Here is an 85,287-nt window from a genome sequence, read left to right as displayed (position 1 = left end):
CGAGCAGTACAGTGACTATGGGGCTATAGCTGTATGAAACTGTCCGAAGTGTTGAAATATAAAAGGCGATCAAAACATTGACAAAGACCGCCGGCAGGTCCGCAATTGAGCGGCCACTGCTTTTTAAAATTTGATTTCCCAGTACCTTTGCACCACAAATCTGCCAGTTTATTGCCTCTCGACCTGACTGGATCAAAGGGAACATTAAAAAAAGAGCATTTGCCGATACTATTGTTACCCGCTGGGCCGATATTTCTTTGGTATTTCGGTATTGATCTCCGCAAAGAATGGTTTTTTGGAAAAGCTAAGGTCGAAATGCTCAATAGAGAAAATATTTTTCATGGTGCTTTCCATATGTTGGGAGCCTCTGATTTTAGGGGAGTCTATGAAAGACAGATTGCGCCACCTGTATATGACCATCCGAATAGAAATTTGTGGTTTCCTGGGAAGCCAGCTGAGATCCAGCGTTGAGCAATATTTAATTTTTAGGTGTGACAGAGTTCTGATAGGAAATAGTAAGAATAATTGAGTTGCCATAACTTAGTTAAACTGGGAAAGAATTTTAAGTGTGGGTTGGGGAGCTGTGCTCAGCACGATTGTACCAATAAGGGCATTGACAAATGTAAATGTTCGATATTGTACTGGCTATGATATCCTTTGTGTCGCTGTAATTGTGTGAAGAGAATAGGTATGGTGTTTGAAGGATTAATCGTATTCAGTCTTTTTTTAGTGGGTTATGTAACTTTTTATTTTTATCAAAAGAAGGTCAGATTGAAGTTTGTCGAAGCCTATGAATTTCATCCATCGATTAAGTGTCGAGTAAAAGATAAATATCCACACCTCAATAAAAAGCAGTTGGATATAGTGATCAATGGTTTGAGAGCGTATTTTATTATCAATCAAACAGCGGGTAAAAAATGGTGGCGATGCCATCGCAAGTGGTTGATGTGGCGTGGCATGAGTTTATATTAAGTACACGTTCATATAAAAATTTTTGTCGTAAATCATTTGGTCGTTTTCTTCATCATACGCCAAACGAAGTTATACCAAAGGGGGGGGCGGTTGATGATAGCATAAAAAGAGCTTGGAGAATTGCCTGTATAAATAGTGGTGTTGACCCGGTTAAGCCTAAAAACTACCCTTACTTTTTTCTATTGATAAGAAATTGAAAATTAGAGATGGTTTTTTTTACAAGCTGAATTGCAGAGGAAATCAGTTTGCCTCTGGCAATAATGGTGGTGTTAATGTAGATCCTTACTGTGCCAGCCATATTGGTTGTGCTTCTGGTTGTGCTGGAAGTATCTCTACAAATAGTGCCTCTGGCAGTTCTTCTGATAGTTCTTCGGGTGGCGACTCATCTGTTGTCTCGGGTAGCAGTTGTGGCGGCGGGTGTGGTGGCGGGGCGGATTAAAAGCAGTATCTGACTACTTTTAATCCGCCGGAATAATGCGAAAAATAAATGTCTATTCACTATTCAAATAAATTTGAACGGCGTTTAGTTGCCGATGTCGGTCCTATTGACGTAGCTAATGATCGCTGAATTCAGTTTTGGTTAGTTGGGAGTAGTTTGTAGCCCACAGATTCCTTGAATTTCCTCGGCGCTATAGCCTAACTCTTTAAGTATGGCTTGATTGTGTTCCCCCAACGTTGCTCCAGGATTGTTTGGCTGGGGCTTACTTCCATTAAACCTGAAGGGTGTATTGATCTGCTTGAGGTGTCCATTGACTTCGCAGATCATTTCTCTAGATTGCAGAAGCTCACTGTTAGCAGCTTCGATAAAATTGAGTACGGGTTCAACACAGGCATCGATGTCTTGGAATGCAGTTATCCATTCTTTCTGTGTTTTAGTTGCAATAATGTCGGCAATGTCCTGTTTAAGTGCGTCTTGTTGGTCTTGTTGCACAATACGCCCCAGCCACTCCAAGTGCCCTATTTTACCAAAGAACTGTTCGGCAAATTGAGGTTCGAGGCTGCCAACCGCGAGATAGCGGTTATCGGACGTGCAATAATAATCATAGTAACTTCCGCCATTTAACAGTTCAGATTCAAGTTCTGGCGAAGAATTTAAAGCCAGGGCATTGGCCCCACTAATTGCATTTAAGGCAAAACTGCAATCCGTCATACTGATATCAATATGGCTTCCTTTACCTGTTCTTTGCCGCTGGTATACTGCTGCCAGTACAGACATCACTGCATGGTGGGAACCGCCTGCAATATCGGCTATCTGGGTACCGCTTAGGCTTGGGCCACCATTGCGATTCCCAGAATAACTGGCGAGACCAGACAGTGCTAGGTAATTTATGTCGTGCCCCGCACGCTGTTTCAATGGTCCGGTTTGACCATAGCCGGTGATTGAACAGTAGATAATATTGGGGCAATGTTCACGCAGGACACTGTAGCCAAAGCCGAGTTTATCCATAACGCCTGGGCGGAATTGTTCAACAACAATATCGTATTGTTGTAATAACCGTTGAATGACGTTTTTTGCCTGGGGGGATTTCAGGTTGAGAGCCAGAGAACGTTTATTGCGATTAATCGTGGCATGAGCTGCGGATACGGAGGTGTCCCCCCCCACCATGGGGGGAAATCCTCGCAATAAATCAGGGCGTGTAGGAGATTCGATACGTAGTACTTCAGCCCCCAGATCGGCCAACAACATCGTGGCATAGGGGCCGGGTAGGAGCGTGGAGAAATCGAGCACCTTTAGACCCTGCAGTGGAGGACTATTCATCATTGCGTTATTTTCCCCTGTATTTATGGTTATCTGGGAGAGAGTCGGGTCTTGGGAATAACGGTTAATTTCAGGTGTCTCTGAGAAGTTCTCTGGCAATAATCAACTTCATGATCTCATTGGTGCCGGCGTAGATTCGAGCTACCCGCGCATCCGCCCAGGAGCGAGCGATGGGATACTCCCACATATACCCGTAACCGCCGTGAAGCTGAACACATTCATCCAAGAGTTTGCATTGAAATTCAGTGCTCAGTAATTTTGCTTTGGCTGCGGTTGCTACATCGAGCTGCTTGTCATAGTGCAGTTCCAGACAGCGGTCGACAAAAACACGCAGTGCCGTTAGTTCGCTATCCAGTTCGGCTAACTTGAATTGAGTATTCTGAAAAGCGGAAATGGGTTTACCGAATGCTTTGCGTTCGCGAACATAGTCTAGGGTCCATTGCAGCGCTGCCTCTGCATTTGAAATGGAATAAATGGCAACACTCAATCTTTCCTGTGGCAGTTCCTGCATTAGGTAAATAAAACCTTGCCCTTCAGCACCCAGTAGGTTTTCAGCCGGAATTCGGACATCATCAAAAAACAGCTCTGAGGTATCCTGGGCTTTCATACCAATTTTTTCCAGGTTAGAGCCTCTCTTGAATCCTGGACTATCAGCTTCTACCAGTAATAGACTGACCCCGGAGGCACCCTCATGGGGATCTGTTTTGGCAACCACAATAATCAGGTCGGCCTGCTGCCCATTGGTAATAAAAGTTTTCGAGCCGTTTAGTAAGTAGTGATCACCTTTGCGAATAGCGGTGGTTCTCACCCCTTGGAGATCCGAACCGGCACCAGGTTCTGACATGGCGATAGCAGTGATCATTTCACCACTGATACACTTGGGTAAATACTTCTTTTTTTGCTCTTCGGTGCCGTAGTTAATGATATAAGGTACGGCTATATTTGAATGTAGTCCCCAACCAATACCGGACAGGCCCGCTCTTGCTACTTCTTCATCAATGATCGAATTGTAGCCATAATCCAGACCCAGACCGCCATAAGCTTCATCAATCTGTGGGCAGAGAAACCCCATCTCCCCAGCTTTATTCCATAATTTCCGATCTACGTGACCATCTTTTTCCCATTGGCGATGGTAGGGGATTGCTTCATTTTTTAGAAACTTACGCAGGGTTTCGCGAAATTGCTCGTGATCTTCGTTATAGACTGTTCTTGGTACCATTCTTTCACCACCGCATAGTGTTTGATATTAATCCAGAGTTTTGGATAACTGGTGTAAATGCCAACGGCCTGAAAACTATTTACACCAGTGTTAGTTCTGGGTTAGGAGTTGTCTGACAGAATCTGCCTGGTTTCTGCCAAATTCAGCAAGATATCTGGTGGTGTAAATCGGTCACCGTAGCTCTCTGCTAGTTGCTGGGCTCGTCGCACAAACTTCTCCAGGCCAAACTGGTTGATATATTGCAGGGCACCACCAGTCCACGGTGGAAAACCGATACCAAAGATGGAGCCAATGTTGGCATCGCGTACGCTTCGGAGTACTTCCTCTTGGTAACAGCGAAGTGTCTCCAGTGCCATGATAAATAACAGCCGTTCTTTGATGTCGAGTACCGGAACAGAATTTTTGGCGGAAAATTCACCTTGAAGGCCTGTCCACAGGTGTTTTTTCCCGCCCTCAGGGTAAGTATAGAAGCCGCCCCCTATAGCTTTACCTGCCCGGCCCAATTCGAGCATTCGATCGATTACGGCATCGGCGGAGTGTGTGGGCGCAGGCTTCCCTTCCCTTTGCAGATCATTGATCGTTTGCTGGCGGATACGGCTCATGAGAGTGAGGGAAACTTCATCGCTGACCGCAAGTGGACCAACCGGAAATCCAGCCAACGCTGCGGCATTTTCGAGGGTGGCCGGACTGATACCTTCGTTCAGCATACCAATACCCTCATTGGTAAAGCAGCCAAATACCCGAGAGGTAAAAAATCCGCGGCTATCGTTGACAACAATGGGAGTTTTCCCAATCTGTAATACGAAAGCAAAAGCTTGCGCTAGTGTTTTATCGCTAGTCTGCTCCCCGCAAATAATTTCTACCAGTGGCATTTTGTCTGCGGGTGAAAAGAAGTGCAGGCCAATAAATTGCTGTGGACGTTGAGAGGCTTGGGCTAATCCAGTGATGGGTAATGTTGAGGTATTGGAAGCGAAAATTGCATCTTGTGGCAGCTGCGATTCTGCTTCCCGGGTGACTGCTCCTTTTAGCTCACGGTCTTCGAAAACGGCTTCAATGATTAATTCGCAGTCTGATAAGTCAGTATTGCTCTCTGTAGGAAGAATACGAGACAGGATTTGAAGTGCTTTAGCTTCATTAATACGGCCTTTTTGTTGCCGTTTTTGCAGAGCTGTTTCTGCATACTGCTTGCCCTTTATGGCGGCTTCCAGAGTGACATCCTTTAACACTACATCGACACCCTTATCGGCACAGGCATAGGCGATAGCAGCCCCCATCATACCGGCCCCAAGTATGCCAACCTTTTGTATTGGAGAGGTTTGCTGATTTTGTGCCGCTGGCGGTAGGGACGCGCCTGCCTTAACTTCATTCAGCGCAAACCAAAAGGTCCCGATCATATTTTTGGCAACCTGACCGCAAGCCAGAGTGACAAAGTGACGAGACTCAATGCGTGTTGCGGTCTCGAAGTCGACTTGGGCTCCTTCGACAACCGTGGCCATAATGACTTCTGGTGCGGGTAGGCAACCCTTGGTCTTCTTTTCCAGCATTGCTGGAGCAATCATTAGGAGTTGGGCATTTTTGGGGTTTCTCGCATCTCCCCCAGGCATTCGATAACCGGGTTTATCCCAGGGTTGTAGAGTCGCTTGTTGGCTATTTTTCTGGATAAAAATGACTGCCTGGTTGAGCAGTTCATCCCCATCGACAACGACCTGATGAACAAGGCCGGCCTTGAGTGCTTGTTGCGGTCTTATTTGTTTACCTTCCAGTAAATAAGGTAGAGATTCCTGAATACCCAGTAGCCGAGGCATACGCACACAGCCGCCACCGCCAGGGAGAAGCCCCAAAGTGACTTCAGGTAGTCCCAGCTTCACCGCTTGGCTGTCGATGACAATTCGATGGTGGCAACTTAGGGCGATTTCCCAGCCACCCCCCAGAGCTGCGCCATTAATGGCGGCCACGACAGGTTTGCCCTGAGTCTCAAGCCAGCGCAGGTTCGCCTTTAACAATTCACAGGAGTCAAAAAAGGGCCCTGCTTCTTCAATCTGTGCGGAGTACAGGGATTTCAGGTCGCCGCCGGCAAAGAAAGTGTTTTTTGTTGAGCGAATAATAATGCCGGTAAAATCTTGCTGTTTGAGTTGCTCAACTGCTTCGCTTAGTGAGTCAGTGAAGTCCCGGTCCATAACATTGGCCGAGGCATTGGGGTTGTCCATGATTAAGTGAACAATTTTGTGATTGTCTTTTTCCAGTCGAATGGATTTCATCATCTGCCCCCTAAATTCTTTCGATAATAGTTGCTACGCCCATACCGCCGCCTACACATAACGTCACCAAGCCATAGCGCAATTGTCGCTGTTCCAGCTCGTCCAATAGGGTCCCAATCAGCATTGCACCGGTCGCTCCCAGAGGGTGTCCCATTGCAATGGAACCGCCATTGACGTTGATTTTTTGTGGCTCTATATCCAGTTCATGCTGAAAGCGTAAAACGACGGCCGCGAAGGCCTCATTCACTTCGTACAAGTCGATGTCATGCGCGTTTAGCCCCGCCGTTTTGAGGGCTTTACGGGTTGCCGGTGCGGGACCGGTTAGCATGATGGTGGGCTCTGTACCCACGACTGCGGCAGAGACGATACGTGCTCGCGGGCGCATGCCGAGGTCACGTCCGGCTTGCTCACTGCCAATTAGCAGGGCCGCGGCACCATCGACGATACCGGAGGAGTTTCCGGCGGTATGAACATGGTTGATAGATTCGACTTGCGGGTAGCGGGAAATGGCAATACTGTCGAAACACAAGTCCCCCATGCCTGCAAAGGAGGACTTCAGCTGCGCTAGCCCGTCCAGCGAGGTATCGGGGCGCACCAGCTGGTCATGGTCGAGAATGAGCAGACCATTTTGGTCGCGTACAGGGACAACGGAGTTCGTGAATGCCCCCCGTTTCCAAGCTGCAGCTGCTTTAGTTTGAGAGTTGAGGGCGAAGTTATCCACATCCTCGCGGGAAAAGCCGCCGAGTGTGGCGATCAGATCAGCTCCGATGCCCTGTGGGGAGAAAGCGGTGTCTATTGCCGTACGCGGATCAGTTGCCCAGGCGCCACCATCGCTGCCCATAGGTACACGGGACATGGACTCCACACCCCCGGCGACTATCAGGTGCTCCCACCCAGAGCGGACCTTGGTTGCGGCCAGGTTAACGGCCTCAGCGCCGGAGGCGCAGAATCGATTGAGTGTCACCCCTCCTATATCCCAATCCCAACCGGCAGCCAGTGCTGCAATTTTTGCGATATCTGCCCCTTGCTCTCCGACGGGAGTGACGCAACCCATCACAATATCGTCAACTTGGGCGGTATCAATTGCGTTGCGGGTTTGTAGCTCTTTGAGGAGATCAGAGAGCAGGGTTATGGGTTTGACTTCGTGAAGGGCGCCGCTGGATTTACCTTTGCCTCGCGGCGTTCGGATAGCATCGTAGATATAGGCTTCTGTAGGCACGGTTTAGGCCTCTTTTTATTTTATGGTTGTAACTATAACCATAGTGCGGTGGTGTCCGGGTTCAATGATAAAAGACGCCAGCGGAGGTGACGTGGCTGCAACAGCCGGTTTAAAATTCTTACTCGAAGATCTTTGCACTTATTCCAAATTAACCTAATCCAGTGAAGGTACTGCCGTACACTCAAGTAAGGCGCCTAAATCTATTGACGCTTTGGGAATAGCGGTTGGCATTTAAATATCCCTTAGGTATCGGCGCCCAACTAATTCTGTCCAATTTGGATTTTGGATTAGAGTGGTTAAAAACACCTGAGCGGTGATACGTGGGCTGGGTCTGGGTCAGTGAACATAATTTTCCAGGCCTTGAGGTAGAGAATGAGGTTCAGCTATGGCGGATAATTTGTTGGATAGGGCAATTGGCCAGCTGGGTTCTGGAGGCATTGATGCTCTGGCAAAAGCTTTGAATTTACCCTCCGGGCAGGGTGAGTCAGCGCTGCGTTCAAGCTTCTCCTATATTCTTGCCGGTATGTTGAACCGAGCCAGCAGTAAGACCGGGATGGGCTATCTATTCAATATGATTTCAGAGAGTGAGGCGCTGGATTTATCCTCTCTCAGTAGCGCTGTTTCCGATCCAAAAAAATTACAGTTTCTAAAAAATACCGGCTTTAAAATGCTGGAAACAATTTTTAGCAGCAGAAAAAAAGAAGTTTTGGAAGTTGCCGGAAAAGAAAATGGTAAAGAGGGTGAAGATTTACTAAGTGTATCTGCACCGATAGTGACTGCACTTATGCAAAGCCAGGCAAAGTCCAAAAATATGGATATCTCTGACCTAGCGTCATTTCTGATTGGCCAGAGAGAATATTTACAGGGGTATATACCTGATGACTTGCTAAAAGCCATTGATGTTCCCAATTTCGATAAGTTGGGTGATGCGCTGGTGACATATGGTCATGCCAAGCCCCAGGAGCCTCGGGCTTCGGCAATACAAGGACCCGAAGAGACGAAAAAAAATGTCAGTTTCAGCAGTTGGTTTTTTCCTTTACTGCTGGTATTGGTTGCCCTGTACGCACTAAATATGTGTATGTTGAAGGGGAAGGATGAGAAAGCTGAACGTGATCCGTCCATGACCTCCGAGGAGGCGAGTTTTATGGAGTCGGCTTCGGAGCCAGTAGGTGACTCTCAACTTGAACAGAAAAAAATGGCGGAGAATCTGGGGCCTGACAAATTTTCCGATAATTTGCGTGACTACCTCAGCAGTTTTTCCCGCGAGCCTAATCGAGAGTTTCCAATACGTGTTAGCTTCGAAAAGAGAACTGCGAAGATTACTAATCCATCGGCTGCGGATATTGAAGCGTTAGCAGAAATCATGCAAAAAAAACCCAACTTATCTGTCGCTATTGAAGGGCATGTAAAGGGTGAAGGCAATGAAATTGCCGAGCAAGAAATCTCTCAGGAACGGGCAGATGTGGTGCGGGAAATTCTGTTGCAAAAAGGCATAGCGGCAAACCGTATCACTGCGACCGGTATGGGATCGGCCAAGCCTTTTCCAGAAGGCGAGGTAGAGAAAAAAGAACAAAGGGGTTTAAATGCTGAAAGAATCAGTGTGCGTGTGGTTAATTATGAACCCTAGTCACTCGAAAATAAATCACAGTTATGGATAAATTGGTGAGTGTAAAAAATTAATAGACGAAATGAAAGTGCCCGTTGTTACCGCCGGGCACTTTTGTTATTCAGCTGAATTTCTAGCTGCGAAACTTCTCCCTGTAGGCACCCGGCGCCAGTCCTGTCCACTTTTTGAAGGCGCGATTAAAGGCACTGGGCTCTGAAAAGCCGAGACGCTCGGCGATTTCCGCTACTGCGGTTTCCTGCTGTTTCAATTGATACACCGCCATATCCCGCCTGACAGAGTCTTTAATATCTTGCCAGCTATTGCCCTCTTCTTTGAGGCGGCGGCGGAGCGTCTGTGGTGATGTATAAAGCCGCGCGGCGACATCATCCAATGATAGGTTCTCTATGCTGTTTTGTTGTTGCAGCATACGGCGTATACGACCGGTAAAGCTGTGGTCAGATTTGTATTGGGTCAGCAAGCACTCCGGCGCACGAGAAAGAAAGTCCGCTAGCTGCTGTTCATCGCGAACCAGCGGCATCTGCAGGTAGCGGGTACTGAACACCAGGCAAGTCTCTGCCTGGTTGAAATAGTGTCTACAGGGGAACATATCGCTGTAGTCTTCGTTATAGTCGGGGGGGGAGAAAGCCAGAAGAACTCGCTCCAGTAAAATAGTACGGTCGATCAGCCAGCTGAAAAAGCGCAGCCAGATTACCGCGATGGATTCGACAAAGATTTGATTGGGCAGGTTTTTATCATTGCTATGGTGGATGATCAGTCGGGCTTCTTCGCCATCCTCGACTAACTTGATATGCAGATCGTCACTCACCATGCTGATAAAGCGGCCTGAGCGAAGCAGGGCACGGCGGAGGTTAGGGCAGCTAATGCATGCATGGCCCATCATGGCAAAAGTCCCAGGGAGCCAAGGGCGGGCAAGAAAGCCTCCAGACTCATCATTCAACAAATCCCACTCCAAGCGTAGCAGGCTTGCCACTTGCTCCCGGCCAATGCGGCTGTCGGGATCGTCCAGCTGAGCGTGGGTGATTCCACTGTCGTGTAGTAGTTGTTGGCAGTCCAGTCCCGCAGCTTGCGCACCGATTAGTTGGGCGCGCACCGCTGCTGCGAGGATGCCTAGCCCCGCTTCACGGAATTTGGGGTTTTCAATATCCACTCTCTCAGCCTCACCATTATTTTCTGTCTGCTGCTTTTGTTTTTAATATGCGGTAGGGATTATGCGCAAAGAAAGCGGGAAAGTCAGGCGTCTGTGTGTTTTATGTGCAAGTCAGTTCTAATTTTTGATGATAGTAGGTGGGAAATTCAGGAAAACACGATTAGAGAATCAAAGTTGTTAGGATACCCGTTTTGTATATTTTTTTACGCTTAAAACCGTTGATTACTGGTTTTTCCATAGGGTTTGGGCCATCTAATCAGGAGGTAAAATACTGAATGCCCGCTAAATCTAAACTGCTAGCGGGTAACACTGGCTCGACCTGCAAGTCATATTCGTCAACAATAGAAAAATTACTTTCGAGAAGGATCGGTCAAATGCCCACTGCGCTCGTTGAAAGTCAGTTAAACCCGACAATTTGTCGGAGAATGTTGATCGCTTACCTGATTGAGTCTATTCCCCGCGCAAACAATCCAGCTCTCGAGCAGGCGACCGGTTGGCCACGGCGTACTATTCAGGACATTATTGCGAAGGGGTTGCCTGGTCACGGTACTTTCGTTGAGTTTATGCAGGAGGGGGTACGGCATAACGATGGCTATTATTTGTTGCGGGATTGGGGTTCATTCGATCGTAATTGGGTAAAGACCCATTTAACTATTATCTGCCAGGTGTTGGCAGTAAAGTTGGATTTAAGCGGCGCAGTGAGTTGATCAGAGCGCCGCGAGGAAAATAGAATCGGCTATTGCGGGGTGTGGGTCTGTTGTAAAATTTTATTGACCTTCTCCAGTAACGCTGGGTTTGATTTAATACTATTGGCAATTTCCTGGTATTTACTTTTTGACAGGCCGGCCTTCTGGATAGCAGCGATCATTTTGCCCTGAGCCTCTTTGTTGATTATTTCCGCCTCTTTGATGTCTGCGGCAGCTTTTAATTTGGGCGCATATTCGCGGCTCAACATCACAATAGAGCGGTAGGCGTCGGCAAATTGTTTGAGTTGCGGTTCACTAAAAGCAGCTTTGGGGGCACTTGCCTGGGGAGATGCAGGTTGTGCCCAGACCAGCGGTACGCTGAGGAGTAATGTAAATACAGCCAAGTATTTCGAAAAGAGATTCATCGGGCGCTCCAAAAAGTGTAAGGACGCTTTTGCTTCTCTGAGGGAGCACCCAGCGTCACGTTAGGGCTGCAAACGTTATGCTTCTTGCGGGGCCTGTACCGTTAACAGTTCCAAGTCTTAAGCGTATGGCTATTAGTTTTCAGGGTAGTCAGTTTTTGGTGCCTTGTAGCGCCATTTTCCGCCAGCTCGGAGAATTTTTCTCGCTGCGAATCAGCGGTCATAAAATGAACGGCTCAAAAGCACCATCCCTAGTGCAATCAGTGCTCACGTGGTTGGGCGGATGGATGACGGTGGCAGGCGTATTACCATTTGGCAATTAGAAAATACCGAGAAATTTCTTACGTCTTTTCAGTGATTTTTCGCAGCTATTGAGTTGTTGCTGGTACTTTTGTGCTCTTGCCGAAACCTTATGGGACACCTTTTTAAGCCAAGCCTTGCTTTTAAAAGTACGTCTGTTAAACCCACCGTGGCCCTCATGATAGGCTAGATAAAGGTTATAGGCGTCATTAGAGCGTATTTGACACTGGCGAGCGCTGGTGTTGTTGTACCAGCCAATAAAATCGATAGCGTCACGAAAATCATCTCGATCAGCGCCATAGTTAAATGCAGAACGTTGATATGAGCGCCAGGTACTTCCTAACGCCTGTGGGTAGCCGTAGGCGTCGGACGGGCGTGGTCCGGGGATAAAACCGAGGATTTTTGTACGTGGAGGCTTGGCATCGTGCACAAAGCGGGACTCCTGATGCATGATTGCCATCATCACGGCAATCGGTGCGCCCCACTTGTCCTCTGCATCTTTTGCCTCGCCGTACCACTTCTTTTTCTCCTGAAAAATAGCGCAGATATTGTCGAGATTATTCGGTGGGCTGGTGGCGCAGCCGCTGCTCAGTGCCACAACACTAAGCAAAAGGGCCAGCCCACATTTTTTATTTTTTTTGTGCATAATTATTTACGCATATTTATACAGTGATGGTTTTCACCCCGGTGCTGGTGCCAAGCAGCAAAATATTGGCAGAACGCTTGGCAAAAATGCCGTTGGTGACCACCCCGGTAATATTGTTGATAGTTTCTTCAAATGAAGTTGGGTTTTCGATACTCAAATTGTATACGTCTAGGATGGCGTTACCGTTATCGGTGATCACACCTTGACGATAAACCGGGTCACCTCCCAACTTAACCAGCTCGCGAGCGACCAGGGAGCGGGCCATGGGAATGACTTCAACCGGCAATGGAAATTCACCCAACACTTTTACCCATTTGCTCTCATCGGCAATACAGATAAATTCTTCAGCGCAGGCTGCAACAATTTTCTCCCGAGTCAGTGCGGCGCCGCCACCCTTGATCAATTCCAGGGCGGGATTTGCTTCATCTGCACCATCCACATAAAACTGGATGCTGTCGACGGCATTAAGTTCATAGACTGGGATACCGTGGGACTTGAGTCTTTCTGCGGAGGCTTCGGAGCTGGCAACAGTGCCATCGAAGGTACCTTTGATCTCTGCCAGATAATCAATAAAGAAGTTAGCAGTGGAACCGGTACCTACGCCGACAATGGAGTCGTCCTCCAGACGCGGGGCAATATAGTTGATAGCGGCGCGAGCTGTCGCCTGTTTCAGTTCATCCTGGGTCATACTCTGGATCGTTCCCTTTGCAATTATTTCGCTTTAATTTGTGTCAAGCGATAGAAAAAAGCGCAATATGTTGTTTTTTGTGGCAAATATGCTTCTCAGGGCTTAGACTGTCATGCTGGTGTTGCGCCCCCACACAGGGCCTCAGTTGCTCCTGTTCCACGCTGAGTCGCGCACAGAAATTAACCGCTACAGCCTGAAAACACGCCATGCCCAAGTCCTACATCAAGCGCATTTTAGACGCACGTATTTACGATGTCGCTACCGAGACACCATTGGAGCAAATGCGCCAACTTTCCCACCGGTTTAATAACCGCATTTTGCTGAAGCGCGAAGACCTGCAACCGGTGTTTTCATTCAAGATTCGCGGGGCTTACAACAAGCTCTTGCAGTTACCTGCCGAAGACCGCGCACGTGGGGTGATTGCTGCGTCTGCTGGTAACCACGCCCAAGGCCTCGCCCTTGGGGCCGCCCGACTGGGTGTGCGGGCGACTATCGTGATGCCAAAGACAACGCCACAAATTAAGGTAAGTGCGGTGCGTATGCGCGGTGCTGAAGTGGTGTTGCACGGAGATACTTTTGAAGAAGCCGCTGCACGGGCTCGAGAATTGGTAGAAGAGCGCGGTCTGGTATTTGTGCACCCCTACGATGACCCGGATGTAATCGCGGGGCAGGGCACGGTTGCAATGGAGCTGCTACGCCAACACTCGGGAAATCTGGATGCAGTGTTTATACCGGTTGGTGGTGGAGGGCTGGCTGCGGGCATGGCCGCGTACATCAGGTATGTTCGCCCAGAAACCAAGGTGTACGGTGTCGAGCCGGAGGATGCTGCCTGCTTGAAAGCCGCGCTGGAAGCTGGTGAACGCAAACGGCTGCCAGAAGTGGGGTTATTTGCCGATGGTGTGGCGGTTGCGCAGGTCGGTGAGGAGACCTTTCGGGTATTACGTGAAAGCGTGGATGGGGTTATCACCGTCAGTACCGACGAAATCTGCGCAGCGATTAAGGATATATTCGAGGATACTCGTTCAATTGCCGAACCCGCTGGAGCGCTTGGCCTCGCGGGCCTGAAGAAGTACCTGGAGCAGAGCGAGACCCGCAACGGTGCTTTTGCCACAGTATGCAGTGGTGCCAATATCAATTTTGACCGTTTGCGCTATATCAGCGAGCGAACGGAAATTGGGGAGAAGCGTGAAGCAGTAATCGCCGTACGCATAGCGGAAAGCCCCGGCAGTTACCTGCAGTTTTGCCGTGACCTGGGGGACCGGTCAATTACTGAGTTCAACTACCGTTTTGCGAGTGAGGAAGAGGCGCATATCTTTGTGGGGCTGCAGGTGGTGTCTGAGGAAGACCGACGCCAGCTGTTAAGTCGCCTCGAAGCAAAAGGCTATCAGGTAACCGATCTGACCGACAACGAGATGGCAAAATTGCATATTCGCCATTTGGTTGGAGGCAGGGTATCGGGTTTGTGCAATGAAGTGATTTATCGTTTTGAATTTCCCGAGCGGCCAGGAGCGCTGCGGAAGTTTTTAGAGCATCTAGCCGAACGCTGGAATATTACTCTGTTCCATTACCGTAACCACGGTGCTGCCTACGGGCGCGTGCTGGTAGGTCTGCAGGTAGAGCCGCATGCTCGGAGCGAATTATTGGCACTTTTACAACAGCTTCAATTCCGTTTTTGGGATGAAACGCAAAACCCGGCCTATCGCTTGTTTTTGGGTAGCTGAGCCCAGTCTCGGGTTTAGCTAAGAAAAGCGTCTCAACTAACTTGACGGGTATAGACTGAAAATCCTGTTTTGTCGAACTTACTTGTCTAATAATGCGACAGAAAACTCATAAAATATCCAATAACCGGTTACTATTGCACCGATTCTTCAGTATCTTCTATTGGCGTGGAACTTTTGCAGTGGCATAGGTCATATGCGGGGCGAAATGCATATAAAAACAAAGTTGATCGTACAGGATGGTCCCAATGAAAGCCGATGCGCTGACAATCGCCGTGGTTGTCTTTGTCGCGGGCGTTCTGTTGAGTACCAGTGGTTTATCTGAGGTTTTTACCTCTGAATCCGAACCGCCGGCTGCTCTGCAACAGGGAGTGGTTACCCGTTAGGCTAATGCCGGGGGGCGCTCTGCCCACGAGCAAGAAACAAAAAAGCCGAACACTTAAGTGTTCGGCTTTTTTGTTTCTTGTACTGCCGCTAACGGCACCGATAAATCCGTTTCTCAGTGACCACCATGTCTAGTGGAATATCCCAATTATCCGTCGGTAAATGATCCAGGCACTGCAGCTGGTGGGCTGCACCAATCAGCTGTGGACCAATTCCCGGCAGTAATTGTTTGTGCTCAAAAGTCTGATCGTAAAAACCCGCACCCATACCCAGGCGCGAGCCACTGGGGTCAAAAGCCACCAGTGGCACCAATACCAGATCCAGTAAATTGGGAGCGCGGTAGGGTCCGGCGACGGGTTCTGGAATGCGGTAGCGATTGCGAAATGTTAACGGGCCACCGTGCCAGCGGCTGAATCTGAGGTGGGGGTGTGGCTCAGCCGGGAGTACCGGGAGGTAGAACTGTTTTTTAGGGAATCGTTGCAGGAGGCAGCGAATATCGAGTTCGCCATCCATAGGCCAGTAGATGCCGATGTGCATAGCGCGATTCATTTGTGGGGTGCGGCTCAAGAGAGTGGTAGCTGCGCGGCCATGCAGACGCTGTTGATAGGCGCCAAGTTCCCGTCGCTCCGCGCGGATACGGCGACGTAGTTGCGATTTATTTTCAATCATTCTGGGGGGCGAGTGGGAAAAATAGGGTACCCCGAGTGTGCGGCTGTAGACGGCGCCTCGAACCGTAAGGTTCAAGGTGGCAGTATCCGGAGTACATAAGGCTTTCCGCTTCAAGGCGGACTTGCACACCAGCACCCGCTGGACACCACCGGGGTAAGATTATCGGCTCAAGGACATAGTCTGCTGGCCAACACCCCAGGGTATGCCCTAATTATAACTTGTAGTGAGGCGGCCTGTTAACTGGAAATTGAAAAGATCTGACCAGTAGCACAAAGCCGCTTTTTGTCACCTCATTCCGGTGACTTTTCTTCACTGTCCATTTCGCCCAAGGCATCCTGGACCTTGTCGGTAAGGCGCTCTAGCATTTCCTGTTGTAGAGGGATGGAGCTGAGCTCGGCTTTTGCCTGAATAAGCTCGTGGGCGATATTCAGTGCTGCCATTACGGCGATACGTTCCAATCCGATAACAGTTCCCGAGGCGCGGATGCGGGACATGCGTTCATGCAGAAGACGTGCCGATGCCTGTAGCCCGGCAGATTCGCTCTCCGCGCAGGCGACACGGTACTCTTTATCGAGAATGGAAACGGTTACAGTTTCGGGAGGTGATGCGGTTTCAGACATCAGGAATTTTGCGTTAGCCCCTTAAGACGGTTGATCATAGCTTCGACCCGCGAACGGGCGGCCTCGTTATTTTTTATCAGGCGCTGGCGTTCACGCAGCCAGTCGGCTTCCTGCCGGCGCAGTTCACGGTTGTCCTCCGCCAGTTGCTGACAGTGAGCGATCAGTGAATCCACGGTGCTTTCTAGCGCTTGCAGCTTATCCATATTTCCTGCATTTGAGGTCGACGTCTGGGTTCGCAACACGACAGACTGCGAAGGATTCCGCTACTATATTGCCGGCGTATTGGTGGGTCAATCGCTCCGCCTGCGCGGACAATCACAAAATTGTCTTTAAAACCCCGATTTTCCGGTTTAACTGCAATGCGCCAGCCGGATAGAAAAGCCACATCCAGGAAAAGCTGTACAGTAATCATGACTTCTGAAGCTAGCCGATTTGAACTTCTCGCCAATGCCATTCTCTCTGCCGGAGGGCAAGCTGACCCCAGTGAGCTGCATGGATTTATCTGTGGCATTTTAGTGGCAGGCGTCCGGCCGGACAAAAACCGCTGGCAGAGTGAGTTGGGGAAATTACTCGACTTGGAAGCGATGCCTGCAGACTTGAATCGCGATTTTCTTCAGCTTGCGGAAGAAAGTGAGAAGCAACTTGGCGGCACTGACTTTGCCTTTCAGTTGTTGTTGTGTGATGACGAGGATGTGACCTCACGCGCTTTAGCACTGGGGCATTGGTGTGAAGGTTTTTTACATGGCTTCGGTATCGGTGGCGCTCGCGACAAACTGATGCCTACCAGTGATGAAGCCTTGAAGGATATTAGTGCAATCTCCCAGTTGGATTCTGACCAAGTGGAAGAGGGCGAAGAAACTGAGCAACAATTGCTGGAATTGCAGGAATATGTGCGTGTCGCCGTACTTAATATATTTACTGAAGTAAAGGGCAGTGAGTCCGATAACAGCCCCACTATTCACTGATGTCTGAGACTTCAAAAAAAGTAACAGGTATCAGCCGAGCTGAATACGCGAGCCGACGCAGCCGCCTGATGGCAGAATTGCCAGAAGGTAGTTTGGTAATTGTATCGTCTTCAAGTGAGCAGTTGCGTTCCCGCGACACTTTTTTCCCGTTTCGTCAGGATAGTGATTTTCTTTACCTCACTGGGTTCCAAGAGCCTGAATCACTGTTGGTGTTGGTTCCCGGTCGCGCGCAGGGGGAAACCTTATTGTTCTGTCGTGAGTGCGATGCGGAGAAAGAAAGGTGGGATGGCCCGCGACTGGGACCTGAGCGAGCCGCGCGACAATGCAGTTTGAGCGATGGCTTTCCCATCGGCGACCTAGATGACATTTTGCCGGGGTTGATGGAGGGGCGCGATCGAGTTTATTTTCCCATGGGGCGCTACCCCCACTTAGATCGACGCATCCGCAGCTACCAGCAACGGATCGCAGCGGCGCCCGATGGCAAAGGCGCACCGGAGATGGTCGACCTGGATTATCAACTGCGAGAGTTGCGCCTGATCAAGTCCTCTCAAGAGATACGCCTGATGGGAAAGGCCGCAGAAATTAGTGCCGAGGCGCACCTCCGGGCAATGACCCGCTGTCAGCCGGGCCTCTGCGAATTTCAATTGGAGGCCGCTCTCCTGCATACGTTTGTGAATTCTGGAGCCCGAGAAACCGCTTATCCGACAATTGTCGGTGGCGGGAGCAATGCGCTGATTATGCACTACTGCAGCAACAATGCCGCGCTGGCCGACGGGGATATGGTGCTGGTGGACGCGGGTTGCGAGTACCGCGGCTACGTGGCTGATATTACCCGCAGCTACCCGGTGAATGGGCGCTTTAATGGAGCCCAGCGTGCACTTTACGAAATCGTACTGGCTGCGCAGCAAGCGGCGATTGATCAAGTTGTGGAGGGCAATCATTGGGATCAACCTCACGCTGCCAGTGTGGAGGAAATCACTCGGGGCTTAGTCGATTTAGGTCTGCTGCGGGGAGAGATACAGGGGCTGATAGAGTCCGGTGCCTATCAGCGTTTTTATATGCACCGCGTTGGTCACTGGTTGGGTATGGATGTCCACGATGTAGGTGATTACCGTGTCCACGGCGCCTGGCGTCAATTGGAAGCGGGTATGGTGATGACTATTGAACCCGGTATCTATGTGCCAATAAACGATGAAAATATTCCCGCTGAGTTTCGCGGGATCGGTATTCGCATTGAAGACGATATTGCTCTGACCAACAGAGGGGCACAGATTCTATCTGCTGCAGCCCCGAAAACGATTGAAGATATTGAGTACACAATGTTGCATGGGCGGGACTTGCTGACCCGTTAGAGATTATTGCTGGATTATTTGGTAGCCAATGATAGCTTGCCGGATAACCTTTGGGGGATATGGGATGGGCGAACCGATACATAAAGTGGATGTGGCGATTGTCGGTGGAGGCATGGCCGGCGCTAGCCTGGCGTTGATGCTGGCGCATTTTTGCCCACAGCTCAGTGTGGCACTATTGGAGCAGAGAGCGCTGCCGGATGCGGCTGCGAGTATACGGTTACCGAGTTTTGATACCCGGGCGACAGCGATTGCAGCGGGTAGTTTGCAGTTATTTAAGGAACTCGGTTTGTGGCCAGTCCTGCGGGATTACAGTGCGCCCATACAACGTATTCATGTGAGTGACCGTGGACATGCAATCGGGGCCTCCCTATCAACAAGAGAGCGAGAGGAAAGCAGTTTTGAGGGCATCTTGGGCGCGGTTATCGAGAACGCTGCCCTCGGTCCTATTCTTCACAACGCCCTGGCCAACACTGCTACTCAAATACTGGCCCCAGCTCAGGTAACTGACATTACTATGACTCCTGCGGGAGCAAACCTGTGCTGGAGGACCGCAGAGAGCGCTCCCGAGCGGAGCTTGATCTGCGGTTTGCTGGTGGTCGCAGACGGGGTAAATTCCCCTCTGTGTCGTCAGCTGGGGATCGAAATCAGCGCAGTAAAATACCAACAGCGGGCTCTGGTCACTACTGTTGGTCTTCAACACTCCCCCGATGGAGTGGCCTTCGAGCGATTTACCCGCCTGGGGCCCATGGCATTGCTGCCGCTACCCGAACGGCAGGGCCAGCACCGCGCAGCACTGGTATGGGCTTGTGAAGATAAAGAAGCCGAGCGGGTGAAAAAGCTATCGGAAAGCGAGCGCATGGAAAAGCTACAGCAGGTTTTTGGCTGGCGCGCGGGGCGCTTTATTCGTACTGGCGCTATGCAGGACTACCCGTTGAGCTTATCTCTAGCGAAGGAGCAGTGGCGCCGCAATGTGGTGTTGATGGGCAACTGTGCGCATTTTTTACATCCGGTGGCGGGTCAGGGCTTCAACCTGACGTTGCGGGATTGCTATGGGCTTGCACAGGTTTTGTCAGCGGTGTCATCGCCAGAGACATTGCCTGAGCGCCTCGATCTTTTACAGAAATATGGAGAGGCCCGCCAGTGGGACCAGCGCCTGACGGTCGGGTTTAGTGATCGCATACCAACACTATTTGCCTCTTCAGGCTATTTGCAACAGGGAATGCGTCAACTGGGAATGCTCGGTCTTACAATGATGCCGCCGGTGCGCAGAGAGTTTGTCAGCCAGGCGGCAGGATTTGGGCTTTAACGGTGCCCGTGAACCGGCGATGTCCGGTGGCACTTCAGCGGAATAGGCTTTTATGAACAGACATCGTTTGGATTTTGCCATTGTGGGTGCAGGCATGGTGGGCATGGCCCAGGCGGCATTGCTGGCGGTCCGTCATCCGGACATGCGCCTAGCCCTGTTGGAGGCCTCCAGCGAGGCCGTTCCCCCGCTGTCGGAAGAGTACGAGCCAAGGGTGGTTGCCCTGACTCAAGCCTCCCGTGAACTCCTTGAAGAAGTGGGGGCCTGGGATGCCATTACCGGCCGTCGCGCCTGCCCCTACGTGGAAATGCGCGTTTGGGATGCCGATGGAACGGGATCGGTGCGTTTTAACAGTCGCGATGTCCAGTTGCCCAACCTCGGTCATATTGTCGAAAACAATGTAATTGTCGCCGCACTAAGAGCACGTCTTGAGACGCTGCCAAATGTAGAGGTGGTCAATGGCTTTCGCCTGGAAAGTTGGTGGCGCGACTGCGGGCTCTGGCACCTCCAGCCGCGCGGTGAAGAGCGTTTGAGTGATGCAGACGGGCTGCGGCAGCAGCCCGAGATAGTGCGCACCCGCTTGCTGATTGGTGCCGATGGCGCTCGCTCAAAAGTCCGGGATTTACTGCGTATCCGTTCCCAGGACACCGATTACCACCAGACCGCACTGGTGTGTGTCGCACGCAGTGAAAAATCCCACCGACACACGGCTTGGCAGCGTTTCTTACAGACCGGGCCGTTGGCGTTTTTGCCGCTGGCCGGGCTCGGTGATGAAAACCACTGCGCGGTGGTATGGTCTGCCGATGAAGGATTGGCGCGAGAGCTGTTAATGCTGGATGACCAGGCGTTTGCTCTGAACTTGGAAAAGGCTTTTGAGAGCCGCTTGGGCAATGTGGAAGCGGTCAGTGAGCGTTTTTCATTTCCTTTGCGCGCACGTCATGCGGAACGCTATCGTGGCCCCGGTGCCGTTTTGGTGGGGGACGCTGCCCACAGCATCCATCCCCTGGCGGGCCAGGGCGTTAACCTGGGTTTTCAAGATGTCCGGGTTTTGGCTGATGAAATTGATCGCGCCATGTCGAGAGGGCTGGAGCCTTCACACGCTTCAGTTCTGGCGCGCTACGAACGTCGCCGGCGCGGCGATAATGCCGCTACCCTGAAAGCCATGAGCGCGTTTAAATCCCTGTTCGGTGCCGGTGATGTACACTGGCGCTGGTTGCGCAACACCGGCCTCAGCATGGTGGATGCGAGCCCCATGTTAAAGAAACGGATTATTATGCGGGCTATGGCGGTTTAGAAATTTTCACCTCTCCACAAGAGCTGACGGGAGAAATGTTTGGATAAAGGAGTCTCAGTATTCAGCGGGCTTTTTCAACCACAATTATTTCTCCCCGATCAATTTTCTGTGAGGGTTTTGAGTTTTTCCATTGGCTAAAAAGGTTAATGTCAATTGAGTGATTGGATTACAGTTTACTCATTTCCTATCTCAAGGGATCTCAGTGCACTTTTCCGCTTTATACAACGGTATCAATTGCCGTTGAGAATTGCTGAGGAAAAAAATCGCCAATTACTGTTAACGTCCGATGCTCAAATAGTGGAAGTATTGCAACCTCTACTAAACAGTTGGGAGTCGGGACAGATTGATTTGGATCGTGTTCAGTTGCAAAAAGCTGAGCCGGCTGCACCCCAGTCCCCAGGCCTTTCCGCAACCCACAACGAGGTAGAGTGGCAACGAGAGAGGGAAGTGGAAACGGGGCAGGAGCGGCCCGGAATATTACCCGCCTTTCCGCTGGATAAAACGCCGGTGAGCTTACTCCTTATCGCTCTGTGTTTTTTTGGATGGTTTTTACAGACGAATAGCCTTTCTTCTGGGCTTTTGATCTACCCAGATGCAGATACTAGCCTACTATCTGCTCAGTCTTCACTGGCCTGGCATTTGCAAAGTGGTGAACTCTGGCGTTTATGGACGCCAGCGATAGTACATTTCTCGTTTCTGCACGCCTTGTTTAATGCGCTGGGCATCTGGATTCTGGGGCGTCCACTGGAGGCTCGGGGTGGTCCCATTATTTTTGTTGTTTTGGTTCTGCTTGGTGGGATTGCTTCAAATTTGTTTCAATACACTTGGGAGCCCGGAGCCGTATTTGGTGGGATGTCAGGTGTTGTATATGCCCTGGTAGGATTCGTACTGGTGGTGCAGCGCTGGCAGCCGGCTTGGAGGGATATTCCCTCGGGTATCATTACTGTGGCTCTGGTGTGGTTAATATTATGTGCCCTTGGGGTACTCACCTATTTCACTGGTGTTCGCGTGGCCAATGCGGCTCATCTCGGTGGCTTTATTACAGGGCTTATGATTGCATTGGTTTACTGTGTCATGGGTGGTGCGCGAAAATTTAATTCCTATCCCGCTTCAATCTGAGTTATATGATTTTACTGATTACCTATATTTGTATTGCTCTCGGCTTTTCCTTTCTGTGCTCAATAGCCGAGTCGGTCATTCTCAGTGTAACAACGCCCTACGTGCGATTGTTGGAGCGGGAGGGGCATAAGGCCGGGCCTTTACTACGTAAACTCAAATCGGATATCAATGCGCCTCTGGCCGCTATTCTTACCCTCAATACCATTGCACATACGGCGGGCGCAGCCGGTGCCGGTGCACAGGCTGCGGCAGTATTTGGCAATCAGTACCTGGGGATCGCATCGGCTATTTTGACCCTGTTGATTTTGGTCTTCTCTGAGATTATTCCGAAAACCCTCGGGGCCGTTTACTGGCGCCAGTTGGCTCCTCATACGGCCTATGTGTTGCGCGGTTTGGTTTGGCTGTTACACCCGTTTGTAAAAATGTCGGAATGGTTGACCCGGGGCCTGTCCCACGGCCCAACCCTGACCGGCTTCAGTCGCGATGAATTTGCCATCATGGCGGAGATTGGGGAAGCGGAAGGACAACTGGAGCAGCGGGAGTCCAGTATTCTGCGCAACTTGTTCTTTACCTTGCGGGACCACTCTGTGCGGGAGGTAATGACCCCGCGCACGGTGGTTTTTTCGCTGTCCCAAGATGTGACCGTGGGAGAGGCGTATGAAGATGCAGAGAAAGGGCGTTTTTCCCGTATTCCGGTCTATGAAAACCGCGACCCGGATTGTGTGGTTGGGTTTGTTCTGCGGCAGGAATTGTTACTGGCGTACGCCAAGGGCGAGCACCAGCGGAAATTGGCGGATTTCCGCCGCGACATGTTGATACTCCCGGAAACTGCAACTATCTACCAGGCCTTTCAAAAGATGCTGTCACGCCGTGTGCAAATCAGTGCGGTGATGGATGAGTACGGCGGTTTGGAAGGATTGGTGACACTGGAGGACCTGCTTGAGACGTTGCTCGGTGAAGAAATTGTCGATGAAGCCGACAAAACTCCCGACCGACAGGAACTGGCTAAGCGTTTGTGGCGTTGGCGTTCCAAGAAATATGGTCTCAAGGTGGATGAGGCGGCCCAGGGGGAGAAAGACACTGAAGAGGCGAGTCATGGACGCGATCGTAGTAGTGAGTGATTCGGAGTGTCGGCCGCTTAAAAAACAAGCATATTAGTCTTTCCCTATTGTAGGGAGAGCCATGCTGCGGATATTTATAAAACCCCAATGAGCGCTGGATAGGGCGCCGGCGGAATCTTTGACGGTGTCTGTAAACCTGGACAGGTTTTACTACCGATGCCTGCTAGGCTTGCAGGGCATATGTATTGCCGTGCCTGCCCCGCTGGAAAGGCCGGTACCCAAGCCGCTAGAATACGCCGCTTCGGAACCTGACGGACTGAGATTTTAAAGATGGGAAATAGAACTCCTCTGTATGACACGCATGTCGCTATGGGCGGCAAAATGGTGGATTTCGGTGGATGGGACATGCCGCTGCACTACGGTTCGCAGCTGGACGAGCACAATAAAGTGCGCACCGATGCGGGGATGTTCGATGTCTCCCACATGACCGTAGTCGATGTAGATGGGGCTGAAGCCCGCGACTACCTGCGTTATCTGTTCGCCAATGATGTTGCCAAACTCGATGGAAGTCCGGGTAAAGCCCTTTATACGGGCATGCTCAATGAGAATGGCGGTGTTATCGACGACCTCATCGTATACTTGCGCGACCCGGGTTACCGGGTGGTTGTTAACTGTGCGACCAGGGAGAAAGACCTGGCCTGGATGCGCAAACAGGCAGAAGCCTTTGCGGTTACCCTGACCGAGTGCCCGGATGTGGCAATGATCGCTATTCAGGGCCCCAATGCCATCGACAAAACTAAGCAGGTTTTAGGGATTGAGTGGACGGCAGCGATTGATGCACTGAAGGTTTTCCAGAGTGTGGCCCGCGGCGGCTGGTTTGTGGCGCGCACTGGTTATACCGGTGAGGATGGCCTGGAAATTATGCTGCCAGGAGAGGATGCCAGCGGTTTTTGGCGCGCCCTGGGCGAAGCTGGTGTGGCCCCCTGTGGCTTGGGCGCCCGCGACACCCTGCGCCTGGAAGCTGGCATGAACCTCTATGGGCACGAGATGGATGATGAGACCTCTCCTCTGGTGGCCAATATGGCTTGGACTATCGCCTGGGCACCGGAGAGCCGTGACTTTATCGGCCGCGCTGTTCTTGAGCAGGAAAAAGCCGACGGCGTGAAGCGCAAGCTGGTGGGTTTGGTGCTGGAAGAGCGCAGCGTATTGCGCGCAGGCCAGCAGGTGGTAGTAGACGATAGTGACGACCGCGGTATCATTACCAGCGGCACCTTTTCACCAACTCTGGGTTACTCCATTGCTCTGGCAAGGGTACCTGTGACGGTCGGTTATACGGCTCAAGTGGAAATCCGTAAGAAGCTGCAGCCGGTCAAGGTGGTTAAGCCCTGTTTTGTGCGCAACGGCAAATCGATTATATAAGCGTCGCCCACAGGTGTACGCGTCAGTAAGATAAAAATTTAGATGCTTAATCAAGGGATAACAGCATGAGCGAAATCCGCAATGAATTGAAATACCTCTCCAGCCACGAGTGGGCACGCCTGGAAGAGGACGGTACTGTGACTATTGGCATCAGCGACCATGCTCAGGATGCTCTGGGTGACGTGGTTTACGTTGAAACGCCAGAAGTGGGCAACACTCTGGCCGCTGGAGATGAGGCCGGTGTGGTTGAATCCGTTAAAGCCGCCAGCGATATCTATTCCCCGGTTTCCGGTGAAGTGGTCGCTGTGAACGAAGCTTTGGAAGATGCTCCAGAAACCGTTAATTCCTCCCCTTACGATGACGGTTGGTTCTTCCGTATCAAGCCTTCCGATGTAAAAGAGTTGAAAAACATGCTGGATGCGGATACATACCGCTCCGAGTCTGAAGATTAATTTCAGTACTCGCTAGAAAAGAAAAGCCGCTGCCTTTTGCTGCGGCTTTTTTTATCCAGTTTTCTTTTCCTGTTCCGGCAGGCGGAGAATTTTCTTCAGACCGATCTTTTTTAAATAGCTGTGGACTGCTTTTTCGATATCCTCAGCACAGTGCATATGAATAACCTGCTGCAATAACAGGTGAGCATCCTCTTGGCGTATCGCTCGCAGCGTCGCCTTAATCCGTGGCAAGTTAGTGGCATTCATCGACAGCATATCGTAGCCCATTGCTACCAGTAATATCGCGCCACCGGGTTCACCGGCCAGTTCGCCACAAATACCCACTTCGATGCCGACAGAATGAGCGGTTGTAACAATTTCCTGTAAAGCGCGCAGCACTGCGGGGTGGAGTGCGTGGTAAATATTGGCGACCCGGCTGTTATTACGGTCCACCGCCAAAAGGTATTGGGTGAGATCATTGCTGCCAACGGAAATAAAGTCTGCACGTTCGGCGAGTTCACGCACTTGGTAAACTGCTGACGGCACCTCGACCATAACCCCCAGTGGGGGCATAACAATTTCGTAGCCCTCCTCAAGTAATTCCCGGTAGGCTCTTTCGACCAATTTGCGTGACGCTTCGAGCTCGTTTAGGCCACTGATCATGGGCAGCATGATACGCAGATTGTTCAGCCCCTGGCTGGCTTTCATCATGGCGCGTACTTGCGCCAGGAAAATTTCAGGATGGTCGAGAGTGACGCGGATACCGCGCCAGCCGAGGAAGGGGTTAGTCTCCTCAATGGGGAAATAGGCCAGGGCTTTGTCACCGCCGATATCGAGGGTACGCATGGTGACTGGCAAAGGCGCAAAAGCTTCCAGTTGTTCGCGGTAAATTTCCCGCTGCTCTTCCTCCGATGGGAAGCGATCCCGCAATAGGAATGGGACCTCGGTGCGGAAGAGGCCGACGCCCTCAGCACCGCGTTCCAATGAGCGAACTACATCGGCCATCAAGCCTGTATTTACCAAGAGGCGAACCCGGTGGCCGTCGGACGTCACCGCCGGTAGCTTGGCCAAGTGATCCAGGTTGCGGGCCAGCTGTTGTTCTTCCGCGACAATCTCGTCATAGCGGCGCTTCAGCTCGGCACCGGGGTGAATATGCAGATCACCCCGGTAACCATCCACCACCATATCGACACCATCGATGGTTTCGTAGGGCAGGTCCTGAACGCCCATGACCGCGGGTAGACCCATCGCCCGGGCAATAATGGCAACGTGACTGTTGGAGGAACCTTTTACTGAAACGGCGCCAATCAGTTTTTCCCGCGGCACTTCGGCAAGTACGGCAGCTGTCAGTTCCTCCCCGATAAGAATCGTGTTGTCGGGATACTCCCTATCAGTTTGCTGCTGCTGTCGCAGATGCACGAGGACACGGGCACCGAGGTCCCGTACATCGGCAGCTCTATCGCGAAAGTAGGAGTCCGACATGGCTTCAAAGCGCCGGACATGCTCCAGCATTACTTCAGCCCAGGCGCGTGGCGCACTCAATTGCTGCTTGATTCGATTGCAGACCTCTACGGCGAGAGAGCTGTCGTCAAGCATGCTGATATAGGCATCGAACAGGGCGCGCTCTTCGGGGCTCAGGTCGCACTTGAGGCGCTCGCCAACTTCGCGAATTTCCTTTTGGGCTGCGACCAGGGCCTGCTGAAACAGGGTGAGTTCTACGTCGATATCCCGGCACTCGGAGTAGGGCACTGCGGATAGATTCGCCTGGGGCGTGACGATATGCGTGCGACCTATAGCGACGCCGGGGGATGCAGCGATACCGGAGAAGTGTGTTTCGCGCCGCTGCTTGCCGATAGTGGCGAGTAGGCCTGTCGCTTCGGCGTGGGCAATGGCTCCGGCGAGCTGGGCGGAGAGTGTGACCAGAAAGGCCTCTTCCCCCTCGTCGAAGCGGCGTTGTTGCTCCTGCTGGACGACCAGTACGCCTAATACGGCGCGGTGGTGAATGATGGGAGTGCCAAGAAATGCACTGAAGCGTTCTTCCCCGGTAGATGGGAAGTATTGGAAGGCCGGGTGGGCCTCGGCCCTCTCCAGGTTAATCGGTTCTTCTCTTGTGACCACATTGCCGACAAGCCCCTCACCAGGCGCCAGGTGAACCTGGCCCACGGCCTTGGGGTTCAGGCCGTCAGTTGCCATCAGGACGTAATTGCCGAGTTGCTTGTCGCGAAGATACACAGAACAGACGCGGGTATGCATGATTTCCCGCACGCGGCGCACGATGATTTCCAGTACCGCAGAGAGGTCCCTGGCGGCGTTAACTTCCTGAACAATGCTGCGCAGAGATCCGAGCAATGGCCTATCCTCGCCAATCAACGGAGAAATTCATTGGCCCCGCAAAGATGCTTCAATGCTGACTGGGGCCGTTCTTGTAGAGCTGGTGAGCGGCAGTGCTGCGATCAGTCGCCCTGCTCACGAAGCCAGCGTCTCTCCAGCTGTATTTGTTGTGGTGCCAGCTCGGTCAGCGCGCGCCGGTATACTTCTCGCTTGAAGGTCACTACTTTACTCAAAGGGTGCCAATAACTTACCCAGCGCCAGTGGTCGAATTCGGGTTTGTAACCATTGTCAAAGCTGATGGAGGCTTCAGTGGCCTCAAGTTTCAGCAGGTACCATTTCTGCTTTTGGCCAATACACAGAGGTTCAGAGCGACGCCGAATCAGCCTTTGTGGCAGGCGATAGCGCAGCCAGCCACGGGTACAGGCGATCATACTGACTTGATCACGAGTGAGGCCTACTTCTTCGTACAGTTCCCTATATAGCGCCTGTTCAGGGGTTTCGCCCGGATTAATACCACCCTGGGGAAACTGCCAGGCGTCCTTGCCACCTACCCGCCGCGCCCACAGTGCCTGACCGTGGGCGTTGAGCACGATAATACCAACATTGGGGCGAAACCCCTCGGCATCGATATTACTGCTGCCCTCGCCACCGCTGCCCCGGTTCTTGTTACCACTTGGGGCGCTATCGTTGCGATTTGAATGCTTGGCGGACTTACGGCGGTTTTTTCGCCCGGCTTGTGCCGGCTTGCCGTCGCCCAAAATACCATCCTCAATACTGTTGTGTGCAGCCGTGCACCGCACTTACTTGCTCCACATTGTTCCACAGCGGGGGGTTTACAGCAATTCAGTGACACAGTCCGTGTGCTGTCGTGCGGTGCAAGGTAAAATTGCCAACCGCTTGATGGCGTTTGAGCCATCTTGGCGGTCAAATGCCCTTGGGGGGCCTATAGTTACGGGAGTGTCAACTATGCACTTGGCAATTTTTGACCTGGATAACACGCTGATTGGTGGCGATAGTGATCATGCTTGGGGCGAATTTCTGGTGGAGCGTGAGCATGTCGATGGGGCTCGTTATCGCTCCACCAATGATCGGTTTTACCAGGATTATCAGCGTGGTGAGCTGGATATTTTTGCCTATTTGGAGTTCGCCCTAGAACCCCTGGCACAGCTTTCCCGTGGGCAGCTGGATAACTTGCAGAGTGAGTTTATGCAGGAGGTGATTACTGAGTTGTGGTTACCACGCGCCCAAAAATTGATTGGCGAGCACCGTCGCAAAGGACACCACATCATGATCATTACTGCGACTAATCGTTTTGTGGTAGAGCCAATTGCTTCCCGCCTGGGGGTGGACACGTTGCTGGCTACGGAGCCGGAGGAGCAGCAGGGCCGCTTTACCGGCCGAGTGGTGGGAGAACCTTGCTACCAAGGGGGCAAAGTGGTGCGCTTGCGACAATGGTTAGCTCAGAACCCCGAATATGTGAGTTGTGAAAAATGGTTTTACAGTGACTCGATTAACGATCTGCCGTTGCTTGACGAAGTGGAGCATCCGGTTGCTGTGGACCCTGACGACCTCCTGCGCGCCGAAGCTGAAGCGCGTGGGTGGCCGGTGATTAGTTTGCGTGAAGACAATTAATGGGAGCTTTGTCGGTGTTTGTGAGTGATACAAAATGGGGAATTGAGTGAACGGACCTAGCATCCAATACCGGGCCCTGGTTATTCTCTTCGGTGCTTTGACGGGGCTTTACGGCTGTGAGCAAAAAGCGCAAGAAACAGTGGAAGTCCAGCAGCAGAGTGTTGCCCCGCAGCCCATTAACGAAAAGGCTGCGAGCGACTTGTCTGTGGCAATTTGGCAAGCTGGTGAGGCTCAGGTAATTCATGCTCACGCTGCCGTTGAATCTCTTCAGCGCGCGATTGACGTGCTACTGGCTGAGCCGGATGAAAACAAGCTGGAAGAGGCCCGGCTCGCTTGGCTTGATGCCCACAGGGAATTTGCAGCTTCTTTGCCCTATATCCAGATGGCATTTTTTGCCGGGGAATTGCGCAGCCAGGGGCGCAAGTTACTGCTCTCAGTCGATAGCTGGCCGGCTCAGGCGGGCTATTTGGATACGGTGCCGGGTTATTCGGATAGCGGTATTGTTAACGATACCGCGATTGACCTGTCCCTGGCGAACCTCCGCAAGCAGCATAGGCTGACGGCCCATGAGGAGGCCAGTACTGGCTTCCACGCGCTGGAAGTCATGCTTTGGGGGCCTACCAATGAGCGCACCGCTGGGCAGTTTCACGCGGAGTCCGAAGGGGAAAAGCCCGAAGCGCTTGCAGTCAATCGGCGGCGGGAGCTAACCCGGCTAATTGTGAAAGGCGTCGAGGAGGATATGGCCAGATTGGCTCGACGTTGGCCTACAGCAGCCAATAGCCTCTCGCGGCCCTACCTTTCGTTGGGCCCCGCCGCCCGCTTGCAGCAGATTCGCGCCGCCCACACCCAAGTTATTGACGAACAGCTGTTGCGCAGACTACCGGAAAGTTCTGAAAGCGACGTGGAGAGCAGCCGTGCAGCAGATTCCAAGCAGTCGATACTGGCAATAATGGCAACCCTACAGTCAAATTGGATACCCACAGGCGGGGGCGGTTTGGCGGAGGTGTTACTGGACCGCCATCAGGTGGCAGCGCTGGAGCAGACCTTTATGGATTTTGAAGGGTTGCTGTTGCGTATGGAGGATCCCATTGAGTTGGCGCAGCTGACCCAGTTGGCCCGGGCACGCAAACTTCTTGAGCGTATGGCTGGTTTGATGGCCGGTACAACTCAAGTCCCTATTTCAGAAAAGGATTTGATGCCGGTAAACCTACCGACAGATAGCCAATGAACACTTAAAAAACCCGGCAATAGCTGGGTTTTTTAAGTGTGATTCTCGCTCGGTAAATTGTTTACCAGCGGCGTACTGGGCCAGTATCCACGTGTACGAAATTACTCTTCGGGTAGTAGCCGACGCCACCTGCCTTCAGGCCAAGCGCTGCTTGTCGCAGCTTTGACAGGGAAATACCGGGCATGCGGATATCCATGGCCATACCGCGGGTGTGGTAACTGCGTTTGGCAACACCGCGGCCGGCGGCGCGCAGCTTGGCATTGGTTTTAGGTGAACGGTAACCAGAGATAATCTCGATGGTACCCTTAAAATTGAATTTTTCCTTCAGCTTATAAATGATGTCAAAAAGCTTAGGGTCCATTCGGGTAACTTCATTGGCGCGGTGGTCACGGAGCAGTTTGTTAAACTGCTTTAGGCCCCCACTACTGTAATCTCCGCTAGTCCAGTAGGCGGTCTCCAGCTTCTCCCCGGTGTGCAGGTTGCGCATTTTCAGGGTGCGGGAGCTACCTACTTTTGCGAAAGTCGGTCCGGCGCTCACGGCCGCCGCAGTTGCGCAGGTCACAGCCAGGAATCGACGTCTGGATGGATTCTTCATAATTCCGCCTCGTCGTTAACTCTTTCTTCGGTGTGCCAAGTGATGGCGCATCCGGGTACGGCAGAAAATGTACAAAAAATAACCAGGCGTTACAAACCCAAGGCTGCTAATTAGGAAATAATTACATCGGTCGACGGGTAAAATTTTTCTCTTATGCTGACTATGAAAGCAGTTTTGCGGTAAATGATATGGAGAACCCCGCGAAATAGGAGACAGCGTTGTCATCCAGGAAAAATCACTAAAATATTATTTTTCTGTGACTTTCAGGTTTTATGTGACGTGCAAGTCAACTCCGGGTCTGGCTAGGTTAGTGCGCCCCTTTCTTTATTTATCACACCTGGATTTAGCCTAATTCTTCTTGTGTGTACATGTATATACATGCGTGTTTGGCTGTGGCCTAGTAACTTCAAGTCTCTGCGTGAGCTGGCCGTCATAATGACGCCTAGCGCAGAGCGGAAATTGGGCCTGTGGCAATAGCTATCGTGCGGCAAAGTATTCTCAGTGAGCCCATATTTACCCGTGCGGTTGGTCGGTGGTTGGTTAGGGGGGGCGGATATGGGGATACAGCGTTTCTGTAAATAAAAACCGACCTTGATATTGGTAAGGCCTGTTAACCGATTGTTAGAAAGATTTCTACGACCTTTTCCCATCGGATCTACAGCATATATTTGTAAGCCTTTAGCCGCTGCTTGATCGGCTAAGGGTTATTTTCGTTATCAAGAAGATAAATATCTTCGCGAAATTGGGGCTGCCCATATCGGTCTATCCAGGCCGTTATATAGATTAGGAAGAGGCGCGGTGCTGAGTTAACTCGAACGTTGAGTGCATCGTGACCGTTGGCTGCCTGAGCAATACGGGTTCTGTCCCAACCTTGGGTGTTGAGTAGAAAATAGGCCAGCTCCTCCGGCGCCTGTAGCCTTACACAGCCATGACTCAGCGCCCGGTGTTGTAGCCTGAATAGACTCTGAGCCTGGGTATCGTGTAGAAAAATTGCCTGCTTGTTGGGAATTACAAATTTTACTTTGCCCAAGGTGTTTTCGGGGCCGCTCATCTGCCGTAAAGTGGCGTGTCCACCAGCCGCTCGGGCAATACTTTCTTCTGTGATCGGCGAAGACTTACCGCTGCGATATTGGACTACTCGGTAACCACGCTTGTGCATGGCGGTGGGATTATGACGAGCTTTGGGCAAAAGTTCAGTGACTAGAATACTTCGCGGTACCGTCCAGGTTGGGTTAAATACAATATTGGTAATTCGGCTGTGCATGTTTGGAGTGCGTGTACTGCTTTTACCCACCACTGTTTTCATATTCAAGCGAACCAAGCCATCTTCCACCAACTGTAATCGATAGTCGGGAATATTAACTATTACGTAACGGCCTTTTTGGGGAAGATTTAGTTTTTCCCAGCGTGCGGCATTCAATTTCATTTGTTGGGCCCGCTCGATAGGAGACACGGCGAGGGCTGTGAGAGTTTCTTCGTCTGCAATTCCCGTTGCCCTCAACCCGTGACGTTGCTGAAAGCGCTCCAGTGCGATCTGTAGAGCACTGTCAAATCGGCGAGGATCTTTTTGCGGAGCGGAAAGCGGACCTGGCTGTCCGCGATAATCCTGATAAAGGGCCAAAAGGTTGCGCATTTGCAGAACGCGTTCGTTCCTGTCTCCCGGCTGCAGTGTTTTACCCTGAGCAATCGGCCTCCAGTTCCTGGCCAGTTTACGGTAGTGCTGCGCGGTATTCCGCAGTTTTTGACTGACATCCTCAGGTTCAATGGCCACGGTATGTTTCGCCGTGAATGGTTCATTCAGGGGCGTGGCCGAGGCGACGGCAAAGCTTAGCAATGCAGCAAAACTGAGCTGGAGTGGTCCATATGCCATGATGATTTCCCAGAAAAGGTTTTATTTTTCAACAGTGCATACCTCTCTTTAGCGCTGATCTCGATTGTATATATCCGGACGAAATTGGAGTTGTCCGTTTTCATCTACCCAGGCAGTCCAATATGCAATATAAACCGGCAGTGTTTTTTTCAGCGCGACGCCATGGGTGCGGCCACTTGCCAGTGTGCGATTAATTCGTGCATCGTTCCAACTGTTTTGTTGTGAAAGCATCATGCGGGCAAATTGCATAGGCTTTTCTAATCGAATACATCCGTGGCTAAATGCGCGTTGAGATTTTTTAAATAAATGTTTGCTGTTGGTATCGTGCAGGAAAATAGCTTGGCGGTTGGGGATAATAAATTTCACCCGGCCCAGCGCATTTCCCGGTCCGCCTTTTTGTTGCAGTGAAACCTGTCCGCGGCGGACAGCGGCAACATTGCCTCGAGTGAATGGGACGGACCTACCGCGGTGATTCATTAGGCGATAACCTTTTGCCCTGAGGGCTGAACTGCCCTTGGGCAGAAGCTCCCGCAGCGCAATATTGGGAGGTACTCTCCATACCGGATTAAATTCAAGGCGGGTCATTCGAGTCGCCAGTTGCGGTGTTTTATGTTTGGCCTTGCCCACAACAACACGCATACGAAATTGCTCTTTGTTACCTTCAATCAAGCGAAGATTGAATGCCGGAATATTGACGATGATATAGCGCGGCCCCAGGTCTTTGGGTAACTGCTTCCAGCGCTCAATATTTGCCGACAGTATTGCTGCAATTTTTCGTGGCGGTGTGTTGAGTCGACTACGGGTTCTTTCGTCAACCAGTGCATCCTGCTTTAAACCGTGACGTTTCTGAAATCGCTTTACTGCACTTTGCAGGTTTTTGTCGTAGGTCTGTGCTTCGGAGTTAACCGGGTCGAATTCCTCTGGGCGATAGTCGCCATACAGCATTAGTAAACTTCGCAAGTGTGAAACCCGAGGACCGCGACTGCCGGGGGCGATAGGTTGACCTGAACTGAGAGGCTTCCAGCTGTCACTGGCCGCCAGTGCTTGATAGCGGGAAAGTTCCTCATTCAGAAGAGAAAATTGTCGCCCCTGAGGTGAAAAAGGGTCGCTGTTGCCTATGCCATCGGTAGTCGGTGTATTTTTTGAGTCTGCGAAAACACTAGGAGATGGTAGGCCGAGCGAGAGTGCCAGGATAATAGCGGTAGCGCCCAGACTGAATGAAACGTGGTTTTGGTGTGTAAAAGAAGCGAAATGCGGTTGATCGACAGCACCCATAGGTCACCCCTGCAAGCCAGTAAGAAATCAGTGGGATTAATCACCGTGCTCACATTGGTAACTTGTGACTGCTTGGCTTTAAATAATTTTCAGTAATAGTTGTCTAGGCGGATGGATACTTAATGGAATAACGCGAGAAAATTTGGCGGGGATGATGGACCGGAGCGGCCGTTGACCGCTCCGGTTATGGTCAGAGTTGATTGTCGGAGAGCCCGTCTTTACCGTAGATATCCGGGCGAAAATTGAGGTTTCCCTGGCCATCTACCCAGGCTGTCCAATAGGTGATGTAGACCTTAACCAGCTGGTCCATATTGACCTCAGTAGTTTCCTCACCAATTGTCAGCCGGTCTATACGCCATTGGTCCCAGTCACCCTGCGGGCGAAGGAGGGCTTCTGCTAAATGTCGAGGTTTTTCAAGACGAATACAGCCGTGACTATAACCGCGAGTGGTGAGTGAGAAGAGTTTGCGCGCCCGTGTATCATGCAGGTACACATCGTGAATATTGGGAATTTCAAATTTGATACGGCCCAATATATTTTCTTCCCCTCCCATTTGACGCATTAGGTAGGAGCCTGCCCCTGCCGCTGACAAGTTCTGTGGCGTCAGAGGCAGGTGTTCACCGTTGCCGCTGATGACGCGATAGCCCATTTTTTCCATACCCGCGGGATTCTTGCGTGCTTTAGGCAGTATTTCGTTGACCAGGATACTGCGAGGAACTGTCCAGGTGGGGTTGAATACCACCCTGCTTACGCGAGTGGTAATTTCTGGAGTTGCGTGTTTTCTCTTACCAACAACCACATTCATCGCCAATTTAACCTGGTCGTTTTCCACATACTTGAGTCGGTATGCGGGAATGTTGACTTGGATAAAGCGGCTACCCAGCTGTGCCGGAAGCTCCTCGCGACGTTTGATATTCATTTCTACAATACGTGCGCGCGCAGCGGGGGAGAGATTGAGACGCTTACGGGTAGATCGGCCTACGATACCGTCAGGTCTCAAACCGTGGCGTTTCTGGAATCGAACCACTGCCTGGTGTAAGCCGCGATCAAAACGGTTGCGGTCGGAGCCTCCATAGCTGTAGTAAGCCTGGTAGTCGCCGTAGAGTGTGAGAAGGTTGCGCAGGTGACCTACGTGGGGGTGGCGTGCGCCCATCGTCATTGCAGGTCCTGGAGGGATCGGGCGCCAACGGCCGCTGGTTGAAATTTTGCGCAGTCGTTGCAGCTCACCGCGCAGAGCCCGGGCGTCATTGCCGTAAGGTGTATTCTCCTCAAAGTAGGGACCCTCACTGTTTTTGGCGGGCGCTGGTGCGGCGCTGTTGCGCCCCTGGTTGTAATAGATACGGCTACCGGTGCCGGAACCCCTAGTCGTATTATTGGTGTCCTGGTCAGGGCGGTATCTATTGCGACTGTTGCTGCGGGTTGAGTTGGAGTAACTACGCGAGTTATCCGCTTTGTACTCCCGCGAATAGTAGCGGCTTCGGATATTGCTATCGAGGTTAGTGGCGCGATCGTATCCACGAAAGTACTTGCGCCCACGGGGCTCCCTGGATTCCTGCTGCGGCGTCGGGACCAATGCCACCAAGCGGAAGCCTTGATCGTCGCGCAATGCGGGAGTAATACCACGGCGGGGGCGACTCTTGGGATTCAGCCTGTCGAGCTGAGTGTCCTGCGCGTAGGAAACAAAGGCGTCGGTGAGCAAGATGTCGAGAACCGCCGCCATTTGCAGGCGCTGGGGAGTATCTCGCAGGGTGCGATCGAAATAACCTAAGTGATAGCGGTAGTCCACCATGCTGCTCGGATTGCCGGAACTGGCAGCGGTGAGTTGCTTCAGGAGATCATTGGCGCTATCACTTAAACTGTAGTTATCAAACCAAAGTAGTCGGTAATCCGTACGTTGATAAATTCTGCGCACAGCAGCGGGGTTAAATATAGGGTCCTGAGCCGGCCAGGCGTCAGGGTTTTCCTCTAACCAATGCACCAGGTGAGGGCGTACTGCATTTTCTGGCAGAACGGGAACCGTCTTCTGATTTGCAGCAAAGGCATAGTAGAGAATAAAGACACAGAGGCTGCCCAGAGTCAGTACTGGCAGTATGGATTTGTGTCTGCGATGCTCGGGATTGAAATACGACATGGTACCTCAGCGATTCTGCGGGGGCCCGGTGTGGTATTGTGGAAAATGCCGGGCGCCAGATCGTTAATACCTTCCCAACCTGTGGCGAGCCCATCCAGATACTCTGCGATGTTACTGATGACTCGCACGTGTCATGCTTCCCGCGCGACTTCCTTCTTATTGAGACCTTAAACGGCGTTGCGCTTGCGCGTAAGTCAACCAATCTCGGTCTGTGAAAGTAAGTATGGCAATAAATGCAGAATTTGCTTGGCGTTTCATTCTTTCCATTGTAAAGAATTGAGAATGGTGAGTATCGCGCCATGCTTTTGGGGTGAATTTTCTGTCGACAGCGGGTTTTAAAAGAATATTTCCGATTAGAGCGGTGTGGCTTGCACGATAAGTTATGGCCAATTTCTCCGATAGATCCCCTAATGGTTAATCGGAAAGTGCAATTACCGGGTACTGAAATAGAGTATGGGCCCGCTCGCAATACCGTTTGTATAGGTTTGCTCCCATAGCTGGCATTCGCCTTTCCGATCAACGGTGATGACAGTACTGGCACGGGTGCCATAGCCCCCCTTGTGGACAAGAGGAGAGCTGGCTGAGTTATCATCGGTATCAATTTGTACGAAAATGGCGGATAGGGCACGTTCTAGGGCCAGGGGGATACCCGTACCGGGAAGCTGCTTATCGGGTGCCTGTGAGCGATCCCTAAGTAAAGCCATGGCGGGCTCGACAAAATTCTCCCGGGTGACCCATTGGTTGGCATTTGGCACTATTTCGGCGAGACCCGTTTTACCGTTTTCTACCTTCGGCCAGGGTTCATCCGGTGATCCGTTGGAAATGCCGTGAACCCCGGGTCGAAAAATAAACGGTGTGTGCCGATTACCAGCGCACAATAGGGCGTGTTCGCTGCGGACATCAAAAAGGAGCGCGTTAAAGCCTCGGTAGTGTTGAGGTTGCAAGTTCTGGATAAATGTTTCTGGATCATCCTTTCCGCTGAGGAATTGTTGCGGAATTTCCCCTCTTGATAGTGCTTCGCTGGGGTCCGGCATAGCGGGCTCGCGGATATTGGTGACGGCGGCGGCCCGCCCAGGGGATATTCCGGCCCAGGTGCCCAGAGCTTCCAGATCCCTGCCGGCGATCAACCGTTCTCCCGGCCAGGGTGCTGCGGCAGCGCTTGGGCGTCGGTAAAACTCGTCGCGATTGGCAATCAATAGCAGTGGGTAGTCGGGGTGGCAGCGGTAGGCGAACAGCAGCAGGCACATGACCATTTCTCCATAGTTTGGAGCAAACCTGCCCTTTCACAGGGAGGTGCTTTACGACCATAATACGCCCTTTATTGGCAATCTCGATTTCCTCCATGCTGACCTACCCCGAAATTGATCCCGTGGCCTTTGCAATAGGCCCTTTAAAAGTGCACTGGTATGGGCTGATGTACTTGGCTGGCTTTGTCGCCGCCTGGTGGTTGGCGTTGCGGCGCAGTACCAAACCCTGGTCCCCGGTGATCAAATCGGAAGTGGAGGACTTGATTCTTTACTGTGCGATGGGTGTGGTCATTGGCGGGCGCCTCGGCTACATGTTTTTTTACAATTTCCCCCAATTACTAGAAGACCCGGTGTCACTTATCCGGTTGTGGGAAGGAGGCATGAGCTTTCACGGCGGACTGATTGGGGTGATGCTGGCAACCGCACTCTATGCCCGTAAGATCGGTACTACCTTTCCCGCTCTGATTGATTTTGTTGCGCCGCTTGTGCCCATCGGTCTGGGATTGGGGCGCCTCGGAAACTTTATCGGACAGGAACTTTGGGGGCGCGAAACGGATGCTCCCTGGGGAATGGTATTTCCACGAGACCCGGATCTGCTGATACGGCACCCCTCTCAGTTATATCAGGCGTTGCTGGAGGGCTTGGTGCTTTTTGCGGTGCTCTGGTGGTTTTCCAGTAAGCCGCGGCCACGCCTTGCCGTAGGTGGCATGTTTGTGATGTTCTACGGTGTATTCCGGTTCCTGGTGGAGTTCGTCCGAGAGCCGGATGGGCATATAGGTTTTGACCTGTTTGGCTGGATGACCCGAGGACAGCTATTAAGTCTGCCAATGATTATCGCCGGTATGGCACTATTGGTGTGGAGTTATCGAACTCAGCCGTTGCCGCAAGGGCGGGGCAATCAAGGTAAAGGCAAAAAGGCAGGATCTTCCCGAGTTAAAGGCGGAGCATAGCAATAGATGAAGCAGTATCTCGATCTAATGCGCCATGTGCGCGATAACGGCACAGTGAAAGATGACCGTACCGGCACTGGTACCCTGAGCGTATTTGGCTATCAAATGCGCTTTGATTTGGCAGAAGGGTTTCCCCTTATTACGACGAAAAAGTGCCATTTGCGCTCGATCATTCACGAACTCCTATGGTTTTTACAGGGTGATACCAATATTCGTTACCTGCAGGATAACAGAGTGCGAATTTGGGATGAGTGGGCCACAGAAGAGGGTGACCTAGGCCCTGTCTATGGTCATCAATGGCGCTCCTGGCCCACTTCAGATGGCCGCCAGATTGATCAGATAGAGCAGTTGGTACACCAGCTAAAGACCCGTCCGGACTCCCGCCGCTTAATCGTCAGCGCCTGGAACCCGGCGGACCTGCCGGACGAAGGGGTTTCTCCGGCAGACAACGCCCGAGAGGGGCGTATGGCGCTCGCCCCCTGCCACGCTCTATTCCAGTTTTATGTGGCAGACGGCAAGCTGTCCTGCCAGTTGTATCAGCGCAGTGCCGATATCTTCCTTGGGGTACCCTTCAATATCGCCTCCTATAGCTTGCTGACGCTTATGCTGGCGCAGGTCTGTGGCCTGCAGCCCGGTGACTTTATTCACACCTTTGGTGACGCTCACCTCTACTCCAATCACTTGGAGCAGGTGGAATTGCAACTGCAGCGAGAACCTTTGCCCCTACCCAAAATACATATAAACGCTGAGGTAAAGGACCTTTTCTCATTCCGCTTGGAGGATTTTGAGTTGCAAGGTTATGAGGCTTACCCACATATTCCAGCACCGGTAGCGGTTTAAGGGGCGGCGATGAGTATTTCTATTGCGCTAATCGCGGCAGTGGCCCGCAATGGGGCTATTGGCAAGGACAACGAGCTGCCTTGGCGTATCTCGGGTGATTTGCAATTTTTTAAGCGCACCACCCTGGCAAAGCCTGTGGTGATGGGAAGGAAGACTTTCGAGTCGATAGGTCGCCCCTTACCTGGGCGGCTAAATATTGTGATTACCCGCAACCCAGGCTGGAGCGCGGGTGGTGTCGAGGTGGTTCAGTCTTTGGATGCGGCGCTGCGTCTGGCGCAAAAGCGTGCGGCGGATAGCGGGGCCAGTGAGATCATGGTCATTGGTGGGGCGCAAATTTACCGCCAGGCCCTACCTCTCGCAGCTCGGTTGTACGTGACCGAAGTCGATACCGAGGTTGAGGGGGATGCCTTCTTCCCCAATATCGATGACTCATGGGTCGAGTCGGTACGAGAGTGTTACCCTGCCTCGGACAGGAATGAGTACAACTACTCATTAGTCCAATACGACAGATTCAAATAAAAACAATTTGATTAAAAGTTGATCAATCTGTTAAATTCTCCGTCAGCTTACACAAGGAACGTCGCCGCGAATGTGTGCAAGTAACCCGAGGTTGTTACCCGACTGTTACCTTGCTACCCAAGCGGGTCGATGCTGACAATCGGCATTTGAATAATCAAATCGGCTGTTTACAATGTGCGGCTCTTAGCTGTCTTCTAACCAATGTTTTTAAAACAAAAGGACAGGTGTTGCGGCAGCTAACTCATCGCGACCATGTTGTGAAATATTGAACCCACTGGGGGGTCTAATGAAAACCAAGCGATTCATGGCTGTGGCGCTGACCACTGCGCTTTCTGCCGGCGCGCTCTACGGTAGCGTAGCCACTGCGGATACTCTCGATAACGTACTCGCCGTTGGCCAGCAGAAAACCACTGCGGCCCAGGCATCGCAAAAGCGCATCGACAAGATTGCCGACGAAACCAGCAGCCTGCTGCAGGACTTCAAGGTGGTTAATAAAGAAATCGATGGTCTGCGCGTATACAACCGTCAGCTGGATAAGCAGCTGGCCAACCAGCTCGAAGTAATCAATGAGCTGGACGAGTCCATTGCTAACGTCACCGTGATTGAGCGTCAGATCCAGCCGCTGATCCTGCGTATGCTGGACGGCTTGGAGCAGTTCATCGAGTTGGACGCACCGTTCAAGCTCGACGAGCGCAGAGCTAACCTCGAAGGTGTTAAGAACACCATGGACCGCTCCGATGTTAGCGTCGCGGAAAAATTCCGCCAGGTATTGGAACTGTACAACTTCGAATCTGAGTACGCGCGTAAGATTGACACTTATGGCGACTCCCTTGAAGTGAACGGTCAGGATCGAGAAGTAAACGTGCTGCAAATCGGCCGTATCGCTCTGCTGGCTCAAACTACCGATGCTGAAATCTCTCTGGCCTACGATAAAACTCAAAAAATGTGGGTTGAGATTGATGCTGGCGAATACCGCCGCGCCCTCATGAGTGGTCTGAAAATCGCCAAGAAACAGGCCACTATTGACATCATGACCATGCCGATTCCGGCTCCGGAGGCTGCGCAATGAAAACCTCTATCGCCAAGCGTATTTTAGTAGCAGCAGCGGCTGGTTTTATCAGCTTCTCCACTGTTGCACAGGAGAAGGCCTCTTCTCTGGACGACCTTCTGAAAATGGTTCAGCAATCCAAGGTTGCTGAGTCCAAAGAGCATAGACAGCGGGAAAATGATTTTCGTCGCCAGAAGTCGAACCAACAGTCCCTGCTGAAAAAGGCCGAAGACACTCGCACCGCTGAAGAAAAGCGTTCTGCACAACTGGAAAAAACCTACCAGGAGCAGGAAGTTGCCGTAGATCAGAAGCGTCAGCAACTGGACGAGCGCATGGGCTCCCTGAAAGAGCTGTTCGGCCATATGTCCTCTACTGCTGCAGACCTGCGTGCCAATATTGGTTCCTCCCTGGTTTCTGCCCAGTACCCCAATCGCGCTGAATTTCTCGATGGCCTGCTGGCCAAGATGAACAGTGCTACCCAATTGCCGACTATCCCGGAAATTGAGCGCCTGTGGTTTGAGATTCAGCGTGAAACTCTGGAATCTGGCAAAGTTGTCAAGTTCAACGCTACTGTGATCAAGCCGAATGGCGAGCAGGGTGAGCAGGAAGTGGTTCGTGTTGGTAACTTCAATCTGGTCTCCAACGGTAAATACCTGGAAATGAACAAAGCCTACAAAATGGCCGAGTTGATCCGCCAGCCGGATGGCAAATTCCAGGGCATGGCTGAGACTTTGCAGGCTTCCACCACCGGTTTCAGCGCCTTCGGTGTTGACCCCACTGGTCCTACCGGGGGTTCTTACCTGAAAGCCATGATCAATAGCCCGGACATCGTCGAGCGCTGGCATCAGGGTGGCATCGTTGGCTACATTATCTCTGCGGTTGGCGTGTTCGCCATGCTGCTGGCCATCTTCCGCCTGATCGTGTTGACCGGCGTTAGCGCCAAGGTAAGTGCTCAGCTGCGTTCCTCCACCCCGAACACCAACAACCCCCTGGGTCGTGTACTGGCGGTTGCGGAAGAGAACAAAGGTGTTGACGGCGAAACCCTCGAGCTGAAGATGGAAGAAGCCGTGTTGAAAGAGCGTCCGGCGGTAGAGTCCGGCCTCAATCTGCTGAAGATTATCGCTATGGTAGCGCCGTTGCTGGGTCTGCTGGGTACCGTTACCGGTATGATCATCACCTTCCAGGCGATCACTATCTTCGGTGCCGGTGATCCTAAAGCAATGGCGGGTGGTATTTCCTCTGCCCTGATCACCACCGTTCTGGGTCTGGTAGTGGCTATCCCCACAGTGCTGATGCACACCGTCGTAAACGGTCGCGCCAAGCGTGTCTTGCACATTCTGGAAGAGCAGAGTGCCGGTATCGTGGCAGAAAACGCCGAGCGTAAATAAGAGGAGGCGGCAACATGCACGCATTAAATGACGCATGGGCCGCCGTCAACGCCTTTATGGCGTCGGGCGGGCCAGTACTGTTCCTGATCGCCGGCCTGACCTTCTTTATGTGGACGCTGATTTTTGAACGTGTTTTCTACTTTAACAAAGCGTTAAAGAGTGACGTTCAAGGTGCGGTCGATCAATGGGAGGGGCGCGGTGAGCGCAAATCCTGGTCTTCACACCAGATTCGTTATGCAATGATTTCCCGGGTATCCGAGAAAATTCAGGACAATATGGACATGATCCAAGCTTGTGTAGCCCTGGCCCCTTTGTTTGGGTTGCTGGGCACGGTTTGGGGCATGATCAACGTGTTCGATGTCCTCGCGATTACAGGTGGCGGTGATGCCAAGCAGATGGCCAGTGGTGTATCCATGGCGACTATCCCGACAATGGCGGGTATGGTTGCCGCGCTGTCTGGTGTATTTGCCAACACCTACCTCGCCCGCAAGGCTGAGCGTGAAACCCAGCTTTTGGAAGATCATCTGACGATGGATCACTGAGCACACATAAGCGAGTAGGTCAGCCTATTCGTTATGAAGGTTTAGCCAAGCCAGATACTTTTGCCGGGGGCTCTCTGGGCCCCCGCTGGAAAAGTTCGCTAAGAGAGTTGCTATGAGCAAAAGAAAAAAGACGGCAGAAGAAGAAGCCGGCGCAATTGACCTCACGCCGATGTTGGACGTGGTGTTTATCATGCTGATCTTCTTTATTGTCACCGCGACCTTTATCAAGGAGCCGGGTGCTGATATTGAGAAGCCGGAAGCGACAACCGCTGAACTCAAAGCCGCCTCTATTCTGGTAGCAATCAACGACAGTGACGAAATCTGGATTGCCAAAGAGAAGGTTGACGAGCGTCAGGTACGAATTGTCCTGGAGCGTCTCTACTCGGAAAACCCGAAAGGGTGGTTGGTAATTCAGACCGATAAAGGATCGAGTATTGAGAAAATCGCCCTGATCGCGGATGCGGCCAGGAAGATTGGTATCACGAAAGTTTCTGTCGCTACAGAGAAGAGTTAACAGCTATGAATCCGGTAAGACTTCTAGGGGCGGGTACGTTGGCGGTAGCCACGACTTTTGGCCTCATCTTCACCATGCATCAGCTGATTGCGGCGAACATGGGTGCTCCAGAGGAAACGGAGCAGTTCAAAGTTGCCGATGTGGTGATGCCTGACCAGTCGATCGAAACACAGTTCAACACGGCCAAGCCGGTAAAACCAGAAGACCCGGAAGTCCCGCCACCGGATATGCCGGAGCCTGATTTCGAGGAGCAGGTTATTGATGGTGGAATCAATATCTCTGCACCTAAAGCAGGGGGCGGCGTTAAGTTGTCTGGTTTCAGCTTTGGTGAAGGTGACTACCTGCCGATCGTAAAAGTACAGCCACAATATCCCCGTCGTGCTCTGCAGCGCGGTATGGAAGGTTATGTAATCGTTGAGTACACAGTGACTACTAATGGTTCTGTACGTGACCCGATCGTGATCGAGGCCTTTACACTGAACGGCAAACCCACAACGGTTTTCAACCGGGCTGCTTTGAAGTCCGCATTGAAATATAAGTACAAGCCGCGGGTAGTCGATGGCAAGCCGACTGAAGTTCCTAATGTTAGGACTAAGATCAGCTTTAACATGGCTAAGGACTAAAAGGGGAAGCACTATGAAGTTGACGACCATCACTAAAGGTTTGTCCAAGTTCGCTCTGCGCACGTCAGTGGCGCTACCCTTGGTTCTGGCGCCGGCGGTCAGCGTTACCGTGTTGGAAGCTGCAGGGGTTTCCGCAGTTTTTGCCTCAGCACAGGCGCAGGAACAAAAAAAACCCAGCAAGCAAAAGACCCGCAAAGTACCCGCAATGCGTGAAGCCGCGTACAAGAAGCTTGAAAAAGCTCAGGAAGCGGCCGATGCAGAGGACTGGCCGGGTGCCCTTGCCGCGCTGAAAGATATGGATGCCAGCAAGAAGCGATACAACGGCTATGAAGTGGCCCAGATGTATAACTTCTTCGGGGTGGTTTACTACAGTACTGAGCGATACAAGCAAGCTATTCCCTACTTCAAAAAAGTGCTGGACCAGGGAGAAAAAAACCTGCCAGTGGCTTTAGAAGTGGGCACTTTGTTTACACTTGCCCAGCTGTATTTTGTCACCGAGGATTACAGGCAGGCCGTCAATTACCTGAATAAGTGGTTTAAGGTTTCTAATCGCATTACGGCGGACTCCTATGCGCTACGGGCCCAGGCTTATAACCAGATTGGCAATCAGGATAAAGCGCTCGCGGATATCAATATAGCGGTATCCATGTATGAGAAAGAGGGCAAGACTCCTAAAGAAGGCTGGTATGGCCTGCAGCAGTATGTCTATTTCGAGCGCACTGACTATAAAAAGGTAGCGGGTGTCCTGGAAAAATTGGTGCAGTACTATCCTAAACCGGTGTATTACAAGACTTTGGCGGCGATGTACGGTGAGCTAAAGCGCGATAAGGATCAGCTGCATATGATGGAAGCAGCTTACCTTACCGGCGCTTTGGAAAAGGATAAAGATCTGCTGAATATGGGCTACCTCTTTATGGGGCATGAAATGCCTTATAAAGGGGCCAAGGTTATCGCCAAGGGTCTCAAAGAGAATAAAATCCCGCGAACGGCCAAGAACCTGGAAACTCTGGCTCAGGCATACCAGATGGCCCAAGAGCTGCAGAAGGCTATTCCCCAGCTGGAAGCAGCGGCCAGGCTTTCTGATAAAGGGGAAATCTATTCCCGTTTGGCGGGTATTTATCTGGATCTGGACCAGAACGAAAATGCTATTTCTATGGGTAAGAAAGCGCTGGCCAAACGCGGAATTAAGCGCGTGGACACCCTGCATATCGTATTGGGAATGGCTAACGCGAACCTTAAGCGATATGACGCTGCGCTGAAGAGCCTCAAGATCGCACGGAAGGATGAACGTTCGGAGAAGTTCGCTCGTCAATGGATTGCTTTTGTTGAGGGTGAAATGGAGCGTGAGAAGCAACTGGCCATTTAATTTTCGCATAGTGGTTTGAGGATAAAAAAGCCGCGCAGAGATGTGCGGCTTTTTTTATGCTCCATTCTTTGTGTTAGCCGACATAAAACATTGATATGAACTGTATTACCGGACTATTTGCATTTTTTTGTAATTTGGCTAATGATTAAAGCCAGCTGATCAGCTTTTCCATTTACGGCACTAGAATGCCGCTTATTACACCCTAACAATAAAAGGAGTGGTGTTATGGATAGAGCTTGCCAGTCGATTTCCAATCCCATATTTTTCCCCCCTCATTTGCTCGCGAGTTATGCAAAAGGCCTGGGTTATGCGGCTTTGACAACTGTTGGGCTTATTTTCTTAATGAGCCAGTTAGTTGCCACAGATTTTGTGGAGCCTACAGCCGAACCGCTAGCCTCTATCAAGCCAATTCATATAACAGAAAAGAAAGTTTTCACGACCAAAGAATTCGAGGCACCACCAGAGCCCCAAGAGATTCCACCACCACCTCAGCCGACGGCAGCCAACAAAGATGTCACGATTCTGGATAGTCAAATATTGATTCATCCACCAGTGATCTCGGGTGAGGGCGGTCCCATGGCGGCAACTAGAGATCCTCTACCCGTGTATAAACCGGCACCTCGCTACCCCAGTGCTGCATTACGCAGAGGTATTGAGGGCTATGTGATCGTTGAATTCACGGTGACTAAAACCGGTGCTGTACGGGATGCTCGCGTTGTTGGTGGCTTTGATAGCGAGGGTAACCCCACCAATGTATTTAATCGTTCTTCACTGGCTGCGGCAGAGCGCTTTAAATACCGGCCGCAGATGAAAGATGGCCAGCCAGTTGAGCGCTATGGTGTACGTAATCGTATTAGCTATAAATTGGCAGAATAAAAAAACGGCCCCTTGGGGCCGTTTCTTCAGGTTTTGAGATTATCAGTCGATCTCTCGCACTGCCCCCCGGTCTGCACTGGTAGCGAGCAGAGCATAAGCTTTTAGTGCCTTGCTGACTTTTCGAGGGCGTTGATCAATGGGTTGCCAGCATTTGGGGTTTTCTTCCATCTCCAAACGGCGTTTTTCGAGCTGAGCTTCTTCTATAACAATTTCAATTTTCCTTGCGGGAATATCGATACGTATTAAGTCCCCGTTGTGAACAAGCGCAATATTTCCTCCCGATGCCGCTTCCGGTGAAACATGGCCGATAGAAAGACCTGAAGTGCCCCCAGAAAAACGGCCATCGGTAATGAGGGCACAGTACTCCCCCAGTCCTTTTGATTTAAGGTAACTGGTGGGATACAGCATTTCCTGCATACCGGGCCCGCCTTTGGGGCCCTCATAACGAACGATAACAGCTTCGCCTTTGCTGACCTTTCCCTCAAGGATATTGGAGACCGCTTCCTCCTGGCTCTCTACGATGTGGGCCGGGCCTTCAAATTGCCACAACGCCTCGTCGACGCCGGAAGTTTTCACAACACAGCCATTGGGGGCAAGGTTGCCGAAGAGAATGGCGAGCCCCCCTTCTGATGAATAAGCGTGATCTACAGAGCGAATACAGCCGTGTTGGCGATCGGCATCCAGCGTGGGCCAGCGACAATCCTGGCTAAAAGCAGTTTGCGTAGGGATGCCTGCGGGCCCTGCGCGATAGAAGTCGAGTACGGATTTGTCGTCAGTGCGACAGATATCCCAGCGGGCCAGGGCATCGGCGAGAGAGCTACCGTAAGCCGTTGGCTGGGAGGCATCGATAAGTCCTGCGGTCTCTAGTTCGCCTAGAATAGCCATGACACCACCAGCGCGGTGGACATCCTCGACATGGTACTTTGGGGTATTGGGAGCCACTTTACACAGCTGGGGTACTTCACGGGAGAGGCGATCGATGTCCTCCAGGGTGAAGTCAATCTCACCTTCCTGGGCAGTTGCCAGCAGGTGCAGGATGGTATTGGTGGAGCCACCCATAGCGATATCGAGAGCCATCGCGGTACGGAAGGCGGTGTGATTGGCAATATTGCGTGGCAGGGCACTTTCATCGTCCTGCTCGTAGTAGCGCTTGGTCAAGGCTACGATTTCGCGGCCGGCGCGCAAAAACAGCTCTTTGCGATCTGCGTGTGTTGCCAGCAGGGTGCCGTTGCCTGGGAGTGACAGCCCCAGTGCCTCAGTGAGGCAATTCATCGAGTTGGCGGTAAACATGCCTGAACAGGAGCCACAGGTTGGGCAGGCGGAGCGTTCATACTCGGCAACCTCCTCGTCAGAGGCCGTGTCTGTAGCGGCGATGATCATAGCGTCCACCAAGTCGAGCTTGTGGTCTGCCAGTTTGGTTTTACCGGCTTCCATTGGGCCGCCGGAGACAAAAATTACCGGAATATTCAGACGCATGGCAGCCATCATCATTCCCGGTGTAATCTTGTCACAGTTGGAAATGCACACTAGGGCATCGGCGCAGTGGGCGTTGACCATATATTCTACGGAATCAGCAATAACCTCACGGCTGGGCAGGCTGTAGAGCATGCCGTCATGTCCCATGGCAATGCCGTCGTCTACGGCAATGGTATTGAACTCCTTGGCCACCCCGCCTGCGCGCTCGATTTCCCGCGCCACCAACTGTCCCATATCCTTCAAGTGCACATGCCCAGGGACGAATTGGGTAAATGAATTGGCAATGGCGATAATCGGCTTGTGGAAGTCCTCATCCGTCATACCTGTGGCGCGCCATAAAGCGCGAGCTCCGGCCATATTGCGGCCGGCAGTAGAGGTGCGGGAGCGGTATTGGGGCATGATCACAAATTCCAGCTGGCAACAATAGATGTGGAAGCTTAACAAAAAAACGGATTTTTCGGGATGCTTTCGCAGAAATAGAGAAAGCGCCACATCCTTATAGGATAAACCTCTCGATACCACTGTGACTATCTGGGCGGATTTTCCCCGAGGCTTTTGCGCAGGATCCTCGAGTTACGCTGGATGTTGTAAAGGGACTTGCGTGAAGCGGGCAGTTCACTGACACCGACTTGTTCAAAGCCCTGTTCAATAAACCAGTGTTCTGTCTGGGTGGTGAGTACATAGAGTTCTTCCACATGGACGGCTTGGGCCTGGCGCTCCAAGTGACGCATTAATTTGGCACCTCGGCCCCCACCCCTGAATTCAGGGTGACTGGCTAGGCAGGCAATTTCTGCTGCTGATGTGAGGCCGTCTTTATCTTTAATGGGGTAGAGTGCGGCACAGGCGACCGGAGTGCCGTCGACCTCGACAAGTGTAAAGTGCTCAATCTCCGCCTCAAGTTTTTCCCGCGAGCGTCTAACCAGTACACCATCTCTTTCCAAAGGGCGTATCAAACCGAGAACCCCACCGACATCGGTAATTCGCGCCCTGCGCACTACCTCGTAGCTATCCCGGTAGATCATGGTTCCCTCGCCCTCGCGGCGAAATAGCTCTTGGATCAGGGCACCATTCTTGCGGTAGCTGAGCAGGTGAGTACGTGCGATACCGGCGTTGCAGGCTCGGATGGCACAGCGCAGGGCTTCACTTTGTACTCGCGGAGCCACCTGTTCCGCCTGCAATATACTGAGCTCATTAACGGCGCGGCCGTCTACTTGGAGTTGCTCGGGTTCGCGAAATAGTACCAGCTTCTCTGCGCGCAAGACCCTGGAGGCCTCAGCGGCCAGATCGAGGTAATTAATATTGAACAACTCCCCGGTGAGTGAGGTTCCTAGCGGTGAGAGTAACACCAGGGAGCCTTGGTCCAGGGTTTGTTCCAGGGTATTTACGTCCATGCGTCTTACAGTGCCGGTCCAGCCGAGGTCTACCCCATCGAGAACGCCACTCGGACGCGCGGTGACAAAATTGCCCGAGACTACTTTCAGGGCGGACCGAGCCATTGGGGAGTCTGGTAGCCCCTGCGAGAAGGCGGCTTCAATATCAAAGCGCAGCTTGCCTACAACAGATTTAACAATTTCGAGCGTGTCCCGGTCGGTAATGCGCTGCCCCCCGTGAAACAGGTTTGCAAGGTTGCACTTCTCTAGCGCCCGATTGATTTGTGCCCGCGCGCCATGCACGACAACCAAGCGCACGCCGAGGCTGGCGAGCAGGGCCATATCGTGCACCAGATTACGAAAATTGGGGTGCTCCAAAGCGTCGCCGGGCAGACCGACTACCAGTGTACGGCCGCGCAGGTCATTGATGTAGGGTGCCGCGTGGCGGAACCAATTGAGGGAGGCGTTATCGTCGCTCACTAATTATCTACCGTGTAAATCGTTTTCGATGCCATAGCTTTGGATGGGGGCGCGGGCCGATTATAGGCAGAAGCGGCCAATCAGCTTCCGCAATATGTTGACCATGGGATTAATACGGTCCAAGGCGAGATACTCATCTGGCTGGTGCGCCTGGTCAATATCACCGGGGCCCAGCACGATAGTGTCAATATTGAGACTCTTCAAGTAGGGCGCCTCGGTGCCAAAAGCAACACTTTCAGCGGCATGGCCACAAAGCTTTTCGGCTGCGGTGACTAATTCTGACTGTACATCTTGTTCAAAAGGCTCTGTACCGGGAAATAAAGAGGATATTTTCACATGTATTTTTCTGTCCTGCTGAATGGCGAGAACACGCTTGCTTATCTCTTCGCGCAGATCGCTTAGGTGCATCCCAGGTAAAGGGCGGACATCAAACTGTAACTCGGTTGCGCCACAAATCCGGTTGGGGTTATCACCCCCATGGATACAACCCAGGTTGAGGGTGGGGACGGGAACGGTAAATCCGGGGTTATTGTATTTTTGCTGCCATTCTTTTCGAAGTGTTAATAGTTCACCAATAACCTTGTGCATGGCTTCAAGGGCGTTGGCCCCGAGACTGGGGTCTGAAGAGTGGCCGGATTGCCCGGTGATACACACGGTTTCCATCATGACGCCTTTGTGCATACGTATTGGGCGGAGTCCGGTGGGTTCGCCGATAACCGCGTAACGCGCGCGAGGGCGACCTGCCTCAACTAAAGCGCGAGCGCCGCTCATAGTGGTTTCTTCGTCAGCAGTGGCGAGGATAATCAGCGGTTTTTGGAGGGGCTTACTGATGAAAGTCTGCGCCGCTTCGATCACCATGGGAAAGAAGCCTTTCATATCACTGGTGCCCAGGCCGTAAAAGCGGTTTTCCCGCTCGGAAACCTTAAACGGGTCCGACTGCCAGAGGTCGGCATCAAAGGGCACTGTGTCTGTGTGTCCCGCTAAAACAAGCCCACCATCGCCACCGGCTTGGCCCCTCAGTGTGGCAATCATATTGGCCTTGTTGGGAGATCCTTTTAGAGGCATCACCTCAATATCGAAACCGAGGGTATCCAGCCATCCAGCTAAGAGTTCTACCACTGGGCGATTGCCCATATCTAAAGAAGGGTTGGTAGCACTAACACTGGGGCAGGCTATCAGCTGCTGTAGCTGAGTTTTTAGGTTAGGTACTGTGATACTCGCCATGGGAACTCTCCCTTTTTTTGTAACGCCATTCGTTCAGGATAACGGCGGCCGCGATCAATCCCCCCCCTAGGGCGAGGCGGGTCAGGTCGGCATCTCGATTCCAGATTAACAGGTTTATCAACAGGCCAGCGGGAATCAGCGCGTTGTTCATGGCTGCCAAAGTGGCAGTGGAAACTTGTGTAGCCCCTTTATTCCACAAAAAATAGCCAAGCCCTGAGGCTGCCAACCCGAGCCAAAGTAATACACCCCAATGGACCGAATTCTGGGGATATAGTGGCTTGCCAAATAACAACCAAGCAAAAACGGTTACCAGGCTGGCCCCGAGAAAAAACCAAGCAAAAGTTTGCCTTACCGGTAGTGCTGGTTGTTGGCGGTGCATTAGTTGTTTGTAGGCTAGCTGTCCTATAGCAAAGCACAGATTAGCGCCCTGGACTACGGCAAAGCCGAGCCAATAGTGGCTATTCGGAGAATCCCAGCGAATAACCCCTGCCCCAAGCACGGCGACAATTGCGATTGCGAGGTTCCAGATGGACAGTTGTCTTTTCAGCAGGTCTTGAAAGGCGGTGATGTAAAGAGGGGTGAAAATAGTAAACAGCAATACCTCAGGCACACTGAGCAGTAAGAAAGATTGGTAATAAAACAAATACATCAAGCCTAACTGAATAGCACCGATAATCATTAAACAGATACTGGTGCGAGGGTTGCACCGTTTCCATTGCAGCATGGGTAAAAAGATTGCTGTGGCAAGCAGCGTCCGTGTCATCGCGGAAAAATAGCTGTCGACCTGGCCGGCGAGATAGGCTCCAATCAGGCTAAATGAGAAAGCCCATAACAGGGTAACGAATAACAATAATGGCATTTGGCTAGCGTCGCAGGCGTTGGTGAGCTTATGGGCTTTGCCCCAGTACTTGACCTAAATATTACTGTTGGTTGGCGTAAATAGATATGGATGGGGTTACGCCTTCGTTTCAATGAAAGGGGCGAATTCCACTATGAGGCGAGGGGCTAGAGAATAAATATGGAAGGGAGGGTTTTGAGTGTAGCAAGCGAAAAAGGGACTAAAGCCCCCCTTTTTCGCTTACTCGATATTCGCGTCAAGTTCAGCCGAACACGCCCTTGAAGAGGTAGAAGAACACGATAGCAAGGCCCGCACCCGCGGGTAGGGTAACCACCCAGGAGGCGGCGATGGTGGTGACCATACGCAGGTTCAGTGCACCGATACCTCGTGCCAGCCCAACCCCTAATACTGCGCCTACCAGTGTGTGAGTGGTGGAAATAGGCAGGCCGGTGCCGGACGCCAGCACTACGGTGGATGCGGCGCCCAGTTCTGCGGCGAAACCGCGGCTGGGGGTCAGCTCGGTAATCTTCCTGCCGATGGTGGCCATTACCTTAAAACCGTAAGTGGCCAGGCCCACGACGATGCCAAGGCCACCAAGGAGCAAAATCCAGGATGGCATAGTTGATTTGGCAGTAATGGCGCCACTCTGGATGGTGTTGACCACCGCGGCCAGAGGGCCGACAGCGTTGGCTACGTCATTGGAGCCGTGGGCAAAAGCCATGGCGCAGGCGGTGAAAATCATCAGGATCGCAAAAACCCGCTCAACGTTGGCAAAGCGGTTTTCAGCCTCGATGGCTGGGTCACGTTTGATACGCTTGAGCATAGCGACACCAGCTCCGGCCACAATAAGGCCCGCCAGGGCTGCGATACCGGCATCCTGTACGAAGTTAAGCTGGATGTTTGCGTCCTTGAGAACGTGCTTCAGACCCTTGGTGAGGGTCACCATGGCAATCATCCAGCCCACGGCAAACATGTAGAATGGGATGTAGCGTTTGGCGTTGTTGAAGGGATCTTCAGTATTCAGAATCAAGCGCTGAACACTGCGGAACAGTAGGAAGGAGATGGTCCCGGCAAGTACTGGAGAGACCACCCAGCTCGCTACGATGCTACCCACTTTGCCCCAGGCCACTGCATCTGCGGAGATACCGACTGCGGAGAAACCGACGATTGCACCGACGATCGAGTGAGTGGTGGATACCGGCCAGCCGAGGATGCTGGCCACCATTAGCCAGGTGCCTGCGGCGAGCAGTGCCGAGAGCATACCGTACACCAGTAGCTCTGGTTGTGCGGCAAAGATTTCCGAATCAATAATCCCTTTGCGGATCGTTGCGGTGACTTCCCCGCCGGCTAAATAAGCACCGGCAAACTCAAAAATCATGGCGATAATAATCGCCTGCTTGATGGTCAGTGCACGGGAACCCACTGAGGTACCCATGGCGTTGGCGACGTCGTTTGCGCCGACGCCCCAGGCCATAAAGAAGCCTGCTACACAGGCCAGAATCAATAAAATATGGCCGTATTGACTTATAATTTCCACGCCGAAACCCCCTAACGCGCTAACAACAACTGCAATCGGTTACCCACACTGTGGGCGCGGTCGGCGAGTTCACCGATCCATTCAATGACCCGGTAGAGGAACATGACATCTACCGGAGGTAAGTCTTTCTCAATCGTGAACAGTGCCGCGCGGATTTCGACTTCGAGCTTGTCTGACTTGCGCTCTAACTCGTCCAGTTCTGCGGTCATACGCTTAGCAATATCCACTTCACGTCCGGCAAAGCCACTTTCCAGCAGTTCGTCCAGTTCGTTAATGGCACGCAGGGCCTGAGCAGAAGTGGCGACAACGCTCTCGACAAACGTGGTCATTAACGGCTGTAGGCTTGCAGGAATCTGCATTTTTCTGCCGATAGCCAATCCAGCGATATCCTGGGCAGTGTTGGCCACTTCATCCTGAGCATGCAGCAGTTCCAGCAGGTCAGATCGGGATACCGGCATGAACAGGCTGTCTGGCATATGCAGGCGCAGGTCTCTCTTGATATCGTCGGCTCGGTTCTCCGAGGCAGAGATACGCAATTGAATCTGTTCTGCTTCTTCCAGGTCACCCCGGATCAGTGAATCAAAAAACGGGATCAGGTCGGCTGATGCCTCGTGGGCCGTAGCCATATGCTTCTCGATTGGTTTAATCGGGGAGCGGCCAAATAAATTGGCAATATTTGACAGGGCCATGGTTAGCTCCATTGCTCAGAGTGCGAAAACGGCGGCATGGTACCCCAATCGGGGCAACTTCGGTAATAGTGCGTTAACAGTGTACTTTCCCTGCTTGATGATAGAGCTACAATGCGGCGTCGCCATATGAGAATAAAGGGGTTACCCATGGCAGAGAGCAGAGCTGCAGACCGACTACTGGAACTGCGTGGTCTACTGGAAGACCTGGTGGAGCAGGGCTTTTTAAGCCGACAGGATGCCAATCGGATCGTCGGTACACCGCGCACCGCCGAACAGGCGCAACTGCATCCGCTGAGCTATATCGCTAGCTGCGAACTGGGCAATAGGAAACAACCAGGCAGTTCGCTAAACAGTGAAACCCTCAGTGCTTGGCTGGCAGAGTGCTCCGATCACACCCTCTACCATATCGATCCACTCAAGATTAACGTGAGTGCGGTCACCGAAGTCATGAGCTTTCAGTTTGCCAAACGCCACCAGATTCTCTGTGTCGAGGCGGGAGTTGAGGAGCTATTGGTAGCAACGGCCCAACCGTTTACCCACGGCTGGGAGGAGCAGTTAGAGCACACCAGTGGTCGCAGGGTGCGGCGAGTGGTGGCGGACCCCGCCGATATCAAGCGGCATTGTGTCGAGTTCTACTCGCTGTCCAACTCTATTTCTGGTGCTAGCGGTCTGAAGGGCACCTCTGCAGCGAACAACTTTGAGCAGCTACTGGAGCTTGGCACCCTCAAAGATCCCGAGGCCAACGATCAGCACATCGTCAACATTGTCGACTGGCTGCTGCAGCACGCCTTCGATCAGCGCGCCAGTGATATCCATATTGAGCCGCGCCGGGAAGTGGGACGTATTCGTTTCCGTATCGACGGAGTTCTTCACCTCATTCATGAGCTGCCGGATCAGGTCAACGCGGCGGTCACCAGTCGTCTGAAAATTCTCGGCCGTATGAACGTGGCGGAAAAGCGCAAACCCCAGGATGGACGCATCAAGACCAAACGTCCCGATGGCAGCGAAGTAGAATTGCGTCTTTCGACTCTACCCACCGCCTTTGGGGAAAAACTGGTGATGCGAATCTTCGATCCCGAAGTGCTGGCTCGCTCCTACAGCGACCTGGGACTCGGCGGTGGAGACCTGGCGCGTTGGCGCGCGATGCTGTCGCGCCCCAATGGCATTGTGCTGGTGACGGGCCCCACGGGATCCGGCAAGACTACGACTTTGTACACAGGACTCAAACAACTAGCGACCAGTGCGGTGAATGTATCCACCGTGGAAGACCCCATCGAGATGGTGGAAGAAAGCTTTAACCAGACCCAGGTGCACCATTCCATTGGGTTTGACTTCGCCGCCGGTATTCGCACCCTGATGCGCCAGGACCCGGACATCATTATGGTGGGCGAGATCCGCGACTTGGAAACCGCGCAGATGGCGGTACAAGCGGCCCTGACAGGCCACTTGGTAATTTCCACTTTGCACACCAATGATGCCCCCACGGCAGTCACTCGCTTGCTTGACCTTGGTTTACCGCATTACCTATTAAAATCCACCATCCTAGGTGTTATGGCTCAGCGATTGGTGCGCACCCTGTGCCCTGCTTGCAAGCGCGAGGATCAAATTGAAGAGGCTGACTGGCATTCTCTGGTGCGCCCTTGGCGGGCGCCATTGCCGGACAAGATATACCAACCGGAGGGTTGCCTGGAGTGTCGTAATACCGGCTATCGCGGGCGCCAGGGAATATATGAAATCCTGCCGTTTAGTGAATCGGTCCAGGCTATTATCACCCCCGATTGTGATTTGCAGCAGTTGCGTCGCCAGGCAATGCGTGAAGGGATGAACAGCCTGCGACTGTCAGGGGCGAGAAAAGTGGCAGCGGGCCTGACGACCGTGTCTGAAGTACTCCGCGTGGCGCCACCATCGGATATCGCATTCTAATAAATGATTGAAAAGACTTGGCGAAGTTTTTTCAATCCAGATTTGCCGCGTATGCCCGCAAACTTTCCAGGACAGTTCCAGCCCTTTGTCGTTTGAGTTGTCACTGGCGCTTCCTTTTTGCGTTGGCAGGCTGACAAACATACTGTTTATGAGCCTGCTAGAAGCCCGCCACTGGGGATGGGTTTTTTGCGAGCATCAGAGCGGGCGTAATAGTGCCGCAGTAAGAATTTGTCCTGCTGCCCATACTGATTATTCGGAACTGTCTCTGCAGTATTCCAGGTTGCCCTGAGGGTGCGGCGCGGAGTAGCAGTCCCAAGGATTGATCCCCATGTTTGATAGTCTTCAGAGCCCAACATCCATTCTCCCCCAGCTCCAGTTACTTTGGAATGATTGGTATGAGCAGGCAGATACAGAGCTTGCCAAAGAAGTAGAGAGTCTTTTAGAAGATCCGGTTCTGCAACAGGCTGTGGCGCGATCCCTGGTTGGCTCAGAATTTTTTTACCGCCAATGTTGCCGGCACCCTGAGTTTCTGCAGGCTCTGCTGCGACACAAGGATTTGGGACTAGAGTTGCCCGCGATTAGTGGTGATGATGACTTGGACTACCGGTTGCGCCTTCTGCGCAACCGGGTAACGGCGGAAATGATATTTCGTGATTTTGCCGGGCAATGGGATATCCCTCGGGTGTGCCTGCGTCTCAGTGAGTTGGCGGAGCTTTCCATCTGTACAGCCATGACCTGGCACCACAAGCAGTTAGTGGTGCGCTATGGGGAACCCCGCAGCTGCGAAGGTCTTGCTCAGTCGATGGTGGTACTCGGCATGGGCAAGCTCGGCGCCAGGGAACTTAATCTGTCATCAGATATTGACCTGATTTTCGCCTATCCAGAACCGGGTTATACGGATGGCGATCAGAGTGTGGAAAACCAGAAATTTTTCCAGAAACTGGGGCAACGTCTGATCAAATCACTCGATAGCATTAATGCAGAAGGTTTCGTTTTTCGCGTGGATATGCGTTTGCGACCCTACGGCGACAGTGGGCCTTTGGTGAGCCACTTTGCGGCACTGGAGGACTATTACCAGACCCAGGGACGGGAATGGGAACGCTACGCCATGGTGAAGGCTCGTCCGGTAGCCGGGAACGAAGTTTTTGCTGCGGAATTGATGGAGTTGCTGCGTCCATTTACCTATCGTCGATATATCGATTTCAGTGCCATTGATGCCCTGCGTGAAATGAAGGCACTGATTCAGCGGCAGGTACGGGCCCGTGGACTGATCGACAATATCAAACTCGGCCGGGGAGGTATTCGCGAGGTGGAATTTATCGCTCAGGCGTTTCAGTTGATTCGCGGTGGGCGCGAACCCGCTTTGCGCGAGCGCAATCTGCTCAAGCTACTACCGCTGTTGGAAAGTGATGGGCACATTGAGCCTGGTATGGCTGAAAAGCTCACTGGTTGCTATCTATTGCTGCGCCGGACTGAACACGCCCTCCAGGCATACAAGGATCAACAGACCCAGGCCCTGCCCAATGAGCCCGATGAAAGAGAGAGGCTGGCTTTTGCCCTGGGTCGCGACAGCTGGGTGCAATTGGATGAAGAGTTAGTTGGTGTCCGCGGGTTAGTTGAGAGGGAATTCGATACCGTGATCGCCCCTCCAGCAGAAATGACCATGCCCAATATTGCTGTGGAGTGGCAGGGGCTGTGGGCAAGTTGTGACGATGACAGCAGCGCGGAAGAAAACCTACAGACTCTGACAGAGAATGGATTCAAGCCAGCCCAGCAAGCTCTGGATTATTTGAGAGAGCTGTGTCAATCGCCGATGGTCGCTGCACTTCCCGCTTCATCCAGGTCCCGGCTGGACCACTTTATGCCCCTGTTATTAGCTGTCGCTGGGCTGCAGGAGCAGCCTTTACTGGTACTTACTCGGGTATTGCCACTGGTGCGCTCGGTATTGCGTCGCAGTGCTTATCTGGTCCTGATTAATGAGAATCCAGCGGTTCTGAGCCAACTGGTGCGCCTATGTAGCGCCAGCCCCTGGATTGCCGAGCAGCTGGCACGTCATCCTATTTTACTCGACGAGCTACTCGATTCCCGCAGGCTGCTGGCCCCGTCAACTGCGGCCGATATCGCCGATGAGCTTCGACTGGAGCTGCTTCGCATTGATCCCGACGACTTGGAATTACAAATGGAGACGCTGCGCTATTTTAAGCAGAGTCAAAGCCTGCGTATTGCCGCGCAGGAAGTGAGTGGGGCCCTGCCACTGATGAAAGTCAGTGATTCCCTGAGCTGGTTGGCGGAAGCGATACTGCAGCAGTCGTTGCAGCTCGCGTGGACACAGATGGTGGAAAAATACGGTGTGCCGGCGGGAACATCTGCAGAGGACATGCATTTCGCCATTATTGCATACGGCAAGCTGGGTGGATTGGAGCTTGCCCATGGCTCGGATTTGGATATTGTTTTCGTCCACGATGCCGATGCTCAGCAGAGTACTGATGGCGATATCCGCATCGATAATTTGAGCTTTTTTACCCGTTTGGCACAGAGACTTATCCACATATTGCAGACTCGGACGTTGAGTGGTCCTCTGTACGAAGTGGATACGAGGCTGCGCCCCTCTGGCAATTCCGGCTTGTTGGTAACTTCCATTGGCGCTTTCGAAAAATACCAACGCGAAAACGCTTGGACTTGGGAGCATCAGGCTCTGGTGCGAACACGGCCTGTCGCAGGTAGCACACGATTGTGTGGGGCATTTCGACAGCTACGTCTGAAATTGCTTTGCCAGTCGCGAATGAGCGATAAATTGCGCGATGAAGTGGTGAATATGCGTAATAAAATGCGTGCGCACCTGGATAAGAGCAACGATAAAAATTTTGACTTAAAGCACGGCGCGGGCGGTATTGTCGATATTGAATTTTTGGTTCAATATGCGGCTCTGGCCTGGGCACAAACTGCGCCCTCGATAGTGCGATATACCGATAATATTCGCATTCTCGAAAGTCTGATAGACGCGGGCCTGATGACGGCCAAACAAGCCGGATATCTGATCGACGCCTACAAAGCCTACCGATCTGAAGGTCATCGCCTGGCATTACAACAACAGCCAGGGATTGTGAGCGATGACCACTTCACAGCGGAAAGAAAGACCGTTCAAACAAACTGGCAGCAATTACTCGGTTAGAGCCGGGCTTATACCTGCTGCCCGATTAAACTGTTTTTCAGGATTTGTAGGAGTTGCCCCATGTCTTTTGCCGACCGCGACGGCGTTATCTGGTTTGATGGTGAATTGGTTCCCTGGCGCGACGCTCGGGTGCACGTTTTAACCCACACTCTGCACTACGGAATGGGGGTGTTTGAGGGAGTACGTGCTTATGAAACCGATGCTGGCGCCAGTATTTTCCGTTTGCAGGATCATACCCGCCGGTTGTTTCGTTCTGCGAAAATTATGAATATTCCGATGCCCTATAACGCCGATGAGTTGAATGAAGCTCAGCGTCTGGTGGTGCGAGAAAATAATCTGCGTCATGCCTACCTCAGGCCGATGGTCTTTTACGGGTCGGAAGGAATGGGGTTGCGGGCAGAAAACTTGACCACTCATGTGATCGTGGCCTCCTGGGAGTGGCCCAGTTATATGAGCCCTGAGGCTCTTGAAAAGGGGATCAAGGTCAACACCTCTTCATATACTCGCCACCATGTAAATATCAGTATGTGTAAGGCCAAAGCGAATGGCAATTACATTAATTCGATGCTGGCGTTGCAGGAAGCTGTACGCAATGGGTGCGACGAGGCTTTGCTACTCGATCCAGAGGGATATGTAGCAGAGGGCAGCGGAGAGAATTTTTTCATTGTTAGGGATGGGACTATCTACACCCCGGAACTGACTTCCTGTCTGGATGGCATTACCCGCGATACGGTTATCGAACTGGCCAGGGAATGCGGCTATCGGGTTGTAGAAAAACGCATTACTCGCGATGAAGTTTATATTGCCGATGAGGCTTTTTTCACCGGCACCGCAGCAGAAGTAGTACCTATCAGTGAACTGGATGGACGTGCTATCGGCAGTGGCCGTCGAGGTCCTATTACGGGGCGGCTACAAAGTCTCTATTTTGAGGTCGTACATGGGCGCAGTGCGGCGCACCGTGGCTGGCTATGTGATGTGTCAGGCCAGGCCGAAAGGAAAATACGCATAGCTTGACGGGCAAATAAAGAAACCCAGCGAGAGCCGGGTTTTTTTGAGGGCTACTGATTTAAACAGAGCTTCTTGTGTCTGGCCGCCCTACGCAGTAATAATCAAATCCTGCGTCACGCATCTCCCCGGGTTCATACTGATTGCGACCATCGAAGACTACGGCTGTGCTAAGCGCGCCTTTGACCTCATTAAGGTCAAGGGATTTAAATTGCTGCCATTCGGTAGCAACGATCAAAGCATCAGCTCCCTGCAAAGCGTCATTTTTGGATTCGCATAACGCCAGGTCCTCACGATCGCCAAAAATCCGTTGGCACTCGGTGAGGGCCTCTGGATCAAAGGCGCGGACCTTTGCCCCTCGCTCCCAAAGACGTGTCAGTAGTATACGGCTGGGTGCCTCTCTCATATCATCAGTGTTGGGTTTGAAAGACAGTCCCCAAAGCGCAAAAGTCTTATCTTGGATATCTCCGTTGAAATGGCTCAGAATCTTTTCTACGAGATAGTGTTTCTGGCGTTCGTTGCGCGATTCCACCGCAGCCAGAATATCTGCGGCTATACCCATTTGCTGAGCCGAGGAAATTAAAGCCTTCACATCTTTCGGGAAACAGGAGCCGCCGTAGCCAATTCCAGCGTAGATAAACTGGTATCCCACTCGGGGATCCGAGCCAATGCCTTTCCTTACAGCTTCAATATCAGCGCCGACTTTATCGGCGATATTAGCCATTTCGTTCATAAAACTGATTTTAGTGGCCAGCATACAGTTGGCTGCGTATTTGGTTAACTCAGCACTCTTCACATCCATCACCAGTATTTTCTCGTGATTGCGATTGAATGGAGCGTATAGGTGGCGCAACTTTTGTTCTGAATCAGCTTCTGAGGTGCCGATAATAATTCGGTCTGGGCGCATACAGTCATTAAGTGCTGAGCCCTCCTTTAAAAACTCAGGATTTGAAATGATGTCGAAGGGCAGGTCAGACCTGTTGCGCTTGGAGAGCTCGCTCTCAACCGTTGCTCTGACTTTATCGGCGGTGCCAACGGGAACGGTGGACTTGTTGATAATATATTTTTTACTCTCCATAAACTGGGCAATCGTTGCCGCAACGGTTAATACATGGCGGAGGTCGGCCGAGCCGTCTTCATCTGGAGGAGTGCCAACGGCAATGAAAATTAACTCGCCGTGTTCAACGCCGAAAGCGGCTTCGGTTGAAAATGATAGATTGCCAGAGGAGACGCTGTTGTTGACCATGGGTTCAAGGCCGGGCTCATAAATAGGGATAACTCCCTGCTTGAGACGCTCGACTTTTTTCGTATCTATATCAATACAGACTACTTTATTGCCAGCTTCAGCTAAGACTGCTGCTTGCACCAGGCCTACATAGCCTGTGCCAAATACGGTTACATTCATCAGTGTGACTCTGTTCCTGAGCGGTTACTGTTTTGAGGATTGCTTTCCAAAAAAGTTTTATACGGCTTCAAGTCCTGATTCTCAAGGCTATTCCGTGCTAGCAGAATTGCCAGGGGAATCCAGTAGAAGAACCAAATGTAATTGGGTTTTACCAAAGGCTGCTGGGAGTAGGCCAGCATCGCCAGCACTCCGAACAGGAACCAGGCGGCATATAGGCCGGGAATCCAACTCAGAATTTTCTCTTTGGATTTTATGCTCCACAAAACCGCGAGACCTTGCCAGGCACATGCAGCAACTCCCAACAGGCCACTAAAGCGCGCAATATCCAGGAGGTAATTGTGTGGATGTGGCAACATTATATCGAGTTCTATAAATTTCTTGTGGACTAAGCCCTGGCCGATCAGTGGGGACTGTAAGAACTCCTCATAGACTTTTTGCCATAGATGAAGGCGAATTGAGTAAGCGCTGCCGCGATGTAGAAACGGTAAATCGTCAAATAGCGCTAAATAAGCCATCGGTAGCGCTCCCATTGCTATTAAAATTATTGTTTTTAACCGTCGTGATCGGCTGCTGAAAACCACCAATAATATTGAGAAAGCGGCCATCAAAATGGGGATTTTGGTTTGTGATAGAACGATGTAGAGACAGGATGTCAGCAAACCGGCGCCGGAGGCCCATCGCCAAAGAGCGGGCTTTTGCGAGAGACCATAACAGCAAAATAGGGCGTGAAAGCCAAACAACATGCCTGTTTTATCAATGTTTCCCTCGAGAGATATGCCTCCAATACGGTGAAGCCTCTGTAAGCCTCCGTCGGAAACGTAAACAATCAAGGAGGCTATGCCTGAGAGCAGGCCAATAACAATGGCAGCTAGTAGCAATTGGTGCAAAATTGAGTCGCCATAATGCTCCAAGAGGAAAAATATTGCGCAGTAAAAAAGCGCAAGGTAGAGCACTAATTTCCAGTAGTAATCTGCCGATCTAAAGACATCAGCAGTATCTGCGGAAGCCCAGAAAGCAGATAGGGCCAGTACTAAGGGAAGGCTGCAAAAAGCTGCAAATTGCCAGGATGCCAGGAAGCGATAATCCCTTCGCCAAGCCAATAGAAATATTGTGGCAGGCAACAGGGTCAGATAAAAGCCGGTTTGCACGCCCGACTCTTTGGGAAAGAAGTAAAAGCCACATATCAGCAGGAACAACCCGAAATAAGCCCACTTGAGCAGGCCTGAAATCCAGCGCGAGTTCTGCTGGCGATAAGCGGGGCCGGGGGTAAGGTTCGAGGTGCTTCCAAGTTCAGACATATTTGTAACTGTAAATCATGTAAAGAGAGTTTTTTCAGAAGGGCGAATAACAAGCGTTTGGAGAGTACTCCATAAAAGTCTGCAGCCTGTGAGTACCCAAATGAAGTTTTCCAGTAATAATTGTGGCGGTTGCGACCAAGACCTTTTGGGAGCACGAGTTGATAAGAGCGCGCCCGCTATGACAGTCCAATTAGAATTGGGAGCAGTATACTGGATGTTTCTGGGCTCCAATAGGGGCAGGAGCGGGGGGCAGCACGCGGTGGCGTAGAGAGCTTGCAGTCAGTACACTGCGCCTTGAGTGTCGGTTTGATGGGTAAATTAGGGGCCTATATTGCAGCTTACAGTCTGGCGTTTTCTCGATGGTAACCGTGCGCACGAAAAGCAGAGCGCTGCCTTGGTGGAGGGGATACGTAGGAGTTTTGGTGGGGAATTACAAGCTTTTGATATACCTTCAGAGTACTCTGCCGGCCGCATCTTCCTAAACCCTGGAGAATGGTTAGGGGCATGCCCCAGGCCGGATTTTCTGATTGGGACAGGCCGCCGCAGCCGCCTGCCCATGTTGTCGGCACGCTATCGTTTTGGTGGTCGTACAGTGGCCATCAACCGTCCTTTACTCCCCTACCGTCTTTTTGACTTTGCTATTGTGCCTGAGCATGATCGGCCGCCGCCGCTGCCCAACGTCATCCTTAGTCAGGGGGCTCTGACAGAGCCGCTGCCGAATGATGCCCTTCAAGTCGGCAAGGGACTTATTTTATTGGGTGGGCCCAGTAAGCACTACGTTTGGGACTCGGTTTCAATTCATCAGCAGGTAGAGCAGCTGCTAGCACGGCCTTTGGATTGGTCTGTTTCTGACAGTCGGCGAACACCAGAGGGCACACTGGAGTTATTGAGCGGTAGTGATGTTCAACGGGTCGACTGGCGCTCTTGCCCACCGGGCTGGCTTCAGAAGCAGCTCTCAGAGGCCGAAACGATCTGGGTTACTGAGGACAGCATTTCCATGCTCTTTGAGTCGCTGCAAAGCCGTGCGCAAGTGGGCGTGATTCGAGTTCCGAGCCGCAGTAGGTCCAATAAAGTGCGCTCTGCGGTTCAGCGCCTTTTGGATCAGGGGCGCGTGACCGATCGGCTGCTGGCGGGAGGAGGCATTAAGCGCCAGCCACTAGATCAGTATTTGGTGTGTGCTAGAGCATTGTTACAGCGATGCGGACTGCCGGCGAGCTAACGCCTTAAGCCCTCGGCTTCATATTTTCTCCAGGGGATTTCCTTATCGGAAATTTCCCATTCTACTCTGAGCCACATACGTTCAATCCGGCGCCGAATATAGCGTTTGGCAAAGTAGCTGGAAATTTTCGGCAGTGCTAGGAAAGTGGAGCAGCCAAGCCCGTCAATTAAATAGACTTGTACTTTCCCCTGCTGTTTCTGTAGAACCAAGTTGTGGGCAATCAGGTTTTTGGTCAACACTTCATATTCGAGCAGCCATTCCGAGAACTCTCGCAAAGAAGTGCGGATTTCTGGGGTCAGGCCGTATTTATTCAGGTATTGGCGTAGTGTGGGGGCGGGGTGGCCATCACTCTCAAGGATCATATCGGTAACCGCCGCAGGCCCTAAGCTGGTTTCCTGCATTCCATACCAGCGCGGCAAGTGTAACCAAAGCCCATCGCGACCAGTGGTTATCACCCTTTGGTTGTAGCCTTCCAGCTCCCGTAGGTTGTCATCAAAGTAAGACTGTCCTCGCCAAGTCTTATACCAGGGAGCGCGGCCCAATAGTTCCGCCGTTCGGCCGGGGCGCATCACCTTCACGCAAATCTCGGGTTGCTCGGGATGTCTGTAGCAAAAGCGATTGCCCCCACTGGCAAATGGCTCGCTTTGGCTCAAATCAATCACTTGGGGTTGTTCCGGTAGGCTCACCGAGCAGGTTCTTATAGATTTCAAGGGTGTGTTCGGCCTGCCTCCCCAAAGTGAATTCGGCAGAAAGATGAGGCTTCTGTTCAGGGCTGTCGAGCAGCGTCTGAGTGCGCGTAAACAAAGCTCTTGGATCATTGATATCGACTAATCCTTGAGGGAAGCAGGCGTGCAACGACTCTGCGGGGCCCCCAATGTTATACCCTATAATAGGAGTACCCATCGCAGCGGATTCTATTACCGTTCGGCCAAAGGGTTCGGGCCGTTGGGATAGGTTATACACTAAACTGGACGCACTATACCAGTGGCGTATATCACTACGGTGACCAACGAGGGTTAGGCGGTCGTTCAAGCCCAATGCCTGAATCCGTTGCTGTAATTCTTCGGCATAGTGCTGCTTATTTTTCTCGGCGCCGCCGAGGATGACCCCATGGATATCACTGCGGTGCTTGATCAATTGGTGAATCAGGTTAATAAAGTCCTCTTGTCCTTTCCAGCGAGTTAATCGCCCAGGCAGAAGTAACCACCGCTTTCCGCTCAGCTGGGGGAACTCCTTTAACACTTGGTTGTGCCAGGATTCCGGTGCTTGAACATCGGAGTTGAACTCTTTGGTGTCCACCCCGCGATAAACAACTTGAGGCGGGCGCTTTAGGTACTTGGAGTAGTTTTTGATTAGGTAGTCATTGACGCACTCCGAAATCGCAATCACCTGCTCGGTGCTGGCCATAATAGCGCTATAGCGATTTATCGAGTAGAGGCCGTGTGCGGTGCTGACTAGGCGGGGGCGTGTTTCTGCGGGGAGGGTACGCCAAGCCAGATAAGTCAGCCAAGCTGGGACCCTAGAGCGCACATGTAAAATATCGGGTCTCTCCCGAGAAATAACCTCCCTGAGAGGAGCGACCTGCAGCAAGCTGAAGAGAGATTTTTTATGAATCGGGAACTCAATGTGAGCTGAACCCTCGGTCTCAAGCTGCTTCACCATCTCTCCGCCATTGGAGACAACCACCGATTGATGGCCGCCTGCTACCAGAAAGCGAGCGAGATCGACGGTCCCCCTTTCAACCCCCCCCGAGTTCAGAGCAGGTAAGAGCTGCATAATTTTCATGGAGGGCTACACCAGAAGTTATTCTTAAACTGATTTTGACTGAATAGTTGTGGCCGGGGCGGGAGGGTCGGCAGTAAAGCAGAGGTGAGTCGCATAGTTGCCCTGATGATGCGTTTGGCAAAAGTGGTATTATAGACAGGTCACTGTTATGGGTATAGGCTGCTTCTTTTTTAGCCGAGCATTAAAGTTTAGCCTGATTTGTGTCTGGCCGTTTCCTGGAGTTTAAATTGCACCCCTTGCTAGTAATCTGTATTTGCACCTACCAGCGACCAGAGCGGCTCCGCAATTCTTTGCAGAGTCTAGCTCAACTCCAGTTACCGTTAAACTTAAACGTATCGGCACTGGTGGTAGATAATGACTCCGTTGGTCAGGAAGGTAAGGGTGTTGTTGAAGAACTGTCTGGGAGTTTTCCGTTCCCGATCTACTGTGTTGTAGAAGAGCAGCGAGGTATACCTTGTGCCCGCAATCGTTGTATTCGCGAGCTGCAGGGTATGGGGGCAGACTACTTAGTCTTTATCGATGATGATGAGTGGGCAGAGGTTGACTGGTTGGGTCAGTTGTATACCTATGCGAAAAAATTGGGTGGGAGCACTGTCGTTTGCGGCAGTGTTGTTCGTTATTGGCCAGACTCAGCTCCCCAGTATTACTCGCGAATTTTCTATCGACAAAAGAGAAAAACCGGGGACGAACTTGACTATTGCGCGACTAGCAATGTTTTAATACCTATGAGTAATGTCCGTTCATTAGATTTGCGGTTTAATGAACAGGATCCTTTGGATGCAGGGGAGGATGTGATTTTTTTTACAGAGCTCAAGGCTAAAGGCGGGAAAATAGTATTTTGTTTCGAAGCTCGAGTTTACGAAGCTGTCCCTGAGAGCCGTGCCAATATGCGCTGGTTATCGCGCAGGAAGTTTTCTGCGGGCATTACTTTGGCCAAGCATAAGCTCGCGAAGGGACGTGGTCATAGCAGTATTCTGCTATCGGCCGTGTGTCAGCTTTTGATCTCTGGAATCGGCTGTATTCTAGGGATGATTGTCGGTGGGAAGCGATTGGGCTCCGGGCCCTGGCTGCGTGCCTGCCGCTCTGCAGGTATGGCTTGTGGTGTATTTGGTGTGCGCTCGGAGTTTTACCGGGTAGTCGACCACTAAAATTTGGGGGCAATGCTCGGAGGGTGTTTTCGAAAGCGGAGAGAACGGTCATCATAGCGTTTCCATGGTGGTAACTTTGATCTTTTGGTGACTCCCGCTTCATGCAGACTCTCTATTCTTGGCTATTCCGCCTATTTTTACCTCTAGTCCTACTGCGCCTCTGGTGGAGAGGTCGCAGTCAGCCCGCGTATCGGCGACGTTTGAGTGAGCGTTTGGGGCAGGTACCCAAGCGGCATAGTCGGGCGCCGTTGATATGGGTTCACTCTGTTTCGGTCGGCGAAACACTGGCTGCAGTACCGGTTATTTCCAAATTGGCTGCCCGACATACGGAGTGGCAATGGTTGGTCACTACAAGTACTCCGACCGGATCTGAGCGTGTCCAGGAGGCCCTGCGGTCAGTGCTTGGTGGCCGCTTATTACATTATTATCTGCCGTATGACCTGCCCGAGTGCCTAGTACCATTTCTCAATGCGCTGAGTCCCAACTTGTTGGTGATCATAGAAACGGAGCTGTGGCCGAATCTACTCAAACTGTGTGCCCGCAGGAATATCCCCACTTTATTGGCCAATGCACGTCTCAGTGAGCAATCAGCGCGTGGATATGGGCGTTTTTCCAGCTTAAGTCACGCAATGTTGAGCAACCTGAGTCGTGTGGTGGCTCAATACCCTGCGGATATGCAACGGTTTGTGGCCCTGGGTCTGCCTAAAGAGCGTGCGGTGGCTAACGGCAATATCAAATTTGATCTCAGTATTGACCTGGGGCTGGCCAGTGAAGCCCAGGTGCTAGTACACCAGTGGAGAGGGAAGTCGAGCAGGCCTATTTGGCTGGCGGCAAGTACGCATGTGGGTGAAGATGAGATTATTCTGGACGCGTTCGCTATTTTGCAGCGGGAGTTTGCGGACTTGCTGCTTGTTTTGGTACCCCGCCATCCGCAGCGCTTCGATGGTGTAGCGCGGCTATGTCGTGAGCGAGGGTTTTCACTGGCGCGCAGAAGTGAAGGGGGCCAGCTGGCGGCTACTGATCAGATTCTTTTGGGGGATAGTATGGGAGAACTGCTCCGCTTTTACGGCGCCTGTGATATAGCGTTTGTAGGCGGGAGCCTGGTCTCAGTGGGCGGTCACAATATGATTGAACCCGCAGCCTGGGGAGTCCCGATCATTACGGGCCCTCACCTGCATAACTTTGCGACGGTATCCGGTTTGCTGCAGAAGGCCGGGGGCATGATGATAGCTGATGATGCTGAATCGATGGCCCAGCAGGTGCGTGAATGGTTGGTGGATATTGGAAAGAGAAAGGCGGCGGGCCAGAGAGCTAAAACAGTGGCCCTGGAGAACAGTGGCGCGCTGGCGTGTTTGCTGGAAGAAATTGAGGGATTGGCAATGCAAAGTATTCACCAGAGAGAGGGGGAAAATCCTGCTCCCTGGTAAATTCAGTTTGCCTTTATTTTGAAAGGCTGGGCAGGCTAGTGCCACCGGTTTCCGCTACGCGCATGACATGGTTTGCAGGGTTTAGCTTCAAGTCCAGCTCCTGAAGATCCTTGGGAGAGAGCAATCCTGCCGCCTGCTTCAAACTCAGAGAGTTGAGGATGTAATCGTAGAGCGAATTGGCGTAATCGGTCTCTGCTAGGAACAGGGTTCTTTGCGCTAAGAGTACATCGACAATATTGCGGGTACCCACCTCATATCCGGCCTGTGTTGCATCCAAGGCACTTTTCGCAGAAACAACGGCCTGTTCTCGGGCGGCAACCCGAGACACATCGGTTACTACCGCGCGGTGTAAGGTGCGGGTTGTTTGGATGGTGTCGCGCTCTGCCAGGATACTCAAGTCCTCGGCCTGGAAAGCTTGGTTGCGGGCCTGACGGCGGTTGGCGCTGAGGAGGCCGCCGGTAAACAGGGGTACAGATACAGTAATTCCCGCTCTTGTTTCCCACTGATCACTCTCTTGAGGAAACCTAGTGAACTGAGTCCCCGTTGCATCGGAGGCTCGGGTTCTTTGCTTACCATCAGCAGAAAAATTACTGTAAGAGAGTGTTCCGCTGACGGTTGGTAAGTGTTCGCTGGCCTCAGCGCGGGCGTTGTAGCGGGCCGCATCAGAGCCCAGTCGCGCAGCTTTCAAAACAAAGTTGTTGGCGAGAGCGAAGTCAACCCACTCGGCACGTTCAGCGGGCACCGGAGCCGCTACCTGGAAATCATCGACCAATGGAGAGACTTCATCATGATAGCCACCGGTGAGGACAGACAGGGCATCAAAATTACTGAGCAGGTCATCCTGGGCAGTAAGGCGGCGTGCGACTGAGCTATCATAGGCTGCCTGAGAGTCGTAGACGTCGGTAATTGCTGTGAGCCCGACCTCGAAGCGCTGCTGAGTCTGTTCAAGCTGTTTAGCCAGGGCCTGTTCCTCAGAGATTGCGGCCTCCAGAACATCGTATGCGCGCAGTACGTCAAAATATGCCGTGGCGACACGAATCATCATTCCCTGCTGATTGGCACTAAACTCCGCTGTCGCTTGTTCAGTCAGCCGCTTACCCTGTTGATAATCAAACCAGGCGGGGGCATCAAAAATAGCCTGATTCAGAGTGGCGCCATAGGATCTCTCTTGTAGGCTTGTGGAGGTTCTGTTTCTGAAATCCAGCAGTTGGATATCTTCCTCTTCACCTTCTTCACTGACATCCACAAGTTGGAAGGAGTTTAATGCGCTATAAGAGTGATCCCTAAAGGCCTGGTAGCTGGCTTCTACCTGAGGGAGTAGGAATGCGCGAGACTGGTATTTAGCCTCGATACCCGCATGATAGGCAGCGCGGTCTGCGGCCAGCTCAGGGTCGTTTTCCAGTGCCTGTGTGTAAATATCCCACAGGGTGTCTGCTTGTACCTGTATAGCGCTCAGACCCAGCAGGGCGGCGGCGATTAGTTTTTTCAGCGGACGCAACTGGCGACCTCGCGGCTCTGTGCGGTTACTTCTTTTCATCTGTTTCGACTTCCTGTGGAGGGTACGGTCTTCAAGCTTTTACAAGTGGTTTGGAGCCATAGTCGCGTTGTGGGGATGTGGAGGGCTCCAGCTTTTGTCTATTACTAATATTGCCAGTCTCCCCAATAGCAGTCGCGAGAGTTTACCCGTGGGTAAACCAACCGTCGAGACGGCTTTCCGCTTTTTGCTATATCTTCGTTAAACCGACGCATATGTGCGGTTATCGGTAATTTTTTGGCAAAAACTCAGGTCCATTGAATATGGCAAAGGGCCTATATTTCAATAGACGCGGCCCACATGCATTTGGATGCGGCAAAAATTATGCAGAATAAGGCAAGAACTGACAGTCCATGGAACAGGGGCGCCAAGAGGCGGTGATAAATTGGCAGCGTGCCTGCCACGAGTGCGACCTACTATTGACTGGAGGGCTGGCCCCCCCCGGCCAGAAGCTGATTTGTCCCCGATGCCGCTGTACTTTACACCGCAATGGCAATCACAGCATTTATTACACTATTGCCCTGAGTCTTACCGGCCTTCTGTTATTTATTCCCTCGGCTACCCTGCCACTCCTCGACTTCTCATTATTTTCTTTTGGGGCTGAGAGCACATTGATCAACGGCGTTTATTCACTATTTAAGGCCGGATTTATATGGCTTGCAGCCCTGGTACTTTTTTGCAGCGTTTTGGCGCCCTTGGGGAAATTTGCACTGCTGTTGTTTATTTGTTGGGGAAGTGCATGGAGGACTCTTGATCGGCCGGTGTCCCATGCCGTGCGCTTTTATCAGCACATTAAAGAGTGGGGCATGCTCGACGTGTACATGCTGGGAGTCTTGGTGGCACTGATTAAATTAAGGGATCTGGGCAAGATGGAAGTAGAACCGGGGCTTTACTGTTTTGGTGCCATGATGTTATTGGCGAACCTCTCCTCCCTAAGTTTTGATCAAAGTGCAATTTGGCACCGTCTGGCACAGCGCCGTATGTTTAAGGGGCAGGATCTGTGAGTGATATATCCAGTAAGGGCCTGAGGGAGGGCTTAACCAGCTGTTTATGTTGCCATCAGCTAATCATTTTACCGCTGCGTGGTTCTTGCCGCTGCCCTCGCTGTAGCGCCCGGGTGTACGGTCGTATTGACGGTAGTCTGATCTTGACTTGGGCGTTGACGATTACCGGTAGTCTGTTACTTCTACCCGCCAATATTTTGCCAATAATGACCGTGGTCTATCTCGGTGCTGGTGAGCCCAGCACCATTATCAGTGGTGTCATGCAGCTATATAACACGGGGATGTGGGGAATAGCGCTCATTGTTTTTGTTGCCAGTATCGCGGTGCCGGTGATGAAATTATTAGGGCTGACATTACTTCTGGTCCAGATCCAATTGCGTATTTCATTTGACCCGCTTCAGGTCATGAAAATATACCGTGTCGTTTCCGGTATTGGGCGTTGGTCTCTATTGGACCTGTTTATGATCTCAATTTTGGTGTCGTTAGTAGATATGGGATTTATCTCTCAGGTTGCAGCGGGTCCCGGCGCCACGGCATTCGCCTCGGTGGTGGTGGTGACCATGTTGGCTGCGCGAACCTTTGACCCTCGACTAATTTGGGATGCCTATGATGGTGATTTATACAACACCGCGGTAGTGCCTGAGACGGCGCACAGGAGCGCGGCAGAGAATGGCTGAAGACTTACCTCCCCGGGATGGTAGCGATGAGCCCCGCCTGGATGGCGGCGCCCAGCGGGGGGTAGTGCGCAGCAGTAAAGGGTTGCCGCTGGTTTGGATATTACCGCTGGTGGCAGGGCTTATTGCCCTTTGGTTGCTGTATCAAGACCTGTCGGAAGGGGATGTTAAAGCCACTATTCTGTTTCACTCGGGTGATGGTCTGGTGAAGGGTAAAACCGTGGTGAAATACTCTGGAGTGGATATTGGCATAGTGCAAAATGTGCGCCTGGTGCCTAATGCTAAAGAGTTAAACGGTGCAGATGGTGTGCTGGCTGAGGTGAGTCTCAATCGCAGCGCAGAGTATTTATTGGTGGAGGGCACAGAGTTCTGGGTGGTTAAACCAGAGCTTTCCATCACTGGTATCAGCGGTCTGGAGACGTTGCTATCCGGTAATTACATCGCAGTTGAATCCGGCAGCGGCAAGCGCAAGCGCACTTTTGTCGCTCTTGATCGGCCCCCGGCATTTATTCGTGGGGATGGCCTGCGTGTGGTTTTAAAATCACGCCGGTTGGGGTCTTTGAGCCGTGGTTCACCGGTATATTACCGGCAGCTGCGTGTAGGTCAGGTGGCGGATTACCGGTTGGATCAAAATGGAAATGAGGTCAGTATCGAATTATTTATTCGCCGTGAATATGCCTATTTGGTACATCGGGGAAGTCGTTTCTGGAATAGTTCCGGAATCTCAATTGAAGGGGGTATTAGTGGTATTAGCGTCAACCTGGAATCCCTTGCCGCACTTTTTGCCGGTGGAGTAAGTTTTTATACGGCGGAAAAGCAGCGTCAGTCCCCCCTCGCCGTAAATGGTAGTGAATTTAAGTTATACAAAAATTTCTCTGCAGCAGACGCCGGTATTCCGGTGACCTTAAATTTCGACCGTGGTGTCAATGTGACACCGGACAGCACTAAAGTGTTTTATCAGGGAATTCAGGTAGGAGAGGTTAGTGGAACAAAAGCAAACCGTCGCTTAAATGGCATGGAAGTAAAAGTGCTGATGGACCCGACAACGGATGAGTTGCTGACTGAAAATACCCGTTTTTGGCTTGCTCCACCCACCTTTGATTTTACCGGCGGCTTAAATGATTTGATCCAGGGGAATCGTATAGAGGTGGATTTGCGGCGTGGGCAACGCTCTCAGCGTACCTTTACAGCACGGGATTCCGCACCGCCCATGGACCCCCGTGTACCCGGCCTTCATTTACGCCTCACATCGCGAAATCCGGGTTCTCTCCAGCGGGGGGCATCGGTATATTTTCGCCGTATAGAAGTGGGCAAAGTGCAGGGTATGGAGCTGCGCAGAGATGGCGAAGGAGTAGAAGTCTACGTCGTTATTGAGCCGCGCTACGCGCACTTTGTTAAGCAGGGGGTGAGGTTTTGGAATGTGAGTGGGTTGCGTGCCACTGCCAGCCTCAGCGAAGGTGTGGAAGTGGAGGCGGATTCCTTGATGTCTCTTCTGCGGGGGGGGGTCGCGTTTGGCATACGACGGGAAGATCTCGGTAAAGGTGGGCAGGCAGAAAATGGCGATCAGTTTCCCCTCTACCGCAATCGTGAGTCGGCAATGGAGGAAGGTGTAGAGATTCAAGTCAGCTTATTCAGTGCAGAGGGGCTAAAGGTGGGAGCCCCACTTCGCTATCGCGGGGTACAGGTTGGAGAGATTACCCGCCTGCGCCTTGGGCGCTCAATGGGCGAGGTGCGGGCGAGAGCGAAGCTCTACCATCGAGGCGAACAATTTGCGCGGGCTGGCACCCGAATATGGGTAGTCTCTCCACAAATCGGTATCGACAAAATCGCCCACCTGGATACTTTAATCACTGGGCGATATCTCGCGTTGGAACCGGGGTCTGGCGCGCCCCAAACTGAATTCCATGCCATGGATCAGGCGCCGCGAGAAGATTTCGCCGAGATTATGAGCCGCCCTGGGCTCGCCATTATCCTGGATGCGGCTAGGCGGGGATCACTGGTTACCGGCAGCCCTGTTTACTATCGCCAGGTTAGAGTGGGGGAAGTGACGGGCTTTGCTCTGGGAGAGTATGCTGATCGTGTCTATATCTACGTTCATATTGAACCTCAGTACCAGCCTCTGGTGCGAGAGCACACGGTTTTTTGGAATGCCAGTGGCGTCGAAGTGAATTTCGGCCTAAAAAGCGGCTTGAATATTAATACTGAGTCAGCGCAGGCGCTTTTAAAGGGCGGGATTGCCTTCGCTACTCCGGAGCCACCCTTCATGGGATTCGAAGTGGAGTCAGGCAGCCATTTTCCACTTTATCCAAAAGCTGAACCGAAGTGGTACACCTGGAGTCCTAAAATTGAACTTTATGGCACGGCCGATCCGGCAAAATAAGTAAGAGAATATAGGAGTTTTTATGCGCTATTTATTCACAGGTCTATTTGGCTTGCTGCTATTGGCAGGTTGCCAGGAAATACAGGTAGAGAGAGCAGTCCCTGGAGCGCCACCGGTCGCGTTTTCTACTTATAAATGGGGCGTGGCGCCACTGAGTGGCACGCCGGATGCCTCAGCGCAATTGGTGGAACTGGATGAGGAAATGCGCGATACCGTCGCTGCTGAAATGCAAGAGCGTGGCTATCGACAGGTAACTCAGGAGCAGGATGCGGATATGGTTGTGGATTACCAAGTCGCGGTAGTGGATGAATTCTTTTCCGGTGATACTCGAGATCCCAGCTGGGACAAGCAATTTGACAGTAATGCGCCGCAAGATGTGGTTGAGTTACCGCCACTCACGGATGCGCCACTGGTTATTATGAGTGTGGGGATTGGACGCCCGGGAGGTGCAATCATTTGGGGGGGGAGGGCGAGTGAATTACTAACTCGGCCAGATAGCATAGAGCAGCGCCAACGCCTGATCGCTAACGGTGTCAACGAATTATTGCGAGACCTGCCGCCGGCTTACCAATAAACCCGCGTTTTTTATTTCTGGATCTCAACAGGTCAATACGAACTGTAAAGTGAAGCCAGCCACCCTGGTGCAGTGGCTGGCTTTGCGGGCCTAGCGATCTTGTTTCATCAGTTTGTCGTAGAGCTCAATATAGGAATCGACGATAACCTGCTTGGAATAAGTCTTTGCATACTCATCTGCAGCGTTCTCAATCAGGCTCTGGCGCAGCGCCGGGCTTTCAATCACTGATTTTATTGCTTTGGCAAGTTCGGCGACATTGTCGATAGGAGTGATAAGGCCTGTCTTGCCGCTGGTGATGACTTCACCGGGTCCCTGGGAGTCGGTCGCCACTATTGGACAGCGGTGTGCCCAGGATTCCATGACGATAGAACCTAAGCCCTCGTGTCGCGATGGGCACACAAATAAATCTGCGGTGCGCATCAACGCGGTGACATCGTTGCGCCAACCGAGGAAACGAACTCTCTGCTCGAGGCCGAGCTTCTGACAGAGAGATTTCAGCTTGCTCTCTTCAGGACCGCTACCCGCTAACCACAAAGTTGCGTTGGGAATCTGTTTGAAGGCGTGCAGCAGGGTGTCAAAGCCCTTATTAATGTGCAGGCGCCCCGCAGCCAATATCAGGGGTTTATCCTCAGGGGTGTCAAAGCTATTTCTGGGCAGGGGCTTTACTGGGGTTTCATCGGCAAAATTGGGGATATGGAAAATCCGCTCTTTGGGGATTCCACCATCGACTAAATGCTGGCAAATTCCTTTACTGATGCCGATCCAATAATCTGCATGGCGGTAGTATTTCAGGTTGTAATAGTGGCCCAGCCGGCTGACCAAAATGTAGTCCTTGGAATTGGGGGTGATCGTCGTAGCGCGCCCCATCCAAGTCATTACTATATCCGGCTGCCAATGGTGGAGGGCCTCTCTGTATATTTTTCGGCCAATAAAATCCAATTTACCGCCGAATTTAAATCCCTCGGTTTCAACGACGTTGCCACGCAGCGCCTGCACCCGGTGATCATGGTTACGAATAAAAGCTTTTTCAGTGATTTCACTGCGGGGGTTTAATCCACTGACGAGACGCACAAAAAAATTTTCCGCACCACCGTGCTCGGCACCGGCGAGTATCTGTGCCACTCGAATAGGGTTGTTACTCATAATCTATCGCATTTGATCTGATGGATCTGACGGCGCTCTATTTGAGCGTGCCATCCAGATTGATGTCGTGCGCCCAAGCATAGTCATGGCTAAAGGGCTGCAGGCTAGTGGCTTCAACGATGTACTGGGCATAGAGTTTCGAGTTCATCTCGGTGTGGAAAAACTCTCTTGCCCGGGTGGCCCAAGCGCGTCGCTTGGCATCGTCAGCTTTAAATTCGCGAATTTTTGTCAGAAGGTCCTGCTCATCGGAAAAATAGACCACGCTTTCTGCCGGTAGTAATTCGTCGAAATGTAGCTTGTCACTGGTGAACTGTAGTATGCCGTTGCCCGCCAGCTGAGCCATGCGCGCAGAGGAATACCAGTAGTGGGTGTCCTGGCGGTTAAAGTTTAGTCCCATTTTCGTTTGTGCGAGGGCGCGATCGTAGTCGCGGCCCCACACTGGTGCCTCGCCAAAGCTACCGTAGGTTTTAAAATTCAGTGAATCCCCCAGGGCTGCTTTCAGGTTCTTAACCATCTGTAAGCGTTGGGTAAAATTATTACTGTTGCTGCAGAACAGCAGATCGATGGCCAAGTCTGTGCGCTGCGCGTTATTCAGGTTTTCAATTGAGGGCTCAATCGGATTGGGCATGTGATAAACACGTGCGCCAATGCCCTCAAATATTTTCAGCTCCCGGCGCCCAGTGGATACGAAAACGGCATCTGCCACTTCAGCACGGTATTTTATGCGTTCAACATTACTGGGTACGAAAAGGGGGTCATTATTACAGTGCGCGATAAAACAGTTGGGCTGTTGCAGCTTGATCGCTTTTAAAGTGTCATTGGTGATCATATCGCAGTGACCGGCGATAACCAGATCTGGTTCAAAAGCCTCAATAGTTTCCATTAAGCGTCGGTTTGCTTTTTTTACGCCCAAATTTCGAATACCGAATGGCGCTTCAAAGGCAGCGATATCGCGATCGCTAAACACCTGGGTGTAGTGGTTGTTCTTTATCAGGCCGAAGGTGAGCTTCTGGGCCCAGCTAACCCTTGTATTGCCATAGCGCCGCAGCTGTTGGTAGGCGATATTCAGCACTCTCATGTTGTGCACTCTTGAAATTCAACACGGATAGCCTCTGTAGTCAGGGGCTGGTACGGTGGGCGCAGAGTATAACAGCTGATCCCCCCGCCTTGTCGTGGAAGGCGTGCAGCAAAAGTGGGATATAAGGAAAGCCGAACCATGCCAAAAAACGACAGTCGATCTGATTTAGATCCGGCGTTTTCTTCTGATTCAGTGGAAATAATTTCTAGTGAAAGCGTATTTAAGGGCTTTTTTACTATGGTCCGCCTGCGCCTGCGACACCGTTTGTTTCGCGGGGGATGGAGCGAGGAAATAGAGCGGGAACTGTTTCTGCGCGGTGAGGCTGTCGGTGTGCTCCTCTATGACCCCAGCTGCGACCTGGTGGCTCTGACCGAGCAATTTCGCACCGGTGCAATCAAGCGCTCAGCGGGGCCCTGGTGCCTGGAAGTGGTTGCCGGTATGGTTGAGGAAGGAGAGAGTTTAGAGGATGTGGCGCGGCGAGAAGTGCTCGAAGAGGCGGGATCTAGTGTCCGCGACCTGCACTTTATTCACAGTTACATCCCCAGTCCCGGCGGTAGCTCAGAGCGAATACATCTCTACTGCGCCCTGGTGGATCTGCAGGGTGCGGAGGGAATTTTTGGTTTGGCCGAGGAAAATGAGGATATTCGCCTGCGAGTATTTCCACGTCAGAATATTGTAGACGCAATGCGGGGAAATTACGCACCTGGAGAAAACCCGATCGACAATGCCACTACGCTGATCTCCATGCAGTGGCTAGAGTTAAATCGGGAGAAATTTACGCATATGACGCCACCTGCCTGATCGGTCACAGTGTCTTGCGTCACTTTACCTGTACGAGACGTAAACTGAGATGTAAATCACGGCGGTAATAGAATCGGAGTGTTGATAATGGCTCTAATAGGCGAGGCAAGCGCGCGTCAGCGCAAGCGGATGAAAATGTCGCCAAATGGCAACGGCAAGACTGTATATCGAGTGGATTTACCGTCTTATCATGCCGACTGCGACGCAAACTACCTTCGCCTAATCAGGTTGCTGCCAGATCTCTCTGAGAGAGAGTTATGGCGATATCAAATGCCCGGTGGCACCCTGATTCTGAGAGTGGCGGCGCGCTCTAAGTACACGACGGAAGTGTTACTGAGCGCGGAGGCAAGCCTCGGCGAGTGCTGCTGGCTGGAACCGCCAAATTTGACCGCGCGTCTCTATCACGATGCGCGAATGGCAGAGGTGATTACAGTCAATGGCCTTGGGCCGGTGGGCGGAAAAGGAGTAGATACCGCTTATCCAAATCCCCGTATGCAGCGCGCAGATGAGAGACCGCAGGCTAACCGCTTTCTCGGCGAATGGCTTGAATACTGTCTCGCAAACGGTCGCGCAGAATTTGATTTAGTGCTGGATGGCCGGAAATTTTAATTCTGCAGTAGAACACATGGATGTGATTACAAGGTGAGCAAGTGATTCGCGAGCACAATAAGCCTATGGAGCCCGGTAGGGCTAACTCATATCGTCTGATTCAGATAACAGATCCACATATCGGCAGTCGCCCGGACTATCAGCTACTGGGACTGGATACGGGGTATACCCTGGACAAGGTACTGGCCGCAATCGTTTCCAAGCAGCAGTCAGCACAGATGTTGGTGGCGACTGGAGATATCAGTGCCAATGGCGCAGAGGCCGCGTATCGTCGTTTTTTACAAAAAATGCGTTTGGTTCAAAAACCCTGGTATTGGTTACCGGGGAACCATGATCTGAGTAAGCGCATGAAGCAGCTGGCTCCTAATCGCAGCACCGAGATGGTCTCCTTGGGTAACTGGCGCTTGTTGTTACTGGATACTAGTGTCGAGAACCAGATTTGTGGTGGTCTCAGTGATCCCCAGCTTGAGCGCCTGCAATTGTTGCTGTGGGAGACCCGCGACAATCCGGTAATGATCATGATGCACCACCAGCCGGTACAGGTGGGCAGCAAATGGATTGATGGGCATATGCTGCGCGATGGACGCGAGCAACTACTGCAAATGGTAGCGCAGGCACCCCATGTCAAAGGGCTGGTCTGGGGGCATGTGCACCAGCAATTTGACAGCCGCGAAGGAAGTATTGGCTTGCATGCAACACCCTCTACGTCAGTGCAATTTACGCCTGGCAGTGGGCCTTTTGCGGTTGATGAAGAAATGCCCGGCTACCGTTGGTTCGATTTGTGTGAAGATGGTAGTTACCGCACAGGGGTAGAGCGAGTGGAAATTTCAAAATACTCTGTCGACCTGGCTTCATCCGGGTACTAGATACATATCCACCTGGCAATGCTCGCTGTCAGGTGGATATGTATCAGAGAGCAGATGGAAAAACCATTCTTAACGAACTTACCTTTATTTTTTTTATACCTCCACCGTACAATGGATTCCCCTCTGATTTTATGGCCCTAGGCCTGCGGTCATATTTGTTTTTTGTGGGGAGTACCGGGATCACTTGCAGTATTTAGGTGCTGGTAAAATACATGCGTGGGCACAGATATTTTTGTGTTTCCAGTGTATTTTCAGGTACTTCGATTGCCGGATGAATATCATCAGGAAGTGAGGAATCGAACAATGACCAAATTATTTATACTGCCGTTTATCAGTGCGGCTTTACTCATCGGTGCTTGCGCACAAGAACCCAGTCAGCGAGGGCAAATCGGACCTGTTGAAGCCGCCTCGCAAGTCGATAGTCAGGGGTTAGCGCCCAGGTCCAGCGGTTTGGATGAAGTTGCAGCCGCTTTTGCCTTTGATATGAGTGGGGCCAAGGTCTTTGTGGCACCAGTTGAGATCGGTTACACCAAGCGTTTTTCCTCGGTGCCTCGCAATAGTTACCGGGAAAAGGATTACGAGCTGGATCAAAAGGACCTGCAGCAGATGAATGCACTGCTGGCCAGGACCTTTGCGGAAAAATTTCTCGCGCCGCGAAATAGCGTTGTGGTGGCGGACCAGCAGGAGGCGGATTACACCCTTTCGTTGTCTCTGGAGAAATTCTCCGTAGCCGCGCCGCTGGAGCCCTCAGCCTGGGCATGGCGTGTGTACACAGAACAGAGCGCCTACGGAGTGTTGGTGGGTACCTTGTACGACCGCGAAGGCAATCCAGTACTACGGTTCCGCGACCGCCGCGATATCGGTGAGAACTTTGGCGGGCCTGGTCCCGGCGGGCGTTTGGAGCGCTTTACCAGCGTCACCTTCTGGTCTGATATGCGTGTAGATATGCGCCGTGCCTTTGCCAGTTTGAATCGCACTCTGCTCTGATCTCGGCTTTGTTTGCGGCTTCTGACTATATAGAGGCCCCCGAGTAGCGATATGGGCGCTATAATCACCGTCTATGCAAACTAACGACCTTCAGGGAAGGCCGCTGCTGATTTATCTGCACGGCTTTCTTTCGTCACCACTGTCCTTAAAGTGCCAGTTGATGCGGGAGCGGCTCAAAGCTGAATACCCGCACATCATCTTCTGTGCTCCCCAGATCTCCCCGTATACGGCCATAGCCGCGCAATCGTTGGTCAGGCTTGTGGAAGAGTTCTCCAACGCAGGCCCGGTTGGCTTGGTGGGAAGCTCTATGGGGGGCTTTTGGAGCACTTATTTGGGAGAGCGTTTCCAGTTGCCGGCGGCCCTGATCAATCCCGCTGTACGCCCCGGGCGGTTTATACCGGCTTATGTGGGGAAGGCTTTGCAGCCCTATAGTGGCGAATCAGAGGAGTACTGTCTCACGCAAGCCGACGTGGATGTGATGCAGCAGCTTGAAGGCGAGATTGAAAATCCGCTGCAAAGCCGTTACTGGCTACTTGCCCAGCGCGGCGACGAAGTCCTGGACTACCGCGATGCGGAACGTTTTTATCAGGGGCAGCGCCAAACGATTGAAGAAGGTGGTGATCACAGTTTTCAGAAGTTCGCACCTTATTGCGATCCCATCATCGAATTTTTATTTAACGAGCAGTAATCAATAAAAAACCATGGCTAATTATTCCGCCGAAGATATTGAGGTACTCACAGGGCTAGACCCGGTGCGCAAGCGTCCCGGTATGTATACCGATACCACACGCCCTAATCACCTGGCCCAGGAAGTGATCGATAACAGTGTCGATGAAGCACTCGCTGGACACGCTAAAAAAATAGAAGTGGTACTGCATAAAGACCAATCGCTCACCGTGAGCGATAATGGCCGCGGTATGCCCGTAGATATCCATCCCGAACAGGGGCGGCCCGGAGTGGAGGTGATTCTTTCAACCCTGCACGCCGGAGGTAAGTTCTCCAATAAGAATTACCAGTTCTCCGGTGGTCTCCACGGCGTTGGTGTGTCGGTGGTAAACGCCCTGTCTAAAATGCTGGAAGTCACTATTCAGCGTGATGGTAAGGTCCATCGAATTGGCTTTCAAAACGGGGATAAAGCTTCCGACCTTGAAGTGATAGGGGATTGTGCTAAGCGCACAACCGGTACCAGTGTCCGCTTTCTTGCGGACCCCCAATATTTTGATTCCGCTAAATTCTCTGTTGTTCGCTTGCGCCATTTGCTCCGCGCAAAGGCGGTACTCTGTCCTGGTCTTACGGTTACTTTTATCAATGAGTTGGATGGTGAGTCCGATGAGTGGTATTACGAAGATGGCCTCAAAGACTATTTGGCGGCTGCCAACCAGGGCTGGGAAGTCTTACCGGCGGAGCCTTTTGTTGGAAATTTTTCTGCCTCGACAGAAACCGCGGATTGGGCTGTACAGTGGCTGCCGGAGGGCGGTGAGGTTACTGCAGAGTCCTACGTTAACCTGATTCCGACCGCTCAAGGGGGAACCCACGTCAATGGCCTTCGCGCAGGTCTATTGGATGCCATGCGCGAGTACTGCGAAATTCGCAACCTGCTGCCCCGCGGCATCAAACTGGGCCCGGAAGATATCTGGAGCCTGTGCTCCTATGTCCTTTCTGCCAAACTGGCCGATCCACAATTCTCTGGTCAAACCAAGGAAAGACTTTCCTCCCGTGAGGCCACCGCTTTTATTTCAGGTGTTGCCAAGGATGCATTTAGTCTGTGGTTGAACCAGCACACTGAAGAGGGTGACAAACTCGCCGAACTTTGCATAAGTAACGCACAGAAACGAATGCGCTCAGCAAAGAAAGTTGCACGAAAAAAAGTGACCCAGGGACCTGCGCTACCGGGAAAACTGGCGGACTGCTCCAGTGGTGATACCTCGCGCTCGGAACTGTTTCTGGTAGAGGGAGACTCTGCAGGTGGTTCTGCCAAACAGGCCCGAGATCGTGAATTTCAAGCGATTATGCCGTTGCGTGGAAAAATTCTGAATACCTGGGAAGTGGATTCAGGCGAAATCCTGGCTAGCCAAGAGGTACACGATATTGCCGTTGCACTCGGTGTGGACCCGGCTAGTGATAATTTGGAAGGTTTGCGTTACAACAAAATTTGTATTCTTGCTGATGCGGATTCGGATGGATTGCATATTGCGACCTTGTTGTGCGCCTTGTTCCTGCGTCATTTCCGCCCACTGGTCACTAAAGGCCATGTCTATGTGGCCATGCCCCCGCTGTTTCGTATTGATCTTGGCAAAGAGGTCTACTACGCGCTAGATGAGTCTGAGAAACAGGGTATTCTCGATAGGATCAGCGCCGAAAAGAAAAAGGGCAAGATTCAGGTAACCCGCTTTAAAGGTTTGGGGGAAATGAACCCCTTACAACTGCGCGAAACTACCATGGACCCAAATACACGCCGCCTGGTACAGCTGTACATAGATTCTGAAGATGATAGCGATCAGCTTCTGGATATGCTCCTGGCTAAGAAGCGGGCGGGAGATCGCAAGCAATGGCTTGAGAGTAAAGGCAACCTGGCTGAAGTCGGCTGATTTTCTTTGTAGTAAAAGCCCTGGAGAGCAGGGCTTTTCACGTTTTTCATCTAGCTCGTTCTTTACTGCTAACTGAATGCCTTCCGTAATTAACTGGTGATACCTTTTGTTGTTATTCTTGGAGCATTATTTGAGTGTCAAATGGCGCCTCGATAAATGCCAAAAAGTGCGACAATAATGATAATAAAAGCTTGGTATTATTTGATCTTCCGGCCCTACATTTGTTCTTGTCTGTTTGCTACATTTTAATCCATCCAATTGCCTGTCAGCTAAAAATTAAAGATGACAGGTTTTTTCTCTATTGGTATACAAATATGTGAGCTCAAGTATTGTGGCTTTTGGTGCCGAAAATGAAATTGAAAATAGTAGGGACCGTTGGTGAAGTAATTGTCGATTTTGCGGATATTTATTGCCGGGTATTGCAGGACTTTAATGGGCTCTTTACATCAAATACCTTCAGAGTCGAATGCAGGGTTTGAGGAGAGGCCTACTTTCAACATCAAGCAAACAGGTTGGATGAGCTTATTTGGGATTCAATGACCCGTCAATATACAGTATATCTATCGATGGTACCTTTCAAGAAGATATGGGAGCTGCGATCAGAATAGGTTAACCCTGAGTTTCGGGGGTATGTAAATTCTAGAGAGTCAGTTGAATTGGCTTTGCCAAATAAAGAGTTCACTAACAGGGATTTATTTATAAGAATTACTGTAAAATAAGGTTCAGGTATATCGTTTATGTAACTTCTGGTTCTCGCGCTGCCATCATTTTACAAAAGATATAGTCCTCCTGTGGCAGCTGGGTATCTAATGAGATTGCCAATCTTGATTATTAGGCCCAGACAGGAAATTGAATTTTCAGGGTAGAGAATTTAATGTCCTCTACTTATCACTGATTGAAATTATTCTTTTCCAGGTGTGTTAGTCCCCAGCTATGTAAAGCCTCAATAGCTGGTGTGAGTGTTCTTCCATATTCGCTAATAGAGTATTCAACTCGCGGTGGTACTTCAGGATAAGCAGTTCGCTCAATAAGGTTGCGGGCTTCCAGTTCACGTAGTTGCTTGGTAAGCATCCGTTGAGTGATGTCGGGCATAAGCCGGCGAAGCTCATTAAATCGGGTAGTCTTTTGAATTAGGTGATAAAGAATGGCTCCCTTCCATTTTCCACCAATGATCTCCAATGTGGCCTCCACCGGGCAGCCACGATTACAGTGATAGTCAGTATGAGCCATAGATTTCCACATAGGTATACAAAAGGGTACTAGATATCAAAAAAGTGCGTTCTTACGCTTTCCCAAGTATTGCTCTATTCTCACCGGATTCCAGTTGGCCAGATAGAATACATACAATGAAAAGAGGTAATATGAAAACACTTGTGGTACTTGCTCATTCTGATCTAGAACGCTCAATAGCGAACAAGTCTATCATTGATGATATAAAGGGGGAAATCGATATCACCGTGCGGGATCTCTACTCACTTTACCCTGAGTTTAATATTGACGTTGAAGTAGAGCAGCAAGCTCTGATCCAGGCAGACCTGATTATATTCCAGTACCCTCTGCATTGGTACAGTATTCCAGGGATTTTAAAAGAGTGGCTTGATAAAGTAATGATTTATGGGTTTGCCTATGGCTCCACAGGCAATAAATTACGTGGTAAGTCTTTACTGGTGAGTACAACGGTAGGTGGTGAATCTGGCTCGTATCAATTGGGCGCTAGTAATGGAGACAGCATGACTACTTTTTTGAGTCCACTTAAACAGAGTGCCGATTTTTGTGGTCTAGTTTGGCAAGAGCCTATAGTGAGTTTTGACATGGTATTTGTCCCCGGTGTAGATGGCAGGCAAGGAGAGATACAGCAGCGTGCTAAAGATCACGCTGTGCAGTTGTTAAGTAGAATCGATAATTATTCGATAGCTGATGGCCGCGAGCTTTCTGGTGGTAACGAAGGTGTTTAGATTTCTGCTGTAAATCTAATACATTTGCGCAATGAAGAGCACTGGCGAATTACCTTATATTATTGTCAACAGGTAATTGTGGTCCGATGTTACATATTCTCTTCGGACCTTGTTCGGAACTAATTTCGGCCTGCGGTTACGCCACCATCGACGTCCCAAATGGCACCGGTCACCCAGTTGGCATCTGAGCTCAACAGGAAATTTATTACGCTGGCGATATCTTCTGGCATGCCGATTCTGCCAATAGGATGGAATCCATCAAAAGAAGATAGTGCAGAATCTACTTCTTCAGGATCAATAAAAGATTCATAGATTGGCGTTTTTACCACAGCTGGAGATATAGCGTTTACACGAATATTATAATCAGCCAGTTCCATAGCCATATGTTGAGTGAGGGCGTGAAGTCCGGCTTTGGCCATTGAATAAGCAGAGGACGGGGTCGCCTTTATCGCTTGTTTTGCCCACATGGAACCGATGTTCACGATACTGCCAGTGCCATTATCAACCATGTTATGTGCGACTGCCTGACTAATAAAAAAGGTCGCTCGGTTGAGGTCAAGATAGGTGTTGTAGTCGGCACTGCTATGTTCGAGAAAAGCAGTGGGCTTAAAATATCCTGCAGCATTAACCAAGTATTTGAAATGATAATTACTGGATTCAATGTATTCAATAATGCCTTTAATATCATCGTCCTGGTATAAATCAGCCTGGATTAGATCTGCAGATTTATAGGGTGTTATCTCAGTCAAGGCTTTTTCCAGTTTTCTGAGATTATTACCAATAATAATGGCCTGCATTCAACTTTGAAGTGCATCAGTTAATCCCCTGGAAAAGAACGGTCAGCT

General features: G+C 51.7%; 75 protein-coding genes, 1 other RNA gene and 1 pseudogene. 43 read left to right on the top strand and 34 right to left on the bottom strand.

Going from position 1 to position 85,287, the window contains the following annotated elements:
• The first annotated feature begins 105 nt into the window (after positions 1-105).
• Entirely contained in the window at positions 106-471 is a 366-nt protein-coding gene (locus tag MO867_RS03610; RefSeq protein ID WP_252464690.1) for a hypothetical protein, read from the top strand.
• 219 nt (positions 472-690) lie between these two features.
• A pseudogene (locus tag MO867_RS24425) lies at positions 691-1,411 on the top strand (glycine-rich domain-containing protein).
• 141 nt (positions 1,412-1,552) lie between these two features.
• Here MO867_RS24425 and MO867_RS03600 read toward each other — a convergent pair.
• The 4 genes from MO867_RS03600 to MO867_RS03585 form a co-directional block, all read right to left on the bottom strand.
• The gene (locus MO867_RS03600) at positions 1,553-2,734 is read right to left on the bottom strand and encodes a CaiB/BaiF CoA transferase family protein (protein WP_252464687.1); all 1,182 of its coding nucleotides are present in this window, start codon (positions 2,732-2,734) and stop codon (positions 1,553-1,555) included.
• 67 nt (positions 2,735-2,801) lie between these two features.
• On the bottom strand, positions 2,802-3,950 hold the full coding sequence (locus MO867_RS03595; RefSeq protein WP_252464685.1) for an acyl-CoA dehydrogenase family protein: 1,149 nt from the start codon (positions 3,948-3,950) through the stop codon (positions 2,802-2,804).
• Positions 3,951-4,051: 101 nt separating this feature from the next.
• Positions 4,052-6,208 (bottom strand): 3-hydroxyacyl-CoA dehydrogenase NAD-binding domain-containing protein, encoded by a 2,157-nt coding sequence (locus tag MO867_RS03590; RefSeq protein WP_252464683.1) that lies wholly within the window; start codon positions 6,206-6,208, stop codon positions 4,052-4,054.
• A gap of 10 nt (positions 6,209-6,218) precedes the next feature.
• Entirely contained in the window at positions 6,219-7,427 is a 1,209-nt protein-coding gene (locus MO867_RS03585) for an acetyl-CoA C-acetyltransferase (protein ID WP_252464681.1), read from the bottom strand.
• A 385-nt stretch (positions 7,428-7,812) separates the two neighbouring features.
• On the opposite strand from MO867_RS03585, the gene MO867_RS03580 reads away from it, so the two are divergent.
• Positions 7,813-9,054 (top strand): OmpA family protein, encoded by a 1,242-nt coding sequence (locus MO867_RS03580; protein WP_252464679.1) that lies wholly within the window; start codon positions 7,813-7,815, stop codon positions 9,052-9,054.
• A 112-nt stretch (positions 9,055-9,166) separates the two neighbouring features.
• Here MO867_RS03580 and MO867_RS03575 read toward each other — a convergent pair whose 3' ends face one another.
• Positions 9,167-10,201 carry an AraC family transcriptional regulator gene (locus tag MO867_RS03575; RefSeq protein WP_252464677.1) on the bottom strand — a complete coding sequence of 345 codons (1,035 nt, stop codon included), beginning with the start codon at positions 10,199-10,201 and terminating at the stop codon, positions 9,167-9,169.
• A gap of 374 nt (positions 10,202-10,575) precedes the next feature.
• Between MO867_RS03575 and MO867_RS03570 the strand changes: the two genes are divergently transcribed.
• Positions 10,576-10,908, top strand: coding sequence for a helix-turn-helix domain-containing protein (locus tag MO867_RS03570; RefSeq protein ID WP_252464676.1), 333 nt, complete (start codon positions 10,576-10,578; stop codon positions 10,906-10,908).
• A gap of 29 nt (positions 10,909-10,937) precedes the next feature.
• Here the strand turns inward: MO867_RS03570 and MO867_RS03565 are convergent, their stop codons facing one another.
• From MO867_RS03565 to rpiA, 3 genes are all read right to left on the bottom strand, one after another.
• Positions 10,938-11,312: a DUF4168 domain-containing protein gene (locus MO867_RS03565; protein ID WP_252464674.1), complete on the bottom strand. Its 375-nt coding sequence runs from the start codon at positions 11,310-11,312 to the stop codon at positions 10,938-10,940.
• A gap of 316 nt (positions 11,313-11,628) precedes the next feature.
• Entirely contained in the window at positions 11,629-12,255 is a 627-nt protein-coding gene (locus MO867_RS03560) for a transglycosylase SLT domain-containing protein (RefSeq protein ID WP_252464673.1), read from the bottom strand.
• 16 nt (positions 12,256-12,271) lie between these two features.
• Positions 12,272-12,943 (bottom strand): ribose-5-phosphate isomerase RpiA, encoded by a 672-nt coding sequence (gene rpiA / locus MO867_RS03555; RefSeq protein WP_252464671.1) that lies wholly within the window; start codon positions 12,941-12,943, stop codon positions 12,272-12,274.
• A gap of 206 nt (positions 12,944-13,149) precedes the next feature.
• Here rpiA and ilvA point away from each other — a divergent pair, with 206 nt between their 5' ends.
• Together ilvA and MO867_RS03545 are read left to right on the top strand one after the other, a co-directional pair.
• A complete protein-coding gene (ilvA, locus tag MO867_RS03550; protein ID WP_252464669.1) occupies positions 13,150-14,664 on the top strand; it encodes a threonine ammonia-lyase, biosynthetic in 1,515 nt (504 codons plus the stop codon).
• Between the two features lie 245 nt (positions 14,665-14,909).
• Complete coding sequence (locus tag MO867_RS03545) at positions 14,910-15,047, top strand: hypothetical protein (protein ID WP_252464668.1); 138 nt, start codon at positions 14,910-14,912, stop codon at positions 15,045-15,047.
• 88 nt (positions 15,048-15,135) lie between these two features.
• On the opposite strand, the gene MO867_RS03540 is transcribed toward MO867_RS03545, so the two are convergent.
• From MO867_RS03540 to MO867_RS03525, 4 genes are all read right to left on the bottom strand, one after another.
• Positions 15,136-15,714 (bottom strand): 5-formyltetrahydrofolate cyclo-ligase, encoded by a 579-nt coding sequence (locus tag MO867_RS03540; RefSeq protein ID WP_252464666.1) that lies wholly within the window; start codon positions 15,712-15,714, stop codon positions 15,136-15,138.
• Between the two features lie 24 nt (positions 15,715-15,738).
• Positions 15,739-15,919: non-coding RNA, 6S RNA (ssrS, locus tag MO867_RS03535), on the bottom strand.
• Positions 15,920-16,004: 85 nt separating this feature from the next.
• Positions 16,005-16,334 (bottom strand): cell division protein ZapA, encoded by a 330-nt coding sequence (locus MO867_RS03530; protein ID WP_252464664.1) that lies wholly within the window; start codon positions 16,332-16,334, stop codon positions 16,005-16,007.
• Positions 16,334-16,537, bottom strand: coding sequence for a TIGR02449 family protein (locus MO867_RS03525; RefSeq protein WP_252464662.1), 204 nt, complete (start codon positions 16,535-16,537; stop codon positions 16,334-16,336). Before MO867_RS03525 ends, MO867_RS03530 begins: the two co-directional genes overlap by 1 nt.
• Before the next feature lie 207 nt (positions 16,538-16,744).
• Between MO867_RS03525 and MO867_RS03520 the strand changes: the two genes are divergently transcribed.
• The 8 genes from MO867_RS03520 (at position 16,745) to gcvH (ending at position 25,299) form a co-directional block, all read left to right on the top strand.
• A complete protein-coding gene (locus tag MO867_RS03520; RefSeq protein WP_252464661.1) occupies positions 16,745-17,299 on the top strand; it encodes a UPF0149 family protein in 555 nt (184 codons plus the stop codon).
• On the top strand, positions 17,299-18,651 hold the full coding sequence (locus MO867_RS03515; protein ID WP_252464659.1) for an aminopeptidase P N-terminal domain-containing protein: 1,353 nt from the start codon (positions 17,299-17,301) through the stop codon (positions 18,649-18,651). Before MO867_RS03520 ends, MO867_RS03515 begins: the two co-directional genes overlap by 1 nt.
• A gap of 64 nt (positions 18,652-18,715) precedes the next feature.
• Positions 18,716-19,957: an FAD-dependent monooxygenase gene (locus tag MO867_RS03510; protein ID WP_252464656.1), complete on the top strand. Its 1,242-nt coding sequence runs from the start codon at positions 18,716-18,718 to the stop codon at positions 19,955-19,957.
• A gap of 52 nt (positions 19,958-20,009) precedes the next feature.
• On the top strand, positions 20,010-21,248 hold the full coding sequence (locus tag MO867_RS03505) for a UbiH/UbiF/VisC/COQ6 family ubiquinone biosynthesis hydroxylase (protein WP_252464654.1): 1,239 nt from the start codon (positions 20,010-20,012) through the stop codon (positions 21,246-21,248).
• A gap of 153 nt (positions 21,249-21,401) precedes the next feature.
• The gene (locus MO867_RS03500; protein WP_252464653.1) at positions 21,402-22,367 is read left to right on the top strand and encodes a rhomboid family intramembrane serine protease; all 966 of its coding nucleotides are present in this window, start codon (positions 21,402-21,404) and stop codon (positions 22,365-22,367) included.
• A gap of 5 nt (positions 22,368-22,372) precedes the next feature.
• Positions 22,373-23,488 carry a CNNM domain-containing protein gene (locus tag MO867_RS03495; protein WP_252464651.1) on the top strand — a complete coding sequence of 372 codons (1,116 nt, stop codon included), beginning with the start codon at positions 22,373-22,375 and terminating at the stop codon, positions 23,486-23,488.
• Between the two features lie 270 nt (positions 23,489-23,758).
• Entirely contained in the window at positions 23,759-24,847 is a 1,089-nt protein-coding gene (gene gcvT, locus MO867_RS03490) for a glycine cleavage system aminomethyltransferase GcvT (protein WP_252464649.1), read from the top strand.
• Positions 24,848-24,912: 65 nt separating this feature from the next.
• On the top strand, positions 24,913-25,299 hold the full coding sequence (gene gcvH, locus MO867_RS03485) for a glycine cleavage system protein GcvH (protein ID WP_252464647.1): 387 nt from the start codon (positions 24,913-24,915) through the stop codon (positions 25,297-25,299).
• A gap of 51 nt (positions 25,300-25,350) precedes the next feature.
• Here gcvH and ptsP read toward each other — a convergent pair whose 3' ends face one another.
• Positions 25,351-27,627, bottom strand: coding sequence for a phosphoenolpyruvate--protein phosphotransferase (gene ptsP, locus MO867_RS03480; protein WP_252464645.1), 2,277 nt, complete (start codon positions 27,625-27,627; stop codon positions 25,351-25,353).
• Between the two features lie 104 nt (positions 27,628-27,731).
• Positions 27,732-28,238, bottom strand: coding sequence for an RNA pyrophosphohydrolase (locus MO867_RS03475; RefSeq protein ID WP_252464692.1), 507 nt, complete (start codon positions 28,236-28,238; stop codon positions 27,732-27,734).
• A gap of 337 nt (positions 28,239-28,575) precedes the next feature.
• On the opposite strand from MO867_RS03475, the gene MO867_RS03470 reads away from it, so the two are divergent.
• Positions 28,576-29,241, top strand: coding sequence for a histidinol-phosphatase (locus tag MO867_RS03470; RefSeq protein ID WP_252464644.1), 666 nt, complete (start codon positions 28,576-28,578; stop codon positions 29,239-29,241).
• A 46-nt stretch (positions 29,242-29,287) separates the two neighbouring features.
• On the top strand, positions 29,288-30,469 hold the full coding sequence (locus tag MO867_RS03465; protein ID WP_252464642.1) for an imelysin family protein: 1,182 nt from the start codon (positions 29,288-29,290) through the stop codon (positions 30,467-30,469).
• A 61-nt stretch (positions 30,470-30,530) separates the two neighbouring features.
• Here MO867_RS03465 and mepK read toward each other — a convergent pair whose 3' ends face one another.
• From mepK to MO867_RS03440, 5 genes are all read right to left on the bottom strand, one after another.
• On the bottom strand, positions 30,531-31,064 hold the full coding sequence (gene mepK, locus MO867_RS03460) for a peptidoglycan L,D-endopeptidase MepK (RefSeq protein ID WP_252464640.1): 534 nt from the start codon (positions 31,062-31,064) through the stop codon (positions 30,531-30,533).
• A 697-nt stretch (positions 31,065-31,761) separates the two neighbouring features.
• On the bottom strand, positions 31,762-32,934 hold the full coding sequence (locus MO867_RS03455; protein ID WP_252464639.1) for a L,D-transpeptidase family protein: 1,173 nt from the start codon (positions 32,932-32,934) through the stop codon (positions 31,762-31,764).
• A gap of 48 nt (positions 32,935-32,982) precedes the next feature.
• A complete protein-coding gene (locus MO867_RS03450) occupies positions 32,983-34,209 on the bottom strand; it encodes a L,D-transpeptidase family protein (RefSeq protein ID WP_252464637.1) in 1,227 nt (408 codons plus the stop codon).
• 190 nt (positions 34,210-34,399) lie between these two features.
• Positions 34,400-36,340 carry a L,D-transpeptidase family protein gene (locus tag MO867_RS03445; protein ID WP_252464636.1) on the bottom strand — a complete coding sequence of 647 codons (1,941 nt, stop codon included), beginning with the start codon at positions 36,338-36,340 and terminating at the stop codon, positions 34,400-34,402.
• 431 nt (positions 36,341-36,771) lie between these two features.
• Positions 36,772-37,587 (bottom strand): NRDE family protein, encoded by an 816-nt coding sequence (locus MO867_RS03440; protein WP_252464634.1) that lies wholly within the window; start codon positions 37,585-37,587, stop codon positions 36,772-36,774.
• A 95-nt stretch (positions 37,588-37,682) separates the two neighbouring features.
• Between MO867_RS03440 and lgt the strand changes: the two genes are divergently transcribed.
• The 10 genes from lgt to MO867_RS03390 all read left to right on the top strand — a co-directional run bounded on the left by lgt (position 37,683) and on the right by MO867_RS03390 (position 46,253).
• A complete protein-coding gene (lgt, locus tag MO867_RS03435; protein WP_252464632.1) occupies positions 37,683-38,537 on the top strand; it encodes a prolipoprotein diacylglyceryl transferase in 855 nt (284 codons plus the stop codon).
• A gap of 6 nt (positions 38,538-38,543) precedes the next feature.
• Positions 38,544-39,377: a thymidylate synthase gene (locus MO867_RS03430; protein ID WP_252464631.1), complete on the top strand. Its 834-nt coding sequence runs from the start codon at positions 38,544-38,546 to the stop codon at positions 39,375-39,377.
• Positions 39,378-39,386: 9 nt separating this feature from the next.
• The gene (locus MO867_RS03425; protein WP_252464629.1) at positions 39,387-39,896 is read left to right on the top strand and encodes a dihydrofolate reductase; all 510 of its coding nucleotides are present in this window, start codon (positions 39,387-39,389) and stop codon (positions 39,894-39,896) included.
• A gap of 286 nt (positions 39,897-40,182) precedes the next feature.
• The gene (locus MO867_RS03420; RefSeq protein ID WP_252464627.1) at positions 40,183-40,965 is read left to right on the top strand and encodes a DUF3450 domain-containing protein; all 783 of its coding nucleotides are present in this window, start codon (positions 40,183-40,185) and stop codon (positions 40,963-40,965) included.
• A complete protein-coding gene (locus MO867_RS03415; protein ID WP_252464625.1) occupies positions 40,962-42,332 on the top strand; it encodes a MotA/TolQ/ExbB proton channel family protein in 1,371 nt (456 codons plus the stop codon). The genes MO867_RS03420 and MO867_RS03415 overlap by 4 nt, the downstream gene beginning before the upstream one ends.
• Before the next feature lie 14 nt (positions 42,333-42,346).
• Positions 42,347-42,874, top strand: a complete 528-nt coding sequence (locus MO867_RS03410) for a MotA/TolQ/ExbB proton channel family protein (RefSeq protein ID WP_252464623.1) — start codon at positions 42,347-42,349, stop codon at positions 42,872-42,874.
• Between the two features lie 112 nt (positions 42,875-42,986).
• Positions 42,987-43,388 (top strand): ExbD/TolR family protein, encoded by a 402-nt coding sequence (locus MO867_RS03405; protein WP_252464621.1) that lies wholly within the window; start codon positions 42,987-42,989, stop codon positions 43,386-43,388.
• Between the two features lie 5 nt (positions 43,389-43,393).
• Positions 43,394-44,011, top strand: a complete 618-nt coding sequence (locus MO867_RS03400; RefSeq protein ID WP_252464619.1) for an energy transducer TonB — start codon at positions 43,394-43,396, stop codon at positions 44,009-44,011.
• 13 nt (positions 44,012-44,024) lie between these two features.
• A complete protein-coding gene (locus tag MO867_RS03395) occupies positions 44,025-45,377 on the top strand; it encodes a tetratricopeptide repeat protein (protein ID WP_252464618.1) in 1,353 nt (450 codons plus the stop codon).
• 225 nt (positions 45,378-45,602) lie between these two features.
• A complete protein-coding gene (locus MO867_RS03390; RefSeq protein WP_252464616.1) occupies positions 45,603-46,253 on the top strand; it encodes an energy transducer TonB in 651 nt (216 codons plus the stop codon).
• Positions 46,254-46,295: 42 nt separating this feature from the next.
• Here the strand turns inward: MO867_RS03390 and ilvD are convergent, their stop codons facing one another.
• The 6 genes from ilvD to MO867_RS03360 form a co-directional block, all read right to left on the bottom strand.
• Entirely contained in the window at positions 46,296-48,128 is a 1,833-nt protein-coding gene (ilvD, locus tag MO867_RS03385; protein ID WP_252464614.1) for a dihydroxy-acid dehydratase, read from the bottom strand.
• Between the two features lie 128 nt (positions 48,129-48,256).
• Positions 48,257-49,579 (bottom strand): amino-acid N-acetyltransferase, encoded by a 1,323-nt coding sequence (gene argA, locus MO867_RS03380; protein ID WP_252464612.1) that lies wholly within the window; start codon positions 49,577-49,579, stop codon positions 48,257-48,259.
• A 60-nt stretch (positions 49,580-49,639) separates the two neighbouring features.
• Positions 49,640-50,803 (bottom strand): acetylornithine deacetylase, encoded by a 1,164-nt coding sequence (gene argE, locus MO867_RS03375; RefSeq protein ID WP_252464610.1) that lies wholly within the window; start codon positions 50,801-50,803, stop codon positions 49,640-49,642.
• Positions 50,781-51,662, bottom strand: a complete 882-nt coding sequence (locus MO867_RS03370) for a DMT family transporter (protein WP_252464609.1) — start codon at positions 51,660-51,662, stop codon at positions 50,781-50,783. The genes argE and MO867_RS03370 overlap by 23 nt, the downstream gene beginning before the upstream one ends.
• A 241-nt stretch (positions 51,663-51,903) precedes the next feature.
• On the bottom strand, positions 51,904-53,178 hold the full coding sequence (locus tag MO867_RS03365; RefSeq protein ID WP_252464607.1) for an inorganic phosphate transporter: 1,275 nt from the start codon (positions 53,176-53,178) through the stop codon (positions 51,904-51,906).
• 11 nt (positions 53,179-53,189) lie between these two features.
• Positions 53,190-53,867, bottom strand: a complete 678-nt coding sequence (locus tag MO867_RS03360; RefSeq protein WP_252464605.1) for a TIGR00153 family protein — start codon at positions 53,865-53,867, stop codon at positions 53,190-53,192.
• A gap of 147 nt (positions 53,868-54,014) precedes the next feature.
• Here MO867_RS03360 and tfpB point away from each other — a divergent pair, with 147 nt between their 5' ends.
• The 3 genes from tfpB (at position 54,015) to MO867_RS03345 (ending at position 59,976) form a co-directional block, all read left to right on the top strand.
• Positions 54,015-55,790, top strand: a complete 1,776-nt coding sequence (gene tfpB / locus MO867_RS03355) for a type IV pilus assembly ATPase TfpB (RefSeq protein ID WP_252464603.1) — start codon at positions 54,015-54,017, stop codon at positions 55,788-55,790.
• A gap of 328 nt (positions 55,791-56,118) precedes the next feature.
• The gene (gene glnE / locus MO867_RS03350; RefSeq protein ID WP_252464601.1) at positions 56,119-58,962 is read left to right on the top strand and encodes a bifunctional [glutamate--ammonia ligase]-adenylyl-L-tyrosine phosphorylase/[glutamate--ammonia-ligase] adenylyltransferase; all 2,844 of its coding nucleotides are present in this window, start codon (positions 56,119-56,121) and stop codon (positions 58,960-58,962) included.
• 60 nt (positions 58,963-59,022) lie between these two features.
• Positions 59,023-59,976, top strand: coding sequence for a branched-chain amino acid transaminase (locus MO867_RS03345; protein WP_252464600.1), 954 nt, complete (start codon positions 59,023-59,025; stop codon positions 59,974-59,976).
• Positions 59,977-60,028: 52 nt separating this feature from the next.
• Here the strand turns inward: MO867_RS03345 and MO867_RS03340 are convergent, their stop codons facing one another.
• Together MO867_RS03340 and MO867_RS03335 are read right to left on the bottom strand one after the other, a co-directional pair.
• Positions 60,029-61,372, bottom strand: coding sequence for a UDP-glucose dehydrogenase family protein (locus tag MO867_RS03340; protein WP_252464598.1), 1,344 nt, complete (start codon positions 61,370-61,372; stop codon positions 60,029-60,031).
• Positions 61,372-62,670, bottom strand: a complete 1,299-nt coding sequence (locus tag MO867_RS03335) for an O-antigen ligase family protein (RefSeq protein WP_252464597.1) — start codon at positions 62,668-62,670, stop codon at positions 61,372-61,374. Before MO867_RS03335 ends, MO867_RS03340 begins: the two co-directional genes overlap by 1 nt.
• 331 nt (positions 62,671-63,001) lie before the next feature.
• On the opposite strand from MO867_RS03335, the gene MO867_RS03330 reads away from it, so the two are divergent.
• On the top strand, positions 63,002-63,889 hold the full coding sequence (locus tag MO867_RS03330; RefSeq protein ID WP_252464595.1) for an ELM1/GtrOC1 family putative glycosyltransferase: 888 nt from the start codon (positions 63,002-63,004) through the stop codon (positions 63,887-63,889).
• On the opposite strand, the gene MO867_RS03325 is transcribed toward MO867_RS03330, so the two are convergent.
• Together MO867_RS03325 and MO867_RS03320 are read right to left on the bottom strand one after the other, a co-directional pair.
• A complete protein-coding gene (locus MO867_RS03325) occupies positions 63,886-64,551 on the bottom strand; it encodes a YrbL family protein (protein ID WP_252464593.1) in 666 nt (221 codons plus the stop codon). The genes MO867_RS03330 and MO867_RS03325 overlap by 4 nt on opposite strands.
• Positions 64,544-65,674, bottom strand: coding sequence for a glycosyltransferase family 4 protein (locus tag MO867_RS03320; protein ID WP_252464591.1), 1,131 nt, complete (start codon positions 65,672-65,674; stop codon positions 64,544-64,546). Before MO867_RS03320 ends, MO867_RS03325 begins: the two co-directional genes overlap by 8 nt.
• 227 nt (positions 65,675-65,901) lie before the next feature.
• Here MO867_RS03320 and MO867_RS03315 point away from each other — a divergent pair, with 227 nt between their 5' ends.
• Entirely contained in the window at positions 65,902-66,822 is a 921-nt protein-coding gene (locus tag MO867_RS03315; protein ID WP_252464589.1) for a glycosyltransferase family 2 protein, read from the top strand.
• Positions 66,823-66,923: 101 nt separating this feature from the next.
• Positions 66,924-68,249, top strand: a complete 1,326-nt coding sequence (waaA, locus tag MO867_RS03310) for a lipid IV(A) 3-deoxy-D-manno-octulosonic acid transferase (protein WP_252464587.1) — start codon at positions 66,924-66,926, stop codon at positions 68,247-68,249.
• Positions 68,250-68,262: 13 nt separating this feature from the next.
• Here waaA and MO867_RS03305 read toward each other — a convergent pair whose 3' ends face one another.
• Entirely contained in the window at positions 68,263-69,786 is a 1,524-nt protein-coding gene (locus MO867_RS03305) for a TolC family outer membrane protein (RefSeq protein WP_252464585.1), read from the bottom strand.
• Between the two features lie 350 nt (positions 69,787-70,136).
• Between MO867_RS03305 and MO867_RS03300 the strand changes: the two genes are divergently transcribed.
• Genes MO867_RS03300 through MO867_RS03285 form a run of 4 tightly spaced genes read left to right on the top strand, consistent with a single transcriptional unit; the run spans position 70,137 to position 74,415 of the window.
• Positions 70,137-70,787: a paraquat-inducible protein A gene (locus MO867_RS03300; RefSeq protein WP_252464584.1), complete on the top strand. Its 651-nt coding sequence runs from the start codon at positions 70,137-70,139 to the stop codon at positions 70,785-70,787.
• On the top strand, positions 70,784-71,464 hold the full coding sequence (locus MO867_RS03295; protein WP_252464582.1) for a paraquat-inducible protein A: 681 nt from the start codon (positions 70,784-70,786) through the stop codon (positions 71,462-71,464). The genes MO867_RS03300 and MO867_RS03295 overlap by 4 nt, the downstream gene beginning before the upstream one ends.
• Positions 71,457-73,841, top strand: a complete 2,385-nt coding sequence (locus tag MO867_RS03290) for a PqiB family protein (protein ID WP_252464580.1) — start codon at positions 71,457-71,459, stop codon at positions 73,839-73,841. The genes MO867_RS03295 and MO867_RS03290 overlap by 8 nt, the downstream gene beginning before the upstream one ends.
• A gap of 22 nt (positions 73,842-73,863) precedes the next feature.
• The gene (locus MO867_RS03285) at positions 73,864-74,415 is read left to right on the top strand and encodes a DUF4136 domain-containing protein (RefSeq protein ID WP_252464578.1); all 552 of its coding nucleotides are present in this window, start codon (positions 73,864-73,866) and stop codon (positions 74,413-74,415) included.
• A 90-nt stretch (positions 74,416-74,505) separates the two neighbouring features.
• Here MO867_RS03285 and MO867_RS03280 read toward each other — a convergent pair whose 3' ends face one another.
• Both MO867_RS03280 and MO867_RS03275 read right to left on the bottom strand, forming a co-directional pair.
• Positions 74,506-75,558 carry a glycosyltransferase gene (locus MO867_RS03280; RefSeq protein WP_252464577.1) on the bottom strand — a complete coding sequence of 351 codons (1,053 nt, stop codon included), beginning with the start codon at positions 75,556-75,558 and terminating at the stop codon, positions 74,506-74,508.
• Positions 75,559-75,595: 37 nt separating this feature from the next.
• A complete protein-coding gene (locus tag MO867_RS03275) occupies positions 75,596-76,636 on the bottom strand; it encodes a glycosyltransferase family protein (protein ID WP_252464575.1) in 1,041 nt (346 codons plus the stop codon).
• 138 nt (positions 76,637-76,774) lie between these two features.
• Here MO867_RS03275 and MO867_RS03270 point away from each other — a divergent pair, with 138 nt between their 5' ends.
• The 6 genes from MO867_RS03270 (at position 76,775) to parE (ending at position 82,487) form a co-directional block, all read left to right on the top strand.
• Positions 76,775-77,437: an NUDIX domain-containing protein gene (locus MO867_RS03270; RefSeq protein ID WP_252464573.1), complete on the top strand. Its 663-nt coding sequence runs from the start codon at positions 76,775-76,777 to the stop codon at positions 77,435-77,437.
• Positions 77,438-77,524: 87 nt separating this feature from the next.
• The gene (locus MO867_RS03265) at positions 77,525-78,046 is read left to right on the top strand and encodes a DUF1249 domain-containing protein (RefSeq protein ID WP_252464571.1); all 522 of its coding nucleotides are present in this window, start codon (positions 77,525-77,527) and stop codon (positions 78,044-78,046) included.
• Between the two features lie 41 nt (positions 78,047-78,087).
• Complete coding sequence (gene cpdA, locus MO867_RS03260) at positions 78,088-78,912, top strand: 3',5'-cyclic-AMP phosphodiesterase (protein WP_252464570.1); 825 nt, start codon at positions 78,088-78,090, stop codon at positions 78,910-78,912.
• 303 nt (positions 78,913-79,215) lie between these two features.
• Positions 79,216-79,899, top strand: a complete 684-nt coding sequence (locus MO867_RS03255) for a hypothetical protein (protein WP_252464569.1) — start codon at positions 79,216-79,218, stop codon at positions 79,897-79,899.
• A 73-nt stretch (positions 79,900-79,972) separates the two neighbouring features.
• Entirely contained in the window at positions 79,973-80,587 is a 615-nt protein-coding gene (locus MO867_RS03250; protein WP_252464567.1) for a YqiA/YcfP family alpha/beta fold hydrolase, read from the top strand.
• Between the two features lie 13 nt (positions 80,588-80,600).
• Positions 80,601-82,487 (top strand): DNA topoisomerase IV subunit B, encoded by a 1,887-nt coding sequence (gene parE / locus MO867_RS03245; RefSeq protein WP_252464566.1) that lies wholly within the window; start codon positions 80,601-80,603, stop codon positions 82,485-82,487.
• Positions 82,488-83,375: 888 nt separating this feature from the next.
• On the opposite strand, the gene MO867_RS03240 is transcribed toward parE, so the two are convergent.
• On the bottom strand, positions 83,376-83,717 hold the full coding sequence (locus MO867_RS03240; protein ID WP_252464564.1) for a winged helix-turn-helix transcriptional regulator: 342 nt from the start codon (positions 83,715-83,717) through the stop codon (positions 83,376-83,378).
• A gap of 131 nt (positions 83,718-83,848) precedes the next feature.
• On the opposite strand from MO867_RS03240, the gene MO867_RS03235 reads away from it, so the two are divergent.
• Positions 83,849-84,442 carry an NAD(P)H-dependent oxidoreductase gene (locus tag MO867_RS03235; RefSeq protein WP_252464562.1) on the top strand — a complete coding sequence of 198 codons (594 nt, stop codon included), beginning with the start codon at positions 83,849-83,851 and terminating at the stop codon, positions 84,440-84,442.
• 119 nt (positions 84,443-84,561) lie between these two features.
• Here MO867_RS03235 and MO867_RS03230 read toward each other — a convergent pair whose 3' ends face one another.
• Positions 84,562-85,239: an SDR family NAD(P)-dependent oxidoreductase gene (locus MO867_RS03230; RefSeq protein ID WP_252464560.1), complete on the bottom strand. Its 678-nt coding sequence runs from the start codon at positions 85,237-85,239 to the stop codon at positions 84,562-84,564.
• Between the last annotated feature and the right edge of the window lie 48 nt (positions 85,240-85,287).

The sequence above is a fragment of the Microbulbifer okhotskensis genome (assembly GCF_023895975.1).
Taxonomy (GTDB): Bacteria; Pseudomonadota; Gammaproteobacteria; order Pseudomonadales; family Cellvibrionaceae; genus Microbulbifer; species Microbulbifer okhotskensis.
This window is presented reverse-complemented; position numbering and strand designations above follow the sequence as displayed.

Excerpts from the sequence above, each read along its gene's own strand:
- MO867_RS03600 (WP_252464687.1), bottom strand. The coding sequence starts at position 2,734 with ATGATGAATAGTCCTCCACTGCAGGGTCTAAAGGTGCTCGATTTCTCC.
- MO867_RS03595 (WP_252464685.1), bottom strand. The coding sequence starts at position 3,950 with ATGGTACCAAGAACAGTCTATAACGAAGATCACGAGCAATTTCGCGAA.
- MO867_RS03590 (WP_252464683.1), bottom strand. The coding sequence starts at position 6,208 with ATGAAATCCATTCGACTGGAAAAAGACAATCACAAAATTGTTCACTTA.
- MO867_RS03580 (WP_252464679.1), top strand. The coding sequence starts at position 7,813 with ATGGCGGATAATTTGTTGGATAGGGCAATTGGCCAGCTGGGTTCTGGA.
- MO867_RS03570 (WP_252464676.1), top strand. The coding sequence starts at position 10,576 with ATGCCCACTGCGCTCGTTGAAAGTCAGTTAAACCCGACAATTTGTCGG.
- MO867_RS03565 (WP_252464674.1), bottom strand. The coding sequence starts at position 11,312 with ATGAATCTCTTTTCGAAATACTTGGCTGTATTTACATTACTCCTCAGC.
- MO867_RS03560 (WP_252464673.1), bottom strand. The coding sequence starts at position 12,255 with ATGCACAAAAAAAATAAAAAATGTGGGCTGGCCCTTTTGCTTAGTGTT.
- rpiA (WP_252464671.1), bottom strand. The coding sequence starts at position 12,943 with ATGACCCAGGATGAACTGAAACAGGCGACAGCTCGCGCCGCTATCAAC.
- ilvA (WP_252464669.1), top strand. The coding sequence starts at position 13,150 with ATGCCCAAGTCCTACATCAAGCGCATTTTAGACGCACGTATTTACGAT.
- MO867_RS03545 (WP_252464668.1), top strand. The coding sequence starts at position 14,910 with ATGAAAGCCGATGCGCTGACAATCGCCGTGGTTGTCTTTGTCGCGGGC.
- MO867_RS03540 (WP_252464666.1), bottom strand. The coding sequence starts at position 15,714 with ATGATTGAAAATAAATCGCAACTACGTCGCCGTATCCGCGCGGAGCGA.
- MO867_RS03530 (WP_252464664.1), bottom strand. The coding sequence starts at position 16,334 with ATGTCTGAAACCGCATCACCTCCCGAAACTGTAACCGTTTCCATTCTC.
- MO867_RS03525 (WP_252464662.1), bottom strand. The coding sequence starts at position 16,537 with ATGGATAAGCTGCAAGCGCTAGAAAGCACCGTGGATTCACTGATCGCT.
- MO867_RS03520 (WP_252464661.1), top strand. The coding sequence starts at position 16,745 with ATGACTTCTGAAGCTAGCCGATTTGAACTTCTCGCCAATGCCATTCTC.
- MO867_RS03515 (WP_252464659.1), top strand. The coding sequence starts at position 17,299 with ATGTCTGAGACTTCAAAAAAAGTAACAGGTATCAGCCGAGCTGAATAC.
- MO867_RS03510 (WP_252464656.1), top strand. The coding sequence starts at position 18,716 with ATGGGCGAACCGATACATAAAGTGGATGTGGCGATTGTCGGTGGAGGC.
- MO867_RS03505 (WP_252464654.1), top strand. The coding sequence starts at position 20,010 with ATGAACAGACATCGTTTGGATTTTGCCATTGTGGGTGCAGGCATGGTG.
- MO867_RS03495 (WP_252464651.1), top strand. The coding sequence starts at position 22,373 with ATGATTTTACTGATTACCTATATTTGTATTGCTCTCGGCTTTTCCTTT.
- gcvT (WP_252464649.1), top strand. The coding sequence starts at position 23,759 with ATGGGAAATAGAACTCCTCTGTATGACACGCATGTCGCTATGGGCGGC.
- gcvH (WP_252464647.1), top strand. The coding sequence starts at position 24,913 with ATGAGCGAAATCCGCAATGAATTGAAATACCTCTCCAGCCACGAGTGG.
- MO867_RS03470 (WP_252464644.1), top strand. The coding sequence starts at position 28,576 with ATGCACTTGGCAATTTTTGACCTGGATAACACGCTGATTGGTGGCGAT.
- mepK (WP_252464640.1), bottom strand. The coding sequence starts at position 31,064 with ATGAAGAATCCATCCAGACGTCGATTCCTGGCTGTGACCTGCGCAACT.
- MO867_RS03455 (WP_252464639.1), bottom strand. The coding sequence starts at position 32,934 with ATGGCATATGGACCACTCCAGCTCAGTTTTGCTGCATTGCTAAGCTTT.
- MO867_RS03450 (WP_252464637.1), bottom strand. The coding sequence starts at position 34,209 with ATGGGTGCTGTCGATCAACCGCATTTCGCTTCTTTTACACACCAAAAC.
- MO867_RS03445 (WP_252464636.1), bottom strand. The coding sequence starts at position 36,340 with ATGTCGTATTTCAATCCCGAGCATCGCAGACACAAATCCATACTGCCA.
- MO867_RS03440 (WP_252464634.1), bottom strand. The coding sequence starts at position 37,587 with ATGTGCCTGCTGCTGTTCGCCTACCGCTGCCACCCCGACTACCCACTG.
- lgt (WP_252464632.1), top strand. The coding sequence starts at position 37,683 with ATGCTGACCTACCCCGAAATTGATCCCGTGGCCTTTGCAATAGGCCCT.
- MO867_RS03430 (WP_252464631.1), top strand. The coding sequence starts at position 38,544 with ATGAAGCAGTATCTCGATCTAATGCGCCATGTGCGCGATAACGGCACA.
- MO867_RS03425 (WP_252464629.1), top strand. The coding sequence starts at position 39,387 with ATGAGTATTTCTATTGCGCTAATCGCGGCAGTGGCCCGCAATGGGGCT.
- MO867_RS03420 (WP_252464627.1), top strand. The coding sequence starts at position 40,183 with ATGAAAACCAAGCGATTCATGGCTGTGGCGCTGACCACTGCGCTTTCT.
- MO867_RS03415 (WP_252464625.1), top strand. The coding sequence starts at position 40,962 with ATGAAAACCTCTATCGCCAAGCGTATTTTAGTAGCAGCAGCGGCTGGT.
- MO867_RS03410 (WP_252464623.1), top strand. The coding sequence starts at position 42,347 with ATGCACGCATTAAATGACGCATGGGCCGCCGTCAACGCCTTTATGGCG.
- MO867_RS03405 (WP_252464621.1), top strand. The coding sequence starts at position 42,987 with ATGAGCAAAAGAAAAAAGACGGCAGAAGAAGAAGCCGGCGCAATTGAC.
- MO867_RS03400 (WP_252464619.1), top strand. The coding sequence starts at position 43,394 with ATGAATCCGGTAAGACTTCTAGGGGCGGGTACGTTGGCGGTAGCCACG.
- MO867_RS03395 (WP_252464618.1), top strand. The coding sequence starts at position 44,025 with ATGAAGTTGACGACCATCACTAAAGGTTTGTCCAAGTTCGCTCTGCGC.
- MO867_RS03390 (WP_252464616.1), top strand. The coding sequence starts at position 45,603 with ATGGATAGAGCTTGCCAGTCGATTTCCAATCCCATATTTTTCCCCCCT.
- ilvD (WP_252464614.1), bottom strand. The coding sequence starts at position 48,128 with ATGCCCCAATACCGCTCCCGCACCTCTACTGCCGGCCGCAATATGGCC.
- argE (WP_252464610.1), bottom strand. The coding sequence starts at position 50,803 with ATGGCGAGTATCACAGTACCTAACCTAAAAACTCAGCTACAGCAGCTG.
- MO867_RS03370 (WP_252464609.1), bottom strand. The coding sequence starts at position 51,662 with ATGCCATTATTGTTATTCGTTACCCTGTTATGGGCTTTCTCATTTAGC.
- MO867_RS03360 (WP_252464605.1), bottom strand. The coding sequence starts at position 53,867 with ATGGCCCTGTCAAATATTGCCAATTTATTTGGCCGCTCCCCGATTAAA.
- tfpB (WP_252464603.1), top strand. The coding sequence starts at position 54,015 with ATGGCAGAGAGCAGAGCTGCAGACCGACTACTGGAACTGCGTGGTCTA.
- glnE (WP_252464601.1), top strand. The coding sequence starts at position 56,119 with ATGTTTGATAGTCTTCAGAGCCCAACATCCATTCTCCCCCAGCTCCAG.
- MO867_RS03345 (WP_252464600.1), top strand. The coding sequence starts at position 59,023 with ATGTCTTTTGCCGACCGCGACGGCGTTATCTGGTTTGATGGTGAATTG.
- MO867_RS03340 (WP_252464598.1), bottom strand. The coding sequence starts at position 61,372 with ATGAATGTAACCGTATTTGGCACAGGCTATGTAGGCCTGGTGCAAGCA.
- MO867_RS03335 (WP_252464597.1), bottom strand. The coding sequence starts at position 62,670 with ATGTCTGAACTTGGAAGCACCTCGAACCTTACCCCCGGCCCCGCTTAT.
- MO867_RS03320 (WP_252464591.1), bottom strand. The coding sequence starts at position 65,674 with ATGAAAATTATGCAGCTCTTACCTGCTCTGAACTCGGGGGGGGTTGAA.
- waaA (WP_252464587.1), top strand. The coding sequence starts at position 66,924 with ATGCAGACTCTCTATTCTTGGCTATTCCGCCTATTTTTACCTCTAGTC.
- MO867_RS03305 (WP_252464585.1), bottom strand. The coding sequence starts at position 69,786 with ATGAAAAGAAGTAACCGCACAGAGCCGCGAGGTCGCCAGTTGCGTCCG.
- MO867_RS03300 (WP_252464584.1), top strand. The coding sequence starts at position 70,137 with ATGGAACAGGGGCGCCAAGAGGCGGTGATAAATTGGCAGCGTGCCTGC.
- MO867_RS03290 (WP_252464580.1), top strand. The coding sequence starts at position 71,457 with ATGGCTGAAGACTTACCTCCCCGGGATGGTAGCGATGAGCCCCGCCTG.
- MO867_RS03285 (WP_252464578.1), top strand. The coding sequence starts at position 73,864 with ATGCGCTATTTATTCACAGGTCTATTTGGCTTGCTGCTATTGGCAGGT.
- MO867_RS03280 (WP_252464577.1), bottom strand. The coding sequence starts at position 75,558 with ATGAGTAACAACCCTATTCGAGTGGCACAGATACTCGCCGGTGCCGAG.
- MO867_RS03275 (WP_252464575.1), bottom strand. The coding sequence starts at position 76,636 with ATGAGAGTGCTGAATATCGCCTACCAACAGCTGCGGCGCTATGGCAAT.
- MO867_RS03270 (WP_252464573.1), top strand. The coding sequence starts at position 76,775 with ATGCCAAAAAACGACAGTCGATCTGATTTAGATCCGGCGTTTTCTTCT.
- MO867_RS03265 (WP_252464571.1), top strand. The coding sequence starts at position 77,525 with ATGGCTCTAATAGGCGAGGCAAGCGCGCGTCAGCGCAAGCGGATGAAA.
- MO867_RS03255 (WP_252464569.1), top strand. The coding sequence starts at position 79,216 with ATGACCAAATTATTTATACTGCCGTTTATCAGTGCGGCTTTACTCATC.
- MO867_RS03250 (WP_252464567.1), top strand. The coding sequence starts at position 79,973 with ATGCAAACTAACGACCTTCAGGGAAGGCCGCTGCTGATTTATCTGCAC.
- parE (WP_252464566.1), top strand. The coding sequence starts at position 80,601 with ATGGCTAATTATTCCGCCGAAGATATTGAGGTACTCACAGGGCTAGAC.
- MO867_RS03240 (WP_252464564.1), bottom strand. The coding sequence starts at position 83,717 with ATGGCTCATACTGACTATCACTGTAATCGTGGCTGCCCGGTGGAGGCC.
- MO867_RS03235 (WP_252464562.1), top strand. The coding sequence starts at position 83,849 with ATGAAAACACTTGTGGTACTTGCTCATTCTGATCTAGAACGCTCAATA.
- MO867_RS03230 (WP_252464560.1), bottom strand. The coding sequence starts at position 85,239 with ATGCAGGCCATTATTATTGGTAATAATCTCAGAAAACTGGAAAAAGCC.